97 protein-coding genes, 3 tRNA genes and 2 pseudogenes (1 of these 102 cut by a window edge) are annotated in these 96,355 nt (G+C 40.6%); 92 read left to right on the forward strand and 10 right to left on the reverse strand.

Going from position 1 to position 96,355, the window contains the following annotated elements; all coding sequences use genetic code 11:
- From LQE94_RS01390 to LQE94_RS01510, 25 genes are all read left to right on the forward strand, one after another.
- On the forward strand, nt 1-150 hold the end of the coding sequence (locus LQE94_RS01390) for a DUF5711 family protein (protein WP_240576832.1). The gene continues 1,044 nt to the left of window position 1, outside the view; only the last 150 of its 1,194 coding nucleotides appear in the window; its start codon lies beyond the left edge, outside the window; it ends in the stop codon at nt 148-150.
- A 9-nt stretch (nt 151-159) separates the two neighbouring features.
- Entirely contained in the window at nt 160-978 is an 819-nt protein-coding gene (locus tag LQE94_RS01395; RefSeq protein ID WP_240576833.1) for a CvpA family protein, read from the forward strand.
- 69 nt (nt 979-1,047) lie between these two features.
- Nucleotides 1,048-1,120 (forward strand) — tRNA-Ala (locus tag LQE94_RS01400).
- Nucleotides 1,121-1,166: 46 nt separating this feature from the next.
- Nucleotides 1,167-1,238 (forward strand) — tRNA-Asn (locus LQE94_RS01405).
- Nucleotides 1,239-1,407: 169 nt separating this feature from the next.
- Nucleotides 1,408-1,698: a GIY-YIG nuclease family protein gene (locus LQE94_RS01410; protein WP_022075873.1), complete on the forward strand. Its 291-nt coding sequence runs from the start codon at nt 1,408-1,410 to the stop codon at nt 1,696-1,698.
- 137 nt (nt 1,699-1,835) lie between these two features.
- Nucleotides 1,836-4,052 carry an anaerobic ribonucleoside-triphosphate reductase gene (nrdD, locus tag LQE94_RS01415; protein ID WP_240576834.1) on the forward strand — a complete coding sequence of 739 codons (2,217 nt, stop codon included), beginning with the start codon at nt 1,836-1,838 and terminating at the stop codon, nt 4,050-4,052.
- Nucleotides 4,053-4,322: 270 nt separating this feature from the next.
- Entirely contained in the window at nt 4,323-4,853 is a 531-nt protein-coding gene (locus tag LQE94_RS01420; RefSeq protein ID WP_240576835.1) for a hypothetical protein, read from the forward strand.
- Nucleotides 4,854-4,969: 116 nt separating this feature from the next.
- The gene (locus LQE94_RS01425; protein ID WP_240576836.1) at nt 4,970-5,599 is read left to right on the forward strand and encodes a permease; all 630 of its coding nucleotides are present in this window, start codon (nt 4,970-4,972) and stop codon (nt 5,597-5,599) included.
- Nucleotides 5,584-6,192 carry a PrsW family glutamic-type intramembrane protease gene (locus tag LQE94_RS01430; RefSeq protein WP_240576837.1) on the forward strand — a complete coding sequence of 203 codons (609 nt, stop codon included), beginning with the start codon at nt 5,584-5,586 and terminating at the stop codon, nt 6,190-6,192. Before LQE94_RS01425 ends, LQE94_RS01430 begins: the two co-directional genes overlap by 16 nt.
- A 108-nt stretch (nt 6,193-6,300) precedes the next feature.
- The gene (gene rsmH, locus LQE94_RS01435) at nt 6,301-7,359 is read left to right on the forward strand and encodes a 16S rRNA (cytosine(1402)-N(4))-methyltransferase RsmH (RefSeq protein WP_118738223.1); all 1,059 of its coding nucleotides are present in this window, start codon (nt 6,301-6,303) and stop codon (nt 7,357-7,359) included.
- A gap of 15 nt (nt 7,360-7,374) precedes the next feature.
- The gene (gene nrdG / locus LQE94_RS01440; protein ID WP_118724089.1) at nt 7,375-7,902 is read left to right on the forward strand and encodes an anaerobic ribonucleoside-triphosphate reductase activating protein; all 528 of its coding nucleotides are present in this window, start codon (nt 7,375-7,377) and stop codon (nt 7,900-7,902) included.
- Between the two features lie 10 nt (nt 7,903-7,912).
- The gene (locus LQE94_RS01445; protein ID WP_118724090.1) at nt 7,913-8,440 is read left to right on the forward strand and encodes a hypothetical protein; all 528 of its coding nucleotides are present in this window, start codon (nt 7,913-7,915) and stop codon (nt 8,438-8,440) included.
- 180 nt (nt 8,441-8,620) lie between these two features.
- Nucleotides 8,621-9,553, forward strand: a complete 933-nt coding sequence (cysK, locus tag LQE94_RS01450; RefSeq protein ID WP_118724091.1) for a cysteine synthase A — start codon at nt 8,621-8,623, stop codon at nt 9,551-9,553.
- Between the two features lie 48 nt (nt 9,554-9,601).
- The gene (locus LQE94_RS01455) at nt 9,602-10,909 is read left to right on the forward strand and encodes an O-acetylhomoserine aminocarboxypropyltransferase/cysteine synthase family protein (RefSeq protein WP_022074938.1); all 1,308 of its coding nucleotides are present in this window, start codon (nt 9,602-9,604) and stop codon (nt 10,907-10,909) included.
- 25 nt (nt 10,910-10,934) lie between these two features.
- A complete protein-coding gene (gene hydE / locus LQE94_RS01460; RefSeq protein WP_240576838.1) occupies nt 10,935-11,972 on the forward strand; it encodes a [FeFe] hydrogenase H-cluster radical SAM maturase HydE in 1,038 nt (345 codons plus the stop codon).
- Nucleotides 11,973-12,116: 144 nt separating this feature from the next.
- Nucleotides 12,117-12,188, forward strand: a tRNA-Cys gene (locus LQE94_RS01465).
- Between the two features lie 94 nt (nt 12,189-12,282).
- Complete coding sequence (locus LQE94_RS01470) at nt 12,283-13,017, forward strand: ABC transporter ATP-binding protein (RefSeq protein ID WP_022074940.1); 735 nt, start codon at nt 12,283-12,285, stop codon at nt 13,015-13,017.
- Nucleotides 13,018-13,021: 4 nt separating this feature from the next.
- Nucleotides 13,022-13,948 (forward strand): SufB/SufD family protein, encoded by a 927-nt coding sequence (locus LQE94_RS01475; protein WP_118724093.1) that lies wholly within the window; start codon nt 13,022-13,024, stop codon nt 13,946-13,948.
- A 106-nt stretch (nt 13,949-14,054) separates the two neighbouring features.
- Nucleotides 14,055-14,837, forward strand: coding sequence for an AraC family transcriptional regulator (locus tag LQE94_RS01480; RefSeq protein ID WP_240576868.1), 783 nt, complete (start codon nt 14,055-14,057; stop codon nt 14,835-14,837).
- Nucleotides 14,838-15,949: 1,112 nt separating this feature from the next.
- On the forward strand, nt 15,950-16,564 hold the full coding sequence (locus tag LQE94_RS01485; protein WP_240576839.1) for a DUF4867 family protein: 615 nt from the start codon (nt 15,950-15,952) through the stop codon (nt 16,562-16,564).
- A gap of 131 nt (nt 16,565-16,695) precedes the next feature.
- Complete coding sequence (locus LQE94_RS01490; protein WP_022074944.1) at nt 16,696-18,180, forward strand: L-fucose/L-arabinose isomerase family protein; 1,485 nt, start codon at nt 16,696-16,698, stop codon at nt 18,178-18,180.
- A gap of 128 nt (nt 18,181-18,308) precedes the next feature.
- On the forward strand, nt 18,309-19,778 hold the full coding sequence (gene xylB / locus LQE94_RS01495) for a xylulokinase (protein WP_240576840.1): 1,470 nt from the start codon (nt 18,309-18,311) through the stop codon (nt 19,776-19,778).
- A gap of 118 nt (nt 19,779-19,896) precedes the next feature.
- Nucleotides 19,897-21,366 (forward strand): sodium-dependent transporter, encoded by a 1,470-nt coding sequence (locus LQE94_RS01500; protein WP_117990011.1) that lies wholly within the window; start codon nt 19,897-19,899, stop codon nt 21,364-21,366.
- 63 nt (nt 21,367-21,429) lie between these two features.
- Complete coding sequence (locus LQE94_RS01505; protein ID WP_117990012.1) at nt 21,430-22,203, forward strand: threonine/serine exporter family protein; 774 nt, start codon at nt 21,430-21,432, stop codon at nt 22,201-22,203.
- A complete protein-coding gene (locus LQE94_RS01510; protein WP_117990013.1) occupies nt 22,203-22,658 on the forward strand; it encodes a threonine/serine exporter family protein in 456 nt (151 codons plus the stop codon). The genes LQE94_RS01505 and LQE94_RS01510 overlap by 1 nt, the downstream gene beginning before the upstream one ends.
- A gap of 28 nt (nt 22,659-22,686) precedes the next feature.
- On the opposite strand, the gene LQE94_RS01515 is transcribed toward LQE94_RS01510, so the two are convergent.
- Nucleotides 22,687-24,072, reverse strand: coding sequence for an alanine/glycine:cation symporter family protein (locus LQE94_RS01515; RefSeq protein WP_240576841.1), 1,386 nt, complete (start codon nt 24,070-24,072; stop codon nt 22,687-22,689).
- A 265-nt stretch (nt 24,073-24,337) separates the two neighbouring features.
- Here LQE94_RS01515 and LQE94_RS01520 point away from each other — a divergent pair, with 265 nt between their 5' ends.
- The 6 genes from LQE94_RS01520 (at nt 24,338) to LQE94_RS01545 (ending at nt 31,532) form a co-directional block, all read left to right on the forward strand.
- Nucleotides 24,338-25,732, forward strand: a complete 1,395-nt coding sequence (locus LQE94_RS01520) for an alanine/glycine:cation symporter family protein (RefSeq protein WP_240576842.1) — start codon at nt 24,338-24,340, stop codon at nt 25,730-25,732.
- Between the two features lie 53 nt (nt 25,733-25,785).
- A complete protein-coding gene (locus LQE94_RS01525; protein ID WP_240576843.1) occupies nt 25,786-27,429 on the forward strand; it encodes a histidine kinase N-terminal 7TM domain-containing protein in 1,644 nt (547 codons plus the stop codon).
- Between the two features lie 22 nt (nt 27,430-27,451).
- Nucleotides 27,452-28,738 carry an ATP-binding protein gene (locus LQE94_RS01530; protein WP_240576844.1) on the forward strand — a complete coding sequence of 429 codons (1,287 nt, stop codon included), beginning with the start codon at nt 27,452-27,454 and terminating at the stop codon, nt 28,736-28,738.
- A 31-nt stretch (nt 28,739-28,769) separates the two neighbouring features.
- Nucleotides 28,770-29,399: a response regulator transcription factor gene (locus LQE94_RS01535; protein WP_240576845.1), complete on the forward strand. Its 630-nt coding sequence runs from the start codon at nt 28,770-28,772 to the stop codon at nt 29,397-29,399.
- A 202-nt stretch (nt 29,400-29,601) separates the two neighbouring features.
- Complete coding sequence (locus tag LQE94_RS01540; protein WP_240576846.1) at nt 29,602-30,696, forward strand: hypothetical protein; 1,095 nt, start codon at nt 29,602-29,604, stop codon at nt 30,694-30,696.
- Nucleotides 30,697-30,713: 17 nt separating this feature from the next.
- Nucleotides 30,714-31,532 (forward strand): TPM domain-containing protein, encoded by an 819-nt coding sequence (locus LQE94_RS01545; protein WP_240576847.1) that lies wholly within the window; start codon nt 30,714-30,716, stop codon nt 31,530-31,532.
- 108 nt (nt 31,533-31,640) lie between these two features.
- On the opposite strand, the gene LQE94_RS01550 is transcribed toward LQE94_RS01545, so the two are convergent.
- The 5 genes from LQE94_RS01550 to LQE94_RS01570 form a co-directional block, all read right to left on the reverse strand.
- Nucleotides 31,641-32,138, reverse strand: a complete 498-nt coding sequence (locus LQE94_RS01550; protein WP_022074958.1) for a QueT transporter family protein — start codon at nt 32,136-32,138, stop codon at nt 31,641-31,643.
- Between the two features lie 867 nt (nt 32,139-33,005).
- Nucleotides 33,006-34,376, reverse strand: a complete 1,371-nt coding sequence (locus LQE94_RS01555) for a UDP-N-acetylmuramoyl-tripeptide--D-alanyl-D-alanine ligase (protein WP_240576848.1) — start codon at nt 34,374-34,376, stop codon at nt 33,006-33,008.
- Nucleotides 34,377-34,398: 22 nt separating this feature from the next.
- Entirely contained in the window at nt 34,399-35,454 is a 1,056-nt protein-coding gene (locus LQE94_RS01560; protein ID WP_022076017.1) for a D-alanine--D-alanine ligase family protein, read from the reverse strand.
- Nucleotides 35,455-35,473: 19 nt separating this feature from the next.
- Nucleotides 35,474-36,922: a nicotinate phosphoribosyltransferase gene (locus LQE94_RS01565; protein WP_240576849.1), complete on the reverse strand. Its 1,449-nt coding sequence runs from the start codon at nt 36,920-36,922 to the stop codon at nt 35,474-35,476.
- 20 nt (nt 36,923-36,942) lie between these two features.
- Nucleotides 36,943-37,674, reverse strand: coding sequence for a lysophospholipid acyltransferase family protein (locus LQE94_RS01570; RefSeq protein WP_022076015.1), 732 nt, complete (start codon nt 37,672-37,674; stop codon nt 36,943-36,945).
- A 150-nt stretch (nt 37,675-37,824) separates the two neighbouring features.
- Here LQE94_RS01570 and LQE94_RS01575 point away from each other — a divergent pair, with 150 nt between their 5' ends.
- The 14 genes from LQE94_RS01575 (at nt 37,825) to LQE94_RS01640 (ending at nt 52,581) form a co-directional block, all read left to right on the forward strand.
- Entirely contained in the window at nt 37,825-38,262 is a 438-nt protein-coding gene (locus LQE94_RS01575) for a protease complex subunit PrcB family protein (RefSeq protein ID WP_240576869.1), read from the forward strand.
- Between the two features lie 40 nt (nt 38,263-38,302).
- Nucleotides 38,303-39,862, forward strand: a complete 1,560-nt coding sequence (locus LQE94_RS01580; RefSeq protein WP_240576850.1) for a DUF3794 and LysM peptidoglycan-binding domain-containing protein — start codon at nt 38,303-38,305, stop codon at nt 39,860-39,862.
- A gap of 45 nt (nt 39,863-39,907) precedes the next feature.
- Entirely contained in the window at nt 39,908-40,783 is an 876-nt protein-coding gene (gene ispE, locus LQE94_RS01585; RefSeq protein WP_118737598.1) for a 4-(cytidine 5'-diphospho)-2-C-methyl-D-erythritol kinase, read from the forward strand.
- A gap of 3 nt (nt 40,784-40,786) precedes the next feature.
- Nucleotides 40,787-41,464: a GntR family transcriptional regulator gene (locus LQE94_RS01590; protein ID WP_022076011.1), complete on the forward strand. Its 678-nt coding sequence runs from the start codon at nt 40,787-40,789 to the stop codon at nt 41,462-41,464.
- Between the two features lie 123 nt (nt 41,465-41,587).
- On the forward strand, nt 41,588-42,307 hold the full coding sequence (gene spoIIR, locus LQE94_RS01595) for a stage II sporulation protein R (RefSeq protein WP_240576851.1): 720 nt from the start codon (nt 41,588-41,590) through the stop codon (nt 42,305-42,307).
- Nucleotides 42,308-42,357: 50 nt separating this feature from the next.
- Nucleotides 42,358-43,059: an acyl-[acyl-carrier-protein] thioesterase gene (locus tag LQE94_RS01600; protein ID WP_022076009.1), complete on the forward strand. Its 702-nt coding sequence runs from the start codon at nt 42,358-42,360 to the stop codon at nt 43,057-43,059.
- A 65-nt stretch (nt 43,060-43,124) separates the two neighbouring features.
- A complete protein-coding gene (locus LQE94_RS01605; RefSeq protein WP_118737596.1) occupies nt 43,125-44,495 on the forward strand; it encodes an NAD(P)/FAD-dependent oxidoreductase in 1,371 nt (456 codons plus the stop codon).
- Nucleotides 44,496-44,516: 21 nt separating this feature from the next.
- Nucleotides 44,517-45,269 carry an SseB family protein gene (locus LQE94_RS01610; RefSeq protein WP_022076007.1) on the forward strand — a complete coding sequence of 251 codons (753 nt, stop codon included), beginning with the start codon at nt 44,517-44,519 and terminating at the stop codon, nt 45,267-45,269.
- Between the two features lie 12 nt (nt 45,270-45,281).
- A complete protein-coding gene (locus tag LQE94_RS01615) occupies nt 45,282-46,103 on the forward strand; it encodes a CvfB family protein (protein WP_022076006.1) in 822 nt (273 codons plus the stop codon).
- A gap of 89 nt (nt 46,104-46,192) precedes the next feature.
- Nucleotides 46,193-46,429, forward strand: a complete 237-nt coding sequence (locus LQE94_RS01620; protein ID WP_022076005.1) for a hypothetical protein — start codon at nt 46,193-46,195, stop codon at nt 46,427-46,429.
- A gap of 96 nt (nt 46,430-46,525) precedes the next feature.
- Complete coding sequence (locus LQE94_RS01625; protein WP_022076004.1) at nt 46,526-49,999, forward strand: DNA polymerase III subunit alpha; 3,474 nt, start codon at nt 46,526-46,528, stop codon at nt 49,997-49,999.
- Nucleotides 50,000-50,077: 78 nt separating this feature from the next.
- Nucleotides 50,078-51,088, forward strand: a complete 1,011-nt coding sequence (gene pfkA, locus LQE94_RS01630) for a 6-phosphofructokinase (RefSeq protein ID WP_118737594.1) — start codon at nt 50,078-50,080, stop codon at nt 51,086-51,088.
- Nucleotides 51,089-51,276: 188 nt separating this feature from the next.
- A complete protein-coding gene (murI, locus tag LQE94_RS01635; protein ID WP_118737593.1) occupies nt 51,277-52,101 on the forward strand; it encodes a glutamate racemase in 825 nt (274 codons plus the stop codon).
- 3 nt (nt 52,102-52,104) lie between these two features.
- Complete coding sequence (locus LQE94_RS01640) at nt 52,105-52,581, forward strand: DUF1934 domain-containing protein (RefSeq protein WP_118737592.1); 477 nt, start codon at nt 52,105-52,107, stop codon at nt 52,579-52,581.
- Nucleotides 52,582-52,647: 66 nt separating this feature from the next.
- Here the strand turns inward: LQE94_RS01640 and LQE94_RS01645 are convergent, their stop codons facing one another.
- Nucleotides 52,648-53,121, reverse strand: a complete 474-nt coding sequence (locus LQE94_RS01645; RefSeq protein WP_022076000.1) for a hypothetical protein — start codon at nt 53,119-53,121, stop codon at nt 52,648-52,650.
- Nucleotides 53,122-53,367: 246 nt separating this feature from the next.
- On the opposite strand from LQE94_RS01645, the gene tig reads away from it, so the two are divergent.
- From tig to guaA, 11 genes are all read left to right on the forward strand, one after another.
- Nucleotides 53,368-54,471, forward strand: a complete 1,104-nt coding sequence (gene tig, locus LQE94_RS01650) for a trigger factor (RefSeq protein ID WP_240576852.1) — start codon at nt 53,368-53,370, stop codon at nt 54,469-54,471.
- 53 nt (nt 54,472-54,524) lie between these two features.
- Nucleotides 54,525-55,400, forward strand: coding sequence for an aldose 1-epimerase family protein (locus LQE94_RS01655; protein ID WP_240576853.1), 876 nt, complete (start codon nt 54,525-54,527; stop codon nt 55,398-55,400).
- 93 nt (nt 55,401-55,493) lie between these two features.
- Nucleotides 55,494-55,895, forward strand: coding sequence for a hypothetical protein (locus LQE94_RS01660; protein WP_240576854.1), 402 nt, complete (start codon nt 55,494-55,496; stop codon nt 55,893-55,895).
- 18 nt (nt 55,896-55,913) lie between these two features.
- On the forward strand, nt 55,914-56,705 hold the full coding sequence (locus tag LQE94_RS01665; protein WP_186865434.1) for a GTP pyrophosphokinase: 792 nt from the start codon (nt 55,914-55,916) through the stop codon (nt 56,703-56,705).
- Nucleotides 56,706-56,833: 128 nt separating this feature from the next.
- Entirely contained in the window at nt 56,834-57,088 is a 255-nt protein-coding gene (locus tag LQE94_RS01670; RefSeq protein ID WP_240576855.1) for a hypothetical protein, read from the forward strand.
- Between the two features lie 107 nt (nt 57,089-57,195).
- Nucleotides 57,196-57,450 (forward strand): sporulation transcriptional regulator SpoIIID, encoded by a 255-nt coding sequence (gene spoIIID, locus LQE94_RS01675; protein ID WP_022075516.1) that lies wholly within the window; start codon nt 57,196-57,198, stop codon nt 57,448-57,450.
- A gap of 79 nt (nt 57,451-57,529) precedes the next feature.
- On the forward strand, nt 57,530-58,774 hold the full coding sequence (locus LQE94_RS01680) for an ABC transporter substrate-binding protein (protein WP_240576856.1): 1,245 nt from the start codon (nt 57,530-57,532) through the stop codon (nt 58,772-58,774).
- Entirely contained in the window at nt 58,774-60,477 is a 1,704-nt protein-coding gene (locus LQE94_RS01685) for a sensor histidine kinase (protein WP_240576857.1), read from the forward strand. The genes LQE94_RS01680 and LQE94_RS01685 overlap by 1 nt, the downstream gene beginning before the upstream one ends.
- A 33-nt stretch (nt 60,478-60,510) precedes the next feature.
- A complete protein-coding gene (locus LQE94_RS01690) occupies nt 60,511-62,052 on the forward strand; it encodes a response regulator transcription factor (protein ID WP_240576858.1) in 1,542 nt (513 codons plus the stop codon).
- A gap of 188 nt (nt 62,053-62,240) precedes the next feature.
- Nucleotides 62,241-62,471 carry an HPr family phosphocarrier protein gene (locus LQE94_RS01695; protein ID WP_022075512.1) on the forward strand — a complete coding sequence of 77 codons (231 nt, stop codon included), beginning with the start codon at nt 62,241-62,243 and terminating at the stop codon, nt 62,469-62,471.
- Between the two features lie 221 nt (nt 62,472-62,692).
- Nucleotides 62,693-64,240: a glutamine-hydrolyzing GMP synthase gene (gene guaA, locus LQE94_RS01700; RefSeq protein WP_022075511.1), complete on the forward strand. Its 1,548-nt coding sequence runs from the start codon at nt 62,693-62,695 to the stop codon at nt 64,238-64,240.
- A 190-nt stretch (nt 64,241-64,430) separates the two neighbouring features.
- On the opposite strand, the gene LQE94_RS01705 is transcribed toward guaA, so the two are convergent.
- A complete protein-coding gene (locus LQE94_RS01705; protein WP_117578167.1) occupies nt 64,431-64,958 on the reverse strand; it encodes a helix-turn-helix domain-containing protein in 528 nt (175 codons plus the stop codon).
- A 323-nt stretch (nt 64,959-65,281) separates the two neighbouring features.
- Between LQE94_RS01705 and LQE94_RS01710 the strand changes: the two genes are divergently transcribed.
- The 9 genes from LQE94_RS01710 (at nt 65,282) to LQE94_RS01750 (ending at nt 71,693) form a co-directional block, all read left to right on the forward strand.
- Nucleotides 65,282-65,461, forward strand: a complete 180-nt coding sequence (locus LQE94_RS01710; protein WP_117509452.1) for a DNA-binding protein — start codon at nt 65,282-65,284, stop codon at nt 65,459-65,461.
- Between the two features lie 20 nt (nt 65,462-65,481).
- Complete coding sequence (locus LQE94_RS01715) at nt 65,482-66,582, forward strand: site-specific integrase (protein WP_178601650.1); 1,101 nt, start codon at nt 65,482-65,484, stop codon at nt 66,580-66,582.
- Entirely contained in the window at nt 66,566-66,889 is a 324-nt protein-coding gene (locus LQE94_RS01720) for a plasmid mobilization protein (RefSeq protein ID WP_117509450.1), read from the forward strand. Before LQE94_RS01715 ends, LQE94_RS01720 begins: the two co-directional genes overlap by 17 nt.
- Nucleotides 66,886-68,016 (forward strand): AAA family ATPase, encoded by a 1,131-nt coding sequence (locus LQE94_RS01725; protein ID WP_178601649.1) that lies wholly within the window; start codon nt 66,886-66,888, stop codon nt 68,014-68,016. The genes LQE94_RS01720 and LQE94_RS01725 overlap by 4 nt, the downstream gene beginning before the upstream one ends.
- 100 nt (nt 68,017-68,116) lie before the next feature.
- Nucleotides 68,117-68,350 carry a complexin-2 gene (locus LQE94_RS01730; protein ID WP_117509448.1) on the forward strand — a complete coding sequence of 78 codons (234 nt, stop codon included), beginning with the start codon at nt 68,117-68,119 and terminating at the stop codon, nt 68,348-68,350.
- Nucleotides 68,351-68,455: 105 nt separating this feature from the next.
- Nucleotides 68,456-68,659 (forward strand): hypothetical protein, encoded by a 204-nt coding sequence (locus tag LQE94_RS01735; protein ID WP_227596735.1) that lies wholly within the window; start codon nt 68,456-68,458, stop codon nt 68,657-68,659.
- 170 nt (nt 68,660-68,829) lie between these two features.
- On the forward strand, nt 68,830-70,116 hold the full coding sequence (locus tag LQE94_RS01740) for a plasmid recombination protein (protein WP_178601651.1): 1,287 nt from the start codon (nt 68,830-68,832) through the stop codon (nt 70,114-70,116).
- Between the two features lie 203 nt (nt 70,117-70,319).
- The gene (locus tag LQE94_RS01745) at nt 70,320-70,829 is read left to right on the forward strand and encodes a DUF6323 family protein (RefSeq protein ID WP_416386906.1); all 510 of its coding nucleotides are present in this window, start codon (nt 70,320-70,322) and stop codon (nt 70,827-70,829) included.
- A 9-nt stretch (nt 70,830-70,838) separates the two neighbouring features.
- Nucleotides 70,839-71,693 (forward strand): DUF6179 domain-containing protein, encoded by an 855-nt coding sequence (locus LQE94_RS01750; protein ID WP_178601647.1) that lies wholly within the window; start codon nt 70,839-70,841, stop codon nt 71,691-71,693.
- A 477-nt stretch (nt 71,694-72,170) separates the two neighbouring features.
- Here the strand turns inward: LQE94_RS01750 and LQE94_RS01755 are convergent, their stop codons facing one another.
- Complete coding sequence (locus LQE94_RS01755) at nt 72,171-72,701, reverse strand: helix-turn-helix domain-containing protein (RefSeq protein WP_009247529.1); 531 nt, start codon at nt 72,699-72,701, stop codon at nt 72,171-72,173.
- Nucleotides 72,702-73,149: 448 nt separating this feature from the next.
- On the opposite strand from LQE94_RS01755, the gene LQE94_RS01760 reads away from it, so the two are divergent.
- The 8 genes from LQE94_RS01760 to LQE94_RS01795 all read left to right on the forward strand — a co-directional run bounded on the left by LQE94_RS01760 (nt 73,150) and on the right by LQE94_RS01795 (nt 80,378).
- Nucleotides 73,150-73,338, forward strand: coding sequence for a transcriptional regulator (locus LQE94_RS01760; RefSeq protein ID WP_009247528.1), 189 nt, complete (start codon nt 73,150-73,152; stop codon nt 73,336-73,338).
- A complete protein-coding gene (locus LQE94_RS01765; RefSeq protein ID WP_009247527.1) occupies nt 73,339-74,430 on the forward strand; it encodes a site-specific integrase in 1,092 nt (363 codons plus the stop codon).
- Nucleotides 74,420-74,755, forward strand: a complete 336-nt coding sequence (locus LQE94_RS01770) for a plasmid mobilization protein (protein WP_009247526.1) — start codon at nt 74,420-74,422, stop codon at nt 74,753-74,755. Before LQE94_RS01765 ends, LQE94_RS01770 begins: the two co-directional genes overlap by 11 nt.
- Nucleotides 74,745-75,899, forward strand: coding sequence for an AAA family ATPase (locus tag LQE94_RS01775; protein ID WP_009247525.1), 1,155 nt, complete (start codon nt 74,745-74,747; stop codon nt 75,897-75,899). Before LQE94_RS01770 ends, LQE94_RS01775 begins: the two co-directional genes overlap by 11 nt.
- A gap of 355 nt (nt 75,900-76,254) precedes the next feature.
- Complete coding sequence (locus LQE94_RS01780; protein WP_019190307.1) at nt 76,255-77,394, forward strand: plasmid recombination protein; 1,140 nt, start codon at nt 76,255-76,257, stop codon at nt 77,392-77,394.
- Nucleotides 77,395-77,420: 26 nt separating this feature from the next.
- A complete protein-coding gene (locus LQE94_RS01785; protein WP_009247523.1) occupies nt 77,421-77,798 on the forward strand; it encodes a TnpV protein in 378 nt (125 codons plus the stop codon).
- 453 nt (nt 77,799-78,251) lie between these two features.
- Nucleotides 78,252-79,796 carry an ATP-binding cassette domain-containing protein gene (locus LQE94_RS01790; protein ID WP_240576859.1) on the forward strand — a complete coding sequence of 515 codons (1,545 nt, stop codon included), beginning with the start codon at nt 78,252-78,254 and terminating at the stop codon, nt 79,794-79,796.
- Between the two features lie 84 nt (nt 79,797-79,880).
- The gene (locus LQE94_RS01795) at nt 79,881-80,378 is read left to right on the forward strand and encodes a nucleotidyltransferase domain-containing protein (RefSeq protein ID WP_009247521.1); all 498 of its coding nucleotides are present in this window, start codon (nt 79,881-79,883) and stop codon (nt 80,376-80,378) included.
- Between the two features lie 307 nt (nt 80,379-80,685).
- Here LQE94_RS01795 and LQE94_RS01800 read toward each other — a convergent pair.
- Nucleotides 80,686-80,922 (reverse strand): annotated as a pseudogene (locus LQE94_RS01800) (site-specific integrase); the annotation flags it as partial.
- Nucleotides 80,923-81,179: 257 nt separating this feature from the next.
- On the opposite strand from LQE94_RS01800, the gene LQE94_RS01805 reads away from it, so the two are divergent.
- From LQE94_RS01805 to LQE94_RS01895, 19 genes and pseudogenes are all read left to right on the forward strand, one after another.
- Nucleotides 81,180-81,701 carry a DUF5720 family protein gene (locus tag LQE94_RS01805; RefSeq protein WP_005361050.1) on the forward strand — a complete coding sequence of 174 codons (522 nt, stop codon included), beginning with the start codon at nt 81,180-81,182 and terminating at the stop codon, nt 81,699-81,701.
- Between the two features lie 29 nt (nt 81,702-81,730).
- Nucleotides 81,731-82,603, forward strand: coding sequence for a DUF6017 domain-containing protein (locus LQE94_RS01810; protein ID WP_118399281.1), 873 nt, complete (start codon nt 81,731-81,733; stop codon nt 82,601-82,603).
- 77 nt (nt 82,604-82,680) lie between these two features.
- Nucleotides 82,681-83,661 (forward strand): DUF3991 domain-containing protein, encoded by a 981-nt coding sequence (locus LQE94_RS01815; RefSeq protein ID WP_240576860.1) that lies wholly within the window; start codon nt 82,681-82,683, stop codon nt 83,659-83,661.
- 13 nt (nt 83,662-83,674) lie between these two features.
- Nucleotides 83,675-83,899 (forward strand): hypothetical protein, encoded by a 225-nt coding sequence (locus LQE94_RS01820; RefSeq protein ID WP_055156485.1) that lies wholly within the window; start codon nt 83,675-83,677, stop codon nt 83,897-83,899.
- Between the two features lie 32 nt (nt 83,900-83,931).
- The gene (locus LQE94_RS01825) at nt 83,932-84,213 is read left to right on the forward strand and encodes a helix-turn-helix domain-containing protein (protein ID WP_005361060.1); all 282 of its coding nucleotides are present in this window, start codon (nt 83,932-83,934) and stop codon (nt 84,211-84,213) included.
- An 82-nt stretch (nt 84,214-84,295) separates the two neighbouring features.
- On the forward strand, nt 84,296-85,198 hold the full coding sequence (locus LQE94_RS01830; protein WP_118720101.1) for a hypothetical protein: 903 nt from the start codon (nt 84,296-84,298) through the stop codon (nt 85,196-85,198).
- Between the two features lie 126 nt (nt 85,199-85,324).
- Nucleotides 85,325-87,253, forward strand: a complete 1,929-nt coding sequence (locus tag LQE94_RS01835) for an LPD1 domain-containing protein (protein WP_240576870.1) — start codon at nt 85,325-85,327, stop codon at nt 87,251-87,253.
- 18 nt (nt 87,254-87,271) lie between these two features.
- Nucleotides 87,272-88,102 (forward strand): hypothetical protein, encoded by an 831-nt coding sequence (locus LQE94_RS01840; RefSeq protein WP_067536877.1) that lies wholly within the window; start codon nt 87,272-87,274, stop codon nt 88,100-88,102.
- Nucleotides 88,099-88,515 (forward strand): DUF3846 domain-containing protein, encoded by a 417-nt coding sequence (locus LQE94_RS01845; protein WP_064786913.1) that lies wholly within the window; start codon nt 88,099-88,101, stop codon nt 88,513-88,515. The genes LQE94_RS01840 and LQE94_RS01845 overlap by 4 nt, the downstream gene beginning before the upstream one ends.
- A gap of 23 nt (nt 88,516-88,538) precedes the next feature.
- Nucleotides 88,539-89,348 carry a hypothetical protein gene (locus LQE94_RS01850; protein ID WP_223385989.1) on the forward strand — a complete coding sequence of 270 codons (810 nt, stop codon included), beginning with the start codon at nt 88,539-88,541 and terminating at the stop codon, nt 89,346-89,348.
- Nucleotides 89,349-89,393: 45 nt separating this feature from the next.
- Nucleotides 89,394-89,870: a PcfB family protein gene (locus tag LQE94_RS01855; RefSeq protein WP_223385988.1), complete on the forward strand. Its 477-nt coding sequence runs from the start codon at nt 89,394-89,396 to the stop codon at nt 89,868-89,870.
- A complete protein-coding gene (locus tag LQE94_RS01860) occupies nt 89,867-91,711 on the forward strand; it encodes a VirD4-like conjugal transfer protein, CD1115 family (RefSeq protein WP_117552645.1) in 1,845 nt (614 codons plus the stop codon). Before LQE94_RS01855 ends, LQE94_RS01860 begins: the two co-directional genes overlap by 4 nt.
- A gap of 245 nt (nt 91,712-91,956) precedes the next feature.
- Nucleotides 91,957-92,172 (forward strand): Maff2 family mobile element protein, encoded by a 216-nt coding sequence (locus LQE94_RS01865; protein ID WP_005361081.1) that lies wholly within the window; start codon nt 91,957-91,959, stop codon nt 92,170-92,172.
- A 10-nt stretch (nt 92,173-92,182) separates the two neighbouring features.
- Nucleotides 92,183-93,046: a VirB6/TrbL-like conjugal transfer protein, CD1112 family gene (locus tag LQE94_RS01870; RefSeq protein ID WP_117442478.1), complete on the forward strand. Its 864-nt coding sequence runs from the start codon at nt 92,183-92,185 to the stop codon at nt 93,044-93,046.
- A 38-nt stretch (nt 93,047-93,084) separates the two neighbouring features.
- Entirely contained in the window at nt 93,085-93,537 is a 453-nt protein-coding gene (locus tag LQE94_RS01875) for a SpoVG family protein (RefSeq protein ID WP_117442477.1), read from the forward strand.
- Entirely contained in the window at nt 93,537-94,094 is a 558-nt protein-coding gene (locus tag LQE94_RS01880; protein ID WP_005361089.1) for an MT-A70 family methyltransferase, read from the forward strand. Before LQE94_RS01875 ends, LQE94_RS01880 begins: the two co-directional genes overlap by 1 nt.
- A 2-nt stretch (nt 94,095-94,096) precedes the next feature.
- Nucleotides 94,097-94,837, forward strand: a complete 741-nt coding sequence (locus tag LQE94_RS01885) for a hypothetical protein (protein WP_243113262.1) — start codon at nt 94,097-94,099, stop codon at nt 94,835-94,837.
- A 36-nt stretch (nt 94,838-94,873) separates the two neighbouring features.
- Nucleotides 94,874-95,308 carry a PrgI family protein gene (locus LQE94_RS01890; protein WP_117505240.1) on the forward strand — a complete coding sequence of 145 codons (435 nt, stop codon included), beginning with the start codon at nt 94,874-94,876 and terminating at the stop codon, nt 95,306-95,308.
- A pseudogene (locus LQE94_RS01895) lies at nt 95,208-96,236 on the forward strand (VirB4-like conjugal transfer ATPase, CD1110 family); the annotation flags it as partial. The gene LQE94_RS01890 and the pseudogene LQE94_RS01895, both read left to right, overlap by 101 nt.
- Between the last annotated feature and the right edge of the window lie 119 nt (nt 96,237-96,355).

Here is a 96,355-nt window from a genome sequence, read left to right on the forward strand (position 1 = left end):
AGTAGATACTGCGTTATCACAAAGACAGGTGTTGAGAGGATTAATAAGGATTTGGGAATGAATATTTTATCGGTCATTCCGTCAAATGGAATTAATAAATACTGGGTGATGGGTACAAATGAATTGCGCGTGATTTATCTGGTACGATAGGAGAAAAATATGGATAACTGGTTGTTGATTATTGTAGGAGTAATATTTTTACTGTGCATTGCAGTGGGATATATAAGAGGATTTTTTAAAATTGGATTATCATTATTGTCATCGGTTCTGACAATTGTGATTATGATGTATTTATCCCCATATGTGGCAGATGCATTGGCAAAATATACTCCGATAGATGAAATGATAGAAAAGAAGTGTGTAGAATCGTTTATGCCGGAAGTGTCGGGTTCTATTTTCGAGGGAAAGGATTTGACAGGGACACCATTTGCAAATATTGATGATGATACATTGCAAAATATTGCAAATGAGGACTGGAAGAGAATCGGGATCACAACAGATGATATTTTGAATGTTATTGGAGAAATTCCGAAGGATCAGCAGATCAGTCTGATTGAAAAATCAAATTTGCCATCGTTCTTAAAAACTGCTTTGCTGGAAAATAATAATTCGGAAATTTATAATGAACTGGGCGTGTCCAAATTCCCAAATTATGTTGCAGAGTATATCTCAAGAATGGTGATAAAGATACTATCATTCTTGGTTACATTTGTATTGACATTTGTGATCGTACGGGCACTGATGGTGGCGGTGGACATTATAGGCGAGCTGCCGATGCTTGGCTTTCTGAATCATTGCGGAGGCGGAGTGCTGGGGCTGGGAGTCGCTCTGGTGATTGTCTGGCTTCTGTTTCTTGTGCTGACACTAATCTATTCAACAGATGTGGGTAAACAATGTTTTGAACTGATAGAGAAAAGCCCGGTTCTCACGGGATTGTATCAAATGAATCCGCTGCTGACAAAATTGCTGTCATTTTAAAAAAATTGTCTTGACAACTTTTATGGGATTATGTTATCCTATAAAAGTTGTAAGACAAAACAATGTTATGGGGGATTAGCTCAGTTGGGAGAGCGCCTGCCTTGCAAGCAGGAGGTCACGAGTTCGAATCTCGTATTCTCCACTTATCCCAGTATCAATTGATACTGGGATAAATTGAATATAGGTATTCCTCGATAGCTCAGCGGCAGAGCATTCGGCTGTTAACCGAAGGGTCGTTGGTTCGAACCCAACTCGGGGAGTTGAGATGAGACGCAGACAGTAATGTCTGCGTCTTTTTGTGCAGATTTAATAAAACGTAGACTTGGGCTTGCATTATAAACAATGCATGGTGTAGAATACTCTTTAGTGCGCAAAGAAAGAATGCCGGGAGCAGAAACTGTTCCCGGCATTTAAAGGGAAAAAAGAAATATGAACTATACTTATATTTTGAAATGTAAAGACGGCAGTTTTTATACCGGATGGACGAATAATCTGGAAAAAAGGATAAAGGATCATAATGCGGGAAAAGGGGCAAAGTATACAAAAAGCAGATGCCCTGTAGAGCTGGTATATTATGAGACTTTTGCTACAAAAGAAGAAGCGATGCGACGAGAATATGCTGTCAAGCAATTATCACGTATAAAAAAAATACAATTGATATCCGGTGAAAATAAAGTAGCTCAAACCCTATTGGTTGAGCCAAAAAATGAAATTGTCTGAAAACGAGAAAAGAAAAGTCTTAAATTTGTACTTCCTTTTCTGTACAAGATGATGTATGATAGATTCAGACGCTTCACACAAGATATTGTGTATGAAAAAGTATAGAACAGAATATATAGTAATAGGAGGAGATTGTGATGAGCCCGGAGGTAAAAACAAAAGTAATAAAAAGGAATGGAAAAGAGGTATCTTTCGACATTTCCAAGATTACACATGCAATTGAAAAGGCGAATGAAGAAGTTGATAATCTCCATCAGATTAACATCTTCCAGATTTCAGCAATTGCAGATAAGATTGCAAAAGAAGTAGAAGAATCTACTCATGCAGTGAATGTAGAAGATATTCAGGATCTCGTTGAGACTGGTATCATGGAGATGCGAGGATATGAAGTGGCACAGAAGTATGTCCGCTATCGTTATAAACGTGAGATGAAGAGAAAGTCCAACACAACGGATAATGGCATTCTTGCATTGTTGGATCATATCAACGAAGAAGTTAAACAGGAAAATTCTAATAAGAATCCGGTAATCAACTCAACACAGAGAGATTATATGGCAGGAGAGGTCAGTAAGGATCTTTCAAGACGTGTACTACTGCCGGAAGAAATTGTGCAGGCACATGAGCAGGGAATTATCCATTTCCATGATACAGATTATTTTGCACAGAGAGAACACAACTGTGATTTGATCAACCTGGAAGATATGCTTCAGAATGGTACAGTGATCAGTGAAACTATGATTGAGAAACCACACAGCTTTTTTACAGCATGTAACGTGACAACACAGATTGTTGCACAGGTTGCAAGTAACCAGTATGGAGGACAGTCGTTTACTCTGGCACATTTGGCACCGTTTGTTGACATTAGCCGAAAGAAAATCCGTGCAAATGTTATTGCAGAGCGTAAAGAATGTGGAGAAGTATTAGATGAGACAATTATTGATAAAGTGACAGAGCGCCGACTTCGTGATGAAGTAAGAAGCGGTATTCAGACAATCCAGTATCAGCTTATTACATTGATGACATGTAATGGCCAGGCACCGTTTGTAACGATGTTTATGTATCTGGATGAAGTACCGGAAGGCAAGACAAGAGACGATCTGGCAACTATCATTGAAGAAGTATTGATTCAGAGAATGCAGGGTGTAAAGAACGAGAAAGGTGTATGGATCACACCGGCATTCCCAAAACTGATTTACGTGCTGGATGAAGATAATATTACAGAAGATTCAAAATACTGGCACTTAACAGAGTTAGCAGCACAGTGTACAGCAAAGAGAATGGTTCCGGATTATATTTCTGCAAAGATTATGAAGGAACTGAAAAAAGGTGAAGTTTATCCATGTATGGGATGTCGTTCATTCCTTACCGTTGAGGATAGCCAGCTTAATGCAGATGGTTCACATAAGTTTTACGGACGATTCAATCAGGGAGTTGTTACCATCAACCTTGTAGATGTAGCTTGTTCTTCAAACGGAGATATGGATGAGTTCTGGAGAATTTTGGATGAGCGTCTTGAATTGTGTCATAGAGCACTTCGTTGCAGACATGAGCGTCTGAAAGGAACGATTTCCGATGTGGCTCCGATTTTGTGGCAGAATGGTGCACTTGCACGATTGAAGAAAGGTGAGACAATCGATAAATTATTATATGATGGATATTCAACGATTTCTCTTGGCTATGCAGGACTTTATGAGATGTGTATGAGAATGTATGGTAAGTCACATACAGACCCGGAAGCAAAACCATTTGCACTTAAAGTTATGCAGCATTTGAATGATAAATGTAATGAATGGAAAGCAGCTGAGCATATCAGTTATTCCATTTACGGAACTCCGATGGAGTCTACAACTTATAAATTCGCAAAATGCTTACAGAAGCGTTTTGGAATCATTCCGGGAGTTACAGATAAGAATTATATTACAAATAGTTATCATGTACATGTTTCAGAAGAGATTGATGCATTTAGTAAATTGAAATTTGAGTCTGAATTCCAGAAGCTTTCACCGGGTGGTGCAATCAGCTATGTGGAAGTTCCGAATATGCAGAACAACATTCCGGCAGTATTAGCTGTTATGAAGTTTATTTATGAAAACATCATGTACGCAGAGTTGAATACAAAGAGTGATTATTGTGAATGTTGCGGATATGACGGAGAGATTAAGATTATAGAGGAAGATTCCGGTAAACTGGTGTGGGAATGCCCAAATTGCGGAAATCGTGACCAGTCAAAGATGTCGGTAGCCCGCAGAACATGTGGATATATCGGAACACAGTTCTGGAATCAGGGACGTACGCAGGAGATTAAAGACAGAGTATTGCATTTATCTAATCATACAAATCCAGAGTACAAATAATATAGTTAACACAAAGAAAAAAAACCAAAAAACCAAATTTTTCAGCCGTCTTAGACGGCTGAATTTTTGTTTCCAGGAGGAGCTACAGGAGGAGCTATTGGGGACGGGGTTAGTGGCTTTTTTCTACGAAAAAAGCCACTAACCCCGTCCCCAATGGCTCCTTTACGGAGAAGAAGTTTCATGTTATCATTATTATAATAAATGATGGCTCATGGAGCTTTTTTTAACAGGGGAAAAGAAGGGAGAAGATTACAAAAAGGAGGAGTGGATATGAATAAGAAAATAATAATTTTTGTTGCGGCAATAATATTGATTCTGTCTTCAGCAGATACTGTTTTTGCGGAGGATGTTTCCATCGATGACGCGACACTATTGTTTGCCAAGCTGCAGTTAGAATTGGCGCAGCAGAGCAAGGCGAATGCGGAAAGTTACATACAGCAAATTGAGGAACTGCAGAAGGAGCAACAGCAGAATATTCAGTTTCTGGAAAATGCGAGACAGCTTCGCAGTCAGGCGGAAGCATCCGGTCAGGAAACAGAGATGCCTGCTGATATGGCAGCTTATATGGATGCAAGGGGGTTGGTTTATGATACGACAGGAAATGATCTGTTGATGGATGCTTATGAATGGACGGTGGCGATTGGATCTCTTGAAAATTATCAGCAAACAGTTAATACAAAGAGTCAGCAAGTCATGGCTAATTTGCAGGACCTTATGGGGCAGTATAATAGTTATATTTCAGGTGCAAATGCTCAGATTTCCCAGTCGCACGAAACACTTGCCGGAATCGCGAGAGGATAGAGTATGTATGGTACTTCGGAAGCCGGTCTTGCAATAACCGCTCTTGTGCTTGGTCTTGTTTTAGGCTGTGTTGTCACTCTTGGAGTTCAGAAGCTGGGTAGAAAAAGGAGGACCGAATGATGCCGGAACTGGTTGGTTCGCTGATTGCGGCAATCTATGGCGGCTGCATGTGTTTTCACAAGAAAGTGCCGTTGTTTTATAGAATTTTATGGTACGCAGGGCTGACTTGCCTGATTGGTAATATCTATACAGCACTTTATGTGTTTTTATGGCAGTCCGAAGATGTCAGTTTTCACATTGGATACCTTGGATATATCGGTATGTTTTTCTTCTTCTTTTCGTCTTATTATGGGGCGCTTGATAGTCTTGTTGATGGTAAGCAGACAGAGTTCAGATGGTTTCGGAGAACTGCAGGATTTATTGCAGGGCTCTTCTTGGCGGGTTCTACACTGCTGATGTATTTTGGAAATCAGGAATTCTGGAAATACCTTGTTATAGTGCCAATGACTTTTACCATGTATTTTGCAGTGAAGCATCTGATTATGCCGGATATTGAAATGGGGTATATCAGGGTTTTACGTACCTACAACATTTTAATCATCGCCCTATGTATTTGCATGATGCTCAGAATTGTTTCGGCGCAGGATTCTGTGCTCGAAAATGTTAGTAGTATCTGTATCGGGATTCTGCTTGCAGTCTATCTGCCAGTGGCAAGAATGGGGGTGCGCAAATGGTTTATATTCTGATGATTTGTATGGTCGTGCCTTTGCTATTGCTGATTCCTATGCTGGAAAAACAGTCCCGATTGTTACTTGGTTTTGTACTTGGTGGTATGGTGCTGGCAGTATGTGCCTATGAGATTAATTCCGTTGTCTGTGCCCTATTTTCGCTCAGTGGACCAGAACTTTCTATTACAGCTGCACCTATTGTAGAGGAAATATTAAAAGCACTTCCAGTGTTGTTTTTTGCACTGTTTGTCAGTGATGACAGAAAACTGGTTCTTCAGCTTGCTATGGCCTCGGGCATTGGATTTGCTATATTGGAAAACGCGTTCCTTTTGATTACATATGTAGACCAGGTTGATATTGTATGGGCTGTTGTACGTGGTATTTCAACTAGCCTTTCCCATGGCATCTGCACAATGATTGTGGGCAATGGGATTGTTTATGTGCGAAAACAGAAAAAGCTGTTCTATACGGGAACTTTTGCACTGCTTACTGCGTCAATGACATTGCATGCTATATTTAATCTGTTGATACAGTCGTCCTATGATTACATTGCTCTTGCACTGCCAATCGTCTTGTATCTGCTTTATTGGGTTACGAAATTACGCTTATGAAATGTGGAAACAAGATTGAAGAGTACTCATGAAATGTGATAAAATGGGCTAATTAAATACATTGTTATTAGATTGAACAAAGCAGTATTGAACGGAAAGGAAATCAATATGGAAAAGGAAACGCAGACACCGCACAAGAGACGTGTGCGCTATAAAGGGAAATACCCAAAGAAGTTTGAGGAAAAATATAAAGAGTTACAACCGGAAAAATATCAGGATACGATTCAGCATGTTATTCAGAAGGGAAATACTCCGGCGGGCATGCACATTTCCATTATGGTGCAGGAGATTCTGGAGTTCTTGAAGATTCAGCCGGGTGAGATTGGATTTGATGCGACGCTGGGGTATGGCGGACACACGAAGGCGATGCTTCAGTGCCTGGATGGGAACGGGCACATTTATGCGACAGATGTGGACCCGGAGGAATCGGCAAAAACAAGAAAACGTCTGGCAGATCAGGGATTTGGTGAAGACATTTTGACAATTCGTTTGCAAAATTTCTGTACAATAGATGAAATAGCCAAAGAGGTAGGTGGATTTGATTTCATTTTGGCAGATCTGGGAGTATCATCTATGCAGATTGATAATCCTAAAAGAGGATTTTCATTTAAGGTAGACGGTCCTTTAGATTTACGTTTAAATCAGGAAAAAGGAATCAGTGCAGCAGAGCGTCTTGATACAATTTCAAGAGAAGAGCTTGCAGGTATGTTATATGAAAATTCGGATGAGCCATATTGTGAGGAGCTTGCAAAAGCAATCACAGATGAAGTTCGAAAGGGCAATCGAATTGATACTACTACAAAACTCCGACAAGTAATTGAAAAGACATTGGATTTTCTTCCGGAAAAAGAGAAGAAAGATGCAGTTAAAAAAACGTGCCAGAGAACATTCCAGGCATTGCGTATAGATGTGAATCGAGAATTTGAAGTGTTGTATGAGTTTATGGAGAAGCTGCCGTCGGCACTTCGTCCGGGTGGCCGAGTGGCAATTTTAACATTTCATTCGGGAGAGGACAGGCTTGTGAAACGTGCACTGAAGGATGGATATAAGGCCGGTATTTATTCGGATTATGCTAAGGATGTGATCCGTCCGTCGGCACAGGAATGTGCACAGAATGGAAGAGCAAGATCAACGAAGATGCGTTGGGCTGTGAAAGCAGAAAAATAGGATGGAGGACTAGCAATGCATTATGGTGAAATATTAATCGCAGATTGTGCAAATGGAGTCGGAATCAGAGTAAGTCTGTTTGTATCTGGTTGCACAAATCATTGCAAAGGTTGTTTTCAGCCTCAGACATGGGATTTTAATTATGGGATGGAATACACACAGGAAACAGAAGATTTTATTATTAGCGAAGTATCTAAACCATATTATCAAGGGCTGACAATACTCGGGGGCGAACCGATGGAGCCGGAGAATCAAAGAGAACTTGTAAAACTAATCCGGAGAATGAGAAAAGAGTGTCCGGACAAAGACATTTGGATGTATTCAGGATTTACTGTGAATGAGGATTTAATTCCGGGCGGAAGAAAATATACAGAAGTAACAGATGAAATACTTGGAAACATTGACATTCTTGTGGATGGTAAATTTGAGGAAGACTTGAAAGATATTTCACTTAAGTTCAGAGGCTCCAGAAACCAGAGAATTATAGATATGAAGAAAAGCAAAGAAAAAGGACAGCTTGTGCTGTCTGATTTGAATAAATAGGAGAGGCAGTATGATACAGCAAGAACAAAATTACCGGGTGATACTGAATAATTGTAAAGGTAAAGAGTTGGAGATAGCAAGATATCTACATATAATAACCGGGATGGAAGAACATGAAGCCCGAAAAATTGTATCGAATCTGCCAATCATTCTTTTTGAAAGTCTGGATGGCGAAGTATGTTCTTATATAGAAGAAGCATTTGATTTTTATGGAATCAAATATAAGATGGAGCCGGTAGACGAATGGTATGATATACCGGAGTATCCTTCGAAACAAGTAATTGCCCTTGGATTGATGGTAGATTATATCGGACAGGGAACAGATTATGCGAATATAGCAAGAAAATTTGATTTTAAGATCAATGGGAATTTAAGGCAAACTCCATTTCTTGTGAAAGATGGACTATCGGAAAAGCAGGCTGTTGAATTGAAACAGGAATTGCGTAATATGGGAATGTCTGCACAGGTGATTCGCAGTTCCAGTGAGATACAGGCGATTAAGAAGAGAAGCCTGCTAGGAGTGTTGTTCTCGAAATAGGGAAGAGGAGGCATTGGGCCATTGGGGACGGGGTTAGTGGCTTTTTTCGTAGAAAAAAGCCACTAACCCCGTCCCCCTCAAAAAAACACAAAAACCTACTTGACAAATAGGTAAAAGGAGAATATAATAACTTTAACGCGTTAAACATACTAATTGGATAGGAAAGGTAGGAATCATAAAATGGCAAATATTTATAAAAATACATTGGAATTGATAGGAAACACACCTCTTGTAGAGGTAACGAATATTGAAAAAGAGTTAGGGTTGGAAGCAAGAGTTCTTGTAAAGCTTGAATACCTGAACCCGGCAGGAAGTGTAAAGGACAGAATTGCGAAAGCGATGATCGAGGATGCAGAGAAAAAAGGAATTTTAAAAGAAGGTTCGGTTATTATTGAGCCAACTTCTGGAAATACAGGAATCGGACTTGCATCTATCGCAGCAGTAAAAGGATATCGAATGATTCTTACTATGCCAGAGACAATGAGTGTGGAACGACGCAATATTTTGAAAGCATATGGAGCTGAGGTGGTTCTGACAGAAGGCTCACAGGGAATGAAAGGTGCAATCGCGAAAGCAAATGAGCTTGCAAAAGAAATTCCGAACAGCTTTATTCCTGGACAGTTTGTAAATGCAGCCAATCCGGCAGCACATAGAGCTACGACAGGACCAGAGATTTGGAACGACACAGACGGTGAAGTAGACATTTTTGTGGCAGGTGTCGGTACAGGCGGAACACTGACAGGTGTTGGTGAATATTTGAAGTCTCAGAAAGCAGATGTGAAAGTTGTAGCAATTGAGCCGGCAACATCACCGGTTCTTTCAGAAGGAAAAGCAGGAGCTCATAAGATTCAGGGAATCGGAGCAGGATTTGTACCGGATGTATTAAATACAAAAGTGTATGATGAGATTATTACAATTGAAAATGATGATGCATTTGCAACATCAAAACAGTTTGGAAAATTAGAGGGAATTCTGGTAGGTATTTCTTCAGGAGCAGCTCTTAAAGGAGCAATCGAACTTGCAAAACGTCCGGAAAATAAAGGAAAAACAATCGTAGCATTATTGCCGGATAGTGGAGACAGATATTATTCAACTCCGTTATTTATAGACTAATAAAAACTTGAATCCAAAAAACAGCACAGGCAAAGGAGATATGGAACCATGGCAAAAATTACAAGAGATCAGAGAAATTTTAAATTCGAAACATTACAGTTACACGTAGGACAGGAAACTCCAGATCCGGTTACAGATGCAAGAGCAGTACCGATTTATCAGACATCATCATATGTATTTCGTAACAGCCAGCATGCAGCAGATCGTTTTGGGTTAAAAGATGCCGGAAACATTTACGGACGTCTGACAAACCCTACAGAAGATGTATTTGAGAAGAGAATTGCAGCATTGGAAGGTGGTACAGCAGCCCTTGCAGTAGCATCAGGAGCAGCAGCAATTACATATACAATTGAAAATCTTGCTCAGCAGGGAGACCATATCGTATCTGCTAAAAATATCTACGGAGGTTCATTTAACCTTCTTGAGCATACACTTCCAAATTATGGAATTACGACAACATTCGTTGACATTTTCAACTTGGAAGAGGTTGAAAATGCGATTCAGGAGAATACAAAAGCAATTTACATTGAGACTCTTGGAAATCCAAATTCAGATGTAGTTGATATTGAAGCAGTTGCAAATATTGCACATAAACATAAAATTCCACTTGTTGTAGACAATACTTTTGCAACACCTTACCTTGTAAGACCAATTGAGTACGGCGCAGATATCGTAGTTCATTCAGCAACAAAATTTATCGGTGGACACGGAACAACAATCGGTGGAGTTATCATTGAAGGTGGTAAATTTGACTGGGAGGCTTCAGGAAAATTCCCTTCACTGACAGATCCAAATCCAAGCTATCATGGTATCAGTTTCACAAAAGCTTGCGGAGCTGCAGCATTTGTAACAAAGATCAGAGCAATCCTTTTAAGAGATACAGGAGCTACAATTTCTCCAATCAGCTCATTTATTTTCCTGCAGGGACTTGAGACGCTTTCACTTCGTGTTGAACGTCACGTAGAAAATGCACTGAAAGTTGTAGAGTATCTGAATAACCATCCACAGGTAGAGAAAGTACATCATCCATCTGTAGATTCAGATCCAAAACAGCAGGAGCTTTATAAGAAATATTTCCCAAATGGAGGAGGTTCTATCTTCACATTTGAAATTAAAGGAGATGCAGCAAAAGCTCAGGAATTTATTGATAATCTGGAATTGTTCTCATTGCTGGCAAATGTGGCAGATGTGAAATCACTTGTTATCCATCCTGCAACAACAACACACAGCCAGTGCACAGAAGAGGAACTGCTTGATCAGGGAATCAAACCAAACACAATTCGTCTTTCAATCGGTACAGAAAATATTGATGATATTCTTCAGGATTTGGATGAGGCATTTAAAGCAGTTCAATAAGAATAGATAAAAATTTGGGGGAAATATGAAGGCGGTAGATAAATTAATCCAGCGTCAAAAATTAACAAAAGAAGAGTTTATAGAAATTTTAAAACAGCAGGATGATCCGGATATCCGAGAGCTTCTAAAAGAAGAGGCCGTCAGGTTAAGAAAACACTATTATGGAACGAAGGTATTTACAAGAGGGCTGATTGAATTTACAAACCATTGTAAAAACGATTGTTACTATTGTGGGATTCGAAGAAGTAATAAAAATGCAAAACGATTTCGTTTATCGCAGGAGGATATCCTGGCATGCTGTGAGAATGGTTATGAATTAGGCTTTCGGACATTTGTTCTGCAAGGCGGGGAAGATGTCTGGTACACAGATGAAAAACTGGTGGAGATTATTCGCAGAATCAAGACCTTATATCCGGAATGTGCAGTAACACTTTCAGTAGGAGAAAAATCTTATGAAAGTTATAAAGCTTATAAAGAAGCAGGGGCGGACCGCTACCTGCTTCGTCATGAGACTGCGGATGAACAACATTATGGAGTATTGCATCCGGCAGAGATGAGTCTTGCAAATAGAAAACAATGTTTGTATGATTTGAAGAAATTAGGATATCAGGTGGGAGCAGGATTTATGGTAGGCTCTCCGGGGCAGAGTGTGGAAACTTTGGCAGAAGATTTATTATTTTTGCAGGAGTTACAGCCACAGATGGTAGGCATCGGTCCGTTTATTCCGCATCATGACACCTGTTTTGCTGAAAAATCAGCGGGAAGTGTGGAGGAAACATTATTTTTACTGTCTGTAATTCGTATTTTACTGCCGACAGTATTGCTTCCGGCAACGACAGCTCTTGGAACAATGGATCCGCAAGGAAGAGAAAAGGGACTCTTGGCAGGAGCAAATGTTGTAATGCCAAATTTGTCGCCCATAAAGACAAGAAAACAATATGATTTATATGATAACAAGATCTGCACTGGAGAAGAGGCAGCAGAATGCAGAGAGTGTCTGGATAAGAGGATAGAATCTGTAGGTTATCAACTGGTAAATGAAAGAGGAGATGCTGTTCTGTAAAAAGAGCGGCATTTTTTCTTTTTTCTGAGAAGATTTTGTGCAAAAGAGAAAATCTCCTGCAAAATAAAACAAAAATTTATTTGACTCCACTAAAAATACTTGGTATAATATAAAACAGTTATGGATATCATATCTATATAGTGAGGCGCAGTAGCCAAGTGGTAAGGCGTGGGTCTGCAACACCCTGATTCATCGGTTCAAATCCGATCTGTGCCTTTTATCTATAAAGCCTGGAAATGCTAAGTTTCTCAGGCTTTTTTTATATATCAGGAAAGTGTTTTCCTAAATAAAATTATACGAGGTGAGGAAAGTGTTAAAAGCAGAAAATTTAACATTATATGTAAATGATAATGGGAGTCGAAAATGTCTTCTCAATGATATTTCATTTCATGTAGATGACGGGGAGATGTTAGTGATTACCGGACCAAATGGTGGTGGAAAATCTACGTTGGCGAAAACATTGATAGGAATTGAAAAGGCAGATAGTGGAAAAATCATGCTGAATGAGCAGGATATTACAGATTATGATATTAATCATCGGGCAAATGCAGGAATCGGATATGCATTCCAGCAGCCACCAAGATTCAAAGGAATGCCTGTTTCCAAGCTTCTTACATTGGCAGCAGGAAGAAGTCTGTCAATTGATGAATGCTGTGATCTGCTTACTGCAGTAGGATTATGCGCAGAAGAGTATGTGGAGCGTCAGATAGATGGGACTCTTTCTGGTGGAGAGATGAAGCGAATCGAGATTGCATCGGTGCTGGCAAAAGACCATGAATTATGTATTTTCGATGAACCGGAAGCAGGAATAGATTTGTGGAGCTTTTCAATGTTAATACAGAAATTCGAAGAGATGCATAAAGAAAAGAAGCAGAGTCTGATCGTAATCTCACATCAGGAAAAAATCATTGATATGGCAGACCGTATTATGATCATCGACGATGGAGAGATTAAAAAAATAGGCAAAAGAGAAGATGTTCTTCCGTATCTGAACGGAGTTCAAAAGTGTCATAACTGTGCAGAAAACAGAGAAAGGAGAGCATAGACGAATGGTAAAGTTAGATCAGGTTACAGAAGAAGTATTGAATGTTATTAACGATAACAAGTTTAGTCAAAGCGGAGCTTTCAATCTGCGTCAAAACGGAACATCAATATGTCATGGAGACAGCGAACATATTAAGATAAAAAAGAAAGAGGATAAACCGGGAATAAACATTTATATCGATGGAGAAACAAAAGGCGAGGTAGTTTATATTCCTGTTGTTGTCAGTGTATCTGGAATGACAGATCTTGTTTATAATGATTTTTATATCGAAGACGGTGCAGATGTGTCGATAGTAGCAGGATGCGGAATCCACAATAGCGGATGTAATGAGAGCCGCCATGACGGAATCCATACATTCCATGTTGGAAAGAATGCAAATGTACGATATGAGGAAAAGCATTATGGTGAGGGAAATGGTACGGGAGGAAAAGTTTTAAATCCTGTTACTAATATTTATATAGGAGAAAATTCTGTATTTACATTGGATACAGCCCAGATAAAAGGCGTTGATTCGACAGTTCGCGAGACAATGGTGGAAATGGAAAAAGATGCAAAGTTGTATGTGACAGAACGTCTTATGACAGAAGGAGAGCAGACAGCAGAATCGAATATAGAAGTGAGATTAAACGGAGAAGACAGTTCCGCACAGATTATTTCCCGTTCAGTTGGAAAAGGCAGATCTGTCCAGACATTTCATCCAAAGGCTGTTGGAAATAATAAATGTCAGGCACATATCCAGTGCGATTCTATTATTATGGATGATGCAGAAGTCGGCTCAATTCCAGAAATCAGAGCACGTAATTTGAATGCAGCGATTATCCATGAAGCGGCAATCGGTCGAATTAACGATGAGCAGCTGTTAAAATTGCGTACACTTGGCCTGACAGAAGAAGAGGCTGAAAATGTTATTATACAGAACTTCTTAAATTAGAAACACAGGAAATGATATGGCAGAAAAAAGAAGGTAGATAAGTTTGAATAATACGGAAAAGTATAGTCATGAATTGATTGTACCAAATGAAGATTTACCATTTAAAATGTTTTTGTTTGAAGGAAGTCAAGGGAATTATTTCAGAGATAAACATTGGCATCGCTCGATTGAGATATTTGCAGTATATGAGGGTGGATTAACTTTTTATATCAATGAAGAGAAACATCCGCTTGAGGCTGGAGAATTTATGCTTGTCAATTCTAATGAGATACATTCTATTGATGCGCAAGAGAAGAATCAGACAGTTGTTCTTCAAATGCCATTAAAAACTTTTGAAGATTATTTTACAGGTGAGCAGTTCATCCGCTTTACACATGATTCTACCGTGCAAGATGAGAAGGTCATGGAGTTGATCTGGAAAATGTACGACGCATATCTTGGCAAACAAAGTGGGTATGAGATGAAGGTGAAAAGCTATTATTACATGCTTCTTTATTTGTTAGTTACAAAATATCGTGAGCTGGATGTTGATCAGGACATGTTAAAGCGAAACAAGAAACTGACACGATTATCAACCATCACTGCATACATAAAAGATCATTATACAGAAGAACTTTCATTGGAAACACTGGCCGAAATCTTTGGCTATTCGCCGACTTATTTGTCAAGAATGTTCCAGAAATATGCAGGAATCAATTATAAGAGTTATCTGCAGAGTATCCGGGTGCAGTATGCATATCAAGAGCTGACGAACACGGAGCATACGATTAGTGAGATTGCGTTAAATAACGGGTTCCCGAATAGTAAGGCGTTGGCGAAGGTGTTTCGGAAGAAGTATGGAGTGCTGCCGAGTGAGTATCGCAGGGCAGGATTTCGAGAGGATTCGTGAGTGAGGGGGCTATAGGGGCCTTGCGTGGAATTGCTATTTAGTTCACTAAGTGGCAATACGTTCCTTACAAAAAATTGATATAAGAATTCTTGCTCAGATTCTATGAGCGGGAGACACATAAGAGCGTAAATTTTTGCTAAAAGCAAATGAATTTGAACTCAAACTTGCTGCTACGCAGCTTCAAACACGTTCGCTCAAATTCATTAACGCAAAAATTTACGCTCTAAGTGTCACCAGCACCCATTTCATATTCGCTTGAATTTCTTATATCAATTTTTTTGCAAGTAATGTATTGGCTCAAGTTGTGAAGTAAATAGCAACAAAGGATATTGAGCGACAATATCTGCAATAGTGGATTTTAGAGCATTGAAGATGCAAAATTTTGATGGAGAGCATCTTCACGTTATCAAAAACGTGGGATGTAGATGCAAAATTTGCGAAGGGAGTATCTTTAAATCCCAGAAAAGGCAAGATGTAGATGCAATTGTACATGACAGGCAGGCTTAAAAGTATCTGCAAGTTCGAAGAAAAGCAAGTTGCAGATACATTGATTCCAAAAAGAGCATCTGCAACAATGAATATCAAAGCCTTGTAGATACATTGGTCCCCAAAAGAGCATCTGCAATAACGAATATCAAGGGCTTGCAGATACAACGGTTACAAAAAAATCATCTACCTGTTTCTATTACGGTACATCACAGAGCACTGCTCTTTAATTTATTGGATTTGCAATAACGTATTACCACCCAGTGAACTAAATAGCAATTTTACGCATGGACAATATCGTGACTAAAACACAAAAAAGACAAAAAAGTGCCATACATTGGATAAGTATTTGGTCGAAGAAGCTGCAAAATCTTGTTATATTGAAGATACAGGATCTCGCAAAGCGTTTAGGTAAGGAAACACCTTCGGACATCGACTCGAAAATACCTCGTCTGATGCCGAAGTGTACATAAACGCTAAGCTCAAAAATACCTCGCAAAGCGTTTAGGTAAGGAAACACCTTCGGACATCGGCTCGAAAATACCTCGTCTGATGCCGAAGTGTACATAAACGCTAAGCTCGAAAATACCTCGCAAAGCGTTTAAAATCAGGAGGGACCAGAAATCATGGAGATACAGAAAATTACAGATGCTTCCTTCAAAAAGTACGGACGTATTCTGGAAGGGTATACCATTGACAGAATCTTAAAAGAAATGGAGCATACTCCACTTCCGAAAGAGGTCATATATGTGCCATCCGTAGAAGAGATGGAAGCACTTCCGGAAGCAGAAGCATTCCAGAATCGTGCTTATGGTGGATTGCCGATTCAGATAGGGTATTGCAACGGCGATAATAACAAGTTAAATGCATTGGAGTATCACCGCTCATCAGAGATTAATATTGCAGTTACAGATATGATTTTATTGCTTGGTTCACAGCAGGATGTAAAAGAGGATTTTACATATGATACTTCTCTTGTAGAAGCATTTTATGTTCCGGCTGGGACAGTAGTGGAAATGTATGCAACAACATTGCATTATGCACCATGTACGGCAGTAGAAGGCGGATTCCGCTGTGTGGTAGTTCTTCCGGCTGGAACGAATACAGAGCTTACATTTCCTATCGGAGAGAATGGAGAGAATAAGCTGATCACAGCAAAGAATAAATGGCTGATCGCACATGAAGAAGCTGGAATCGAAGGTGCATTTTGTGGATTACAAGGTGAAAATATCACATTGTAAGTGAATAACTTGTTTGAGATTCACGGAGTGTGTGGAAAACCGCCGGCTATTTGTATGGCGAATGAAACCAGAAACGAAAATAATGAGAAAATATAACGGATATAAAACAAAAAGAAAGGTTGGTATAAAAGATGAGTAATATGCCAGAATTGAAAATCGGAGTTGTAGCAGTAAGTAGAGATTGTTTTCCGGAGAGCTTATCTGTAAACAGAAGAGCAGCACTTATGAATGCGTATAAAGCAAAATATGGAGAGGCTGACATTTACGAATGTCCAATCTGTATCGTAGAGAGTGAAATCCATATGGTACAGGCATTGGAAGATATTAAAGCACAAGGATGTAATGCGTTGGTTGTATATCTTGGAAACTTTGGACCGGAGATTGCAGAGACATTACTTGCAAAACATTTTGAAGGCCCAAAGATGTTTGTTGCAGCAGCAGAGGAGACAGGAGACAATCTGATTCAGGGAAGAGGAGATGCTTACTGTGGAATGCTCAATGCAAGTTATAATTTGAAATTGAGAAATATCAAAGCATATATTCCGGAGTATCCAATCGGAACAGCAGAAGAGTGTGCTGACATGATTGCTGAATTCCGTCCAATCGCACGTGCAATCATCGGATTAAATGATTTGAAGATCATCAGCTTTGGACCACGTCCACTGAATTTCCTTGCATGTAATGCTCCAATCCAGCAGTTATACAATCTTGGTGTTGAGATTGAAGAAAATTCAGAGCTTGATTTGTTTGAGGCATTCAACAAACACGAAGGAGATGAGAGAATCCCTGCAATCGTAAAAGAGATGGAAGAAGAGCTTGGAGAAGGTAATAAAAAACCGGAAGTTCTTCCAAAGCTTGCACAGTATGAATTGACATTAAAAGACTGGATTAAAGAACACAGAGGATATCGTAAATATGTTGCGATTGCAGGAAAATGCTGGCCTGCATTCCAGACACAGTTTGGTTTCGTACCATGTTATGTAAACAGCCGTTTGACAGCACAGGGAATCCCTGTATCCTGCGAGGTTGATATTTACGGAGCATTGAGTGAATTCATAGGAACCGTTGTAAGTCAGGACACAGTTACATTGCTTGATATTAACAACAACGTGCCTGCAGATATGTACAAAGAAGATATTGAAGGAAAATTCCCTTACACACACAAAGATACATTTATGGGATTTCATTGTGGAAACACAGCATCAAGTAAATTATCGTTCTGTGAAATGAGATATCAGCTTATTATGGCAAGAGCATTGCCGGAAGAAGTGACACAGGGAACATTGGAAGGAGATATCGTGCCTGGAGATATTACATTCTATCGCCTGCAGAGTACATCAGACAACAAACTTCGTGCATACATAGCACAGGGTGAAGTACTTCCTGTAGCAAGCCGTTCATTTGGAGCAATCGGTGTATTTGCGATTCCGGAAATGGGAAGATTTTATCGTCATGTACTGATTGAGAAGAATTTCCCACATCACGGAGCAGTTGCATTCGGTAACTACGGAAAAGCATTATTTGAAGTATTCAAATATATTGGTGTGCCGGTAGAAGAAATCGGATATAACCAGCCGGCAGGAGTACGCTACCCAACAGAGAATCCTTGGGCATAGGATATAAATGGTGCGGAAACACGCTCGGACATCGACTCGAAAAGACCTCGTCTGATGCCGAGGTGTACCTAAACGCTAAGCTCGAAAAGACCTTGCTAGCGTTTAGGTAAAGAAAGGATTTTTAGATTATGTTATATATAGGAGTAGATCTTGGAACATCGGCAGTAAAGTTATTGTTAATGGATGAAAAGGGAAAGATTCATAATATTGTTTCAAAAGAATATCCGCTTAGTTTTCCACATCCAGGCTGGTCAGAACAAAATCCGCAGGACTGGAAAGAGAAGTCACTGGCAGGGATCAAAGAATTGATCGCAGACGCGGACAAGAGTCAGATTGCAGGAATCAGCTTTGGCGGACAGATGCACGGACTGGTTGTGTTAGATGAGAATGATGAAGTGATCCGTCCGGCAATTTTATGGAATGATGGAAGAACAACAAAAGAGACAGATTATCTGAACGAAGTAATCGGAAAGGATAAGCTTTCAAAATATACGGCAAACATTGCATTTGCAGGATTTACAGCACCGAAGATTCTTTGGCTGAAAGAACAGGAACCGGAGAATTTTGCAAAGATTAATAAAATCATGTTACCAAAGGATTATCTTGCATATGTGTTAAGCGGTGTTCACTGCACAGATTATTCAGATGCATCTGGTATGTTGTTACTTGATGTAGAGCACAAATGCTGGTCAAAAGAGATGTTGGAAATCTGTAATGTAAAAGAGGAACAGCTTCCGACACTATATGAGAGTTATGAAGTGGTCGGAAATGTGAAACCAGAGATTGCAGAAGAGCTTGGAATCCCGACGAGTGTGAAAGTAATTGCCGGAGCAGGAGATAATGCCGCAGCGGCGGTTGGAACAGGAACTGTCGGAGAAGGAAGATGCAACATTTCTCTTGGAACATCAGGAACAATTTTTATTTCCAGCAAGAAATTTGGGGTAGATGAACATAACGCTTTACATTCATTCGACCATGCAGATGGTTACTATCATTTGATGGGATGTATGTTAAGCGCAGCATCTTGCAATAAATGGTGGATGGATGAGATTCTGAAGACAAAAGAATATGCAAAAGAGCAGGAACAGATTCGTAAACTTGGAGAAAACAAGGTGTTTTATCTTCCATATTTGATGGGAGAGCGTTCACCGCACAATGATCCAAAGGCAAGAGCAACATTTATCGGAATGACAATGGATACAACAAGAGAGGATATGACACAGGCAGTTCTGGAAGGTGTTGCATTTGGGTTACGTGATTCTTTGGAAGTGGCAAGAAGTCTTGGAATCCAGATTGAGCGTACAAAAATTTGCGGAGGCGGAGCAAAGAGTCCGCTTTGGAAAAAGATTGTTGCAAATGTAATGAATTTGAAGGTGGATGTCATTGAAAGCGAAGAAGGTCCTGGATATGGCGGAGCGATTTTGGCAGCGGTAGGCTGCAAAGAATTTGCAAGCGTTGAAGAAGCAACAGAGAAGCTTGTGAAAATTGTAGATACGGTGGAACCGGATGCAGAACTGGTAGCAAAATATGAAGAGCGTTATCAGAAATTCAGACAGATTTACCCGACATTAAAAGGTTTGTTTCAAGAATTGAATTAAAAAAACAGCAGAGATTTCAAAGATATGCGGTATAAAAACAGCATAGCATTGAAATTTCTGCTGTTTTTGTGTTAAACTGGTAAAGCATGAAAATATTTGAGAGTTTTTGGAGGTATATATGAAAAGAGAGTCATTTGGTTCCCGATTGGGATTTATTCTGGTGTCTGCCGGATGTGCTATCGGAATCGGTAATGTCTGGAAATTCCCTTACATTTGCGGTGCATATGGAGGGGCGGCATTTATTTTAATATATTTGTTGTTTTTAATTATTTTGGGAATTCCGGTACTGGTATGTGAATTTGCGGTCGGAAGAGGCAGTCGAAAGAGTGTTGCACTTAGTTTTGATGAACTACAGTCGAAAAATGGGAAATGGACCCCATTAAAATTTATTGGAATCATCGGATGTTATATGTTGATGATGTTCTATACAACTGTTGGCGGATGGTTGATGTATTATTGTTACAAGGGGATTCGAGGCAGTTTTGTGAATGCATCTTCTGATAATATTTCAACGCAATTTTCTCAGATGCTTACAGATGTACCGACGATGTTGTTCTGGACAATTCTGATTTGTGTGATTGGTTTTGCGGTATGTATGTTTGGGTTAAATAATGGTATTGAGCGTGTTACAAAAGTGATGATGACTGCATTGATCTTAATCATGGTAGTTCTTGCCATTCGTTCGGTAACAATGGCAGGTGCCGGAGAGGGAATCCGTTTTTATTTAATCCCTGATTTCCATAAGATGGTGGAAAGTGGAATCGGTAATGTGGTATTTGCAGCATTGAGCCAGGCGTTTTTCACATTGTCGATCGGTATTGGTGCGATGTTGATTTTTGGAAGCTATCTGGATCAGTCCAGAAGTCTGACCGGCGAGGCAGTAAATATTATGCTTCTTGATACATTTGTTGCCCTGACAGCAGGATTTATTATCATTCCAGCATGTTTTGCATACGGAATCGAGCCGGGAGCAGGTCCGAGTCTTATTTTTATAACATTGCCAAATATTTTTGCACAGATGAGTGGCGGAAGAATCTGGGCATTCTTATTCTTCTTATTCCTGACATTTGCAGCATTATCAACAATTATTGCTGTGTTTGAAAATCTGGTTATGTTCAATATGGAGCTGCTTGGCTGGAGAAGAAAGAAGAGCGTGCTTGTATGTGCAGCGTTGATTATCATTTTAAGTATTCCATGTGTACTTGGATTTAATGTCTGGTCAGGTGTGCAGCTTCTTGGTGAGGGAAGCACAATCATGGACCTGGAAGATTTTATTGTATCTAATAATCTGCTTCCACTGGGAAGTCTTGGCTATGTATTATTCTGTACAAGAAAGAACGGCTGGGGATGGGATGCATTTATTAAAGAGGTTAATACAGGAAGTGGTATGAAGTTTCCAAAAACACTTCGTGGTTATGTAAACTACGGAATTCCGGCAATTATCATTGTTATTTATCTGAAGGGGTATTATGATAAATTTAAAGATATGGGAACAGGAATTTTTGTTGGCTGGATGATATTTGCAATTGTATTTCTTGCATGGGTAATATACTGTGCAACGTCTGTGGAGAAGGACAGAACAGAATAAGAAAGTAAAAGACGGAGTGAGTGTGGGACATTCACTCCGTAAAATATAAGATGAGGAACGAAAATGGATTATAAGTTGTTGATGAATACAGCAATTCTTGCAGGGGAGATTATGTTGAAAAGTGGAGCGGAAGCGTATCGTGTAGAGGATACGATCCGCCATATCCTGAATATGGCTCATGTGGAAAATGTAGATACGATCGTGTTGATGACTGGAATTGTGGCAACGATAGATAATCCGGATATGGAAACGATCACAGTAATTCGGAGAGTGGAATCCAGAGGAAATAATTTGAATCGGATTGCTATCGCAAATGATATTTCCAGACGATTTTGTGAGGGGAAAATCTCACTGGAAGAAGCTTACAAGGAATTGCAACAGATTGAAACAAAACAGTATCGAAGAGCTATATATAATATTGCGACAGTCTGTATCTGCGGAGGATTTGCTCCATTATTTAACGGAGGATGGCTGGAGGTGGCCGGTGCGTCCGCAGCAGGGGCAGTGCTTGCACTAATTGTGACAATAGGAAAGAAATTAAAGATACAAGGGTTTATACAAGATGTTTTGTCATCTTTTGGATTGGCACTGATGGCCATCTTTTTGAAGAGGCAGTTTCCTGCTATGAATATGGATACGGTAATCATTAGTGGTATTATGCCACTTGTTCCGGGAGTTGCGATCACAACGGCAATACGTGACACCCTTCAGGGAGATTATTTGTCAGGTTGTGCAAGGATTCTGGAAGCATTTCTGTGTGCGGTATCTGTGGCATTAGGAGTTGCACTGGCAATGGCGGCAACCGGAATTATGGGGACAGGAGGTGTTGTTCTGTGATGAGACTTTTAGGTGGTGCGATTGGATCATTTATTGCAATTGTATGCTTCGCGATTATTATTGAATGTCCGAAAAAATATCTTCCTTTAGCCGGTGTGATCGGAGCAGTGGGAGGAACTGTTTATTTGTTCTGTCTTAATATTGTCAAGACAGATGCAGTACTTGCAGCATTTTTTTCCGCATTAGCAATTACAATATTGTCACATATTTTTGCGAAAGGATTTCGCGCACCGGTTACAATATTTCTTATTCCGGGAATACTTCCGACAGTACCGGGAGCGGGGATGTATCGGATTGTTTATTATCTGGTAGCAGGAAATCAGGAGAAATGTGCATTTTACTTTGCACAGACATTGGAAATTGCAGGGATGATTGCCCTGGCAATCTTTCTGGTTGGAACGATTGTGAATGTGATTCGAAAAAGTAAAAAAATGCAAGAGAAAAGCCCTCGTTAACGGATGTTAACAGGGCTTTTCGTGATGTTTAGTCAAATTCTTTATATTCATTTACAAGCTTGAAGACCGTTCCGGATAACAAGAACAGTGCGATTAAGTTTGGAATTGCCATCAGACCATTGAAGGTATCTGCGATATTCCATACAAGTCCAAGATCCATAGTAGCACCAATCATTGCAACGAGGGAATATACGATCATAAAAGGTTTGATGACCTTTGCAGAGAAAATAAATTCAATGCAGCGAGCTCCATATAATCCCCATCCGATAATTGTAGAAAATGCAAAACAGCACATGGAAACAGCCGTAAATATAGATACCCAGTTTCCGTATGTGGATGTGAATCCAAGGATTGTAAGCTCAGCTCCGGCAGCCTCGCCATATGCAATCGGTACGCCGCTGCAAAGGATTACAAGTGCTGTCAGTGTGCAAATGACAATGGTGTCGGTAAATACTTCAAATACTCCGAAGAAACCTTGTTTGACAGGTTTCTGAGTGTCTGCACAAGCGTGTGCGATGGAACCTGTACCAAGTCCGGCTTCGTTTGAGAAGATTCCGCGGGAAACCCCTTTTTTCAATGTCATAAATGCACTTCCAACGATTCCTCCTGTGACAGAGCGTGGGTTAAATGCCCCCTCAAAGATGGAAGCAAATACGGCAGGGATATTTTCTATATTCAGGAAAATAACGCCGAGGGCAAGGAGAATATAGAATAATGCCATAAATGGCACAAGTTTTTCAGTTACTTTTCCGATTCGTTTTACACCGCCGAGAAGAACCATCCCGACTAAAAGTGTAAGAATGATACCTTGAATGAAGTTTGCCTGTGAGATCATATCCTGTGAAATGATGTGATAATTCAGCAGCGCAGAGTCAATGGCAGTCGTAATTGTGTTGACCTGTGTCGCATTACCGGTTCCAAATACGGTAAGTACTCCAAATACTGAGAACAAAACGGCAAGCCACTGCCAGTTTTTGCCAAGACCATTTTTGATATAGTACATAGGACCGCCGACAAGTTCTCCGTTTTCATTTGTTTCACGGAAATGGACCGCCAGTGTTACTTCGGTGAATTTTGTACACATTCCGAGAATCGCAGAAATCCACATCCAGAAGACTGCTCCGGGACCTCCGATTGCAATAGCTCCTGCGACACCGGCAATATTACCGGTTCCGACAGTGGCGGCAAGTGCGGTACAGACAGCCTGGAATGGCGTGATCGCACCATCACTGGCATCTCTTTTCCGGAAAATACGACCAATTGTTGTTTTAATGGCATATGGAAATTTGCGAATCTGCAAAAAGCGGGTTCGGATACTTAGATAAAGACCCACACCGATAATGCAGATCATAGCCGGAACACCCCAGATAAAGTTGTTTACGGCAGAGTTGACAGTTTCAATAGTATGTAACATAAAAAATCCTCTCTTCCTAAATAGAAACAAAATTCTGCTAAGCAAAGTTAAAAAAATAAAAAATCGCTGTGATTTGTAAAAATTCACCAGCGAAACATACAAAAAATATAATATCAGAAAATATAAGAAAAATCAATAAAAGGATGGATTGATTTTACCGGTTTAATGTGTTAAGTTGGTATAATGAATAAGAATCCGTAGGGGAAACGGTGAAGAAAGGTATGAATGTCAAAATAATTGGCAAAACATAGCAGAGGAGAATAAAATGATAGTTGCTTTAATTGAAAAAATCTATAGTTTTTTGTGGGGAGATTTGCTTCACATTCCATTGCCCGGAGGAAGCAGTATTGGTATTTCATTACTTATTATATTGTTGATTCCGACAGGAATTTACTTTACAATCCGCACAAAATTTTTATCAATCCGACTGATGCCGGATATGGTGAGAGCTCTTGTAGAGAAAAAAGAAGAAAAATCAAGTTTATCGACATTTCAGACATTGCTGGTATCTACAGCAACCAGAGTAGGAATGGGAAATCTTGTCGGTGTTGTAGCGGCGATATCGGTCGGAGGAGCCGGATCCGTCTTCTGGATGTGGCTTATGGCTTTGATTGGTTCATGTACAGCATTTGCAGAGGCAACGCTGGCACAGCTTCATAAGCAGAAAGATCCATTGTATGGCGGATTTCGTGGAGGACCGGCATATTATATCCATGATTGTGTAGAAGCGAAAACAGGGAAGAAACATAAAAAAGTAATCTGGGCAGTATTGTTTGCTGTTTCAGGTCTGGTCTGCTGGTGTGGAATCAGTCAGGTAATCAGTAATTCAGTAGCTTCTTCGTTCCAGAATGCATTTGATATTCCACCGTTATATACAACAATTCTTCTTGTTGCGGTAGCTGCGGTAATTGTATTACGAAAAAATGCTACGGTTAAGGTATTGGATTTTATGGTTCCGGTTATGGCGGTATGCTATTTTGCAATCACATTATTTATTATCATAACAAATATTGGACATGTTCCGGCAGTATTTACAAGAATATTTGAAGAAGCATTTGGACTTCGTCAGGCAGCGGCAGGAGGAATCGGTGCAGTTATTATGAACGGTGTGAAAAGAGGATTGTTCTCAAATGAAGCCGGTTCTGGTTCAGCTCCATGTGCCGCTGCAGCAGCAGATTGCCACAGACCGGCACAGGCAGGATTAGTTCAGGCTCTTGGCGTATTTGTGGATACCATTATCATTTGTACATGTACAGCAATGATTATGCTTCTGGCTCCACAGGAATTGACAGAAGGCTTGACCGGTATGGAATTGCTACAGACAGCAATGGGATATCACCTGGGAAGATTCGGTGTTATATTTATTGCAATTACATTATTTTTATTTAGCTTTTCAACATTTCTTGGAATTTTATTTTATGCCCGCAGTAATGTCGCCTATTTATTTGGAGACAAATGGTGCTGGCAGACGGCCTATAAAGTGCTTGCACTTGTTATGTTGTTTATCGGAGGTATTGCAGCATATACATTTGTATGGGATCTTGGGGATGTCGGAATTGGGTTAATGACAATATTCAATGTAGTATTCTTATATTTACTGGCAGATGAAGCGATAGATGAACTAAAAGATTATGAAAAAAGTAAAAAACTGAAAAAATAAGGTTAATTATAAAAATTAGTTGGAAATGTGATATATTTGGGGAAAGTGATAGAATGTCATATTCAAAAAAGAGAAGAGTATCCTACATAGCGGTTTTCGTATGTGTGGCGGCAGCATTGCTTTGCCGCTATGTGAAAAAGACATCGGATATCGAAAATATAATATTAGATCAGAGCTGTACCTGTCTGTATCTGGGTTTATATATAGCATGGGGGATTTATTTGCAAAAGAGGGTAGTAAATTACAAAATCAGAAGATGTCTTGTTGAGATTGCCTGCCTGATGGTTTTTTGGATTTTTTTGCGAAGTATAAAATATCATATTTTAATGGAAGTATTTAGTAGGAGAATGTGTTGGTATTTGTATTATATTCCATGTACGATGATTCCGACGCTAGGACTCAATGCAGCAATATTGATGGGAGAAGAGGAGGAGAAGAATACAAGGGTGCGCACATTAGCTCTTGTGCTTACAGCAATTTTATTAGCTCTTTTAGTTATTACAAATGATTTTCATCAGCTTGTATTTTCTTTTGAAGGCGAAAAGCCATTCTCAGATGCAAAGTATCAGCAGGGCCCGGTTTTCTTTGCTGTTCAAATTTGGGTAATTTCCTGTCTGATTGCAATGGAAGTGATTTTGATTAAAAAAAGTAAAATTCCAAACAAAAGAAGAGCCTGGCTTCCGTTTTTTCCAGAAGCTTTGCTTCTTATCTGGAGTTTTGGTAATGTTATTGGAATATCTGTTATAAGGAATTATTTCGGTGACATGACAGTGGTTTGCTGCCTGTTGATGTCAGCAATTTATCAAAGCTGTATTTACTGCGGATTAATTGAGACAAATATCAGGTATACGGAATTATTTCAGGCGGCAGGAGGAATTTCAGCAGAGATTACAGATGACAGATGGAAGGTATGGTATCGTTCAGGAGAATTTCCTAATATTACAGATCAGATGAGACATGACGCAAAATATGCACCATTGATGCTGGAACACGGCATTCAGATTAAGCATATTTCTTTGCGGGGAGGTCATGCATTTTGGGCGGAAGATATATCACCGGTATTGGATCAGTATAAAGAATTAGAAGAGCTCCAAGTGGAATTGACTGAAAGAAACCGGTTATTACAGATTGCATATGAAAAGAAAGCGAAGAAAAAAGCAATTGAAGAGAAGAATCGTTTATTTAATTTAATACAGAATCAGACAAAGCATCAGATTTATTTATTAGATTATTATCTGGATGAGCTTCAGAAGACAGATTCAGAAGAGATTTATGATAAGCTTCTCAGAAAAATTGTGGTAGTCGGAACATATATGAAGCGTCGAAAGAATTTGATTTTGTCGCAGAAAGAAAAACAGGCAAAGTTAACGGCGGAAGATTTAAAAAGAAGTCTGACAGAGTCGTGTGATAGTTTAAAGCTTTGCGATATCAAAGGAACCTTTTATATTGATCCAACGATAAAATCGCTTGGGGATGACAGTATTTTAAAATGTTATGATTTTTTTGAATGGGTGATAGAAGAATTAATAGATGAACTTCAATCCGTTTTTCTACGTATTGCGGAGATTGACGGACAGCTTAAAATCGCGGTGACAGTGAAAGGACCGAGCGATTTATCAGTATTGTTGAAAAAGAATCCAGGGCTTTATATTGAGCAGGAAGCAGAGAATGAATGGTTTGCAGCAGTGAAAGTCTGAGCAAATAATAGGAGAAAACAGGATGTATAGTTATGTGACATATAGTGTAAAACTACATAATATATTGATGGTTTTGATGGAAATAGGTCTGGTTTTGGAGCTGTGGATTTTTTTCTCAAGATTAATACGTTCGGCTGGATTAAAAAAAATAATGAGAATAGGAATTCTGTTTTTGATGTCCTTTGTGCTGATGTGTTTTTTCTTAAATGACCATAGATATCAGCTTGGTGAAAATAATCATCCTTCGTTTTTGTTGAAAATCCCAATATGGATATTTTTAACAGGAATGTCTTTGTTGATTATCTTCCTGTGTCTGCTGGTCAGAAATGAAATACTCGCATGTCGGAAAAATATTTCAGCCTGGTCGGTTAAAGAGACAATGGATGATGTTCCATGCGGGGTCTGTGTTTCAGATTCCTGTGGACATGTCGTATTATCTAATAAAAAAATGAGAGAATTAAGCAGGATGCTGACTGGGGCACCACTGCAGAACTATGAAGATTTGAAGCAGGTATTAGATGGAAATAAATCCGTTCAAGGAGTGACCAGACTCAGTCCGGAAAAAGGTGTGCTTTATTTACCAAATGGCACAGTGTGGATGTTTCAAAACTACATGTTAGCGGAAGAAGTTGAGGGGTATCTTCAGACAGTGGCATTTGATGTTACCGAAATATATTTTAACAGTGAAAAAATTCGGATGAAGAATGAAAAGCTGGAATTATTAAACCAAAAATTGAAAAAAATGTATGAGCAAATTGATGAAAGTATTCGTGAACAGGAGACTCTTAAAATGAAAATGCAGGTGCATGACAGTTTGGGGTGTTGTCTTCTTACAATCCGACGTATGCTGGAAGGTAATAAAGAACCTGATTATATGAAAAATCAGTTGGAAATCTTAAAACAATCAGTATATATATTGTCCGGGATTACGCAGGATGATACAGAGAAACAGTATGAGGAATCAATAAAACATGCGGAAAAACTAGGGGTTTCTGTGGAGATTGAAGGTGAGCTTTGCGATGAACATCAAGTCGCATTGATAACGGATAAAGCAATTCGTGAATGTGTTACAAATTGTATACGGCATGCACATGGAAGAAGAGTGTATGTACAAAGTCATAAAACCCGTGAAGGGTGGAAAGTTTGCATTACAAATGACGGAGAAAGACCGAAAGAAGGAAGTAGAGAAGGCGGTGGTCTTTCTGCTTTGCGAGAAGTTGTTGAGAGAGACGGAGGAGAAATGACAACAAAATTTGAGCCGGAGTTTTTGTTGGTTTTAAAACTACCGTTTTCGGAAACAGAAGAATAAGACATAGACTGGGAAGAGGAGGTAAGCAAAGATGATACGTGTATTAATAGTAGAAGATCAGAAGATCATGCAGAAATATTTTGAATATCTTATAGAGAACAATAAAGAAGAATTTCAGCATGTACAGACGATTGCAGATGCATACGAGGCAATAAAAATATGCAATAGAACAAGAGTAGATCTTGTGTTGATGGATGTACAGACATTTCATAACCACGATGGTCTTAAAGCCGGTAAAGAAATCAAAGAAGCACATCCTAAAATCAAAGTATTGATTGTTACCTCACTTATCGACCCGGAAGTTTTGGCAAGAGCAAAGTCAGGGAGTGCAGACAGTCTCTGGTATAAAGATCATGGGGACGAGGAAATTCTTGATGTTATTCGACGAACACTAGAAGGACAAAGAGTGTTTCCGGATATCTCTCCGGATGTGCAGTTAAATTGCATCCAGAGTGATGAAATCAGTCCAAGACAGTTAGAGATGCTGCGTTTGTACATAAAAGGTATGTCATATTCGGAAATTGCGAAAAAGATGGGATGTTCTACGGCAGGCGTTAGATGGAACTTTCAGGAAATGATCTCAAAAGCAGGATATTCCTGTAAAGAAGATTTGATTGCAGCGGCATTGGAAAGTAAATTGCTAGTTACAACTTTGAAATAATGAGAGCATTGCAGATTTTCTGCATTGCTTTATTTTTTGGGAAAATACCTATCATAAGTGCTAGTGTCAGAAAACTTTGTCGGTGTGATAATAATTATAACAGAGATGCTATAACAAAAGGGAAGGAGAAGGAAGTAAAGCAGGATAGCAGTGAAGAAAACCATTTTAAAAGATAAAGAAATAAGAGAGGAGATGAGGTTAGATGTCAGGTATTGTAGAATATAAATGTCCGGCATGTGGAGGCGCAATGGAATTTGACAGTACCCTTCAAAAAATGAATTGTCCGTATTGTGATACGACAATGACAGTGGAAGAGTTTGAAGCAATGCAGAAAAAGGATGAAGATAATACTGGCAATGTACAGCAGAGTGAAAATGCACAGTGGTCATCGGGAGGAAATAATCAGTGGCAGGATGGAGAGACAGATAACATGGCAGTCTATGTATGTGAGTCTTGTGGTGGTGAGATAATTGCTGATAAAACAACAGGAGCAACAACTTGCCCATTCTGTGATAATAAAATTGTCATGAAAGGAAATTTCGCAGGGGATTTGAAACCAGATTGCGTAATCCCGTTCAAATTAGATAAGAAGGCGGCAAAGGAAGCATACATAAAACATCTGAAAGGTAAAAAATATTTGCCTAAAGTATTTAAGGACGAAAATCATATCGACGAAATTAAAGGTGTTTATGTTCCATTCTGGCTCTTTGATGCATCTGTACAGGCGGATATCACATATGAAGCAGAGAATATCAACATCTGGGATGATGGTGATACTGAATATACGGAACATGAAATATATAATGCTGTACGTGGAGGAACAGAGACATTTAGCCATGTTCCCGCAGATGCGTCCAAAAAGATGGATGACGTCTTGATGGAATCTATAGAGCCATTTAACTATCAAGATGCTGTGCCATTTCAGTCAGCTTATCTGGCAGGATATGTTGCAGATCGTTATGACGTAGATAAAGAAGAACGTATGCAGCGTGCAGAAGAACGTATGAAACAGGCAATATCAAACAATTTACGAAAAACAGTGACAGGATACGCAAGTGTGAAGCAGTTGGGCGGGAATTTCCAATTTCCGGAAGCAAGTTATCAGTATGCATTGTATCCGGTTTGGATATTGAATACAACTTGGCGTAATGAAAAATTTGTATTTGCTATGAATGGACAGACGGGTAAGCTGACAGGAGATCTTCCGTTAGATAAAAAAGCGTTTCGACTGACATTGTTGATGCGAGGCGGAATTTTTTCAGTAGTTTTCCTTGCAATTTTATGGCTTTTATTCTAAAGGAAGGGGTGGGGTGAATGATGAAAATAAGAACAAAAAGAATATTGCTTTCATTTCTGTCTCTGCTCCTGCTTCTGATGCCGATTGCAGTAAAGGCAGAATCGACAGATGACATGTATTATGTAAAAGACGAAGCAAACTTGATGAGTGAAGAAGAGCAGGAAGAACTGGAAACAAAATTAAGTACGATAAGTGATTATTGGGGTGAAGATGTTGTTGTACTCACCGTTAATTCACTGGAGGGAAAAACAGCAGAAGCATATGCCGATGATTATTATGACATGAACGGATATGGAGTAAGTGGAAGGAATGGTGGAATTCTTCTGTTGGTTGCAATGGATGACCGTAAATGGCATATGTCAACCGGTGGAGAATGTATAAGTATATTCACAGATGCAGGCCTCAATTACATGCAAGAACAGTTCATATCAGCGTTGAGTGAAGGAAATTATGCAGAGGCTTTCAATACATTTGCAGATTTGTGTGATGATTTTATGGCTCAGGCTGAAATTGGAGAGCCATATGATACTGGAAATCTTCCAAAAGAACCATTATCAATCTTATGGTATATAGGAGCAGTTGCAGCGGCATTCTTGCTAGCATTTATATGGGGCAGCATTGAAAAAGGAAAGCTCACTACAGTTCGTGAAAAACAGACAGCTTCTGATTACGCAGTGGCAGGAAGCTTGAATGTATATAACAGTCATGATCAAATGGTAAGAACATATGTAACTCAGCGTGCTCTTCCAAAAGAGGATTCTAGCAGCTCTTCAGGAAGTTCTACACATACAAGTTCGTCTGGATCAAGTCATGGTGGATGTGGTGGAAGTTTTTAGTGACTGAAAATTTTCAGCATAAAAGATAAAACGGATTGGATACGTGAAGCATTTCGTTTCACATATCCAATCCGTTATTTTTATAGATTAGGAAAGTGTTTTCCTAATCTATAAAGCTTTCTTAAAGATAATCCCCTTATATTTGTTAAGTGCTCCATATACGATAAGACCGAGTACACCGGCGGAAATAACTTCGCCGACACCGACTGTTAACATCATAAATGGTATCGGAAGTGGCACTTGATATCCGTATTTTAATACGAATGGTACAACGATAATGTTTGCTACGATCGGTGGAACTGGAGCAAGATATTTGCTCTTGTTTCTGAGCTGCCAAGTAAAGAAAGCTCCGATCAATGTAGCAAGGCTTCCGAATATGATATCCGGAACGATTGCACCGCCAAGGATGTTGCCGAGCAGACATCCGATAAAAAGTCCTGGGATTGCAGCTGGTGTAAATGCAGGAAGAATAGTGAGAGCTTCGGCAAAGCGAATCTGCACTTCTCCAAATGCAAGAGATGCACCAAGTACTGTCAATACAACATAAATAGCAGCAATCATAGCTGCCTGTGCCAGATAAAGCACTTTTGAGTTTGAGTTTTTCATTATTCTGTTCTCCTTTAGTTTTGTTTTACGTGTGGAAGGTCACGAACACACGATTCATTTTCGCGCAGCAATGAGTCAGGCGGCCATGCTTGCATGGACATTTGACGAATACTGCGGAAGGCATATACAGTAAGTATATGACCTTACGCCGGAAATCGGCGAAACCCTTGTAAGACCTTGTTTTTTTAGGGTTTTGTAACGGGTGATAGTATAGCATGAAAAGACAAGAAAAGCAAGAAAAGTATCAAAAAAGTACCAAATGGGAAAATGATTGCATGTCAATTATTGCCATGTTATACTTTGGGTGGAACAATCGTGTTACAGGGTAGCAGACCTCTATTCTTACATAGAATGGGGGTGGTGCTGATGAACAATAATCATTTTGATTTTAAAGACCTTATGGCTTTTGGCATGTTCATTCTTGCATTGCTGACATTCGTTTTTACGTTTATCAGATAATGTTTTAAGGCATAGAAAAACCACCCCGGAACTTTGGCGAGCGATGGAGTGGATTTTTCAGAATCATACATTGAGGTCAACCCACCTTGTGGGCGGTTGTTCTCTTTTTGTGTCTTAAATATAACATATCTGGTAGCAGGATTCAAGACGATTCGTGAAATTCACGGTTTGCCGTGAGGTGCTGCATCTGATCTGAACTGTCAAAATGACAGTGCGGACAGAGAAACAATAATATGTTGAGTTGCTAATTTATGCTGACTTATTGGTGAGTTTTCATTGGGTGTGACGAAAACAGTATCTGATTTGTTCTTTAGGGCAAGTAAGAATAACAAAAAACTGACATAACAGAACCTTTCTGTTTGCCAGTTTTTTGTTATTTTAAAAATATATGTTTGGAAGTTATTAAATCTAAAACGCTTCACATTTTTCTACAATCTCAGGAAATTCCATTCCGTGAGAAGCTTTGATAAGAATTGTATCGTGAGGCTTGATCACATTCTTCATCTCTTTAAAGAAATCTGCTTTTGTTGCATAGTGATGCACTTCTGTCCCCTTATTCTGGTTTTTGGCGCCTGAAGAGAGGAAGCGCGTGTATTCTCCGATGGAAATTACGACATTAATGCCAATCTGTGCAGCGTGAGCACCAACTTCATAATGCATCGCATCAGCATCATCACCAAGCTCAAACATATCTCCGAGAATAGCAACAGTTCTTGTGTCTGCTTTAGCGAGAACATCCAGCGAAGCTTTCATAGAAGCTGGATTTGCATTGTAGCAGTCATCAATGATTGTCAGATTCTCTGTTTCAATCAGATGATTGCGTCCTGCAAGTGGAACTAATGCTTCAATTCCCTTTTTGATTTCATCATCTGTCATACCGAGAGCATATCCAACTGCAATTCCGGCAAGTGCATTGTATACCATATGTTCGCCGGGAATTGTAATATGTGCAGTGAATTCTGAAGATGGTGTAATAAATTTGGCAGTTGTTCCGTGCATTCCCATATCTTCAATATCATCAGCATGATAATTTAAACTGTCATCGAAGCCGAAATAAATTGGTTTGATTTTGTTTTCCGGAACGAAAGAGATGAGTTTATCATCGTCTCCGTTGAAAATGATTGTTCCGTTTGGATTCATATATTGGAACATCTCTGTTTTCGCTTTTAAAATGCCATCGCGAGACTGTAAATGTTCAAGATGAGCACATCCGATGTTAGTGAGTACACAGATATCCGGACGAGCCATTTTTGCAAGTCGAGTCATCTCACCAAAATGACTGATTCCCATTTCAAGAACAGCTACTTCATGTTCTTCGCGAATGTTGAAGATTGTCAATGGAAGTCCAATCTCGTTATTAAAGTTTCCTTCTGTTTTTAGTACATTGAACTTCTGACTTAAAACCGAAGCAATCATTTCTTTCGTGCTGGTTTTACCAACGCTTCCGGAAATACCGACAACTTTGATATCCAGGGAACGGCGATAGTGTTCAGCAATTGCTTTCATAGCCTGTTCGCAGGAATCCACAAGGATATAGGAAAAGTCAACATCTCCTAAATTTTCTTCAGAGAGGGCACATAAAGCACCGGCTTCTATCGTTTTTGTGATAAATGTATGTCCGTCTACGCGAGCACCACGAATTGCGATAAACAAGCTGTCTTTTTGAACTTTACGACTGTCAATTACAACACTGGAAACAGATTTTTCCAGATTTTCTTCGGGTCCAAAATATGTACCCTGACATGCTTTGGAAATTTCTTTTAATGTCATATGCTTCATAGCAACAGAACCCTCATCTTTCTTAGTTATATCGTGCTTCTAAAGATTTTTTGATGATCAGTTCACAAAGATCACCATATTCAATTCCTGTAACAGCAGCTTCTTTTGGAAGGAGGCTTGCAGCTGTCATACCAGGAAGTGTGTTCATTTCCAGGCAGTACAGATTATTGTCTGCATCTAACAGAAAATCAGCGCGGCTGTATACATCCAGCTTCAGGGCATGGAATGCACGGACTGTGTAATCCTGCATTTTTGCAGAAATTTCTTCGCTGATATTTGCCGGGCAGACTTCTTCAGTGGCACCAGCCTGATATTTGTTTGCATAATCAAAAAATCCTGTTTTTGGAATGATTTCGATAGGTGGTAATGCTTTATCATCGATAATACCACATGCAAATTCGCGGCCTTTTACATATTCTTCAATAACAAGCTCATCTTCATAGCGGAAAGATTTTTCAAGAGCCTCATTATATTCTTCCTCAGTATTTACAATGTAAACACCGATGCTTGAACCGCCGGAGCAAGGTTTTACAACGACTGGAAGAGAGAGCCCAAGGCTTGCCAAATCTTTTTTATTTTTATTTTTGTGGATGCAGACACCATTTGGTGTAGGAATGCCGGATTCTAAGAAAATCTGTTTTGCGATTCCTTTATGCATTGCAGCTGCACATCCAAGTGAATTTGGTCCTGTATATTTAATTCCCAACAGATCAAATGTAGCCTGTAATTTTCCGTTTTCGCCTTCACCGCCATGAAGACCGATGAATGTAATATCAGCCATGCGGCAAAGTTCGATTACATTTGGTCCTAAGAAGCAGTCAGACTGATCAGGACGGGACGCCTTGATAGCTGCGAGGTCAGGTTCTTCAGTAGCAATGTTCTTAGCAATCTCAAGACCATGTCCAGGAAGTGTAAATACTTCCTCTAGTTTGTCAGAGTCATAAGGAAGACCCATAAATACATCCAGAAGAAATGCATCATGTCCTTTCTCAATTAATGTGCGGCAGATACCGGCAGCAGAAGAAAGTGATACGTCACGTTCTGTACTTAAGCCTCCGGCTAATACGATAATTTTCATGATTTATACTCCTTTTATCTTATTTGCTCATTTCATCCAGCAGTCTGGTCTTTGTATCATACAAACTTCTGGAAAGATCAACATATACTCCATGTGGATTGAAAAGTCGTTTTGTTTCATCCCAGAGAGTTTCTTTTTCTTCCTTGCAGAACTGTGCAATCTCCATAACAGAAGGTGATTCATAGATACATTCGCCATGCTTGAAGATTGGAAGCAGGATTTCTTTCATAGTGTAGCTTCCACCCGGAAGACGTGTTTTCTTCCATGTGGCATTTGGATCGAAGAGAAGAAGTTCATCTTCTTCGTTCCAGGTTTCGTCAGCAAAGCAAATGAGGTCGGCCCGAATCTTACCTGTTTCTTTGTCGTAAACACGATAAATAGTTTTATCTCCGGGATTTGTGATTTTTTCAACATTTTCTGAAATTTTAATCTTAGGAATAAATTCTCCGTCACTGTTCTGAATGGCAGAAAGTTTATAAACACCTCCAAAAGAAGGACAATCCTTAGAGGTAATCAGGTTTGTTCCGACACCCCAGGAACCAATCTTAGCACCTTGAATTTTCAGGTCATTGATCAAGAATTCATCCAAATCATTGGATGCGGCAATAACAGCATCCGTGAAACCTGCTTCATCCAGCATCTTTCTTGCTTTTTTAGAAAGATATGCGAGGTCTCCGCTGTCCAGACGGATTCCGTAAGATTTTGGATGGATTCCCGCATCCCGCATCTCTGTGAAGACGCGAATCGCATTTGGGACACCGGACTTTAATGTGTCGTATGTGTCGACAAGTAAAGTGCAGGCATTCGGGTATAAACGTGCATATTCTTTAAATGCAGTATACTCATCTTTGAAACTCATGATCCAGCTGTGTGCGTGAGTACCCATAACCGGAACATCAAACATCTGACCGGCGAGAACATTGGATGTTCCTACACAGCCACCGATCATAGCAGCTCTGGCACCATACAGACCGGCATCAGGCCCCTGCGCACGGCGCAGACCAAATTCCATGATTCCATCTCCCTGAGCTGCATAAACTACACGTGATGCTTTTGTTGCAATCAGGCATTGATGGTTGATGATGTTCAAAATAGCTGTTTCTACAAGCTGGGCTTCCATAATAGGAGCAACGATCTTTAATAATGGCTCTTTTGGGAAGATTACACTTCCTTCAGGAATTGCATAAATATCACCGCTAAAGTGGAAACCGCTTAAGTAGTGAAGAAAATCTTCACTGAAGATGCCAAGACCTCGAAGATAATCTACATCTTCATAAGAAAAATTCAAGTTTTTTATATAATCAATGACTTGATCCAGACCAGCCATAATAGAATAACCGCCATTGTTAGGATTGTTACGGAAAAACACATCGAAAATAACGGTTTCATTTTCTTGTGTTTCGAAATAGCCCTGCATCATAGTCAATTCATATAAATCAGTTAGTAACGTAAGATTTCGTGTATTCATTTTAGTCTCCTTGTGTTACGTTAAATTTCCGCATTCTTATTAATTGTTTCCTGAACAATATTCTGTACATAAGCACCGATATGTTTTTTTGTCTCAGCATCCAGTTCATTTGGATAAATTGGTTTGCCATATTCGATGACAACATGTGTCTTTTTAATATGCGGAAAATGATTTTCTAAAATATCAGCAGTATTATTCAGAGAGACCGGGACAATAGGACATCCTGTTTTTGTGGCAATCCTAAATGCACCATCTTTAAAAGGAAGTAAACTTAATTCTTCTCCTTTATTTCTTGTACCCTCTGGAAAGATAAAGATAGAAATACCATTCTTAACATATTCAATGGCTTTTAAAATTGTCTTTAATCCTTCTTTTGCATTCTCACGATCTAAGAAAAGACAGTAGAGATATTGCATCCAGACAGAGAGAAAAGGAACTTTCTGAACCTCTTTTTTAGCTATATAACCGGTGAGACGTTTGCAACGTGAATATGTCAGGACAATATCGAAGTAACTGCGGTGATTACCGATAAATAAAACAGCCTCATCCGGAATATTCTCTTCTCCGATCACAGTGACAGACACACCGGATAATCTGGTGATGACTTTAAACGCCCACTGGACAATGCGAAGAGAACTGATATCTTTTGCATCTTTGTTTACCTTGCCAATCAGCCATTCAACGAAAAAAATCGGAATTGACAAAATCAAAAACAGTATAAGAAATACTGCGACAATGATTAAACGTATCATAGATATAAACCTCTCTTTTGTTTATGACTTGTAATTGAACTGTTACGTTCAAAACTACTATTCAAAGTATACTAAACTTATGTTAAAAACACAACGCATAAATCAACATTTCAAGTAATAAGATACTAGAGAAATGGATATGTGAAGTGCATGTTGGACATGGTTTTGAAAAAAATAAAACGCTTGAGTACAGGCGTCGTCGTGATTTTGAGCGTGGTAATAACAGCTGCCGGATGTATAACCAAGGTAGAGGTAACAGAAAAAATACGGGATCTAAAGTTTACTGTTCTTGAAAAAGCAGAGCTGCCGAATGAACTGAAAGAAAAAATATCAAAAAATAAAGAAAAGGCATTTCATTTGACATATTCGGATCAAGGAGAATTGTATATTGTGGAAGGATATGGAGAAAAACCACAGAGCGGGTATAGCGTAAAAGTGACGGAATTTTATGAAACTGCAGAAGCGATTTATATCCATACAGAATTAGATGGACCGCCCAGAGATGAAAAAACAAAAGAAATTGTAACATATCCATATATAGCAGTTAAAACGAAAGAAATCGGGAAACCGGTTCAGTTTCATAATTGACGCAAAGTCGGAAATAGCGTTTGTATGCAAGGAGGGGCTCATGGAATTAGTACAAAAACAAGTGCGTTATATGCAGGAAAAACCATCTATAACAGATCAATTTCAAATGGATGAGGATTATAATGTTCCGGATACAAAAGATGATGTAAAGCAGATTGTAAGAAGTAAAGAAACAGTAAAAATCGAAGATATAAATTTGATAGAAAATTATCTGAGAGTATCAGGAAAGCTTTGTTTTCAAATTTTATATATTGTGGATTCAGAAGAAAACAGATTGGCTTCACTAGAAGGAAAAATTCCGTTTGAGGAGATGGTTTATGTTACAGATATGGGAAAGGATGAGTTTTTTATCAAACATGTGAGAACGGAGTTTCAGTCAGCTTTGATTCATTCACGTAAAATCAGTTTACATGCAATGATTGAACTTGAAATCGGAAGAGAACAAATGCAGGAGGAAGAAACAACAATAGATATGGAAAGTGATGTGCCGGTCTATAAAAAAGTGAACAGAATCAACCTGCTTGGAATCCAGATGAATAAAAACGATACATATCGTGTTAAAGAGGAAATCACACTTCCGGGAACAAAAGAAAGTATAGGTCAATTATTGCTTAGTGATATCAGCCTGCGTAAGTTGGAAATACGTTTGATGCAGGACGAACTTCGATTACAAGGCGAATTTCTGGTCTTTATAATTTACTTGTCAGAAGAACAGAAGATGGATTGGCTGGAACAGACAGTTCTATTTGAAGGGAAATTAGAGTGCAGCGGGATTGAGGAAGGAATGTATGACTATATAAACTACGCACTGGAAGATACACTTGCAGATGTCCGGCTTGATGAAGACGGGGAAATGCGTGTGATTGGAATTGAAGGAACGATACATTTGAGGATGAACATTTACAAAGAAGAAAGTATAGATGTGCTGGCGGATATGTATTCCCTTCAGAAAAAATGTGAATTTGAGGTGAGAGAAGCAGATTATGAGGAATTGATGATTCAAAATCATTCGAAATGCAAAATATCAGAACATTTAAATCTTCCGGAATTGAAGGAAGATATTTTGCAGATATGTCATAGTGATGGTGAAATTCAGTTAGAACATGTGGAACCGTCCAAACAAGGACTTCAGCTTGATGGAATCCTGCATCTTTCCTTTTTGTATTTGAGGGCGAATGATGAACAGCCTTTTGGAAACTGGCAGGGAATGATTCCATTTACCTGGCTTTTGGAGTGCAATAATATGCCGGAGAATGTGAAATATAATATAGCAGAGCATGTGGAACAGCTATCTGTAAATCTTGCCGGAAATGAGGAAGTAGAAATCAAGGCAGTCTTATCATTCGATACATTTATACGAAAATCGGTGACTGCACAGGTAATTACATCAGTAGCATTTGCTCCATTGTCGGTAGAAGAGATAGAAAAGCGACCGGGAATCGTAGGTTATGTAGTGAAAAAAGAGGATAAACTATGGGATTTAGCGAAGAAATTTATGACGACGGAAGAGGGGATTATGGAAGTCAATAATTTAGAACAAACTACAATAAAAGAAGGGGATAAAATCTTGATTTTCAAGGAGAATTTGAGTATACTATAACTATATTGTATACAAGATACAAACGAGAACATGGAGGACACACCGATGAAGCAGATTGAGCTAAAGTCACTGGCAAAAATCAATCTAGGATTGGACGTTCTTGGAAGAAGAGAGAATGGATATCATGACGTGCGGATGATCATGCAGTCCATTTATCTGTATGATGAAGTAAAGATTAAGCGAACGAAAAATCCGGGGATTGAAATAAAGACAAATTTGTATTTTCTACCAACAGGAAAAGAGAATATTGCATACAAAGCGGCAGAGATGTTGATAGAAGAATTCCATATTGAGGAAGGTGTTCATATTACATTGAACAAACACATTCCGGTTGCAGCCGGGATGGCAGGAGGAAGTTCGAATGCAGCGGCAGTTCTGTATGGTATGAATAAGATGTTTGATCTGAAGCTGACACAGACAGAACTGATGGAGCGAGGAGTAAAGCTTGGTGCAGATGTTCCGTACTGTATTATGCGAGGGACAGTTTTGGCAGAGGGTATTGGAGAAGAATTGACCACACTCACTCCTATGCCGAAATGTTTTGTGTTGATCGCAAAACCACCAATCAGTGTGTCTACGAAAGTTGTCTATGAAGCGTTGGATTCAAAAGAACTTGTAGAGCATCCGGATATTGATGGGCTAATTGAAGGATTAGAGAAACGAGATCTTAAAACAATCGCTTCATGTATGGGGAATGTTCTCGAAGATGTAACGATTCCAATGCATCCGGTCATCGAGGAGATAAAACAGGAGATGAAAAATGCGGGTGCATTAAATGCGATGATGAGTGGAAGCGGACCTACGGTGTTTGGGTTATTTGAGACAAAGGCAGCAGCAAGAAAAGCACAGGACAGAATTAGGAGAAGGGCACTGGCAAAACAAGTTTACGTAACAAATGTACATGGTGCAGGGAGGAACTGACAGATGGAGATGAACTTTGAAGTGAATATGAATGAATATCTGCCACTCCGTGATGTTGTGTTCAATACATTACGACAGGCAATTTTGAGAGGAGAATTGAAACCGGGGGAGAGACTGATGGAGATTCAACTGGCAAATAAATTAGGTGTCAGCAGAACTCCGATAAGAGAGGCAATCCGCAAGTTGGAGTTGGAAGGTCTTGTTTTGATGATTCCAAGAAAAGGTGCGGAGGTTGCCCAGATTACAGAAAAGAGTTTGAGAGATGTTCTTGAAGTGCGAAGAGCACTCGAGGAACTTGCAGTGCAGCTTGCATGTGACAGAATGACAAAAGAAGGAATGCAGGAGTTAAAGCAGGCGGCAAAAGAATTCGAAGCACTGCTTGGAAGTGCAAGCGATATCACAGCAGTTGCAGAAGCTGATGTAGCATTTCATGATTTAATTTATCTTGCAACGGACAATCAAAAATTGATTTCCTTGTTGAATAATTTTAGAGAACAGATGTATCGATATCGTGTGGAATATCTGAAATTAAAAGAGCGGCATCCACAGATCATACAGGAACATAATGATATTGTCGAGTCAATTGAAAAGGGTGAGAAGGAGCGGGCAACAAAAGTAACTTGCACACATATTGATAACCAGGTACAAACTGTAAGTGATACATTGAAACATATTGAGTAAGCTGTTTTTTATGGGTAGATAGAACAATAACAAGAAGCTGGATGGCGGATAAATTTGATTTCGAATAAGTAGAATCAGAAATGGCAATACTCCCTGCATCAGAAAAGATGGAGGGAGTTAAATATGTTATCCGGGAAGAAGCAAAAACTGATAAGGACATCTGCTTATCGATACGAAGATGAATTACAATGTGAAAATAAATTTGCGAGGCGGGAACTCAGGTGGACAAGGATTGGTCTGTTGTTGTGCGCAGCTTTGCTGGTGGTACTGGTCATAATTGTTGTCGGATGGCAAAGTATGATGATATCAGAGGCGCGCATGCAGCAACATCTTGCACAAGAGGTATTGCGCTTTCATGTGCTGGCAAACAGCGATAGCGAAGAAGATCAGGCATTGAAAATGCAGGTGAAAGAAAAGGTTATCGAATTGCTGGAAGAGGAAATCCCAGAAGGGATGAATGTGACTGAGACAGCAGACTGGATGAGAAGAAATACGGATAAACTGAGAGACTGTGCGCAGCAGGTTGTGCTTAAAAACGGGTATGATTATCCAATAAGTGCAGCAGTTACAACCTGTTATTTTCCAGAAAAGACATATGGTGATGTAAGATTTCCAGCCGGAAACTATGAAGCTTTGAGAATTGAGATAGGAGAGGCAAAGGGGCATAACTGGTGGTGTGTTTTATACCCGGGACTTTGTTTTTTGAATACAACAAATGCTGTTGTTCCGGAGGAGGGAAAGCAAAAGTTAAAGTCTGTTTTGACGGAAGAAGAATATGAACAGATTACGTCAACAACAGAATTTCATATCAGATGGAAGCTGTTGCCAGACTTGAATAAATAAAAAAGATAAAATATAATAATTACGACAGACATTTTAGAAAGGAAATACAGATGTATACATTCGATAGTAAAGTAAGATACAGTGAAATCGATCATCGAGGAACAATGACATTACCGGCGTTAATCAATTATTTTCAGGATTGCAGTACATTTCAATCAGAGTCTTTAGGCTTTGGAGTGAAGGCTGCAAAAGAGAAGAAAAAAGCATGGATTCTTTCTTACTGGCAGGTTGTTGTAGAACGGTATCCAGAGTTAGGAGAAGAAATCACAGTGGGAACATTTGCCAGTGATTTTAAGGGCTTGTTTGGAGAACGTAATTTTGTGATGCTGGATAAAGAGAACAACAGACTTTCATGTGCCAATTCACTCTGGGTTTATATGGATATGGAGAAAGGACGCCCGATTTTGCCGGACAAAGAAGAAATCGAAGCGTATGGAACAGAACCGAAACTGGATATGGATTATGAAGGCAGAAAAATCAGACCGGCAGCAGAATATGAGGACAGAGAAGCTTTTCCGGTAAGAAAATATCATATTGATACGAATGAACATGTAAATAATTGTCAGTATGTACAATTCGCAATGGAATTGCTTCCAAAAGATCAGGTCATACATCAGGTTCGTGTAGGTTATAAGAAGTCAGCAGTTTTAGGTGATGTTATTTACCCAAAGTATGCAAAAGAAACGGATCGTACAGTAATTGAGTTATGCGATGAAAATGGGGTATCTTATGCGACTGTTGAAGTGAAATAGGTATATATATTTTCAAAAAAATAGTGTATAGTAAGAGATGAAGTTAACAAATCAGGAGGAAAAGTATGAAATATGATGTAATTATTATAGGAGCCGGACCGGGAGGTATTTTTTCGGCATATGAATTAGTAAAAAGAAAGCCAGAATTAAAAATAGCAGTCTTTGAGTTGGGAAATCCATTGGAGAAACGTCGTTGTCCAATCGATGGTAAAAAAGTAAAGAGCTGTATCAAATGTAAAACATGTGCGATTATGAGTGGATTCGGTGGGGCCGGAGCATTTTCAGATGGAAAATACAATATTACAAATGCATTTGGTGGAACATTGTACGAGCATATCGGAAGAGATACAGCCATTGATTTGATGAAGTATGTAGATGATATCAATGTGGAGTATGGTGGAGAGGGAACTAAAATGTACTCTACAGCCGGAACAAAATTCAAAAAATTATGTATGCAGAATAAGCTTCAGCTGTTAGATGCATCAGTAAGACATCTTGGAACAGATATCAACTACGTTGTATTGGAAAATATTTATGCAGAATTGAAAGATAAAGTGGAATTCCGTTTTGAGTATCCGGTAGATCATCTGGAAGCAATCGAAGGTGGATATCGAGTATTCTGTGGGGATGATTTTGATGATTGTGAGAAATGTATCGTATCTGTAGGACGAAGCGGAAGTAAGTGGATGTCAAAAGTATGTGAAGATATGAAGATTCCGACAATGTCTAACAGAGTAGACCTTGGAGTGCGTGTGGAAATTCCGTCACAGATTTTCTCACATCTGACAGATGAATTATATGAAAGTAAGATTGTATATCGTACAGAGAAGTTCGAAGATAATGTGCGTACATTCTGTATGAATCCGAATGGAATTGTTGTAAATGAAAATACAAAGGGTATCGTGACAGTAAACGGACACAGTTACGAAGACAAAGATAAACAGACAGAGAATACAAACTTTGCACTTCTTGTATCAAAGCATTTTTCAGAGCCATTCAAGGACAGTAATGGATATGGTGAAAGTATCGCACGTTTATCTAATATGCTTGGCGGAGGAGTTATTGTACAGCGGTTTGGTGATTTGATCCGTGGAAGACGAAGCAATGAGAAACGTATCGAAGAAGGACTTGTTCGTCCGACATTGGCTGCGACACCGGGAGATTTGAGTCTTGTACTTCCAAAACGAATTTTAGATGGAATTATTGAGATGATCTATGCGTTGGATAAAATCGCACCGGGAACAGCAAATGATGATACACTGCTCTATGGCGTAGAAGTAAAATTCTATAACATGGAAGTAGAGATCGATGAGAATCTTGAAACATTGTATAAAGGCTTATATGTAATCGGAGACGGAAGTGGAGTAACACACTCTCTTTCTCACGCATCTGCAAGTGGTGTTTATGTAGCAAGACATATAACTGAAAATATGTAAGACGGGAAGGAAATAACGAAGATGGACAACGAAAAAGAAGTGTTAGGAAAATTAAGAAATTCAGAAGCAATTTATGTGCCGATGTCAGAATGTACAAAGATGCCATTTGTACTATGTGATGAGGAAACATTTGATGATGAAATTTTAGTTTTCTTTGATGAGGAACATGCAAAGGAAGAATGTAAAAAATTGATGGAGCAGAAAAATCCTCTTCATATTATTAAATTAGATCATAAATTTTTGCTTTCCTTTTATTCCAGTCTGTTGCCGATGGGAATTAATGCAATTGTAGTAGAAAAAGGGACAGAGCAGGAGATGATTATTCAGTTGTCCTCTTTGATCACAAGAAAGAATGGCAGCGAAGATGCTCAGGGAAGACCGATTGTAGAGAATCCGGAACTTCAGCTTACAGCATTATATTTTATGCAGCAGCTTCGTAAGACAGAAGATCTTCAAATGACAGAGGAGCTTAAAGAGATACAGGAAGAAATGTTGGCACATTATGTAAAAGGTACATATATTGTTGCATATCAGGAAGAGCAAGGTGTTGCAATTTTAAGACAGAAGGATGGAAAGGTATTACAGCCATTATTTACAGATATCCAGGAATATTTGAAGTTCCAAAATTCGCAGAAAGATGTGAAATTTAAGACAGCTGTTATCGAAGCAAAAGATCTTTCAAAGATTCTGGCAAAAGAGACAACAGGCGTTGTAGTAAATCCTTACAGTATTAATCTGCAGCTGCAGGTTAATAGAAAAAACGAAGAGAAATAATAGGAGATAAATATGAAATTAGGAGAAAAGCAGGTTCTAACTGTTGTGAAGATAGTGGACTTTGGAGTATATCTTGGAAGTGATGAGGAACGAGTATTACTTCCGAAAAAACAGGTTCCTTCTGGAATTGAAGTGGGGGATCCGATTGAAGTATTCTTATATAAGGATTCTTCAGATCGTCTGATTGCAACAACAAACGAACCAAAACTTACGATTGGTCAGCTTGCAGTTTTAGAGGTTGCAGATACAAGTCGTATGGGTGCCTTTTTGAACTGGGGATTGGAAAAAGATCTTTTTCTTCCATTTAAGCAGCAGACTGCAAAGGTAGAAAAAGGCGATCATTGTCTTGTAACATTGTATATTGATAAGAGTGATCGTTTGTGTGCAACAATGAAAGTATATCATCAGCTGCGTACAGATTCTCCATATAAAAAAGATGATAAGGTAAGTGGAATCATTTATGACAGAAGCGATGAATTTGGTATGTTTGTAGCAGTTGACAATCAGTTTTCCGCAAGAATTCCAAAGAAAGAATGCAATGGAAGACTCCGTGTCGGAGATATGATTGATGCACGAGTTACAGCGGTAAAAGAAGATGGAAAACTGGATTTAAGTGTCAGAGATAAAATTCCGGAGCAGATGGATAAAGATGCAGAGCAGATTTTGCAGGAAATCAAAAATCATGGCGGCAAGCTTCCGTTTACGGATAAGGCAGATCCAGAAGTTATCAAGGAAGAGTTTGGTATGAGCAAAGCTGCATTTAAGCGTGCAGTAGGACGTCTTTTAAAACAAAAGAAGATAGAAATTCTTGAAAATGGAATTCGGATGCGTTAAAACTATTGCAATCCAAATAAAATTGATTATAATAAAAAAGAAGACATAAAGGAATCATAAAGGTAGAGAAGCGAAAGGAGAACATAGAGATGAAAGTACAGAATATTACAAATGTTGATGCATTTTTTAAAGTAGTAGACGATTGTGTTGGAAAGGTTGAGTTAGTAACAGGTGAAGGAGACAGACTGAACCTGAAATCAAAACTTTCTCAGTATGTATCTATGGCAAACATTTTCTCAAATGGAGAGATTCCAGAGTTAGAGATTATTGCTTACGAAAAAGAAGATACAGATAGACTGATTAAATTCATGCTTGATGGAGAATAAGATTTTTCTGAATTAAGAATGTTGATATTGAGAAGTGATGAAAAGGGTAGTTTCCATATGGGAACCACCCTTTTTGAATCATAAAAGAGGTAGAATATGAATTTTTCACATTTACATGTCCATACGGAGTATAGTCTGCTGGATGGTTCTAATAAAATAAAAGAATATGTAGCCCGGGTCAAAGAACTTGGGATGAACAGTGCCGCAATCACAGATCATGGAGTTATGTATGGTGTGATTGATTTTTATCGGGAAGCAAAAAAGAACGGAATCAAGCCGATTCTTGGCTGTGAGGTTTATGTTGCACCCAATTCCCGTTTCGACCGGGAGATTACAGGTGGTGAGGACAGGTATTATCATCTTGTACTTTTGGCAGAGAATAATACAGGATATTCAAATTTGATGAAGATTGTTTCAAAAGGATTCGTGGATGGGTATTATTATAAACCTCGAGTAGATAAATCGTTGTTGAGAGAATATCATGAAGGTATCATTGCATTGAGTGCATGTCTGGCGGGGGAAGTTCCGCGTTATATTTCAAAAGGACTATATGACAATGCAAAAAAAGCGGCATTAGAGTATCAGGAGATATTTGGCAAGGATAACTTCTTTTTGGAATTACAGGACCATGGGATTCCAGAGCAGGGAATTGTAAACCAGAGATTGTTACAGATGTCAGAAGAGCTTGGCATTGAGCTTGTGGCGACGAATGATGTGCATTACACTTATGCGGAAGATGAGAAACCACACGATATTTTGTTATGTATACAGACCGGCAAGAAATTACAGGATGAAAATCGTATGCGTTACGAAGGCGGGCAGTATTATGTGAAATCACCGGAAGAGATGGCAAATCTGTTCCCATATGCATTGCAGGCACTGGAGAATACTCAGAAAATAGCAGACCGCTGTGATGTAGAGATTGAATTTGGTGTGACAAAACTGCCGAAATACGATGTGCCGGATGGCATGACATCGTGGGAATATCTCAATAAGCTGTGTTATGAAGGTCTGGAGAGACGATATGAGAACCCACCGGAAGAATTGAGGGAGCGATTGAAATATGAGCTGGATACGATTCAGCATATGGGATATGTGGACTATTTCCTGATTGTGTGGGATTTCATTAATTATGCGAAAAGACATGATATTGCGGTAGGACCGGGACGTGGGTCAGCAGCCGGAAGTATTGTGTCATACTGTCTTGAAATTACGAATATTGATCCGATGCGCTATCAACTTCTGTTTGAGCGATTCCTAAACCCAGAGCGTGTATCCATGCCCGATATTGACGTGGACTTTTGTTTTGAACGCCGTCCGGAGGTAATTGATTATGTTATGCGTAAATATGGAAAAGACCGTGTGGTACAAATCGTTACATTTGGTACACTGGCAGCAAGAGGAGTAATTCGTGATGTGGGTCGTGTTATGGATCTTCCATACGCATTTGTTGACAATATTGCAAAGATGATACCGCAGGAGTTAAATATTACGATTGATAAGGCTTTAAAAATGAATTCGGAGCTTAGAAGTACATATGAATCAGATGAACAGGTAAAATATCTGATAGATATGTGTAAGAGACTGGAGGGCTTGCCGAGACACAGTTCAATGCATGCGGCAGGTGTTGTGATCAGTCAGAAGTCGGTGGATGAATATGTACCATTGTCAAGAGCATCAGATGGAACGATCGTGACACAGTTTACAATGACAACACTGGAAGAACTTGGGCTTTTGAAAATGGATTTCCTGGGACTTCGTACATTAACGGTAATTCAGAATGCGGTGAATCTGGCAAAGCAAAAGAATCCGGATTTTCAGATTGATAAGATAGATTACAATGATCAGGCGGTTTTAGATTATATCGGAACAGGTAAGACAGATGGTATATTCCAGTTAGAAAGTGCCGGGATGAAGGGATTTATGAAGGAATTGAAACCACATAGCCTGGAAGATATCATTGCAGGAATCTCACTATATCGTCCGGGTCCGATGGATTTCATTCCACAGTATATCAAGGGTAAAAATGATGCATCTTCCATCACTTATGATTGTCCACAACTGGAACCAATCCTTGCACCGACATATGGTTGTATCGTATATCAGGAACAGGTTATGCAGATTGTACAGGCACTGGCAGGATATACACTGGGGCGAAGTGATTTACTGCGAAGGGCAATGTCAAAGAAAAAAGGCGATGTCATGCAGAAAGAACGACAGATCTTTGTGTATGGAGATGAAGAAACAGGTGTACCTGGATGTATCAAGAATGGAATTGACGAGAAAACAGCAAATAAAATCTATGATGAAATGATTGATTTTGCAAAATACGCATTTAACAAATCCCATGCGGCAGCTTATGCGGTTGTCTCATATCAGACAGCATTTTTAAAATACTATTATCCGGTAGAATATATGGCTGCACTTATGACATCTGTGATTGAAAATCCTTCCAAGGTTGCAGCTTATATCTATGCATGCCGTCAAATGAATATTAAGATTCTGCCACCGGATATAAATCGTGGGTATGCGGACTTCTCAGTTGATGAAGGGAATATCCGTTATGGTCTGGCTGCAATTAAAAGCATTGGAAAACCGATTATTCAGACAATTGTAGAAGAACGTAAAGAATATGGTGAGTTTAAGAATCTGGAAGATTTTATCAGTCGTATGTCGACCAGAGAAGCATTAAATAAACGTGCGATTGAGAACTTTATCAAGGCAGGTGCACTGGATTGTCTTGGCGGAACGAGAAAACAGTTCATGAGCATTTACATTCAGATAGTAGATCATGTCAATCAGGAAAAGAAATACTCTATGACAGGGCAGATGAGTTTATTTGATCTGGTCAGTGAAGAAGAAAAGAGTGATTTTCAGATCCAGCTTCCGAAAGTGGGAGAATATGCGAAAGAAACAAAGCTTGCCTTTGAAAAAGAAGTCTTAGGTGTGTATATTAGCGGACATCCGTTGGAAGAATATGAAGAGCAGTGGCAGAAGGCTATCTCAGCAACGACATTGGATTTCCAGTTAGACGAAGAAAGCAATCATTCTAAAGTACACGATGGAGCAAGAGAAATCATTGGTGGTTTCATTACAGAAAAAACGATGAAGGCTACAAAGACAAATCAGATGATGGCATTCGTAACATTGGAGGATTTGCTTGGAACGGTTGAGGTTGTTGTGTTTCCGCGCGATTACGAAAAAAACAGAAATCTCTTAGAAGTAGACAGGAAAGTGTTTATCAAAGGGCGCGTGTCAGAAGAAGATGATAAACCAAGTAAATTGATATGTGAGAAAGTAGTTCCTTTCAATCAGATAAAGAGGGAGTTATGGATTCAATTTCCGGATAAAGCGGATTATTTAAAAAACGAACAGATCGTATATGGATATCTTGCAGATTCCGAAGGGGAAGACGAAGTTATTATTTACTGTCAGGCAGAACGGGCTGTAAAACGCCTTCCAAAGAATAGGAATATACAGATTGCACCGCAGGTACTTAGCAAATTGATGAATCATTATGGCGAAAAACGTGTAAAAGTGGTCGAAAAGACTATTGAAAACAAGATATAAATAGTTTAGAATAACTCTAGAGTGTTAAAAAATAAGCAAACTATAAGGGATTATTATTTTGAAAGGTGGACAATCAAAATGGCAGAAAAAAACAGAAAAGAAGAATTAGAACAGATTGAAGACCGCGTGCGTACAATTGGTGTACTGACAAGTGGTGGAGATGCACCGGGAATGAATGCAGCAATTCGTGCTGTAGTAAGAACAGCTATAGCAAATGGAATCCGAGTATGTGGAATCCGTAGAGGATATCATGGATTATTAAAAGAAGAGATCATTGAATTAACAGCACGTGATGTAGCTGATACAATTCAGCGTGGTGGTACAATTCTTCAGACAGCTCGTTGTCAGACAATGCGTACAGAAGAAGGACAGCAGAAAGCAGCAGCAATCTGTAAAAAATATGGTATTGATGGTCTTGTTGTAATCGGTGGAGACGGATCATTTGCAGGAGCACAGAAGCTGGCTAACTTAGGTGTTAGAACAATCGGTCTTCCGGGAACAATTGATTTGGATATTGCATGTACAGATTATACAATCGGATTTGATACAGCTGTTAACACAGCTATGGAAGCAATTGATAAAGTACGTGATACATCCACATCTCATGAGCGTTGCAGTATCATTGAGGTTATGGGTCGTGGTGCAGGTTACCTTGCATTGTGGTGTGGTATTGCCAACGGTGCAGAGAAAATTTTACTTCCAGAAGAACATGATTATGATGAGCAGTCTATGATCGATGATATTATGGAATGTAAGAAACGCGGTAAGAAGAACTACATCATTATCAATGCAGAAGGTGTTGGAGATTCTATCAATATGGCTAAGAGAATTGAAGAGGCAACAGGAATTGAGACAAGAGCAACAATTCTTGGACACATGCAGCGTGGTGGAAGCCCGACATGTAAAGACCGTGTATATGCATCTGTAATGGGAGCAAAGGCAGTAGAGCTTCTTATGGAAGGTAAGTCAAATCGTGTTGTTGGATACAGACATGGTGAGTTTATTGATTTTGATATCAATGAAGCATTGTCTATGAAAAAAGAAATCCCGGCACATCAGTATGAGATTTCTAAAACTCTTGCACTGTAAGAAAAGTGAACATGATAAAAAAGAGGATGATGAAGCATTGAGAGGCTTGTCATCCTCTTTTTCATTACAATACTTGCGGAGATGTGATGAATGGTATAATATATAAGAACAGTTCTGTTTCAGATTACACGAATATAGCAGAACGAATATAGTAAACCATAAAACGATTAGAGTGGGAGATAGATATAGTGAATGATAAGTGTAAAAATTCAGCACCGATTGGAGTGTTTGATTCCGGGGTTGGCGGGCTTACAGTAGTAAGAGAGATCGTCAGACAATTGCCGGATGAAAATATCGTATATTTTGGGGATACGGCTCGTGTACCATACGGAAGCAAGTCGAAAAATACGATCATTCGATTTTCAGAGCAGATTATTCGCTTTTTAAAAACAAAAGATGTTAAGGCGATTGTGATTGCCTGTAATACAGCAAGTGCACTTGCATTAGATGCAGTAAGACATGAGTTTGATGTGCCGATTATCGGAGTGGTAATTCCGGGAGCAAGAGCAGCGGTGGAGGCGACACAAGATAACAAAGTAGGAGTTATCGGGACTGACGCTACAGTTCAGAGCGGTATGTACACAAAAATCATACAAGGAATGAACCCTGATATTCAAGTGATTGAAAAGGCATGTCCATTATTTGTGCCACTTGTAGAAGAAGGATTTAAAGAACATGTCGTGACAGAAGAAATTATCGAGTATTATTTACAATCCATGAAAGAATCAGATATTGATGCGATGATTCTGGGCTGTACACATTATCCATTACTTCGTTCAAAGATACGCAGTTATATGGGAGAGCGTATTCAGATTGTAAATCCGGCATACGAGACTGCGATGGATCTGAAACAATTGTTAAAAGAAGGAAATATGGCAAATGATCGTTCAAAGATGCATAGTCATTACGAATTTTACGTAAGTGATACGGCAGAAAAGTTTAGACAATTTGCAAATACGGTGATGCCATTTGATGTGCCAGAGACTAATGTAGTCAATATAGAGGAGTATTAAAAGATGACAAAAGATGTATTGGTGAGCATTTCAGGACTTCATACCGATGTTATGCAGGAGGCAGAAGAGGAAAACGAAGCCATTGAAGTGGTGAATCCTGCCAACTATTATTTTCGTAACGGAAAACATTATATAGTATATGATGAGCCGGTAGAAGGGGTGTCAGGCACCATAAAAAATAAATTAAAAATTACAGAAGATCAAGTTGTGGAAATTATGAAATCTGGTGTTTCCAATGCACACATGATCTTTGAAAAAAATAAAAAGAACCAGACCTATTATTCTACTCCATATGGACAGATGCTTGTCGGAGTGAATACAAAAGAGATGAAGGTTGATATAAAAGAGAACAGAATAGATATTCTGATTGATTATGAACTTCATGTGAATCATGAGGCCGTAGCAGACAGCAGAATTAAAATGAATATTATTTCTAAGTCAGATTATAGGGCAAACATCGCAGGAGCGACAGAAATATAAGAAATGCATATGTTAAAGTAATAAAAATGGACAAGGGTGAAATGTGAATCATCCTTGTCCAGTGTTTTATTTTTTGTTTTTACTTTTTGTGTTAGTCTTATTGTCTTTCTTAAAGCGATCCATGAATTTCTTCTTTTTAGGTGGTGTTTCCAAAGGACCACGAACACCTCTTACGCTTGTAATGTAGATTCCGCTGACAACAGCTTTGACTTCTTTCTTTACTGGAACCAGTGGAAATACCTGTGCATCGCACATGAAAGTCATAATCTTAGGTCCAACCTTTGCTTTTACAACAGGCACCTTTGAACGACGAAGATACTTTGGTGTATTTTCAATAACGACAGAAGGAAAACCTGCATCTTTTAATTTCATCTTTCCCTTATCGATAATCAACATATTCATGGTCTGAGCCATCGCATCCATCTGTGCTTTCTGTTCAGCCTGTTTTTTCTCAGCTTTCTTTCCAAAAAAATACAGTGCAACTAATGCAATGATCAGTACGGCAAGAATTACCAGCATTACAATCATTCCTGTACTCACGACAAACCCTCCTATTAAATTAAATGTAGAGCGGATATCAAGAAATCCGCAATTATGCATTTAGTATTGTATCATTGTTTAGAGTGAAGCGCAAGTAAAACAAGTGCAGAAATCGGGTAAAAGATAAAGGAAAAAGGTGTGTTTAAACAGTGTTCCAACTTTTATTCTAAAATAAAGTATGGTACAATGTAAGCATATGTTTTGGCTTGTATGGGTCATATAAATAAATCATGAGGTGAATTTAAAATGAAGAAAAAATTAGTAGCACTTACTTTATCGGCAGTGATGACAATATCTATGGCTGGATGCGGAAATACAATGTCCGATGAGTACGTTACGATTAATAAATATAAAGGGTTGGAGATAACAGAAGTTGAGAAAACAGAGGTGACAGATGAAACTGTAGAGAATACAGTAAAGAGCTATCTTACTGCAGCACCGTTAAAAACAGAGATAACAGATCGTGCCGCACAGGATGGGGATACAGTAGACATTGATTTTGTTGGTAAAGTTGATGGAAAAGCATTTGACGGAGGAACAGCATCCGGTGCATCTTTAAAAATCGGATCTGGAACATACATTGGGGCAAATGGAGATTACAAAGGATTTGAAGAGCAGATCATCGGTCATAAGAAAGGGGACAAGTTTGATATCGAAGTGAAGTTCCCGGATGATTATTCTGAAAGTACTCTGGCAGGTAAGGTTGCGACATTTAGTATTACGTTAAATGGAATTTATGAAGTAAGTGATGATACAGAGATTACAGACGAGTGGGTAAAACAGAATAGTGATACAGCAGAGACTGTAGAAGAATTCAAAGAAGAAATCCGTACGAAGATGAAAGAGAACAATGAGTCTACGAGACAGAGTCAGCTTCAGTCAGAGGTTTTAGAAGCATTGAGCGAACAGGTTGAGGTGAAGAAATATCCAGATGGAGATATAGACAAAGAATATCAGGCAGTGGAAGACTATTATACGGCATATGCACAGCAGTATGGTATGGAGTTTGCGGATTTCCTTAAGACATATATGAATATGACAGAGGAAGATTTTAAAAAGAAAGCAAAAGAAGTTGCAGAGGAGTCAGTAAAGAAAAAACTGGCATGTGAATTGCTTGCAAAGAAAAAGAAACTGGAGCCTTCTGATAAAGAATATGAAAAGAAAGTAGAAGAATATGCAGAAAAAGCCGGATATGAAGATGTAGATGCATTTAGAAAAGCATATGATGAAGATACAATCCGTGCAACAATCCTTCAGGAGGCTGTAGCGAATTATTTGTTGGAAAGCAGTGTGCAGGTAGAGGCAGCAAGCACAGATAATTCAACAGATGGCTCTTCAAGTGATAAGTAGTTTATCGGAAAAATAAAAATGTAGATAGGGTAAAGAGTTAGGAGGAATTACGAATGGCGGTTAAGTTGGAAAATGAATTTCTATGTGTAGAGATTGCAGAGATGGGGGCAGAAGTAACACGAATTTACGATAAGACAGAAGACAATGAGATTTTGTGGGAAGGGAATCCGGTTTATTGGAAACGTCATTCACCGGTTTTATTTCCAAATGTAGGTAAGACATATAAAAATAGAGTGCTGATCAACGGAACTCAATATCCAACTTCCCAGCATGGATTTGCAAGAGATAATGTATTTACATGTATCGAAGCTGCAAATGAAAAGGCTTCTTTTATGTTCCGTTCTTCAGAAGAGACAAAAGAAGTTTATCCGTTTGATTTTGAATTGCATATTAACTACAAGCTGAACAAGAAAGAACTTACAGTAGAGTGGCAGGTTAAGAATTGCGGTGATGAAACAATGTATTTTACAATTGGCGGACATCCGGCATTTCGATTTGCAAAGCCAGAAGAAACAAAAGCAGACTATGTATTAAAGGTTCCGGGAAAAGAGAAGCTGGAGTATGTTTTAATCGATATAAGCTGTGGATGTGCAAATGTAGATGAGGTTCATACGTTGCAGTTGAGTGAAGAAACATATCCGTTAAGTGATAAGCTGTTTGCAAAGGATGCACTTGTAGTGGACAATGGACAGATTGAAGAAGCATGGCTGTGCCACAAGGACGGAACACCATATGTTGGAGTTCGAAGCGCAGGCTTTCCGAACTATGGTATTTGGTCAGTAGAAGGAGCTCCATTTGTATGTTTGGAACCTTGGATGGGACGATGCGATAATGTTGGATTTAATGCAGAGTTATCCGAGAAACCAAATGTAAATAAGGTGGAAGCAGGAGAAAAATTTATAAAAGATTATACAATTGTAGTTGCATAATTCTTGTAAGTCAAACTGGCAGGAGTGAATTGGGGACGATAGAGTTAAATCTGTGCAGTAATTAAAAACAGGAAGAAGCAACGGGAGGAAAAGATGGGGAAAGAGATAGAAAAAAGTGGTTTTCAGAGAGTACTTTCAGAGATTGATGAGGCAGTAAAACCATATAACTTTGCAGACGATGTGTTACCGGGAATTCTTATTTCCGATAATACTCCATCTTGCGGAATATATCAGCTCGGGATAGTAGATTGTTCGGAGGAATCAAGAAAGAACGATAATAATGTAGAACCGGTGTTTACAATCCGTGTAAATGGATGTGAGCAGCCGGAAGAAAACATATCTGGTGACTTACAGGGAGTGATGAAAGAATCAGACATTCCGACATTTTTTATAGAATTGGGAACAACAATCCGAGGAACGGGAAAGACATTCGATACTTGGTTTAAAGATACACCGGAAGGGTTGAAAAAAATCCTAGATCAGTATCTGAAATAAAAGGAAAAGGTGAGTCTGATGGGTAGACTTAATTTTGAAAATAAAACAGAAAACAGACGGAATCTCGAAAGCAAATTGGAAAAAAGAAAAGAAGACTTTGTACGAAACAATTTGTTGTCAGACGAATTTATTGAGTTTGTTCAGAAAAATAAAAAACCATTTGATACATTAATGTCTTATTATCAATGTGCAATCATGGAGGTTGAGACAAAATTTAAGGTTTTGAGCGAAGAATATTCACTGGAGTATGATCGAAATCCGATTGAAAATATTAAGTCCAGAGTAAAATCGTTTGACAGTTTACTAAAGAAAATCCGCAGAAAAAATATTCCGCTTACAATGACATCGATTGAGGAAAATATTCAGGATATCGCAGGGGTTCGCGTAATTTGTTCTTTTCCAGATGATATTTACAGGCTTGCAGATTGTTTGCTGAGTCAAGATGATATTATTTTGTTAGAGAAGAAAGACTATATAAAAAATCCAAAACCAAGCGGATATAGAAGCCTGCACCTGATTATACAAACACCGATTTTCCTTCAAGAAGGAAAAAGGATGGTGACAGTAGAAGTGCAGCTTCGAACGATTGCTATGGACTTCTGGGCAAGTCTGGAGCATAAGCTCCGTTATAAGAAAAACATTTCCGAAGAACAAAGTGCATTTCTGGCAGAAGAAATGAGTCAGTGTGCAGAAATCAGTGCATCACTGGATGAGCGTATGCAGAAAGTAAAAGACATGCTTATACAGTCGGAACAAGAGTCGAAAGAACCGGAGAAGCCAACACGATTACTGAACTTGATAAACCGGTAGAGACGGAGTTTGTGGCTCTTTTTACAAATAATAGATTTAACATTCTATTACATGGATTTAACATTTACAGACATCTGATTTAACGTCAGCTTGCTAAACTTTCAAAGTAGAAAGGGAAGGAAGATGATATGATGAAAAAAATATGGGATTTCTGTAAAGATAAAAAGTTAGGAAGAGAGAGCAAGATTAGATTATTTTTATTTTTGAATATCATTTGCTGGTGTGGAATCGGAGCAGTACTTTGGCTTGTAGTAAGCAGAGTTGCTTTAGATAATATGACATGGCTTTTCGTGTTCATCGGATATGCAGGAGTATTTCCTGGATGGATTGGCGGAATGCTTAAAATGATGAATATGGGAAATGAATTGGTATTGAATAAATAAAAAAATGTGGAAGTTTTTTTCAGAAAGACTTCCAGAAATTTGAATCAGACATACAATAACAGACCCTTGCATAGATTGTAAAAAACAAACTATGCAGGGGCTTTTCTATGAGAGATTATATTGAAGAGCGGGCAATCGAGATTGCAAATTACATTATACAAGAGAAGGCAACAATTCGGCAGACAGCAAAAAAATTCGGAGTGTCAAAATCGACTGTACATAAGGATGTTACCGAGCGTCTGTTCCAAATCAACCCATCACTTGCACATGAGGCACGTAAAGTCCTCGATACAAACAAATCAGAGCGCCACATTCGTGGTGGACTTGCTACCCGAGAAAAATATTTACATTTACATGTATAGAATACTTAATTTTATTGCTACTATCTTTAATAGTAAGGTATAATCAATACAGAAAGAGATGGAACACGAAGGGAGCAGCATGAACAAAAGAAATCTTTGGAGAAAATGGTACATTTTTTTAATTGGAATCTGTCTTGTAGTTGGACTATTGACCGGATGTCAAAAAGAGAAAGAAACGTCGGTTAAGCCAGTACAAACTTTGACGCTTTGGCATTATTTGGATTCTTCTGCGAGTAAGCAGGCATTATTAGAGATTACAGATACATTTAATCATTCGCAGGAAAATATTCAGGTAGAGATACAGTATGTACCGGATGAAGATTTTAAGAAACATCTGGCACTTAGTATGGCAGATGGAGATATGCCGGAGCTTGCACTGGTGGATTCTTCTGATTTGAATTATTTCAATGCGATGCAGTCGTTTGTAAATGTGACAGAGCAGATTGAAAATCTGGATGATTATTTACCGGAGGCAATAGCATCCTGTAAGGTGGATGGACAGATGAAAGGGATGCCGCTTGGGATGAACTGTGCTGCTTTATTTTGCAATACAGAGATGTTGGAGGAAGCAGGGGTACAGGTTCCAAAAACATGGGATGAATTACAAGAAACAGCTTTGAAACTAACAAAAGAAGATCGTTACGGTTTTGCTATGCCTGCACTTCGAAGCGAAGAAAGTGTTTTCTCATTTTTACCATTATTGTGGGGATATGGAGGAAAAATAGCAGAAATAGAATCGGAGGAAAGTCAGGCTGCATTTTTGAAATTAAGGGAACTGTCGGAATCAGGTGCAATGAGTCCACAAGTAAACAACCTGACAACCGGCGATATTGGAAGACAGTTTATGGAAGGAAATGTGGCTATGGTTTTAGTCTCATCTGCTTTACAGCAAACAATTCAAAAAGAAAAGCCAAAAATGAAATATACAATGACCATTCCGCCGGCCGGTAATGAAAACATTGAGAGAGTAACAGCGGTTGGCGGAGAAGTTCTTGTAGTAACGCCAGGAGAAAAACAGGCTGCAGCATTGGAATTTGTTAAATTTGTTTCTGAAAAATGTCAGATGGAAAAATTAGTGGATCAGATAGGATATCTGGCTCCTCGCCAGGATATTTTATCGGAACAGGTTGCAGATAGTAAGGCTTTAAAAAATACATACGAAATATTACAATATGCCAAACTGAGGGAATTTTCAGTAGATTGGCCGTATGTGTCTGTTGCCTTGACAGACGCAATGGAAGATGAGATTGTCGGGGAGATACCACAATCAGTAATTATATCAAATCTAGCAGAAAAATTACGGGAAAATCGGGAGGCAGAATGATGAAAAAAATCAAAAGCCTCAGAGGCAGAATATTTGTGGATATAATGATCGTGGCAATGTTTCCGATTTTAATTTTTGCGATTATATCGCAGGGAAGTCTGCGGGCCTGGCAGAAGAATGATTTACAGGAACGGATGCAGGCAAATATTGAGAATGCAGATCGATGCCTTGATATTCAGTTAGATAAGTATAATGCAATTATGTTTGATCTTTGTACGGATGATGTAGTAGTTGAGGCTGTTGAAAATATTAATAATAATAATGATGCGATGGAAGTAAATACCAGTAAACTACGTCATGAACTGAGTCATGTTTGTAATCGAAATCAAGGAATAGAAGGTATTACAATATTTCTTGCAAATGGTGAAGTCATATTTTACGACAAACAAAATTCGTCATCTATATCCAGTGACTGGGCAGGAAAAGTACATTGCCCGGAGGTGAAGAAAGAGCAGGTTTATCAAGGACAGATGCAACCGATAGTTGTGAATGATAAACATACATATTTACTGCAAATTGCGAGAAACCTAATCGATTATCGAGACATTCATGAAAAGCTTGGAACTGTTGTATTCAGTATAGATGAGCAGTTGATTTCAGATACCTTGCAGGTTGGAGCAAATGCGAATACTTATTTGCTGGAAAGAAATTATGTTATAAGTGCACCATCGGTTGCTAAAATTGGGCGAACATTGGATTCTGTAAAAAATACGAAAAAAAATTTATATGTTTCTAAAGTAAATCAGAAGAGTCAGTTTACTATTTGTATAGAAAGAGATATATCGACATATAGAAAAACGATGAATGAACAAGTTGGGATGTTGATAGGCGTTGCATTTATTGCGTTTCTTGTTATGATTTTTTTGAGTTATATTTTTACACGTCCATATATTCATGTTATACAGAGTGTAGGACAGGGATTTCATGAAGTAGAGACGGGAAATTTTGAGACACGTCTGGAATTTTGGAAACGTGCACCGGAAGAAATAAAAGATATAGAATTCGGATTTAATGAGATGGTGGAAAATCTGGATAATCTGATCAATCAAGTAAAACAGGCAGTGCTGGAACAGAAAAATGCAGAATTATCTGCATTGGAAGCCCAGATTGACCCACATTTCTTATATAATACATTGGACAGTATTAACTGGAAAGCAATTGAAAATGAACAGTACGATATTAGCAGTATGTTGGTTGCTTTGGCAAATATTTTACGATATACAGTAGACAATGCAGGTGGAACATCAACATTGGCACAGGAACTTGGATGGTTGAAACAATACATGGTATTGCAGGGAACAAGGATGGGAAAAATTCCTGTTATTGAGACAGATATACCAGAAGAACTATTCGGATTTCAAATTCACAAGCTGTTATTGCAGCCATTTGTGGAAAATTCAGTAAAATATGGATTTTATGGTAAGGAAGAAGAATGTGTGTTAAAAATATCAGCGAGACAAATGGAATATCAGATTCATATACAAATCGAGGATAATGGAAATGGAATAACACAAGACATGCTTGCTAAAATAAATGATGAGCAAAGTGATATGAAAGGTCATCTGGGTATAACAAATGTGAGAAAACGGTTGAAATTATATTATGGTGAAGAAGCAATGGTATATTTTGAAAGCGAAGAACACTTATATACGAGAGTACATTTGTTTATACCAATGACAGATGAACATCAAGAAATGCAATAGTAGAGGAAGAAAAAAAAGAAACGGAGTGGTAAGATGAGAATTGTAGTTGTTGAAGATGAAGCACCAATCCGAGAAGGCATGGCGAAGATTCTTAGTAAAATAAATACAGATTATAAGGTCGTCGGGACCGCCGTAGACGGAGAAAAAGGGTTGGAATTGATACGGAAGGAACAGCCGGATCTTGTTATTATGGATATCCGTATGCCTCATATGACGGGATTAGAAATGCTTTCGCGATTGCGACATGAGCAAAATAAGTGCAAAGTAATTGTGTTATCGGCATACTCAGATTTTGCTTATGCAAAACAGGCGATTGAATTGGGTATCGAAAATTATTTGCTTAAACCAATTAATATAGTAGAGTTAAAAAAAGCATTACAACAGGCAGAGGCTGAGTTGGTAAAAGCGCAGAATCAAGACAGGGCTTTCTCACTGGAATACATTTTTAACAGTTGTATCAACGGACATCTTCAGCCCGATGACGCATTTCATAAAATGACACAAGAAAAATATGGATTTACAGTGAGAGACTCTGCTGAAATAATGTTAATCTGGCTTGGAGAGGCATATGAAATGCAAATCGAGAGATTAAAGCTTATGATTGAGCAGGGAATAGGCCAAAGAGTAAGCTATAGTATGTATATGCAGGAAATGGAAATATGGCAGTCACTGGTTATTATATTTTACAAAAATTCACAAAATACATCGTTGTATACATATCTATCAGAACATGTACTGCCAGCGGTGTATAAACGAATGGAGATACCAATGGTTAGTGTGTGGAAACAAGCTGAAGAAATATGTTCGGTTTCTTCAGATTTAAAAGAAATGTACACACAGCTGGAATGGGCATTATTATTTGAAGAAGGAAAATTAATCAGAGTAAGTGAAATCGAATTAAAACAAGAATCTATTCAGAACGGAATTGAGAAATACCCGATGGAGTTAGAAGAATTGGCTAAGAAGGCGATGTTAATAAAAGACAAAGAACAATTAAAATATTGTTATCATCAATTGCCGCAATATTATCAAAATAACCCACAATCTCCAATGACGATAAAGAAAGATATAATTCGTTTTTTCTGGGCACTTGCCAAAGTGGGAGGATTAGAGATAGATGGAAAAGAGCCGGATATTCAAGAAAAATTGAATCAGATATCAGGTGCAGTGTGCTGGCCTCAAATTCAGAAAATTGTGGAGCAGACAATACAGATTATCCAGAACTTAGAGGAAAAGAAATCCCCGGAAGAACATACCAGTGCCATGGTACAAAAGGCACAACAACTAATCCTGCAATATTATGATCAAGGAATCACATTGGAAGAAATTGCAGGAAAGTTAGTTGTATCAGAAGAATATTTAAGTACGCAATTTAAGAAAGAAACAGGGATGACATTTTCAGAGACTGTAAGAAAATATCGTGTAGAAAAAGTAAAAAAACTACTGTTGGAAACTCCATTTAAATTAAATCAAATTGCAGAATTAGCAGGGTACAGCGATTCAAAATATATGAGCAAAGTCTTTAAAGAAGAAGTAGGAATGCTGCCGAGCGAGTATCGAAAATCATTGCATTAGCATCGGGAATGCTATCATCTAAAATCAACATTTTCATAATAAAGTTGTTTAAAATATTCTACCTTTTTAAAATATTTCGTCTTTTTTTGTCGAAAAACAGTGCTAATATAATTAGTGTAAAGAACAGATTAAAAAGACGCAGTAATTAAGAAAACTGTAAAGAATATATAGAAAAGAAGGTAAAAATTATGAACGAAATGAAGATAACATTTAAAAAACCAGAAGAGATTTTAGATTTTGTAAATAAAGTAGAAAAATATGATTGTGCAATGGATATGAACAGAGGGATTTATGTAGTTGACGGTAAATCCATTCTCGGAATTATGAACCTTGGACTGAACAATATTATTAATCTGAAAATATATGATGAAGATTGCGAAGAATTAAAAAAAGAAATTGCTCAGTACGCAGTTGCATAAGAAAAGATCACGTAAAAAAGATGATAGTATAGGAATAAAGGGGACGCTGTGAGAAAACGAAATTATTTTCTTTCGGGGTCCTTTTAAAATGTAAAAAATGGGACGAATATCAAATTTTTTCTTGTAAATGAAACTACAGTATTTTATAATTAAAGTTATTCTGAAATATGCAGAATTAATTCGAAGGAATGGTAGAGATATCATCTGAAAGGAGGAACATTTTGAAGAACGAATTAGTGATAGTTCTCGATTTTGGTGGACAGTATAACCAGTTGGTAGCCAGACGTGTCAGAGAATGTAATGTATATTGTGAAATTTATTCCTATAAAACAGATATAGAAAAGATCAAAGCGATGAATCCAAAAGGAATCATCCTCACAGGTGGTCCAAATAGCTGTTACGAAGCAGATTCACCAACTTATACAAAAGAATTGTTTGAATTAGGAATTCCGGTTCTTGGTCTGTGTTATGGGGCACAGTTGATGTCACATGTATTAGGCGGAGAAGTGAAGCTTGCAGATGTTCGTGAATATGGTAAAACAGAAGTTATCATTGATAAGCCTGAGTCAAAAGTGTTTGCAGGAGTCAGCACACCAACAATTTGTTGGATGAGCCATTTTGACTATATTGCACAGGTCGCTCCAGGATTTGAGATTAGTGCTCACACAGCAGACTGCCCGGTTGCAGCAGCTGAGAATGCAGAGAAAAAATTATATGCGATTCAGTTCCATCCAGAAGTGCTTCATACAGAAGAAGGCACAAAGATGATCAACAACTTTGTGAAAAATGTATGTGAGTGTGCAGGTGATTGGAAGATGGATGCATTTGTAGAAGAAACAATCCAATCAATCAGAGAGAAAGTTGGCGGCGGAAAAGTATTACTTGCCTTGTCGGGAGGAGTTGATTCTTCTGTGGCAGCAGGACTTTTGTCAAGAGCTATCGGAAAACAGCTGACATGTGTATTCGTAGATCATGGTCTGCTCCGTAAAGATGAAGGAGACGAAGTGGAAGGTGTGTTTGGACCAAATGGCCAGTTTGATCTGAACTTTATCCGTGTGAATGCACAGGAGAGATATTATAATAAACTTGCCGGAGTTACAGAACCGGAAGAAAAACGTAAGATTATCGGAGAGGAATTTATCCGAATCTTTGAAGAAGAAGCAAAGAAAATCGGAGCAGTTGATTTCCTTGCTCAGGGAACTATTTACCCAGATGTGGTAGAAAGTGGTCTTGGCGGAGAATCAGCAGTGATTAAATCTCACCATAATGTTGGAGGGCTTCCTGATTATGTTGATTTTAAAGAAATCATTGAACCATTGCGTGATCTGTTCAAGGATGAAGTTCGAAAAGCTGGATTAGAGCTTGGAATTCCGGAAAAACTGGTATTCCGTCAGCCGTTCCCAGGACCGGGACTTGGAATCCGTATCATCGGAGAAGTGACAGCAGATAAAGTACGAATTGTTCAGGATGCAGATGCGATTTATCGAGAAGAAATTGCAAATGCCGGATTGGATCGCAGTATCGGACAGTATTTCGCAGCGTTGACAAACATGCGAAGTGTTGGAGTTATGGGTGATGAGAGAACTTATGATTATGCTGTTGCGCTTAGAGCGGTTAATACAGTGGATTTTATGACTGCTGAGGCAGCGGAGATTCCATATGAAGTTTTGAATAAAGTGATGAGCAGAATTATAAATGAGGTTCGTGGGGTTAATAGAGTATTTTATGATCTGACGAGTAAGCCACCTGGAACAATTGAGTTTGAGTGATGAAATGGACTTGGAAAAACCTTTATTTATGAGGGTTGCAAGCAAAATTGTTTAAGTGTTGGCAACGATTTGGCAACATTTAGAGTATCACTCACTGAATAATAGAGTACTTCAATAACAGAAAACCTTACTGATTTTCAGAAATAAAGCTGAAAGTCGGTAAGGTTTTTGTGCGTTTCGAGGTTGAAAATTAGTCGGATTCGGGTTTCAAGTCCTGTAAGATAAGGTCGCTGAGTTCTTGTGAGGGAATGACCTTTCTCCATTGTTTTGAGGTGTCTAATTCGGGATATTTGTACCGCCACTGGTCGTATTCTTCTTCGGTTATCTCGCCTTGTTCCAGACGGGCAGCCTGTTCCTGCCATGCATGGAACATATCAAACATAGTGGTGTAGGTTGTTCCGGCAGATTTATCTAACCGCAGACACACTTCTCCGTCAATCTCTCCGATTTTTAAGCCATACATATCTTCCAACGCAAAAAGCGTGTGCATAAGTCCGATATAACTGTCTATTTCCGGCACAGTGATTGCACGAGGACTTACATCGAGGAGATGTGCCATTTCTTTTACAAGGTCTTGTTTCGGTGTTCTGGATTCTGATTCGTATTGTGCCATACGGACATCAGAGGTCTTTCCTAGAAAACCGAGGAGTTCGCCTAACTGTTTCTGTGTCATGCCTTTCCGGTTGCGGAAAAAGCGGATTCTTTTGCCGATTGCCATAATAAAACCTCCGATACTAAACATTTCTGTTGAAGTTAGTATAACATGATGAAATAGGAATAGCAAGCGGAACTTAAATAAAAAAAGTTAAGATTTTTCTGCAAACCACTTGACTTAACGGAATTTATTTAGTATCATGAAAACATAACTTAAACAAAAAGAGTTAAAAATTGAATGACCGTCCAAACCGAACAAACGCCATGACCTTTAAAAAAGAAGCGAGCGTCCCTTATGTAGAGGGACTGGCACAGCGCCGAAAAGGGTTGCCTGTCAGAACGGGAAGGAGAGAACGGCAGGAATTTTAGGGAAAGGAGAGGATATAGATGGCAGAAAAATCATTTATGACGGTGGAAGAAGTGGCAACAGAATTAAGGGTATCAAAGTCCAAAGCCTATCAGGTTGTAAGGGAATTGAACACAGAATTGCAGAAACAAGGGTATATGACAGTAGCGGGGCGTGTAAATACTACTTTCTTTCATAAGAAGGTCTGTTACAGTGATTAAGTTGGAAGGAGATGATGGAAATGGCTGTATATAAAGACAATGCTACGGGAACGTGGAGGGTAATTTATCGTTTCACGAATTGGAAAGGGGAACGGAAACAGACACAGAAACGTGGGTTTGCAACAAAAAGAGAAGCACAAGCCTGGGAACATGAGGTTATGCTGAAACAGAACTCCAAACTGGATATGACATTTGCCAGCTTTTTTGAACTTTATGAAGCAGATAAAAAGCAGCGTGTCAAGGAAAGTACATGGGAATCTAAAAGCCATGTAATACGCACAAAGATTTTACCTTATTTTGGAAACCGGAAGATTGCAGAGATTGAAGCAAAAGACATTATTGCATGGCAGAATGAACTCATGGCGTATCAGGATGAGAAAGGTAAGCCCTATTCAGCAGATTATCTGAAGACAATACACGCACAGCTTACAGCAATTTTTAACCATGCTGTAAACTTTTATAATCTGCCTTACAATCCGGCAAGACGGGCTGGCACAATGGGAAATGAAATTCCAAAGGAGATGGACTTCTGGACAAAAGAGGAATATCTGAAATTTTCAGAAGCCATGATGGATAAGCCACGTTCCTTTTATGCTTTTGAAATGCTTTACTGGTGCGGTATCCGTTCCGGTGAGCTGTTGGCTCTTACTGCTGCTGATTTTGATTTCCAGAAGCAGACGGTCACGATCAGCAAGACGTACCACCGTTCCAAAGGGCGTGATATTATTACAAGCCCTAAAACAGCGAAAAGCAACCGTACCGTAAAAATGCCCCCGTTTCTCTGCGAAGAAATGCAGGAGTATATCAAAATGTTCTATGACATCAAGCCAGATGAACGGCTGTTTACGGTTACAAAATCTTATCTCAACCATGAGATGGAGCGAGGTGCAAAACAGGCGGGAGTGAAAAAGATTCGGGTGCATGATATTCGGCATAGCCATGTATCGCTGCTGATAAATATGGGATTTTCAGTGCTGGCGATTGGTGAACGGGTAGGACACGAAGCAGAAAAAATCACTTACAGGTATGCACATTTATTTCCAACTGTTCAGACAGAAATGGCAGAAAAGCTGGAAATGGAGCGAATGGAAAAGGAGAACAGCAATGGAAAGAAGTCTTGATTATAAAGGGCGTTGGAGAAATCATACCGTAGCATTTCGGGTATCGGATGAAGAAGCGAAGCTGCTTAATGATTTGGTAGCATTGTCTGGTTTGACAAAGCAGGAATATATCATAAGACGACTGACGTGCAGGGACGTGGTTGTACAGGGAAATCCGAGAGTTTATAAGGCATTAAAAAATCAGATGGCAGCTATTCATGAGGAATTAAAGCGGCTGGAAACAGTAAGCCCGGATAATGATGAACTGCTCTATACGTTGCAGGTAATTGCAATTACGTTAGAGGGATTGAAAGGAGAAGATGAATGATGGAAAAAATGAAAACGACTGCTCCCGTATCATCTGTTGGCGTAGATGGGGGGCAGCCGAATGTAAAAAAACACAATGAAATTATAGCAAATTCACAGGAACAAATCAATCAGCAAGCCACCAAAAACCCAGAGAAATCCGGGAATGACGGACTGCATACCATGTCCATGCCAGAATTGTATGACACTGTTTTTGTGCCGAGAGTACCGATTGTAGACGGTTTTCTCTATGGCGGCACATATCTCTTTGTAGGTGCGCCAAAGGTAGGAAAATCATTCTTCATGGCACAACTTGCCTATCATGTGGCAATGGGGATTCCGTTGTGGGATTATCCGGTGCGGAAAGGAACGGTGCTGTATCTGGCATTGGAAGATGATTATGCAAGACTTCAACGCCGACTGTCTGGTATGTTTGGTATAGAGTGTGCAGATAATCTGTATTTTGCAACACAGGCAAAGACCTTGAATGAGGGATTAGACAGGCAATTAGAAGGATTTTTGAAAGAGCGTAAGGACGCAAGGCTGATTATTATTGATACGCTCCAGAAAGTGCGTGAAGTTGGCGGGGACAGATACAGCTATTCTAGTGATTATGAGATTGTGACAAAGCTGAAATCATTCAGCGATAAATATGGTATCTGCCTGCTGGTGGTTCATCATACACGCAAGCTGGAATCGGAGGACAGCTTCGATATGATTTCCGGCACAAACGGACTGTTGGGTGCGGCAGATGGGGCGTTTATCATGCACAAAAAGAAACGGACAGACAATGAAGCAGTGATGGACATTGTGGGGCGTGACCAGCCGGATCAGGAACTGACTATAGAATTTGACAGGGAGCGTTGTGTATGGAAATTCAAGAAAGCAGAAACAGAGTTGTGGAAACAGCCACCGAACCCTCTTTTAGAAGCAATCAATGTGTTTCTGACAGAGGACAGACAGGCGTGGGAGGGAACAGCGACAGAACTTGTAAAGCAACTGCCGGATATACAGATACAGGCGAATGTGCTTTCCAGAAGGCTGAATACTGTCAATAGCCAGCTGCTCAATGACTATGGGATTTTCTATGATAATAAGCGGGGGCATGAAAGAAAAATCATTCTGAAACGCCTTGAAGTAAAAGAATAAAAGCGACGATATGCGTCGGTTGCGACGGTATTTTTGATAGCAGGCTGGTGTGGAAAATATCGACGCTATCGACGCAAACCGACGCAGAAAGGGAGAGAAGATGAAGAATGTACAGATTCCTTATGAATTGTTTATGTTGCTGATCCGTCACTATCTGGTGGAGGATGATACTTGTTTGGATGAAATCCGGCAGGGATTAGAGAAGAAACTGGATTCTTTGGTGCAGCATGAACTATATGGGAAATTTAAGACTGCTCCAACACAGGAGGAACGGGAAAAAGCCAGACAGGAATATCTGGATAGACGTGGAGTGCTGGACAGTTTCCGCTGGTAGTGTTTCTTGATGAGAATAGACAGGGGCGTGTCACACCCCTGTGATAGCAGACAAAGAGAAAGGTGTGATTGGATGATAATTCAGCCGGAATGGGGAACTCGGAACGTGAATAAGTATTTTTACGAAAGTGAAGCCAGGAGGATTGCTGACCTCAATGAAATTTTCGGAGAGGTAGAGCTGACAGATGATGAACAGCGGATACTGATATGGCTTGCCGGATGGGATGAATATACGATAGAAAATATGCTTTCAGCTATCCGAAAAGCTATGGTGGCAGAAGCAAAGCGGCTGAAAGCCGCCCGTCCGTAGGACAGAAAAGCTCCCGGCAGGGCGCAATGGCAGCTTTTGATGGACGGAACGGCTGTCAAAAGTGCTTTTGCGTTACTTTCGACGAAAGTAACAAAGCTATGTGCCGTATCCGGCACTGATTACCCCTAAACAGGGAGAAGGGATAAAGATTGAAGCGAACAATTAGTTTTATGACAGGAAAAGGTTCTGTTAATCATAACAGCAGAAAATTCCATGCAAAAAATATAGATTCGGAAAGAAGTTATCTGAATGTAGAATACTGTAACGAAGATGTCAAAGACGTGTATCACGAATTGTTTGATGAAGCTCTTGTTCGATACAACGAGAAGCAGACCAGAAGTGACCGTAAGATTGATGATTATTATGATAAAATTTGTTTCGGCAAACAGGAGAAACCGTTCCATGAAATCATTCTGCAAATCGGAGATAAAGACAATATGGGAGCGACAACAGAAAACGGACAGCTTGCTGCAAAGGTGCTTGATGAATATATGCGTGATTTTCAAAGACGGAATCCTACGCTACGGGTATTTTCTGCGTACTTGCACATGGATGAAGCGACACCGCATCTACATATTGATTTTGTACCATATACGACAGGAAGCAAAAGAGGACTCGATACAAGAGTTTCTTTGAAACAGGCATTATCGGCTCTTGGGTTTAAAGGAGGCACCAGAAGCGAAACAGAATTAAATCAATGGGTACAGCATGAGAAAAAACAGCTTGCGGAGATTATGTTGGAACGTGGGATTGAATGGGAACAGAAAGGCACACATGAAAAGCATTTATCAGTTTTGGACTTTAAGAAAAAGGAACGGGCAAAGGAAGTTGCGGAGTTGGAAGCGAAAAAAGAAAGTCTGGAAGAACATAATGTTGCCATACTGGAAACCAGTGAAAAGTGGTTGGGAGAATTGGAAAATCTTGAACAGGAGATTCACTCCGCACAGAAAATTCGTGAGGAAGCAGATAAAAAAGCAGAAGTGGCTAAGAAAGAAGCGGCAAGATATGAGAAAAAACTGGTGGAGATTGCTCCTATGGTAAAGGATATGGAGCGATTTGCAGTTAAGTATTCGTATGATCCAGAGGAAGTGCTGCCAGAAGCCGGAACATTGGAAAGCGGAAAGACTTATAGAGAGAAAAAGGCAAAGCCACTGATTGAAAAAATCATAACGGTTCTGCGGTCTGTGTATCGGGCGTACTTGGATATTTCCAGAAATTATAATGATTTGCAAAGGTCATGTGAACGAGCATGGAACAAGGTTAATGCGCTTTCTCAATATGTAGAAAAACTTAGGGACGAAAATATTGAAATGAAAGAAAAACTAAAGGATGTTCAATATTTATATCGAGTTATGGGAAAAGAAAAGGTAAATAAAATTATTCAGCAAGGGAAAGAAGCGGAAACAATAGATAAGATGAAAAGGCAGGCACAAAGAAGAACTCAATGGGAAAGATAAAAGCCTTTACGGAATCGTAGAATGTGTTTATAATTAAGAAAAGATTTTGTATAAGCAGAGAGAGGATATTGTCCTCTCTTTACTTATATTATACCATAAAAATCAAGAATTTTAAAGACTGGAAATGCCATTTAGCTGGTGCTATACTGCTATCACTAATAAAGCGATAGGGGGGATTAACATTGGAAAAAGAGTGGATTCTTATGGTGCAGCAGAATCAATTAGGGAACTTGTTGAAAACTAATCAGAAAACAGAAAAATTCGGACTTTCTATAAGCGAACAAGATGCGGAAATGATTTTGCAGGAGAGAAAGAATGCTCTGCAAGAACAGAAAAGAATTGAATTCGGAGAGGGAATTGTTCAAAAAATTATTTATGAGTTCTGTGATTCAGACTACATTGATCAAAACAACTATGTCAATACGATTATCCGCCTTCAAGAAATTTTTTATCTTTATAAAAATGAAATGAATGATGAAATTACTGATGATGAGCTATTGCATTTTATGAAAGAGCAATTTGATAATGTGTGCTTTGGTGATTTGGAATATTTGGAAGGAACATGTCTTTCCATATTTGCACAGGCAATTCGAGCTGGTTATAGAGGATTTCAAAAAACAGAGGGACGACAAGAGTATGAGCAATTTGATGAGGTGCAGCGTTGGGATTACGAGTTGTATCTTGAAACTCTGAAAAATTTGTGTTGGGAGTAAAGGTTGACTATGGATTACGGGATGAGTGAATTAGTACCGATTGTGGGAAAGCTGGCGGAAAAATATACAGGACATGAGCATACTTCAATAAGCTACGAGAAGGCAGAACAGTTAATGGAGGCAGTTTTATACTGTATTTGTGAGACAGAAAAGGAAAATACGGAATTCGCTGTTCAAGGAGAAAAATTGGATGTTGAAAGAATATATTTACTTGGAAAACATCTTGTAGAGGAAAAAGTTAAAAAAAGTCTGGAGTTATACAATCACATTTCTGCGGAGTTTTGTGATTACGGTAATTTCTGTTTGCAAAATATTTTTTTAAAAGATTTACCGTATTTTTTTGAACATTATAATTATCAGTTCGCTCCTCAAGATACAATGATTATTATAAATTATTCAACATGGAACGATGTTTCCAGTGATAAGGGGATTGATAAAATCTGGAACTTTTTGCAATCTGTTTTGTTGGAACAAAAGTTTTTACAGGCTTTCCCGAAACAAGAGATATATCGTGTTTTGATAAAGTACGATATTGCAAATGAAGGGGAAGCAGAGAATTTGTGCGAGATTATTCTACGCACTATAATGATGAATATTTTCTTGGGAAAATATCCTTTAGATTCTGAGTTCACAAAAGAGGATTGTATTAGGCTGCAGGAATTGTTCAAAGGCATGAGAGAAGATGAGATAGAAAAACAATTTCAAAAAATAGTACAGAAACTGGTAGAGAATTATTATGGTGGCGATGAGAAGCTGCAAGATTATTTGTGTATTGGTTTGAGAGATATGGCAGTTAGGACAAAGAATGCTGTTCAAAACGAAACGCTTATAGGCTATTTAAAAATAGACTGCACACTCTGGTAAAATGTTCAAAAAGAGCATTGTTAATTCTGAAAACTTTGGTATAATAAAAATGTGGCAACATTTTGGCAACAGAAAACCAGTAAGCCAGAATAAATGATGTAATTGAAGTAGAAAACGGTGTGTATTTGCATAAGACTTAAATTAATATAGTTAAGTGCAACGAAGGACACGCCGAGTTTGAATAAATCGAGTTGCTTAAAAAAGCCAGTGTTTATGCGGGTTTCAGCGATTTCGATTAGTCTTTTGATAACAAATTGATAACAGTCATAGCAAGTGCCATTATTCTTGTTATCCAGTGGTTTATGGGTAACGGAACAATTAACAGGTGGCTTGCAGACTAAAGTTCGGAGCTTGGCTCTGAACAAATTCCATATTATAAACTAAGCCCTTAGCTGTGGTTAATAACCATAGTTAAGGGCTTTTTTGTCGTTGCCAAAGCATCTGTAGGGAGCTGCCAGTGGCAGGTCCTGTAGGTGCTTATTTATCTTTCAAGTGGTCTTTGAATGCTTCCACGAGAGCGTCACTTAATTCCTGTGATGGAACTTTTGCCCAACGCTGTGTGGTGTCGAACTCTGGATAATGGTAACGCCAGTTATCGTATTCTTCTCTGTTGATTTCTTCGGAAGATAGCTTGTCTGCCTGTTCTTTCCAAGCATACAGCATTTTGAGGAGTTCATATGCTTCTCTGCCTTTGTCCTTGTTGACCTTTAAGCATACCTCTCCGTCTGCTTCACTGACAGTAAGACCGTAAATATCTTCAAGGGTAAACAGAGTGTGCATAAGACCGATATAGCTGTCTATGTCAGGAACATCAAGAGCCTGTGGAGAAACATCAAGCACCTGTGCCAATGCATTTGTAAGGTCTGCTTTCGGTTTGCGTGTACCAGTTTCGTACTGTGCCAAACGCACATCAGCACTCTTTTCTGGAAAACCGATTGCTGTACCGAGATACTTTTGTGTCATACCACGCATTAGTCTGAAAAAATGTATTCTTTCGCTGATAGCCATAATGATACGCTCCTTTTATATTTAGTGAAATAAGTATAGCAGAAATGTTTAGTGGAAGTCAAGAAAAACCGAAACAAAAATGTTTAATATTTTCTTTGCAACCACTTGACAATAGCAAATATGTTTAGTAAAATAAATTACGAATTAAACAAATATGCTTAATGCGACAACTGAATGACCGTCCGAAAAGCCAAACCGCCAAGACCTCGTCGGAGCAAGTTCCGTATCGTTCGCTTGTGTGCAAGCACAAAAGCTCATTCGCTGCACTGCTCCTCCTCTTCCCCAAAAGTCTCCGACTTTTCGGGAACCCCTATACGAGCGAGCGCCTGATGTACTGCGGTGCATTGGGACAGCACAGCGCCTGCCGACAAGCAGGAGTGCCTGTTGGAACTTTAACACGGAGAAAGCGGCAAGCAAAAAATTATTTTAAGAAAGGAAGAAAAAGGATATGGAAAACAGATTTATCCGAGCCGAAGATGTGGCTCAGGAACTAAACGTATCAAAACCTTATGCATATAAACTCATCAGACAATTAAATGAGGAATTGAAAGCAAAGGGCTTTATTACGATTGCAGGGCGTGTAAATCGCCAGTATTTTTACGAAAGGCTCTACGGAGCAGGAAAGGGGGAAATGTAAATGCCGGTATTTAAGAATGAAGATAACGGTACTTGGTATGTGATGGCAAGGTATGTGAACTGGAAAGGGGAACGCAAGCAGAAATGCAAGCGTGGCTTTGCTACCAAACGAGAAGCACAGGAATGGGAAAGAATGTTCAAATTGCAGACTTCTTCAGACCTTGATATGAGTTTTGAAGCCTTTACGGAGCTTTATATCAATGATGTGAAGAACCGTTTGAAGGAAAACACGTGGCTTACCAAAGAGCATATCATACGCACAAAGATACTTCCGTATTTCGGGAAACTGAAAATCAGCGAGATTTCCACAAAGGAGATTATTACTTGGCAGAATGAAATGCTTGCCTATCGTGATGAGAAGAAAAAGCCTTATTCACAGACGTATCTGAAAACGCTGCACAATCAGTTGTCCGCCATTTTCAATCACGCTGTCCGCTACTATGAACTGCGTTCCAATCCTGCGGCAAAGGTGGGAAATATGGGACGTGAGGAACACAAGGAAATGCTGTTCTGGACAAAGGAAGAATACAAGAAATTCTCTTTTGAGATGATGGACAAGCCTGTTTCCTTTTATGCGTTTGAAATGCTTTACTGGTGCGGTATCCGAGAGGGCGAGCTGTTAGCTTTGACTCCGGCAGATTTCAACTTTGATAAGGAAACAGTCACAATCAATAAATCCTATCAGCGTTTGAAAGGGCAGGATGTGATTACTTCTCCGAAAACGAAAAAGAGCAACCGCACGATTAAAATGCCGAAGTTTCTGTGTGAGGAAATGAAAGAATATCTCGGTATGCTTTACGGATTGAAGAAGAAAGACCGTATCTTTACGGTGACGAAAAGCTATCTTCATCACGAGATGGACAGAGGGGCAAAGGCGGCAGGCGTGAAGCGTATCCGCATTCACGATCTCCGTCACAGCCACATTTCACTCTTGATTGATATGGGCTTTTCTGCGGTGGCGATTGCTGACCGAGTTGGTCACGAAAGTATTGATATTACTTATCAGTACGCACACCTCTTTCCGTCAAAGCAGATTGAGATGGCAGAAAAATTAGATGATTTAGGGAAAGGAGATTTTGAAAATGTCAGCTAAGAACAGAGATAACAAAAATCGTTGGAGGAATATCACAGTAGGGTTTCGAGTATCGCCCGAAGAAAACGAACTCATTAACAGAGCTGTAGCTCTATCAGGATTGCCAAAACAGGAGTATTGTTACCGCCGTTGCTTAAATCAGGATGTGGTGGTACAGGGCAATCCGAGAGTGTATAAGGCGTTGAAAACGGAATTTGCCACAGTCCTTGCGGAACTGAAAAGGATTGAAGCAGGAAAAGGTGTGGATGATGAACTGCTGAGTGTAATAGAACTGATTTCCATTATTCTCGGCGGTTTGAAAGGAGAGGATGCGAATGGAGAATAAAAAAGAAATGACTATTCCAAATGTATCTGCGGCAACAGATGCGGAACAGTCACTTTCCAAATGTACTGACAATAGTATAGTCAATCAGGATACGGATTTCAAGGGGTACGAGCAATCTTTTGAAGAAATGCAAAGGGAAATACTCAGACAGTTAGACCCTTCCTATCTGAAAACAGTATCAATGACAACGCTGTATGATACGGTGTTTGAGGTTCAGACACCACTTATCGACGGTCTGCTCCAAAGGGGAACTTACCTTTTCGTAGGTTCCCCGAAAGTGGGAAAGAGCTTTATGATGGCACAGCTTGCCTATCATATCAGCACAGGCACACCGCTTTGGGAGTATAAGGTGCGTAAGGCAACGGTGCTTTATTTTGCCCTTGAAGATGATTACCCACGTTTGCAGAAGCGATTGTTTCAGATGTTCGGTGCAAAGGAGACAGGCAATCTGTATTTCGCAACGGAATGTAAAACGGTCAATGGCGGACTGGAAGAACAGATAAGAGGGTTTATGAGGGAACACCCAGACACAGGCTTGATTATCATAGACACCTTAAAGCGTGTGCGTGAAGCAGGCGGAGCAGATTACAGCTACGCAAGTGATTATGATGTTGTGGCAAGGCTGAAAGCGTTGGCAGACAGTTACAAGGTTTCAATGCTTATTGTTCATCATACACGCAAACAAAAATCGGAAGATATATTCGATATGATTTCAGGCACGAATGGTCTGATGGGTGCGGCAGACGGTGCATTTGTTCTCAGTAAGGACAAGCGTACTTCCAACAATGCCACACTTGATGTTGCTGGCAGAGACCAGCAGGATATGAAAATCCATCTTGTAAGGGACAGCGAGCGATTGGTGTGGAACTTTGCAAAATCGGAAACGGAGATGTGGAAAGAACCGCCCGAACCTCTGCTTGAGAAGATAGCGGATACGCTCTTTTCGGAAAGTGACAGATGGGAAGGAACTGCTTCGGAACTTTGCGAAAGGCTTGCGGTGGATATAAAGCCGAATGTACTTTCTTTAAGGCTCAGTATCAACGCAAGCAGGCTGTTTCGTGATTACGGTATCCGTTATCAGAACAGCCGCACACACGACGGAAGAAAGGTTTCACTTTGGAAAGAAACCGAGCAGACGGCGTGACAAACGGTGTCAAAGGTGTCAATGTTTTTGAGAGCAGCACGCTGTGAAAAACATTGTCACCATCGTCACACTTTGACACCGGATAAAGTTTAGGGGAGTGTGCAGAGAGTGCCTTTTCAAAGGCGGCTCTTTGGTCTCGCCTGCTGGCTCGGTCGGTTCGCAGGCGTGTGTGCCACCGGCACACGCTCACCCCTCGGAGAGCCTTCGGAGAACGCAAAACCTGTTTACAGGTCGCATTTTTGATGGGTGTACCCGTCAAAAGTGCTTTTGCGTTACTTTTGACAAAAGTAACAAAACCTGAGAATGTTGAAATTTACAGATGGGAGATGAAAAAATGCAGAGAACGATAAGTGCAATGGTCGGTAAAGGCTCGGTCAATCACAATAGCCGAAAGTTCCGAGCAGAAAATGTAGACGGAACTCGTACTCATCTCAATATCGACTACTGCAATGAAAATATAAAGACAGTTTATCACGAATTGTTTGATGAAGCATTGGAAAGATACAATGCCAAGCAGATAAGGTCAGACCGAAAGATAAAAGATTATTATGAAAAAATCCGAAGTTCCAAGCAGGAAAAACCGTTCCACGAAATCATTTTACAGGTGGGCGGTAAGGGAAATATGAACGCCGATACGGAAAACGGAGAACTGGCAAAGCAGATTTTAGATGAATACTATCAGGGTTTTCAGGAGCGAAATCCACAGCTTCGGGTGTTCTCGGCTCATCTGCATATGGATGAAGCTACACCACATCTGCACATAGATTTTGTACCTTTTACCACAGGCAGCAAGCGTGGACTTGATACAAGAGTGTCACTAAAGCAGGCTCTTGCAACGCAAGGTTTTAAGGGCGGCAGTCGTGGCGATACGGAGTGGTCGCAATGGATACAGTCCGAAAAAGAACAGCTTGCGGCGGTGATGGAACGTTATGGGATTGAGTGGGAACATTTAGGCACACACGAAAAACATCTTTCTGTTTTGGATTATAAAAAGCAGGAAAGAGAAAAAGAAGTGGCGGCATTAGGTGCGAAAATCGAGCAGAAACAGATTGAATTTGATGTGTTGTCGGAACGAGTATTGAACTATGATAAGGCAAAAGACGAGCTGTCAAATCTTGAAATAGAGCTTGATACTGCACCGAAATATCAGTTGCCAGAACCAGAGAAATTTATGACTGCAAAGGCATATAAAACCAAAATGGCAGAGCCGGTTGTAAGGAAATTGAAGCAACTTGTCAAAACGGTGCTTGCCCGCTGCTTTGAGGGGTGGGACAACTATCATAGGCTGAATACAGCGAATGCACAGTTATACCGCACCAATCAGCGTTTGGAGAAAGTCAATGAAAGATTGACCGAAGAAAACAAAATCCTAAAAGCAGAAAATAAAGATTACAGCCTGCTCCGTAAGGTTTTTGGTCGCAAACAGATAGATGATTTGTTGGAGCAGGCAAGAACAGTTAAAGGTCGCAAGCGTGATAATACACGATCACGATAGACAAAAATCACAGGAGGAAAAGGAAAATGACAAAGACAATTTTTGAAGAAATGGGCGGAACTTATAGACAGGTGGGTGATTATTTATTGCCGAACATCACAGTACCAGCCGAAGAAGAAATAGAGCCGATTGGTTTATGGGGGAAACGACATGCAAGGCATTTAAAGGAACACTATAAAGTGTTATATATGAACCTGCTGACAAGCGGAAAGCTGCATAGTTATCTTGCAGAAGTCGATAAGCAAGCAGAGGATATGTTTCTTCGACTGGTAAAGGAATATGCCGACAGACAAGATGTGACGGAACAATTAAAGAAAGATAATCCCTACGAATGGATTGGAAGAATGAATAATATTCAGGCTTGTGTGAGGGAAGTTGTAGGAACGGAGTTGATTTACACATAAGCGTTTTACGGTATGGTGCTCCTGCGTTTGCTGGAGTGCTGTGGTTGTGGTTGTAAAGAGGTTGTGAAAGATTGAATTTCGTAATGGTTGGATGTATAATTAGGAAGTGAAAATTTTAATTTGCACTTCCATAAGGTGAAATGTATTGACACAAAAAATACAGTATGATAGTATTGCCATTAGAAGAAAGAAAGGCACATTTTGTGTAAGGTGAGGAAATGATTAATAGATAATTTGATTTAAGTAAGACACATATAGTTATTGAGCCTGTAGAGAATAGGTTTGTTTTGTGTACGCTTAAGTTGGATTATCGCAAGAGGCATTTCCTTTGTTTTCCTTTTGGAAAAGAAATAAGGGTCTATTTAGCGAGTCTATTTTTGCGTATGCAAAAAAGACTCGTTTTTGTGTGTTCAAAATAATAATTGGCTCAGACTTCGAAAAGGAGAAACTTTAATGTTGCAGATAAAAAAATTAAATTTAACACATAAAAAAGACCTGAGAATAATTCTTAATGATTTCAACCTTGTGCTAAATGATGGAGATAAGGCAGTTATTATTGGAGAAGAGGGAAATGGGAAATCGACATTAATGAAGTGGATATACAATCCGTCGCTTGTAGAAAACTATATAGAAGCAGATGGGGAAAGGATAATGGGACACGAACGTCTTGGTTATCTTCCGCAGGAGATGCTCGATGAAGATAAGGAAAAAACAATATACGAATATTTTTCTGAAGAGGAAATATTCTGGGAGAAAACGCCTAAAGAATTGTCTGTTATTGCGGGAAAATTTGGAATGAAAAATGATTTTTTCTACAGTAACCAGACAATGGGTAGTCTTTCAGGAGGCGAAAAAGTCAAGACACAACTTATGAGGCTTTTCATTCGCGATGTTTCTGTGCTGTTGTTGGACGAACCTTCCAATGACATCGACATTGCGACGCTTACATTACTGGAAAAAATCATAAATGACTGGAAGCACATTGTGCTTTTTATTTCACACGATGAAACGCTGATAGAGCGTACTGCCAACATGGTGATACATATCGAGCAGATTATACGAAAAACAAAGGCGAGATATACCGTGGCAAAGCTTCCCTATAGACGCTATGTGGAAGAACGGCTTCATAAATTTGAAATCCAAAAACAGCGGGCACTGAGTGACCATAGGGAGAAAAAGATTCGCGATGAAAAATATCAAAGAGTTATGCAGAGTGTACAAGGTGCATTAAGAAGTTGTACCAGACAAGCACCGTCTGTTGCCAAAAACTTAAAGGACAAAATGCATACGGTTAAGGCAATGGAACGAAGATTTGAAAAAGAAGATGAAAATATGACTCAGATGCCGGAACAGGAAGAAGCAATCTTTGTCAAATTAGGGGATGAAAACTCACACATTCCCGCAGGAAAAACGGTCATAGAATATGAACTTTCAAAGCTTGTGACTCCGGATGGCAAAAGAATTTTAGCAGAAGGAATTCATTTAAAAATAAAAGGTTCAGAAAAAATCTGTATGATAGGAGCCAACGGGGCAGGAAAAACGACTCTTCTAAAAAAGATAGCGGAAGAACTCCTAAATCGGAATGACATTAAAGCAGAATATATGCCTCAAACTTATGAAGACCTGCTGGATTTGGATGTTACACCGGTTGATTACCTTGATAAAACAGGAGATAAAGAAGAGCGTACAAGAATTAGAACATACCTTGGTTCACTTAAATACACACCAGATGAAATGGAGCATCCGATTCGGGAGTTATCAGGCGGACAAAAGGCGAAAGTGCTTCTCTTGAGGATGAGCTTAAGTGGTGCAAATGTTCTTATTCTGGATGAACCGACAAGAAATTTTTCACCATTGTCCGGTCCGGTAATAAGAAAAATGCTCCGAGAATTTCCGGGGGCTGTCATTAGCATTTCTCACGATAGAAAGTATATTGAAGAGGTGTGCGATAAAATATATCAGCTAAATCCTAATGGATTACAGCTAATTGGTGATTGATAACAAAAAGGATGAAAGACTGACAAATTTCAGGCTTTTAGTGAGTTGGAAAGCATACAAAGATTTGAATTTGGAGGATAGATTATGGTACGTACAGAAGATGCATGTGAAATTATAAAATATGCTTTGCAAAACGAAATTAAAGTATATTTAGATGGCGGATGGGGTGTTGATGCACTTCTTAAAAGAGAATCAAGAATACACAATGATATTGATTTGTTTGTTGAACTGAAACATTATCATGATTATATTTATGTGATTAAGCAGCATGGATTTGAGGAAGTAAATACTGATTATACAACGGATGGTCATACTGTCTGGAAAGATGATAAACAAAGAATCATTGATTTACATTGTTTTGAATTTACAGATGACGGAATTGTTTATGAGGGAGATATATTTCCATCAAAAACTTTTTCCGGTATTGGAAAAGTTGGAGATATAACTGTTTCTTGTATTGAACCATTGAGTCAGGTAATGCTTCATTTGGGATATGAACACGATAAAAATGATGTGCATGATGTGATGCTGTTGTGTGAAACATTTCAAATAGCAATACCAGATGAATATAAGGAAAAGTAAAATTTCAGTTTTGTGTTGAATCTCTAAGCAAAATAGCTTATAATTTGACATGCTACATATAGTTATTATCCACAGTTATCGAGTAGGTGTTATCAATGCCGATAACAAAATGATAACATTAGCTCGTATAGGCAGGATAATATGGATATATCAAATAATCAAAAGAACGAGAAACATTACAGAGAATAATTCCTAAACAAAAAGCGTTAGTCTTTGTAGAGTTTGAATAGTTGACGCTGGGCTACAAAGCCCGTAACCACGGGGCTTTGCGGCTTTGGGTGTTTGAAATTGCATTATCATTGCATTTTTATATTTCTTTGTGATACATTGCAGTATGCTGATTACTGGTATAATTAGCAATACTTTGAGAAGCTGACTGGTAGCTGAGAACCCCGGTCAGCTTCTTTGCAATCTCAATATTGGTGTTTGGATACAGATGACCATAAGTTCCTAGTGTCGTCTGTATTTTTTCATGTCCAAGACGCTCTTTAATCAGCAGTGGATTTTCGCCCATGCTGATAAGCAGGGAAGCATGCGAATGCCGTTACGGTATAATAACGACAAACAGAAAAAGCCTTTATTTTCAAGGGGTTTGAGCGTTTGTCGTCTTTTATTCAATTCCTTTTCCAAGTTGAAAATTGACGAAAACTATAAAGAAAAAAGGAGGCTGTTTTATTAACGACAAAATTTAATAGTGCCAGCGGTCCGGCTTTATGTCTGACCGCTGGTTGCCGTGGGCGTTTCACTTTTATAGGTGGACGCCCTTTTTTCATACTCATTTTCGAGAGAAAGGAGATCCACATGGAATTAAACGAAATGGAAAAAAAGCTGCTCTTTCAAGTGGAGGGCGATTATCAGACAAAGATCCTGAATGAACTTTATATGACCGTGCGGTATTCAAATAATTCCGAACAGCGGGAGGCGGCAGAAGGTCTTATGGCAAAACTTCGTGTTCTGTCAAATGCAGAGTGCATGGACTTGGTAAAAGATATTCAGAAGAATTACCGTCTGCCCTATCCAGCCCGGACGATTGGAGAAAAGATCGCCGAGGCCAGACAACAATCAGGGGCAGAAAAATTGAAGGGGCATGACATCATGGCACTTGAACGCTTTGATCCAGAAGTAAAGCACATGATCGTCTTTGATGTATTGTCTTACGATTCCCCTGTTGGCGACAAAGGCGATAAGATGCGCTTGTTCCTTACAGATGCCGGCTATCAGAAATTTTTAGAGAGCCAGGAACGGGGCGAAGTGAAACTGAAAAACCATGCGAAGGTCTCTGACGGTCATCTCCATTATGACCGCAGGGATCATGCCTTGTAACGGAATAGTCGAAGAAAGGAGGCGATACAATGGCAGTATTCCGTGTAGAGAAAACAAAGGACTTTACGATAATGAGCAATCACCATCTGCGCAATACGGAGTTGTCCTTAAAGGCAAAGGGGCTTTTATCACTTATGTTGTCGCTGCCGGAAGATTGGGATTATACCACGAAGGGACTCGCCCATATCTGCAAGGACGGTGTGGATTCTATCACTACTGCCCTGAAGGAACTGGAGCGGCATGGTTATCTCACCAGACAGCGCCTCCGCTATGATAACGGGCAGTTGGGAGACATTGAATATACGATCCATGAGCAGCCTGTAAGTACCGAAAACATAGGGCTTTCACCTAAACGGGAAAATCCAAGACAGGTAAAACCTGAACAGGCAAAACCTAAACAGGCGGAACCTGAACAGGAAAATCCGGCACAATTAAATACTAATCCATTAAAAACAAAAAAATCAAAAAAAGATAAATCAATAACTTATCCATCAATCTATCCGGCAGAGCCGGAAGCGGCGAACCGCACGGATGGGATGGATCGGATAGAGCTGATAGAAGCATATCGTGAAATCATCAAAGAAAATATCGAATATGACTTACTGGTCTTACGGTATGGCAGGGAACGTCTGGACGAAACCCTTGAACTTATGCTTGAAGTGATTTTGTCGAAACGCCCTTACATACGCATCGCCGGAGATGATTTTCCGCGGGAGATCGTCAAGAGCCGGTTCCTGAAGATCAATTCCGGTCACTTAGAGTATGTCTTTGACTGTATCGACAAGAACACGACGAAGGTCGGAAATATCAAAGCATATCTGCTGGCGGCGCTGTATAATGCCCCGGCTACAATGGACAGCTATTACCGTGCCGAGGTCAATCACGATCTGTACGGCTGTTAGGCACCTTTGGGTGTCTTTTTTCATTCCATCACAGGAAGGAGGCAAAGCACGATGAAAAGAATCACTGTGCCGGTACAATGCCCGGCGTAACCAAAGAACAGATTCAGGCAGCGCGGGAAGCTGATCTGTTTACTTACCTGCAGTTCCATGAACCCGGTGTGCTGAAACGGGATGGACCTAATTTCCGGCATAAGGAACATGACAGTCTGGTATATGTGACCGGGAAAAGGTACTGGTACTGGAACAGCCGTGGACGGAGTATCAATGCGCTGGACTACCTGATCCAGATTCGGGGATATGGTCTTGTGGATGCGGTTCATGCTCTGGTAGGTGGCGAAATCCGACATACACCGGCTTACCGAAGTACGGCAGAAATACAGGTATCAAAAGAACCGGAAAAGAAAGCATTCTCTCTCCCCTGGGCCAGACGTTGCGCGGCCGCTGCGGTCTCCTATTTGCAGAAACGGGGGATCAGCTCAGAAGTCATTCGCCAGTGTTTACAAGCCGGGATTTTTTACGAAGCCCGGTATCATGGAGAACCGGTTTGTGTATTTGTAGGGAAAGATGATTCCGGGAAAGCGAAGTTCGCCTGTATGCGCAGTATCGGCGGCAATCTCAAAAAGGATGTCTATGGCAGCGACAAAGGATATAACTTTTGTTATCCCCCGCAAAGTCCGGGTAGCCGGCATGTGGCAGTCTTTGAAGCTCCTATTGATGCGCTTTCCCATGCAACGCTTCAAGAGCTGGAGGGATGGAAATGGAATGGTTACCGCTTGTCTTTGGGAGGTACTTCCCATGTGGCGCTGACTTCTTTTCTGGAACGCCACCCGGAGATCCGGCGTGTTACCCTTTATATGGACCACGATCTTGCCGGATTTGTCAATGCCCGGAAAATCAAGACCATGCTCCACGAGGATAAACGTTTCCGTCATATCCGGGTAAGTGTCAACCCTCCCCGGATGGGAAAAGATTACAATGAAAAATTGCTGGAGGTTCGGGAACAACTGCAAACCAGCCAGCACCAACGCCGCCCAAAAGAGGCGGCTGTTTCAATTTAGGGAGGATTTCAACATGAATGGATCTCAACATATCTGCTTTACAGACAGCGCCGGAAAAGCGCTGTTTTCCATTCCCGACAATGGTTTACTCTGCCTGTTCTATGGAAACGGGGACAGGCACTTTGCTGTTTGTCATCGTCTGGATGACACCCATGCAGAAATTGACGGGGTAAATTATTCGTTGCCGGATTTTGCCAAAAGGATGAAACACAACCAGATCAGCTTTGCCCCGGCATAAGGCTGGAAAACAAATAACAGGAGGATTTGAAAATGAAAAAAATTGAAAATACCGCTTTGCAGATGATTGCCGAGGCTTCCCGGTGTCCAGACTACGGCCCCGATATGGTTAAATCGCTGATGAAAAAGCTGGACATGAACGAAAAGGGCTTTGCGCTTTTGATGAATGTTGCCCCATCCACAGTGCGTCTTTGGACTAGCGGAGCTGCACAGCCTTGCGGCACAGCAAAACGCCTCATGCAGATTTATGAAACCGGTCCGGAGATTGTCGGCAAGATTGCCGGCGGGCAGCTACCGGCAGATGGGAGGGATTGATTAAATGGCGGGGACAGATAGCCAGCCGTTTGCGGAAAATGAGCAGGTCAAAGAGCTGCTTCACATGAAAGGAGGAATTTGATTGGATCAGGAACCACTACCGCAGATTCATTTGATCCGCGATACAGACTTATCCGTCTTTGCGTATGAGCTCCATATTTTTGCCGGAGATTTTCTCAGGGAATGCGAATTCAATATGCGTTCTCTGGCGACAAATGCCGGGGCTGATTCCATTGCCATCATGGGGAAAAATCACATGTGGCTTTCCGACGCTTTGTTTGCTTATTGTTCTACGGCAGATCTTCATCAAATGATCTTAACAACGGAGTTTATCGGAGCGAGGGCTTTCCTGTTTCATACGGATCGCAGAGAGGGCGGTCACTTGTACGGAGATGTCCTGATGATGGATTTAGACACGCTGCGGCAGGATATAAAACGAAATATCCTCTATCCCTGCGGCGTCAATATCGAACGCAAAGATGGTTCAGTGGCTACGGTCAGCCTGAAAGAATGGACTGGAATGGAGCTTTACGAAAAAGATGCTCTGAAAAGCTGGGGATTTTCTTATGCCCCGAATCAAGTTACGGAATGGCAGTACCACTATTCCACGATGTTCAGACAGTGGATGGATCAGGCATTTCGTTATATGCCCCAGGATTTAGAAGAACGCCTGAATATGCAATATATGGAGGTAGCCCAGAACCCGGATATGGATAAGTACCGCATACCACAGGGAACGGCAAAGCAGATGCTTCTTTATGACGAAGCCCCTGTGTATCGCCTTCTTCCATCCGGTTCGGAGAAAATTGCGCCCATCGCGGCAATCTCTACGGGCCTGTGGTATGAAAATTACCGGGAGTTTGCCATTGCACCGGAGGATTTAGGCGCTCTGGACAAACTGATCCGCAGGGAAACTGACCGGCTCACAGGAAACCTCCCACAACTTCACAAAAACGAAGAACGTCGCCCTGCCCCGGAGCGATAAGAATTTTACACTGACTGGAGGTGATGAAGATTGGCAGGAGTGCATGAAGATTTCGGCGAAAAGATCGGCGGTGCTAAAAAAGATCTGTGGAAAGACCGCGGGCTGTATGCAGATGATCTGGAAGCCATGAATGAGCGCGAAGCCGAAAAATTTGTGAAAAAGGATAATGTCTGGAAAAAGCCGGACTATGCAGCCATACTGGAGGAAGGGATTCCTCTTGGCGTGGTCTATTTTATCAAAAAAGCGAGGGACGGCTTAAACGCTTCCCCTCAGTATTACCGCACGGATGACACCCCGGAAAAACGGACCGCGAGACAAAAGGAATATATAAAAACAGTTCGGGAATTGCAGGCAGTGCTTTCAGATGTCCGTACTGCGGAGGATGCTGTGAGAGCCTATGACCGCTTTTTCGTTGACAATGGATATTTAGAAAAGGTACAGGGCTGGGGAAGCGGAATCCATTACCGGGCAACGAAAAAGGGACAGGACAATCCCGTGATCACAAACAAATTGTCCAATACCATGCTGATCCGCTCGGCTGAATATTTTGAGCGCAACTTTACTCAGAAAGCAAAAAAGGAACAGTTTTGTGTTTCCAAAGAGCAGAAAATACCGAAAGGTTATGCGATTCACTTCAACGACGGGAAACATACCTATTCTAAAAATGAGGACTGGAAGCCCGGTACCTACTATGTGACAAAAGGCTATTCGATCCTGCGGACCAATTTTGAGACCAAAGAAGCTGCCCTGAAATGGGTGCAGGAACTTGCCAAAGGCAGGAACAAAAATGGGAAGATCCGGTTTGTCCCTCCCCAGCTCGCCCATGTCAAACGTACCGGCCCGGATTATCGGAATGGCGTGGAGATCACCGGACAGCATTATCTTGATACATTTGGGTTCCGCGGCGGCGAGTTTGGAAACTGGATGAACCAGAACGACCGTCAGACCTCCCTTAACATGGGATTTGAAGCACTAAAGGATTTGGCGTCAGCCCTTAAGATCAGCGATAAAGATATTGCTTATCAGGGAACACTTGCTATCGCTTTTGGTGCAAGAGGCAGTGGCAATGCTGCAGCTCATTATGAACCTTTGCGTACAGTCATCAATCTTACAAAAATGCACGGGGCCGGTTCCCTGGCACATGAATGGTGGCATGGACTTGACGATTATCTTGGTACAAAGATGGGAGCAAAAGGGATGCTGTCAGAACAGCCCCGCCTCTATGCGCCGTTCCAAAAACTCATTGACACCATGAAGTATAAACCGGAAACACCGGAACAGGCAGCAAAGCGCACGGAAGCACAAACAGAACGCACCCGGAAAAATGCGGCAAGCTGGCTGGATTCCTCGGTTCTTGCCTCCCTGAAACGGTATGGCAATGAGGAACAGATGGAAACCTACGCAGTCTTGCGGGAAGCATTTTTGTCCGGCGAACCCGGCTCTGTGGAACAGATCAGCGCATTTAAGAAGAATGTTACCGGCCGGGTAATTCCCAAAAGTGAACGGGAACGGCTGGAAATTTTTGAGCGTATGCTTTCCGGGATGCAGGCGCAGGAAGCTCCGCAGATTGGACGGACGGAAACTGATTTTTACCGTAATTCGGTACGCATGGGAAAAGAATGTGAAAAAGACGGCGGTTATTGGGACAGCAATGTGGAAATGACAGCCAGAGCCTTTGCCTGTTATATCAAGGACAAACTGCCCTACACATCGGATTATCTGGCAGGCCATGCCGACTGTGCCCTTACCCTGGTTTCCGGTAAAGACGGAGAAATGGAGGTATTGAAAGCCTTCCCTGTGGGGGAAGAACGCCGTGCAATCAACGCTGTTTTTGACGAGATCATTCAGGATTTGAAACGGGAACAGCTATTGACCCATGCCGATGTAACGCTTCCCCTCTCTGTTTCTGAACTTCGTGAGGCGGCGGACGGGCAGCTATCCATGTTCGGCGTCGGCCGTCCTTCCGTGATGGATCAGCTTGCGGCAAACAGGCCGGCAGATAAAAAATCACCGGCACAGACGTTTTCCAGAAAAAACCACGAGCCGGAAATATAGCAGGAGGTGAACAGCATTTTGGAAGAAAATAAAGATTATCATGCCTACCGGTATGGCGACCACTTGACGCCGGGATCGGAGCTTAAAATTGAGCACAGCGTAGTTTGTGAAAATGTGGATATTTCTACACTGATCACAATGGGAACAGATAGCCTGGAAGCCATGCGCCAGGGAAGTATCGACGGGGAGCAGAAAGCCTATGAAATCGTGGTGGCTGCCGCAAAACAGTGGGAACAGCAGGCAGCGGCAACACAGACGATCAACCGGGCTTTGGAATATCTTCGTACACCTGAGATTGAACATACCGGCAATCAGTGGAAAGACACCGATAACTGGAGGGCGGATCAGAAAATCAGCAACCGGGTCTATCAGATGACCTGCAGTATTTGGGAAGATACGAAATATGACAGGGAAACAAAACAGAGTATTCCGGTTGCCTGGTATGTGACATGGGAAGTCCGTATTCATTCCCCGAAGCAGGGATATGGAGAAAAGATTGCCGGACAAAACCAGAAACGATATACAGATAAGAATGCAGCCATAAAATACCTGGACGGGCGGAAGAAAGCCTATTCCCATTTATTCACGGAAATTTCCCCGCCAATTCCGAAAGAATATGAGCGTCATTTTATGGTTCATGGCACTCTCTTACCTGGTTATACGGTTGAAGGACTGGAACAGACCAAAACGGAACATGCCGCCGCCGAGGTTTCGGAGGGCGGTATTTTTACGCCCCAAAACCAGGAGAAGCCTTCCGTCCTGGGGAAGCTCTCTGTGGCAAAAACCCAGGAAAAAACGCCAGCCGCTCCCGGTATGGCAATGAAAAAGAAGGAGGATATACAGTTATGAAAGTGTTAATGGTAGAGCCGGGCAAGTCCCCTTATGCTGCGGAGATTGAAAGCGGTCTGAAATCTTTGCAGGCGGCAGTGGGTGGAGACATTCAGGCGGTCTATCCGTATGAGGACCCGGTGGCTCTGATCTGCAATGATGAAGGCAAGCTGATGGGACTGCCTCTGAACCGGGCTCTCTTTGATGATGACGGCCACGTTTATGATATTGTGTCCGGGAATTTTCTGATCGTTGGTCTTGGCGAGGAAGATTTTACAGACCTTTCCCCGGACTTGATGGAGAAATACGGGGAGCAGTTCAAGTACCCTGAAAAATTTGCAAGGATTGCCGGCGAGATCATTGCAGTCAAGCAGCCTGCAACCAATGAACACCGGGAAAAACCGATGATGCACCATTCCGGCCCGGATTTGTAGAAAGAAAGGAGCCAATTATGTTAATGGCAGTAAATGAACCTTATGCCCTTATGGTGCAGCCGGACGATATTCTGATCTCTCCCCGTGAGGTAGATGAACATTTTGGGACGATGGTATGCTTCCATCCCCGCTATGCGCTGGGCGACCATCACAACTATATGGACAAAGACGACTTCCTGCGGGAAATGTATTTAGATACCGTAGGACATGATGAAGCCGGCATGAAACGCTATGAACGGATGGTAAACATTGTAAGCAGCCGTTTCCGGCATGGACCAAAGACAGAGGAACGGGCGATCGATGAAGCAATGCAGAAAGTAATTTCGGAAAAGTATCTGATGCTCCCCCTCTATCTCTACGACCACTCAGGTCTTGCCATGAGTACAGAAAGTTTCTCAGGCAGGGCCCCTCATGCAGAATGGGACAGCGGACAGGTCGGCTGGATCTATGTTTCCAAAGAAGATGCCCTAAAGGAATTTGACGCTGACAAGATGACCGGCGCCATCCGGCAGAAAGCGGACGCACTGATGCGCAGTGAAGTCGCCGCTTACGATTCCTATCTGCATGGCGAATGTTATGGGTTTGAGCTTTATAAAAACGGGGAGCTGTCGGATAGCTGTTGGGGCTTTATGGGTAACTTTTCCGATGTGTTGAAAGATATGGCGGAATACCTCCCGGATGAGTGCAAAGGGATGGTCGATCATCTGGAGGAACAGGAACGCCCGGCTACGATCATCAAGACGCTTTTGAAACATGCTAAAATTCAGGTCGATCAGGCAGCAAAAGCCTTTGAACACGCTTCCCGACAGCAGGTTCTTGGGGAAAGCCGGTAAAAAGTTATTTCCATATTATAAATACCGATTTTATCAGAAAGGAGGATGCTCTTGCAGGAAGATCTCGAACAACGAACGGTTTCTGTTTCTATACAGGCAGCAAAACTGTCAGGGCGGGTACTGCGTGCGGCTATTGCTGCGGTACTCCAAAAGATGGAACAGGAACGCACAATGCCAAAAGTCGGGCGCAACAGCATGAAGCGGCTGACTTATAAAGACCCCGGAGCCAATACCATTGAAGTTTCAGGGCGAATCCGCTCTTTTGAACGGTATGCCAGGAAACATCAGGTACGCTACCATATAGAAAAGGAACTTGGGACCGATCCCCCAAAATGGACGGTATATTTCAAGGCAAACCAGGCGGATGCACTGACGGCAGCTTTTAAGGAATATACGAAGAAAGACCTTACACGCAGCACCAGACCGTCGCTGCTTACACAGCTTCATAAGTTCAAAGAACTGGCGCAGTCGCTTGGCCGTGACCGTGTAAAGAACAAAGAACACGGAGGACCGGAACGATGAAGATTGATGCAGAAACACTGAAAAAACAGGTCATTCTCCATCTGCCTTATATTCTGTTCCTTCTGGTATTTGCCAAGCTGGGCGAGGCGGTGCGTCTGGCTCCCGGAGCAGACGCTTCCCAAAAGCTGTTAGGACTGTCCGAAGGCTTTGCCCTTGCGTTTCAGAGTATGTGGCCGGGAGCGGCAATGGACTGGCTGATTGGTTTATGCGGTGCAGCCATTATGCGGCTGGCAGTCTATCTTAGAGGGAAAGACGCTAAGAAATACCGCAAAAATGTGGAATATGGTTCTGCAAGATGGGGAAATAAAGCCGATATTGCCCCATTTATGGACCCAAAGCCGGAAAACAATATCATTCTTACCCAAAGTGAAGGACTGATGTTAAACGGACGGCCCAAAAATCCGGCCAATGCAAGAAATAAAAATGTACTGGTAGTCGGAGGATCAGGTTCGGGAAAAACGCGCTTTTTCATCAAGCCCAATCTGATGCAAATGCACAGTTCCTACGTCGTCACCGATCCGAAAGGTACAGTCCTTGTGGAATGCGGAAAGATGTTGCAGCGAGGCACACCAAAGCTGGACAAGGACGGAAAGCCTATGCGTAATGAAAAAGGAAAGATCATCTATGAGCCCTATAAAATACGGGTATTCAATACGATCAATTTTCAGAAAAGTATGCACTTTAACCCATTCGCCTACATTCATTCCGAGAAAGATATTCTGAAGATCGTCACTACCCTGATCGCCAATACCAAAGGCGAAGGAAAAGCCGGAGACGATTTCTGGGTCAAAGCAGAAACCTTGCTTTATACGGCACTGATCGGATATATCTACTATGAAGCTCCGGTAAACGAACAGAATTTTGCCACACTGGTAGAAATGCTGAACGCAATGGAGGTCCGTGAGGATGACGAGTCATTCAAAAATGCCGTTGACCTTCTCTTTGACGCTCTGGAACAGAAAGACCCGGATCATTTTGCCCTGCGTCAATATAAAAAATATAAGCTCGCTGCCGGAAAAACAGCGAAGTCGATCCTTATTTCCTGTGCTTCCAGACTGGCTCCTTTTGACATTAAAGAAGTCAGGGAAATTACCATGTATGACGAGCTGGATCTGGATATGCTGGGGGATGAACGGACCGCTCTTTTCCTTATTATGAGTGATACGGACGGAACCTTTGCATTTTTGATCAGTCTGATCTATTCCATTTTGTTTAACCGCTTATGCGAGCGGGCGGATGATGTATATGGGGGCAGGCTTCCCATCCATGTGCGCTGCCTGATCGACGAGGCGGCAAATATCGGGCAGATCCCGAACCTGGAGCGTCTTATGGCGACCATCCGAAGCCGTGAGATCTCTGCCTGCTTGGTGCTGCAGGCGCAAAGCCAGCTCAAAGCCCTGTATAAAGATAACATGGACACCATCATCGGTAACTGTGACGCCTCTCTTTTCTTAGGAGGCAAAGAAGAAACTACCTTAAAAAGCTGGAACTCCCTATTAGGGAAAGAGACTATTGATCTGTATAACACCAGTGTCACAAAGGGAAATCAGGAATCCCACGGACAAAATTTTCAAAAGCTGGGAAAGGACCTGATGTCGGTGGATGAACTGGCAGTTATGGACGGGGGCAAATGTCTGCTGCAGATCAGGGGTGTGCGGCCGTTCCTCTCCCGGAAATACGATATAACCAAACACCCAAATTACAAACTGCTTTCCGATTTTAATGAGAAGAACGCTTTTAATATCGAAAAGTTTCTTTCTACCCGGATGCCGATGCGTCCCGGTGAACGATACCGCAATTATGAAGTCACAGCCGAAGATCTGGCTTCCCAGACTTTATAGAGTTGTTCCTGCCTGTCAAAGCATGACGCCCTGGCAGGCTTTGTTTTTGTCACGATGAAAGGAGGATATTTTGAGGATTCGTGATTCTCCCTGAAAAGTAAATAACCGCAGGATTTTTCCTGCCCCATGCCGCCGTGCTGTTTGAAACAGATTTTTTTCTAAAAACAGTGCGGCGGCTTTTTTTGTTTCCGGCCTGATACGGCCATATCACAAATTAAAATTTCTGAAATTAAAGGAGGAACTATATGGCATTTTTTGCAAGCGCGATTGATACTTTGAAGATCCTTGTGATCGCCCTGGGCGCAGGTCTGGGCGCATGGGGTGTTGTAAACCTTCTCGAAGGTTACGGAAATGATAACCCAGGTGCAAAATCCCAGGGGATCAAGCAGCTTATGGCAGGCGGAGGTATCGCTCTGGTTGGTGCAACGCTGATCCCGCTGCTTTCCGGCCTGTTCGGTTAAGGGCTGACTTATGGGCAGTCTGTTTGAATGGATAACAGACTGGATTAAAGAGGGCCTGATCGATGCGATCACCGGACAGTACACCAGTATTTTCAACTCCGTCAACAATCAGGTTGCGGATGTGGCAAATCAGGTAGGACAGACCCCGCAGGGCTGGAATGGCGGCGTGTTTTCCATGATTCAGAATCTTTCAGAAACCGTCGTCATTCCCATTGCGGGCATGATCCTGACCTTTGTTCTGGTGTATGAACTGATCCAGATGATTCTCGAAAAGAACAACATGCACGAATTCGATACATTCAACATCTTCAAGTGGATTTTCAAGACTTTTGTTGCCACTTACCTGCTCACCAACTGTTTTACGATTGTGATGGCGGTCTTTGATGTGGCCCAAAATGTGGTGTCGCAAAGTGCCGGTGTCATAAACGGGAACCTGGATGTGCAGGCGGCGTTGTCTGATCTGAAAACCCAGCTTGAAGCAATGGGAATGTGGGAACTGATTGGACTGTGGCTGGAAACCAACATCATCAATCTGTGTATGTGGGTACTGTCCATCGTGATCTTTGTCATTGTATATGGCCGTATGATCGAGATTTATTTAACCGTGAGCCTTGCACCGATCCCGTTTTCCACAATGGCAAACCGGGAATGGGGACAAATGGGAACCGGGTATCTGCGTTCCCTTTTTGCCCTGGGCTTTCAGGGGTTTTTGATCCTGATCTGTGTTGCCATTTATGCAGTGCTGGTCCAGTCTATCCCATCGTCCGGCGACGTGCACGGCGCGATCTGGGGAACGGCGGGTTATACGGTACTGCTGGCTTTTGCCCTGTTTAAGACAGGTTCGTTATCCAAATCCATATTTAATGCAAGATAGCATGAACAAAACCAATTCTAAAAAGGAGGATTTTATATATGAGTAAAACCAATACAGAAAAAATGGCGCCGGAGACACAGACGCCGGAAATGGCAAACGGCATGAAGCTGGATGTCCGCGTGCGTCCGATCGCCCCAATGGGAAACCTGCTGGCGTTTGCCAATGTTACGATTGGCGGATGCTTTAAGATTGACGGCTTCCGTATCTGTTCCAGTGAAAAGGGGCTGTATGTCAATATGCCCGCAACCCAGGATAAGGGAGGCAACTGGAAAGATGTCTGCTGGCCGGTTACGGCAGAGTTCCGCAAGCAGCTCAACGATGCCTTAATCGATGGGTACGGGCAGGCTATTGAAAATTTGCAGGCAACTCTTGAAGCGACAAAGGGAGCAGCGGAAAAACCTTCCCTGACCGGTGCATTGAAAGAAAATGCCGGTAAGGTCAAAGAACAGCCGGCCAAACCGGCCACATCTAAGAATGAGCAGGCTCGCTAATGCCGGAAACGAAACAGTACGGCATTATCTATGCCGATCCGCCCTGGCATTATGACAGGAAACATGGAAGCGGCGTTGCGGAAAACCATTACCCCACAATGAGCATTGAAGAAATCTGTGCCCTGCCGGTATCGGAACTTGCCGCAAAAGACAGTGCCCTTTTTCTGTGGGCGACCTTCCCGCAGCTCAATGAAGCCTTCCGGGTGATCGATGCCTGGGGATTCAAATATAAAACGCTGGCTTTTCTATGGCTCAAACAGAACCGGAAAGCGGATAGCTGGTTTTATGGCATGGGCTTTTGGACCCGCTCAAACGCGGAGGTCTGCCTGCTGGCAACCAGAGGCCGTCCGAAACGCCAATGTGCGGGAATCCATCAGTTTGTGATCTCCCATATTGAGCAGCACAGCAAGAAACCGGACGAGGTGCGGGATAAGATCGTAAAACTCATGGGCGATCAGCCCAGAGTGGAACTGTTTGCAAGACAAAAGACACCCGGCTGGGATGTATGGGGCAATGAAGTGAACTGTACGCTGACTATGCCGGAGCGAAAGGGGTGATTTTGATAGAACAAGATGCAAAGCGGCTGCTTATGGAACGGCTGGACGAGTGTTTGAAGGTTCATGCGGATATGCTGGATGCACAGAACATCGGCAGTATTTACGAGTTACAGGGACTTTCGGAACTCCACTATTATCTGAAGGTTGAGCATGTATTTACTCCGGCGGAAGTAGAGGCGCTTCTTTCTTTTCAGGACCCGTTGGATGTAGCCCGATGGTGTTGGGAAGAAAATAACCATGAACACAGTTTCCCGATCTGCGATCTTCTCAAAGAAATTGATGCAGCGCAAAAATTTGAACATTTCACAAGCGAACCTTCCGCACAGGACAAATATACGCTCCTGATGAAACGGCTGGGACAGAATTACTTTGCTTACAGGGAAAGCCTTATGTCAAGAGATAAGGAATCCTTAATTGAAAAAGCTGCTGAAATTACAGCCATGCAGGAGGCGTATTCCTATCTGACAACAAAGTTTGAGTTCAGGGATGAAATGCTGGATGATGTGCTGGCGCTTGAGAATCCTTTGAAATACTTTGCAGACCGTTGGCTTATGCCGGTTTCAGATGTGTTCGACGTGGATATGGATATTCGGGAAAATATTGCCGGAATCCGAGACAGCCAGGAATACCTGTGTCAGAGAGAGCCGGCTGTTTCTGTCCTGGCACGGCTGCAAAATGCGGCTCAGGAAGTGCGGGAATGTCCGGCTGTGGAGAAACCGGTACGCGATTTCGGTGCACGGTAATGGGCCGGAAATTATATTACGATGGGAGGTGTATAGATGCCTTATGTACCTGTACCAAAGGATTTAACCAAAGTTAAGACTAAGCTGGCCTTCAATCTGACGAAGCGCCAGCTTATTTGTTTCAGCCTTGCCGGACTTGTCGGCCTTCCGGTGTATTTCTTTACCCGCGGGGCGATCGGCAATTCGGCGGCTGTACTTTTGATGATCGGGCTGATGATGCCCTTTTTCTTCTTCGCCATGTATGAGCGTGACGGGCAGCCGGCAGAAAAGATCTTGAAGAACCGGCTCCGTTATAAGCTCTGGCCGAAGGACCGTCCATACAGGACGGATAACCTGTATAAATCTATGTCAAAGAAGGAGGTTACAAAGATTGCCAAAAAACAAGCAGCAGGAAGCTCAGGAAAAGCGTCTGCAAAAAAACATCAGGCAGGCCAAAAAGACCGGAGCCGATGCAAAGCAGGGCAAAACTAAGTCTGCCCGTTCCAAGCCGTCTAAAAAAGGCGGCTTTTTTGCCGGGCTGAAAGCAGATGCCCCGCAGACGGTCCAGCAGAGCATTCCCTACCGTGAAATGTACCGGGATGGGATCTGCCGGCTGACCGATACCCTTTACACCAAAACGGTGCAGTTTTTTGATATTAACTATCAGCTTGCACAGGCAGATGATAAAGCACAGATCTTCGAGGGTTACTGCGATTTCTTAAATTACTTCGACGCCTCGATCCATGTGCAGCTTACCTTTATCAACCAGCGAGCCAATATGCAGGATTTTACCAAAAGCATTGACATCCCTCCCCGCGGCGACGAGTATGACGGAATCCGCAAGGAATACGGGGATATGTTAAAGAACCAGTTGCAGAAAGGAAATAACGGTCTCACCAAACGCAAATACATTACCTTTGGAATCGAGGCAGATGACCTGCGTACTGCGAAAATGCGTCTGGAACGCATTGAAACGGATGTGCTGGCAAATTTCAAGACCCTGGGAGTTCAGGCGAGATCCTTAAACGGACTGGAACGTCTGGAACTTCTTCACAGCCAGCTTCACCCGGACGGTCAGGAAAAGTTTCATTTCCAGTGGTCGGATCTGCCTAAGACCGGTCTTTCTACCAAAGACTTCATTTCCCCATCCGGGCTGTCTTTTTCAAAGGATGGAAAGACATTCCGGGTAGGCGACCATTCCGGTGCTGTCTCCTTTTTGCAGATTTTGGCGCCGGAGCTTACCGACCGGCTTTTAGCGGATCTTCTTGACTTAAACGACGCCGTGACCGTCAACCTGCATATCCAGTCTATCGACCAGGCGCAGGCGATCCGAAACATCAAGCGTAAAATGTCGGACCTGCAGAAAATGACCATTGAGGAACAAAAGAAAGCGGTCCGATCCGGGTATGACATGGACATCAGTGCGACTCGTTCCTGAACAAAGCCTTCGTGGTTGAAGGACAAAATCAGGCACTAACAAAAGAACGAAAATTTCAGATGTTAGGAGAACTAACAATCCAAGAGGTGGAATGATGGGGT

This window comes from Mediterraneibacter sp. NSJ-151, from assembly GCF_022487435.1.
Classification (GTDB): Bacteria; Bacillota; Clostridia; order Lachnospirales; family Lachnospiraceae; genus Schaedlerella; species Schaedlerella hominis.

Coding starts and splice junctions, on each gene's coding strand:
- LQE94_RS01395 (WP_240576833.1), top strand. CDS start 160: ATGGATAACTGGTTGTTGATTATTGTAGGAGTAATATTTTTACTGTGC.
- LQE94_RS01410 (WP_022075873.1), top strand. CDS start 1,408: ATGAACTATACTTATATTTTGAAATGTAAAGACGGCAGTTTTTATACC.
- nrdD (WP_240576834.1), top strand. CDS start 1,836: ATGAGCCCGGAGGTAAAAACAAAAGTAATAAAAAGGAATGGAAAAGAG.
- LQE94_RS01420 (WP_240576835.1), top strand. CDS start 4,323: ATGAATAAGAAAATAATAATTTTTGTTGCGGCAATAATATTGATTCTG.
- LQE94_RS01425 (WP_240576836.1), top strand. CDS start 4,970: ATGATGCCGGAACTGGTTGGTTCGCTGATTGCGGCAATCTATGGCGGC.
- LQE94_RS01430 (WP_240576837.1), top strand. CDS start 5,584: ATGGTTTATATTCTGATGATTTGTATGGTCGTGCCTTTGCTATTGCTG.
- rsmH (WP_118738223.1), top strand. CDS start 6,301: ATGGAAAAGGAAACGCAGACACCGCACAAGAGACGTGTGCGCTATAAA.
- nrdG (WP_118724089.1), top strand. CDS start 7,375: ATGCATTATGGTGAAATATTAATCGCAGATTGTGCAAATGGAGTCGGA.
- LQE94_RS01445 (WP_118724090.1), top strand. CDS start 7,913: ATGATACAGCAAGAACAAAATTACCGGGTGATACTGAATAATTGTAAA.
- cysK (WP_118724091.1), top strand. CDS start 8,621: ATGGCAAATATTTATAAAAATACATTGGAATTGATAGGAAACACACCT.
- LQE94_RS01455 (WP_022074938.1), top strand. CDS start 9,602: ATGGCAAAAATTACAAGAGATCAGAGAAATTTTAAATTCGAAACATTA.
- hydE (WP_240576838.1), top strand. CDS start 10,935: ATGAAGGCGGTAGATAAATTAATCCAGCGTCAAAAATTAACAAAAGAA.
- LQE94_RS01475 (WP_118724093.1), top strand. CDS start 13,022: ATGGTAAAGTTAGATCAGGTTACAGAAGAAGTATTGAATGTTATTAAC.
- LQE94_RS01480 (WP_240576868.1), top strand. CDS start 14,055: ATGTTTTTGTTTGAAGGAAGTCAAGGGAATTATTTCAGAGATAAACAT.
- LQE94_RS01485 (WP_240576839.1), top strand. CDS start 15,950: ATGGAGATACAGAAAATTACAGATGCTTCCTTCAAAAAGTACGGACGT.
- LQE94_RS01490 (WP_022074944.1), top strand. CDS start 16,696: ATGAGTAATATGCCAGAATTGAAAATCGGAGTTGTAGCAGTAAGTAGA.
- xylB (WP_240576840.1), top strand. CDS start 18,309: ATGTTATATATAGGAGTAGATCTTGGAACATCGGCAGTAAAGTTATTG.
- LQE94_RS01500 (WP_117990011.1), top strand. CDS start 19,897: ATGAAAAGAGAGTCATTTGGTTCCCGATTGGGATTTATTCTGGTGTCT.
- LQE94_RS01505 (WP_117990012.1), top strand. CDS start 21,430: ATGGATTATAAGTTGTTGATGAATACAGCAATTCTTGCAGGGGAGATT.
- LQE94_RS01510 (WP_117990013.1), top strand. CDS start 22,203: ATGAGACTTTTAGGTGGTGCGATTGGATCATTTATTGCAATTGTATGC.
- LQE94_RS01515 (WP_240576841.1), bottom strand. CDS start 24,072: ATGTTACATACTATTGAAACTGTCAACTCTGCCGTAAACAACTTTATC.
- LQE94_RS01520 (WP_240576842.1), top strand. CDS start 24,338: ATGATAGTTGCTTTAATTGAAAAAATCTATAGTTTTTTGTGGGGAGAT.
- LQE94_RS01525 (WP_240576843.1), top strand. CDS start 25,786: ATGTCATATTCAAAAAAGAGAAGAGTATCCTACATAGCGGTTTTCGTA.
- LQE94_RS01530 (WP_240576844.1), top strand. CDS start 27,452: ATGTATAGTTATGTGACATATAGTGTAAAACTACATAATATATTGATG.
- LQE94_RS01535 (WP_240576845.1), top strand. CDS start 28,770: ATGATACGTGTATTAATAGTAGAAGATCAGAAGATCATGCAGAAATAT.
- LQE94_RS01540 (WP_240576846.1), top strand. CDS start 29,602: ATGTCAGGTATTGTAGAATATAAATGTCCGGCATGTGGAGGCGCAATG.
- LQE94_RS01545 (WP_240576847.1), top strand. CDS start 30,714: ATGATGAAAATAAGAACAAAAAGAATATTGCTTTCATTTCTGTCTCTG.
- LQE94_RS01550 (WP_022074958.1), bottom strand. CDS start 32,138: ATGAAAAACTCAAACTCAAAAGTGCTTTATCTGGCACAGGCAGCTATG.
- LQE94_RS01555 (WP_240576848.1), bottom strand. CDS start 34,376: ATGAAGCATATGACATTAAAAGAAATTTCCAAAGCATGTCAGGGTACA.
- LQE94_RS01560 (WP_022076017.1), bottom strand. CDS start 35,454: ATGAAAATTATCGTATTAGCCGGAGGCTTAAGTACAGAACGTGACGTA.
- LQE94_RS01565 (WP_240576849.1), bottom strand. CDS start 36,922: ATGAATACACGAAATCTTACGTTACTAACTGATTTATATGAATTGACT.
- LQE94_RS01570 (WP_022076015.1), bottom strand. CDS start 37,674: ATGATACGTTTAATCATTGTCGCAGTATTTCTTATACTGTTTTTGATT.
- LQE94_RS01575 (WP_240576869.1), top strand. CDS start 37,825: ATGTTGGACATGGTTTTGAAAAAAATAAAACGCTTGAGTACAGGCGTC.
- LQE94_RS01580 (WP_240576850.1), top strand. CDS start 38,303: ATGGAATTAGTACAAAAACAAGTGCGTTATATGCAGGAAAAACCATCT.
- ispE (WP_118737598.1), top strand. CDS start 39,908: ATGAAGCAGATTGAGCTAAAGTCACTGGCAAAAATCAATCTAGGATTG.
- LQE94_RS01590 (WP_022076011.1), top strand. CDS start 40,787: ATGGAGATGAACTTTGAAGTGAATATGAATGAATATCTGCCACTCCGT.
- spoIIR (WP_240576851.1), top strand. CDS start 41,588: ATGTTATCCGGGAAGAAGCAAAAACTGATAAGGACATCTGCTTATCGA.
- LQE94_RS01600 (WP_022076009.1), top strand. CDS start 42,358: ATGTATACATTCGATAGTAAAGTAAGATACAGTGAAATCGATCATCGA.
- LQE94_RS01605 (WP_118737596.1), top strand. CDS start 43,125: ATGAAATATGATGTAATTATTATAGGAGCCGGACCGGGAGGTATTTTT.
- LQE94_RS01610 (WP_022076007.1), top strand. CDS start 44,517: ATGGACAACGAAAAAGAAGTGTTAGGAAAATTAAGAAATTCAGAAGCA.
- LQE94_RS01615 (WP_022076006.1), top strand. CDS start 45,282: ATGAAATTAGGAGAAAAGCAGGTTCTAACTGTTGTGAAGATAGTGGAC.
- LQE94_RS01620 (WP_022076005.1), top strand. CDS start 46,193: ATGAAAGTACAGAATATTACAAATGTTGATGCATTTTTTAAAGTAGTA.
- LQE94_RS01625 (WP_022076004.1), top strand. CDS start 46,526: ATGAATTTTTCACATTTACATGTCCATACGGAGTATAGTCTGCTGGAT.
- pfkA (WP_118737594.1), top strand. CDS start 50,078: ATGGCAGAAAAAAACAGAAAAGAAGAATTAGAACAGATTGAAGACCGC.
- LQE94_RS01640 (WP_118737592.1), top strand. CDS start 52,105: ATGACAAAAGATGTATTGGTGAGCATTTCAGGACTTCATACCGATGTT.
- tig (WP_240576852.1), top strand. CDS start 53,368: ATGAAGAAAAAATTAGTAGCACTTACTTTATCGGCAGTGATGACAATA.
- LQE94_RS01655 (WP_240576853.1), top strand. CDS start 54,525: ATGGCGGTTAAGTTGGAAAATGAATTTCTATGTGTAGAGATTGCAGAG.
- LQE94_RS01660 (WP_240576854.1), top strand. CDS start 55,494: ATGGGGAAAGAGATAGAAAAAAGTGGTTTTCAGAGAGTACTTTCAGAG.
- LQE94_RS01665 (WP_186865434.1), top strand. CDS start 55,914: ATGGGTAGACTTAATTTTGAAAATAAAACAGAAAACAGACGGAATCTC.
- LQE94_RS01670 (WP_240576855.1), top strand. CDS start 56,834: ATGATGAAAAAAATATGGGATTTCTGTAAAGATAAAAAGTTAGGAAGA.
- spoIIID (WP_022075516.1), top strand. CDS start 57,196: ATGAGAGATTATATTGAAGAGCGGGCAATCGAGATTGCAAATTACATT.
- LQE94_RS01680 (WP_240576856.1), top strand. CDS start 57,530: ATGAACAAAAGAAATCTTTGGAGAAAATGGTACATTTTTTTAATTGGA.
- LQE94_RS01685 (WP_240576857.1), top strand. CDS start 58,774: ATGAAAAAAATCAAAAGCCTCAGAGGCAGAATATTTGTGGATATAATG.
- LQE94_RS01690 (WP_240576858.1), top strand. CDS start 60,511: ATGAGAATTGTAGTTGTTGAAGATGAAGCACCAATCCGAGAAGGCATG.
- LQE94_RS01695 (WP_022075512.1), top strand. CDS start 62,241: ATGAACGAAATGAAGATAACATTTAAAAAACCAGAAGAGATTTTAGAT.
- LQE94_RS01705 (WP_117578167.1), bottom strand. CDS start 64,958: ATGGCAATCGGCAAAAGAATCCGCTTTTTCCGCAACCGGAAAGGCATG.
- LQE94_RS01710 (WP_117509452.1), top strand. CDS start 65,282: ATGGCAGAAAAATCATTTATGACGGTGGAAGAAGTGGCAACAGAATTA.
- LQE94_RS01715 (WP_178601650.1), top strand. CDS start 65,482: ATGGCTGTATATAAAGACAATGCTACGGGAACGTGGAGGGTAATTTAT.
- LQE94_RS01720 (WP_117509450.1), top strand. CDS start 66,566: ATGGAAAGAAGTCTTGATTATAAAGGGCGTTGGAGAAATCATACCGTA.
- LQE94_RS01725 (WP_178601649.1), top strand. CDS start 66,886: ATGATGGAAAAAATGAAAACGACTGCTCCCGTATCATCTGTTGGCGTA.
- LQE94_RS01730 (WP_117509448.1), top strand. CDS start 68,117: ATGAAGAATGTACAGATTCCTTATGAATTGTTTATGTTGCTGATCCGT.
- LQE94_RS01740 (WP_178601651.1), top strand. CDS start 68,830: ATGACAGGAAAAGGTTCTGTTAATCATAACAGCAGAAAATTCCATGCA.
- LQE94_RS01745 (WP_416386906.1), top strand. CDS start 70,320: ATGGTGCAGCAGAATCAATTAGGGAACTTGTTGAAAACTAATCAGAAA.
- LQE94_RS01750 (WP_178601647.1), top strand. CDS start 70,839: ATGGATTACGGGATGAGTGAATTAGTACCGATTGTGGGAAAGCTGGCG.
- LQE94_RS01755 (WP_009247529.1), bottom strand. CDS start 72,701: ATGGCTATCAGCGAAAGAATACATTTTTTCAGACTAATGCGTGGTATG.
- LQE94_RS01760 (WP_009247528.1), top strand. CDS start 73,150: ATGGAAAACAGATTTATCCGAGCCGAAGATGTGGCTCAGGAACTAAAC.
- LQE94_RS01765 (WP_009247527.1), top strand. CDS start 73,339: ATGCCGGTATTTAAGAATGAAGATAACGGTACTTGGTATGTGATGGCA.
- LQE94_RS01770 (WP_009247526.1), top strand. CDS start 74,420: ATGTCAGCTAAGAACAGAGATAACAAAAATCGTTGGAGGAATATCACA.
- LQE94_RS01775 (WP_009247525.1), top strand. CDS start 74,745: ATGGAGAATAAAAAAGAAATGACTATTCCAAATGTATCTGCGGCAACA.
- LQE94_RS01780 (WP_019190307.1), top strand. CDS start 76,255: ATGGTCGGTAAAGGCTCGGTCAATCACAATAGCCGAAAGTTCCGAGCA.
- LQE94_RS01785 (WP_009247523.1), top strand. CDS start 77,421: ATGACAAAGACAATTTTTGAAGAAATGGGCGGAACTTATAGACAGGTG.
- LQE94_RS01790 (WP_240576859.1), top strand. CDS start 78,252: ATGTTGCAGATAAAAAAATTAAATTTAACACATAAAAAAGACCTGAGA.
- LQE94_RS01795 (WP_009247521.1), top strand. CDS start 79,881: ATGGTACGTACAGAAGATGCATGTGAAATTATAAAATATGCTTTGCAA.
- LQE94_RS01805 (WP_005361050.1), top strand. CDS start 81,180: ATGGAATTAAACGAAATGGAAAAAAAGCTGCTCTTTCAAGTGGAGGGC.
- LQE94_RS01810 (WP_118399281.1), top strand. CDS start 81,731: ATGGCAGTATTCCGTGTAGAGAAAACAAAGGACTTTACGATAATGAGC.
- LQE94_RS01815 (WP_240576860.1), top strand. CDS start 82,681: ATGCCCGGCGTAACCAAAGAACAGATTCAGGCAGCGCGGGAAGCTGAT.
- LQE94_RS01820 (WP_055156485.1), top strand. CDS start 83,675: ATGAATGGATCTCAACATATCTGCTTTACAGACAGCGCCGGAAAAGCG.
- LQE94_RS01825 (WP_005361060.1), top strand. CDS start 83,932: ATGAAAAAAATTGAAAATACCGCTTTGCAGATGATTGCCGAGGCTTCC.
- LQE94_RS01835 (WP_240576870.1), top strand. CDS start 85,325: ATGAATGAGCGCGAAGCCGAAAAATTTGTGAAAAAGGATAATGTCTGG.
- LQE94_RS01845 (WP_064786913.1), top strand. CDS start 88,099: ATGAAAGTGTTAATGGTAGAGCCGGGCAAGTCCCCTTATGCTGCGGAG.
- LQE94_RS01850 (WP_223385989.1), top strand. CDS start 88,539: ATGGCAGTAAATGAACCTTATGCCCTTATGGTGCAGCCGGACGATATT.
- LQE94_RS01855 (WP_223385988.1), top strand. CDS start 89,394: ATGCTCTTGCAGGAAGATCTCGAACAACGAACGGTTTCTGTTTCTATA.
- LQE94_RS01860 (WP_117552645.1), top strand. CDS start 89,867: ATGAAGATTGATGCAGAAACACTGAAAAAACAGGTCATTCTCCATCTG.
- LQE94_RS01865 (WP_005361081.1), top strand. CDS start 91,957: ATGGCATTTTTTGCAAGCGCGATTGATACTTTGAAGATCCTTGTGATC.
- LQE94_RS01870 (WP_117442478.1), top strand. CDS start 92,183: ATGGGCAGTCTGTTTGAATGGATAACAGACTGGATTAAAGAGGGCCTG.
- LQE94_RS01875 (WP_117442477.1), top strand. CDS start 93,085: ATGAGTAAAACCAATACAGAAAAAATGGCGCCGGAGACACAGACGCCG.
- LQE94_RS01880 (WP_005361089.1), top strand. CDS start 93,537: ATGCCGGAAACGAAACAGTACGGCATTATCTATGCCGATCCGCCCTGG.
- LQE94_RS01890 (WP_117505240.1), top strand. CDS start 94,874: ATGCCTTATGTACCTGTACCAAAGGATTTAACCAAAGTTAAGACTAAG.